This is a genomic window from Dechloromonas sp. CZR5 (assembly GCF_008711155.1).
Lineage (GTDB): Bacteria > Pseudomonadota > Gammaproteobacteria > Burkholderiales > Rhodocyclaceae > Azonexus.
Genome location: NZ_VUYQ01000010.1, coordinates 1 through 91155 on the forward strand (window position 1 = coordinate 1; position 91155 = coordinate 91155).

At 59.2% G+C, this 91155-nt stretch carries 84 protein-coding genes, 3 tRNA genes, 2 pseudogenes and 1 riboswitch; of the genes and pseudogenes, 35 read left to right on the top strand and 54 right to left on the bottom strand.

Annotated elements, in window-relative coordinates; translation table 11 throughout:
• Both F1002_RS18610 and F1002_RS18615 read right to left on the bottom strand, forming a co-directional pair.
• A pseudogene (locus tag F1002_RS18610) lies at positions 1 to 78 on the bottom strand (electron transfer flavoprotein subunit beta/FixA family protein); the annotation flags it as partial.
• A 70-nt stretch (positions 79 to 148) separates the two neighbouring features.
• Positions 149 to 1786: an acyl-CoA synthetase gene (locus tag F1002_RS18615; RefSeq protein WP_150430551.1), complete on the bottom strand. Its 1638-nt coding sequence runs from the start codon at positions 1784 to 1786 to the stop codon at positions 149 to 151.
• Positions 1787 to 1987: 201 nt separating this feature from the next.
• Here F1002_RS18615 and F1002_RS18620 point away from each other — a divergent pair, with 201 nt between their 5' ends.
• The 3 genes from F1002_RS18620 (at position 1988) to F1002_RS18630 (ending at position 8541) form a co-directional block, all read left to right on the top strand.
• The gene (locus F1002_RS18620) at positions 1988 to 4009 is read left to right on the top strand and encodes a PAS-domain containing protein (protein WP_150430552.1); all 2022 of its coding nucleotides are present in this window, start codon (positions 1988 to 1990) and stop codon (positions 4007 to 4009) included.
• Positions 4006 to 4725 carry a response regulator transcription factor gene (locus F1002_RS18625; RefSeq protein WP_150430553.1) on the top strand — a complete coding sequence of 240 codons (720 nt, stop codon included), beginning with the start codon at positions 4006 to 4008 and terminating at the stop codon, positions 4723 to 4725. Before F1002_RS18620 ends, F1002_RS18625 begins: the two co-directional genes overlap by 4 nt.
• A 171-nt stretch (positions 4726 to 4896) precedes the next feature.
• Positions 4897 to 8541, top strand: a complete 3645-nt coding sequence (locus tag F1002_RS18630) for a response regulator (RefSeq protein ID WP_150430554.1) — start codon at positions 4897 to 4899, stop codon at positions 8539 to 8541.
• A 61-nt stretch (positions 8542 to 8602) separates the two neighbouring features.
• On the opposite strand, the gene fusA is transcribed toward F1002_RS18630, so the two are convergent.
• The 16 genes from fusA to F1002_RS18710 form a co-directional block, all read right to left on the bottom strand.
• Complete coding sequence (gene fusA, locus F1002_RS18635; protein ID WP_150430555.1) at positions 8603 to 10654, bottom strand: elongation factor G; 2052 nt, start codon at positions 10652 to 10654, stop codon at positions 8603 to 8605.
• A gap of 24 nt (positions 10655 to 10678) precedes the next feature.
• Positions 10679 to 11002, bottom strand: a complete 324-nt coding sequence (locus F1002_RS18640; protein ID WP_150430556.1) for a hypothetical protein — start codon at positions 11000 to 11002, stop codon at positions 10679 to 10681.
• Positions 11002 to 12360, bottom strand: coding sequence for a bifunctional UDP-N-acetylglucosamine diphosphorylase/glucosamine-1-phosphate N-acetyltransferase GlmU (glmU, locus tag F1002_RS18645; protein ID WP_150430557.1), 1359 nt, complete (start codon positions 12358 to 12360; stop codon positions 11002 to 11004). The genes F1002_RS18640 and glmU overlap by 1 nt, the downstream gene beginning before the upstream one ends.
• A gap of 39 nt (positions 12361 to 12399) precedes the next feature.
• Entirely contained in the window at positions 12400 to 13143 is a 744-nt protein-coding gene (locus tag F1002_RS18650; protein WP_150430558.1) for a YEATS-associated helix-containing protein, read from the bottom strand.
• 69 nt (positions 13144 to 13212) lie between these two features.
• Entirely contained in the window at positions 13213 to 14745 is a 1533-nt protein-coding gene (locus F1002_RS18655; RefSeq protein WP_150430559.1) for a SpoVR family protein, read from the bottom strand.
• Entirely contained in the window at positions 14742 to 16013 is a 1272-nt protein-coding gene (locus F1002_RS18660) for a YeaH/YhbH family protein (RefSeq protein WP_150430560.1), read from the bottom strand. Before F1002_RS18660 ends, F1002_RS18655 begins: the two co-directional genes overlap by 4 nt.
• Positions 16014 to 16083: 70 nt before the next feature.
• A complete protein-coding gene (locus tag F1002_RS18665; RefSeq protein WP_150430561.1) occupies positions 16084 to 18006 on the bottom strand; it encodes a PrkA family serine protein kinase in 1923 nt (640 codons plus the stop codon).
• A gap of 253 nt (positions 18007 to 18259) precedes the next feature.
• Positions 18260 to 19729 carry a glutamate synthase subunit beta gene (locus F1002_RS18670; RefSeq protein WP_150430562.1) on the bottom strand — a complete coding sequence of 490 codons (1470 nt, stop codon included), beginning with the start codon at positions 19727 to 19729 and terminating at the stop codon, positions 18260 to 18262.
• Complete coding sequence (locus F1002_RS18675; protein WP_150430563.1) at positions 19729 to 24366, bottom strand: glutamate synthase-related protein; 4638 nt, start codon at positions 24364 to 24366, stop codon at positions 19729 to 19731. Before F1002_RS18675 ends, F1002_RS18670 begins: the two co-directional genes overlap by 1 nt.
• A gap of 174 nt (positions 24367 to 24540) precedes the next feature.
• On the bottom strand, positions 24541 to 25638 hold the full coding sequence (gene aroB, locus F1002_RS18680) for a 3-dehydroquinate synthase (RefSeq protein WP_150430623.1): 1098 nt from the start codon (positions 25636 to 25638) through the stop codon (positions 24541 to 24543).
• Positions 25638 to 26165 (bottom strand): shikimate kinase, encoded by a 528-nt coding sequence (locus F1002_RS18685; protein WP_150430564.1) that lies wholly within the window; start codon positions 26163 to 26165, stop codon positions 25638 to 25640. Before F1002_RS18685 ends, aroB begins: the two co-directional genes overlap by 1 nt.
• 77 nt (positions 26166 to 26242) lie before the next feature.
• Entirely contained in the window at positions 26243 to 28438 is a 2196-nt protein-coding gene (gene pilQ, locus F1002_RS18690; protein ID WP_150430565.1) for a type IV pilus secretin PilQ, read from the bottom strand.
• Complete coding sequence (locus F1002_RS18695) at positions 28435 to 28980, bottom strand: pilus assembly protein PilP (RefSeq protein WP_150430566.1); 546 nt, start codon at positions 28978 to 28980, stop codon at positions 28435 to 28437. Before F1002_RS18695 ends, pilQ begins: the two co-directional genes overlap by 4 nt.
• Complete coding sequence (locus F1002_RS18700; RefSeq protein WP_223879676.1) at positions 28977 to 29660, bottom strand: type 4a pilus biogenesis protein PilO; 684 nt, start codon at positions 29658 to 29660, stop codon at positions 28977 to 28979. The genes F1002_RS18695 and F1002_RS18700 overlap by 4 nt, the downstream gene beginning before the upstream one ends.
• Positions 29657 to 30226 (bottom strand): PilN domain-containing protein, encoded by a 570-nt coding sequence (locus F1002_RS18705; protein WP_150430567.1) that lies wholly within the window; start codon positions 30224 to 30226, stop codon positions 29657 to 29659. Before F1002_RS18705 ends, F1002_RS18700 begins: the two co-directional genes overlap by 4 nt.
• On the bottom strand, positions 30223 to 31308 hold the full coding sequence (locus tag F1002_RS18710) for a pilus assembly protein PilM (RefSeq protein WP_150430568.1): 1086 nt from the start codon (positions 31306 to 31308) through the stop codon (positions 30223 to 30225). The genes F1002_RS18705 and F1002_RS18710 overlap by 4 nt, the downstream gene beginning before the upstream one ends.
• Before the next feature lie 240 nt (positions 31309 to 31548).
• Between F1002_RS18710 and F1002_RS18715 the strand changes: the two genes are divergently transcribed.
• The gene (locus F1002_RS18715) at positions 31549 to 33780 is read left to right on the top strand and encodes a penicillin-binding protein 1A (protein WP_370452197.1); all 2232 of its coding nucleotides are present in this window, start codon (positions 31549 to 31551) and stop codon (positions 33778 to 33780) included.
• On the opposite strand, the gene cyaY is transcribed toward F1002_RS18715, so the two are convergent.
• Entirely contained in the window at positions 33781 to 34098 is a 318-nt protein-coding gene (cyaY, locus tag F1002_RS18720) for an iron donor protein CyaY (RefSeq protein ID WP_150430570.1), read from the bottom strand.
• Between the two features lie 41 nt (positions 34099 to 34139).
• Here cyaY and F1002_RS21070 point away from each other — a divergent pair, with 41 nt between their 5' ends.
• From F1002_RS21070 to F1002_RS18730, 3 genes are read left to right on the top strand one after another with little or no spacing between them, the layout of a single operon-like run.
• Complete coding sequence (locus F1002_RS21070; RefSeq protein ID WP_191090469.1) at positions 34140 to 34301, top strand: lipoprotein; 162 nt, start codon at positions 34140 to 34142, stop codon at positions 34299 to 34301.
• Positions 34298 to 35560 (top strand): diaminopimelate decarboxylase, encoded by a 1263-nt coding sequence (gene lysA / locus F1002_RS18725; protein WP_150430571.1) that lies wholly within the window; start codon positions 34298 to 34300, stop codon positions 35558 to 35560. The genes F1002_RS21070 and lysA overlap by 4 nt, the downstream gene beginning before the upstream one ends.
• Positions 35557 to 35931, top strand: a complete 375-nt coding sequence (locus tag F1002_RS18730) for an RNA-binding S4 domain-containing protein (protein WP_150430572.1) — start codon at positions 35557 to 35559, stop codon at positions 35929 to 35931. Before lysA ends, F1002_RS18730 begins: the two co-directional genes overlap by 4 nt.
• On the opposite strand, the gene F1002_RS18735 is transcribed toward F1002_RS18730, so the two are convergent.
• From F1002_RS18735 to F1002_RS18785, 12 genes are all read right to left on the bottom strand, one after another.
• Positions 35928 to 36815 (bottom strand): AEC family transporter, encoded by an 888-nt coding sequence (locus F1002_RS18735; RefSeq protein ID WP_223879677.1) that lies wholly within the window; start codon positions 36813 to 36815, stop codon positions 35928 to 35930. The two genes, F1002_RS18730 and F1002_RS18735, sit on opposite strands and share 4 nt — an antisense overlap.
• 89 nt (positions 36816 to 36904) lie before the next feature.
• Positions 36905 to 38245: an ATP-dependent protease ATPase subunit HslU gene (hslU, locus tag F1002_RS18740; protein ID WP_150430573.1), complete on the bottom strand. Its 1341-nt coding sequence runs from the start codon at positions 38243 to 38245 to the stop codon at positions 36905 to 36907.
• Positions 38242 to 38778: an ATP-dependent protease subunit HslV gene (gene hslV, locus F1002_RS18745; RefSeq protein ID WP_150430574.1), complete on the bottom strand. Its 537-nt coding sequence runs from the start codon at positions 38776 to 38778 to the stop codon at positions 38242 to 38244. The genes hslU and hslV overlap by 4 nt, the downstream gene beginning before the upstream one ends.
• Positions 38779 to 38791: 13 nt before the next feature.
• Positions 38792 to 40090, bottom strand: coding sequence for an STAS domain-containing protein (locus tag F1002_RS18750; protein ID WP_150430575.1), 1299 nt, complete (start codon positions 40088 to 40090; stop codon positions 38792 to 38794).
• Positions 40091 to 40135: 45 nt separating this feature from the next.
• Positions 40136 to 40900: a metal ABC transporter permease gene (locus tag F1002_RS18755; protein WP_150430576.1), complete on the bottom strand. Its 765-nt coding sequence runs from the start codon at positions 40898 to 40900 to the stop codon at positions 40136 to 40138.
• The gene (locus F1002_RS18760; RefSeq protein WP_150430577.1) at positions 40890 to 41459 is read right to left on the bottom strand and encodes an ATP-binding cassette domain-containing protein; all 570 of its coding nucleotides are present in this window, start codon (positions 41457 to 41459) and stop codon (positions 40890 to 40892) included. The genes F1002_RS18755 and F1002_RS18760 overlap by 11 nt, the downstream gene beginning before the upstream one ends.
• A gap of 1 nt (position 41460) precedes the next feature.
• Positions 41461 to 42357, bottom strand: coding sequence for a metal ABC transporter solute-binding protein, Zn/Mn family (locus tag F1002_RS18765; RefSeq protein WP_150430578.1), 897 nt, complete (start codon positions 42355 to 42357; stop codon positions 41461 to 41463).
• 8 nt (positions 42358 to 42365) lie between these two features.
• On the bottom strand, positions 42366 to 43751 hold the full coding sequence (locus tag F1002_RS18770; RefSeq protein WP_150430579.1) for a TonB-dependent receptor: 1386 nt from the start codon (positions 43749 to 43751) through the stop codon (positions 42366 to 42368).
• Between the two features lie 90 nt (positions 43752 to 43841).
• Complete coding sequence (locus F1002_RS18775) at positions 43842 to 44123, bottom strand: hypothetical protein (protein WP_150430580.1); 282 nt, start codon at positions 44121 to 44123, stop codon at positions 43842 to 43844.
• Between the two features lie 9 nt (positions 44124 to 44132).
• Positions 44133 to 45326, bottom strand: a complete 1194-nt coding sequence (locus F1002_RS18780) for a class I SAM-dependent rRNA methyltransferase (protein ID WP_150430581.1) — start codon at positions 45324 to 45326, stop codon at positions 44133 to 44135.
• 73 nt (positions 45327 to 45399) lie between these two features.
• Positions 45400 to 45552 (bottom strand): hypothetical protein, encoded by a 153-nt coding sequence (locus tag F1002_RS21075; protein ID WP_157274975.1) that lies wholly within the window; start codon positions 45550 to 45552, stop codon positions 45400 to 45402.
• A gap of 96 nt (positions 45553 to 45648) precedes the next feature.
• Positions 45649 to 46182, bottom strand: a complete 534-nt coding sequence (locus F1002_RS18785) for a cysteine hydrolase family protein (RefSeq protein WP_150430582.1) — start codon at positions 46180 to 46182, stop codon at positions 45649 to 45651.
• A gap of 116 nt (positions 46183 to 46298) precedes the next feature.
• Between F1002_RS18785 and F1002_RS18790 the strand changes: the two genes are divergently transcribed.
• Positions 46299 to 47246, top strand: coding sequence for a helix-turn-helix domain-containing protein (locus tag F1002_RS18790; protein WP_150430583.1), 948 nt, complete (start codon positions 46299 to 46301; stop codon positions 47244 to 47246).
• Here the strand turns inward: F1002_RS18790 and xerC are convergent.
• Genes xerC through F1002_RS18820 form a run of 6 tightly spaced genes read right to left on the bottom strand, consistent with a single transcriptional unit; the run spans position 47243 to position 51928 of the window.
• A complete protein-coding gene (xerC, locus tag F1002_RS18795; RefSeq protein ID WP_150430584.1) occupies positions 47243 to 48148 on the bottom strand; it encodes a tyrosine recombinase XerC in 906 nt (301 codons plus the stop codon). The two genes, F1002_RS18790 and xerC, sit on opposite strands and share 4 nt — an antisense overlap.
• Positions 48145 to 48816, bottom strand: a complete 672-nt coding sequence (locus F1002_RS18800) for a DUF484 family protein (RefSeq protein ID WP_223879678.1) — start codon at positions 48814 to 48816, stop codon at positions 48145 to 48147. The genes xerC and F1002_RS18800 overlap by 4 nt, the downstream gene beginning before the upstream one ends.
• On the bottom strand, positions 48813 to 49643 hold the full coding sequence (gene dapF, locus F1002_RS18805) for a diaminopimelate epimerase (protein ID WP_150430585.1): 831 nt from the start codon (positions 49641 to 49643) through the stop codon (positions 48813 to 48815). Before dapF ends, F1002_RS18800 begins: the two co-directional genes overlap by 4 nt.
• 60 nt (positions 49644 to 49703) lie before the next feature.
• Positions 49704 to 50210, bottom strand: a complete 507-nt coding sequence (locus tag F1002_RS18810; protein WP_150430586.1) for a GNAT family N-acetyltransferase — start codon at positions 50208 to 50210, stop codon at positions 49704 to 49706.
• Complete coding sequence (locus tag F1002_RS18815; RefSeq protein ID WP_150430587.1) at positions 50207 to 51082, bottom strand: lysophospholipid acyltransferase family protein; 876 nt, start codon at positions 51080 to 51082, stop codon at positions 50207 to 50209. Before F1002_RS18815 ends, F1002_RS18810 begins: the two co-directional genes overlap by 4 nt.
• A 3-nt stretch (positions 51083 to 51085) precedes the next feature.
• A complete protein-coding gene (locus tag F1002_RS18820; RefSeq protein WP_150430588.1) occupies positions 51086 to 51928 on the bottom strand; it encodes a lysophospholipid acyltransferase family protein in 843 nt (280 codons plus the stop codon).
• Positions 51929 to 52086: 158 nt separating this feature from the next.
• On the opposite strand from F1002_RS18820, the gene metK reads away from it, so the two are divergent.
• The 6 genes from metK to metF all read left to right on the top strand — a co-directional run bounded on the left by metK (position 52087) and on the right by metF (position 58135).
• Positions 52087 to 53250, top strand: a complete 1164-nt coding sequence (metK, locus tag F1002_RS18825; RefSeq protein WP_150430589.1) for a methionine adenosyltransferase — start codon at positions 52087 to 52089, stop codon at positions 53248 to 53250.
• A gap of 70 nt (positions 53251 to 53320) precedes the next feature.
• Complete coding sequence (locus tag F1002_RS18830; protein ID WP_150430590.1) at positions 53321 to 54526, top strand: HD-GYP domain-containing protein; 1206 nt, start codon at positions 53321 to 53323, stop codon at positions 54524 to 54526.
• A 32-nt stretch (positions 54527 to 54558) separates the two neighbouring features.
• Positions 54559 to 54633: riboswitch (S-adenosyl-L-homocysteine riboswitch) on the top strand.
• An 80-nt stretch (positions 54634 to 54713) separates the two neighbouring features.
• Positions 54714 to 56126, top strand: a complete 1413-nt coding sequence (gene ahcY, locus F1002_RS18835) for an adenosylhomocysteinase (protein WP_150430591.1) — start codon at positions 54714 to 54716, stop codon at positions 56124 to 56126.
• A gap of 9 nt (positions 56127 to 56135) precedes the next feature.
• Positions 56136 to 56480 (top strand): phage holin family protein, encoded by a 345-nt coding sequence (locus F1002_RS18840; protein WP_223879679.1) that lies wholly within the window; start codon positions 56136 to 56138, stop codon positions 56478 to 56480.
• 12 nt (positions 56481 to 56492) lie between these two features.
• On the top strand, positions 56493 to 57314 hold the full coding sequence (locus F1002_RS18845; protein ID WP_150430592.1) for a TlyA family RNA methyltransferase: 822 nt from the start codon (positions 56493 to 56495) through the stop codon (positions 57312 to 57314).
• Positions 57311 to 58135: a methylenetetrahydrofolate reductase [NAD(P)H] gene (gene metF / locus F1002_RS18850; RefSeq protein ID WP_150430593.1), complete on the top strand. Its 825-nt coding sequence runs from the start codon at positions 57311 to 57313 to the stop codon at positions 58133 to 58135. Before F1002_RS18845 ends, metF begins: the two co-directional genes overlap by 4 nt.
• A 62-nt stretch (positions 58136 to 58197) precedes the next feature.
• Here the strand turns inward: metF and F1002_RS18855 are convergent, their stop codons facing one another.
• Together F1002_RS18855 and F1002_RS18860 are read right to left on the bottom strand one after the other, a co-directional pair.
• Complete coding sequence (locus F1002_RS18855; RefSeq protein ID WP_150430594.1) at positions 58198 to 59586, bottom strand: MATE family efflux transporter; 1389 nt, start codon at positions 59584 to 59586, stop codon at positions 58198 to 58200.
• A 106-nt stretch (positions 59587 to 59692) separates the two neighbouring features.
• Positions 59693 to 60517 carry a mechanosensitive ion channel family protein gene (locus F1002_RS18860; protein ID WP_150430595.1) on the bottom strand — a complete coding sequence of 275 codons (825 nt, stop codon included), beginning with the start codon at positions 60515 to 60517 and terminating at the stop codon, positions 59693 to 59695.
• Between the two features lie 157 nt (positions 60518 to 60674).
• On the opposite strand from F1002_RS18860, the gene F1002_RS18865 reads away from it, so the two are divergent.
• From F1002_RS18865 to F1002_RS18875, 3 genes are all read left to right on the top strand, one after another.
• A tRNA-Lys gene (locus F1002_RS18865) sits at positions 60675 to 60750 on the top strand.
• Positions 60751 to 60769: 19 nt separating this feature from the next.
• Positions 60770 to 60845, top strand: a tRNA-Lys gene (locus F1002_RS18870).
• A gap of 86 nt (positions 60846 to 60931) precedes the next feature.
• Positions 60932 to 61007: transfer RNA gene (locus F1002_RS18875), tRNA-Met, on the top strand.
• Between the two features lie 60 nt (positions 61008 to 61067).
• Here F1002_RS18875 and F1002_RS18880 read toward each other — a convergent pair.
• Together F1002_RS18880 and F1002_RS18885 are read right to left on the bottom strand one after the other, a co-directional pair.
• Positions 61068 to 61481, bottom strand: a complete 414-nt coding sequence (locus F1002_RS18880) for a ProQ/FINO family protein (RefSeq protein WP_191090470.1) — start codon at positions 61479 to 61481, stop codon at positions 61068 to 61070.
• 70 nt (positions 61482 to 61551) lie between these two features.
• Complete coding sequence (locus tag F1002_RS18885) at positions 61552 to 62427, bottom strand: dienelactone hydrolase family protein (protein ID WP_150430596.1); 876 nt, start codon at positions 62425 to 62427, stop codon at positions 61552 to 61554.
• Positions 62428 to 62781: 354 nt separating this feature from the next.
• Between F1002_RS18885 and F1002_RS18890 the strand changes: the two genes are divergently transcribed.
• The 5 genes from F1002_RS18890 to F1002_RS18910 all read left to right on the top strand — a co-directional run bounded on the left by F1002_RS18890 (position 62782) and on the right by F1002_RS18910 (position 68137).
• Positions 62782 to 62991 (top strand): AlpA family transcriptional regulator, encoded by a 210-nt coding sequence (locus F1002_RS18890; protein WP_150430597.1) that lies wholly within the window; start codon positions 62782 to 62784, stop codon positions 62989 to 62991.
• Positions 62992 to 63163: 172 nt separating this feature from the next.
• Positions 63164 to 64651, top strand: a complete 1488-nt coding sequence (locus F1002_RS18895; protein WP_150430598.1) for a YfjI family protein — start codon at positions 63164 to 63166, stop codon at positions 64649 to 64651.
• Between the two features lie 576 nt (positions 64652 to 65227).
• The gene (locus F1002_RS18900; RefSeq protein ID WP_191090471.1) at positions 65228 to 66409 is read left to right on the top strand and encodes an inovirus-type Gp2 protein; all 1182 of its coding nucleotides are present in this window, start codon (positions 65228 to 65230) and stop codon (positions 66407 to 66409) included.
• Positions 66410 to 66441: 32 nt separating this feature from the next.
• Positions 66442 to 67017, top strand: a complete 576-nt coding sequence (locus tag F1002_RS18905; RefSeq protein ID WP_150430600.1) for a hypothetical protein — start codon at positions 66442 to 66444, stop codon at positions 67015 to 67017.
• 481 nt (positions 67018 to 67498) lie between these two features.
• Positions 67499 to 68137, top strand: coding sequence for a hypothetical protein (locus tag F1002_RS18910; RefSeq protein WP_150430601.1), 639 nt, complete (start codon positions 67499 to 67501; stop codon positions 68135 to 68137).
• 284 nt (positions 68138 to 68421) lie between these two features.
• On the opposite strand, the gene F1002_RS18915 is transcribed toward F1002_RS18910, so the two are convergent.
• A complete protein-coding gene (locus tag F1002_RS18915) occupies positions 68422 to 68970 on the bottom strand; it encodes a glycine zipper 2TM domain-containing protein (RefSeq protein ID WP_150430602.1) in 549 nt (182 codons plus the stop codon).
• Between the two features lie 829 nt (positions 68971 to 69799).
• On the opposite strand from F1002_RS18915, the gene F1002_RS18920 reads away from it, so the two are divergent.
• The 9 genes from F1002_RS18920 to F1002_RS18960 all read left to right on the top strand — a co-directional run bounded on the left by F1002_RS18920 (position 69800) and on the right by F1002_RS18960 (position 76123).
• Positions 69800 to 71059, top strand: a complete 1260-nt coding sequence (locus tag F1002_RS18920; RefSeq protein ID WP_150430603.1) for a 2Fe-2S iron-sulfur cluster-binding protein — start codon at positions 69800 to 69802, stop codon at positions 71057 to 71059.
• Complete coding sequence (locus tag F1002_RS18925; protein WP_150430604.1) at positions 71059 to 71646, top strand: hypothetical protein; 588 nt, start codon at positions 71059 to 71061, stop codon at positions 71644 to 71646. The genes F1002_RS18920 and F1002_RS18925 overlap by 1 nt, the downstream gene beginning before the upstream one ends.
• Positions 71647 to 71720: 74 nt before the next feature.
• Positions 71721 to 72365, top strand: coding sequence for a cytochrome c3 family protein (locus tag F1002_RS21535; RefSeq protein WP_223879684.1), 645 nt, complete (start codon positions 71721 to 71723; stop codon positions 72363 to 72365).
• Positions 72352 to 73272 (top strand): cation diffusion facilitator family transporter, encoded by a 921-nt coding sequence (locus F1002_RS18935; RefSeq protein WP_370452199.1) that lies wholly within the window; start codon positions 72352 to 72354, stop codon positions 73270 to 73272. The genes F1002_RS21535 and F1002_RS18935 overlap by 14 nt, the downstream gene beginning before the upstream one ends.
• 269 nt (positions 73273 to 73541) lie before the next feature.
• Positions 73542 to 74129 carry an RNA polymerase sigma factor gene (locus tag F1002_RS18940; protein ID WP_223879681.1) on the top strand — a complete coding sequence of 196 codons (588 nt, stop codon included), beginning with the start codon at positions 73542 to 73544 and terminating at the stop codon, positions 74127 to 74129.
• Positions 74122 to 74595 (top strand): anti-sigma factor, encoded by a 474-nt coding sequence (locus F1002_RS18945; RefSeq protein ID WP_150430606.1) that lies wholly within the window; start codon positions 74122 to 74124, stop codon positions 74593 to 74595. Before F1002_RS18940 ends, F1002_RS18945 begins: the two co-directional genes overlap by 8 nt.
• Positions 74592 to 75035 (top strand): periplasmic heavy metal sensor, encoded by a 444-nt coding sequence (locus F1002_RS18950; RefSeq protein ID WP_150430607.1) that lies wholly within the window; start codon positions 74592 to 74594, stop codon positions 75033 to 75035. The genes F1002_RS18945 and F1002_RS18950 overlap by 4 nt, the downstream gene beginning before the upstream one ends.
• Positions 75036 to 75125: 90 nt before the next feature.
• A complete protein-coding gene (locus F1002_RS18955; protein WP_223879682.1) occupies positions 75126 to 75605 on the top strand; it encodes a hypothetical protein in 480 nt (159 codons plus the stop codon).
• Between the two features lie 191 nt (positions 75606 to 75796).
• On the top strand, positions 75797 to 76123 hold the full coding sequence (locus F1002_RS18960; RefSeq protein ID WP_150430609.1) for a cupin domain-containing protein: 327 nt from the start codon (positions 75797 to 75799) through the stop codon (positions 76121 to 76123).
• 372 nt (positions 76124 to 76495) lie between these two features.
• Here F1002_RS18960 and F1002_RS18965 read toward each other — a convergent pair whose 3' ends face one another.
• Together F1002_RS18965 and F1002_RS18970 are read right to left on the bottom strand one after the other, a co-directional pair.
• Entirely contained in the window at positions 76496 to 77794 is a 1299-nt protein-coding gene (locus F1002_RS18965) for an outer membrane beta-barrel protein (RefSeq protein WP_150430610.1), read from the bottom strand.
• A 65-nt stretch (positions 77795 to 77859) separates the two neighbouring features.
• On the bottom strand, positions 77860 to 78201 hold the full coding sequence (locus F1002_RS18970) for a hypothetical protein (protein WP_150430611.1): 342 nt from the start codon (positions 78199 to 78201) through the stop codon (positions 77860 to 77862).
• A gap of 335 nt (positions 78202 to 78536) precedes the next feature.
• On the opposite strand from F1002_RS18970, the gene F1002_RS18975 reads away from it, so the two are divergent.
• The gene (locus F1002_RS18975) at positions 78537 to 78869 is read left to right on the top strand and encodes a helix-turn-helix domain-containing protein (protein ID WP_150430612.1); all 333 of its coding nucleotides are present in this window, start codon (positions 78537 to 78539) and stop codon (positions 78867 to 78869) included.
• Here F1002_RS18975 and F1002_RS18980 read toward each other — a convergent pair.
• From F1002_RS18980 to rng, 9 genes and pseudogenes are all read right to left on the bottom strand, one after another.
• Positions 78844 to 79743, bottom strand: coding sequence for a hydrolase or metal-binding protein (locus F1002_RS18980; RefSeq protein ID WP_150430613.1), 900 nt, complete (start codon positions 79741 to 79743; stop codon positions 78844 to 78846). The genes F1002_RS18975 and F1002_RS18980 overlap by 26 nt on opposite strands.
• 92 nt (positions 79744 to 79835) lie before the next feature.
• A complete protein-coding gene (locus F1002_RS18985; RefSeq protein WP_150430614.1) occupies positions 79836 to 80843 on the bottom strand; it encodes a YqaJ viral recombinase family protein in 1008 nt (335 codons plus the stop codon).
• A gap of 98 nt (positions 80844 to 80941) precedes the next feature.
• On the bottom strand, positions 80942 to 81910 hold the full coding sequence (locus tag F1002_RS18990; RefSeq protein ID WP_150430615.1) for a DUF932 domain-containing protein: 969 nt from the start codon (positions 81908 to 81910) through the stop codon (positions 80942 to 80944).
• A gap of 137 nt (positions 81911 to 82047) precedes the next feature.
• Positions 82048 to 82395, bottom strand: coding sequence for a hypothetical protein (locus tag F1002_RS18995; RefSeq protein WP_150430616.1), 348 nt, complete (start codon positions 82393 to 82395; stop codon positions 82048 to 82050).
• Positions 82396 to 82581: 186 nt separating this feature from the next.
• Positions 82582 to 83430, bottom strand: coding sequence for a DUF6387 family protein (locus tag F1002_RS19000; RefSeq protein ID WP_150430617.1), 849 nt, complete (start codon positions 83428 to 83430; stop codon positions 82582 to 82584).
• A 56-nt stretch (positions 83431 to 83486) separates the two neighbouring features.
• Positions 83487 to 84299 carry a tyrosine-type recombinase/integrase gene (locus F1002_RS21405; protein ID WP_370452200.1) on the bottom strand — a complete coding sequence of 271 codons (813 nt, stop codon included), beginning with the start codon at positions 84297 to 84299 and terminating at the stop codon, positions 83487 to 83489.
• An 89-nt stretch (positions 84300 to 84388) separates the two neighbouring features.
• Positions 84389 to 84448 carry a lasso RiPP family leader peptide-containing protein gene (locus F1002_RS21540; RefSeq protein ID WP_223879686.1) on the bottom strand — a complete coding sequence of 20 codons (60 nt, stop codon included), beginning with the start codon at positions 84446 to 84448 and terminating at the stop codon, positions 84389 to 84391.
• Positions 84438 to 84713: pseudogene (locus F1002_RS21545) on the bottom strand (Arm DNA-binding domain-containing protein); the annotation flags it as partial. The pseudogene F1002_RS21545 and the gene F1002_RS21540, both read right to left, overlap by 11 nt.
• A 170-nt stretch (positions 84714 to 84883) precedes the next feature.
• Positions 84884 to 86335: a ribonuclease G gene (gene rng, locus F1002_RS19010; protein WP_150430619.1), complete on the bottom strand. Its 1452-nt coding sequence runs from the start codon at positions 86333 to 86335 to the stop codon at positions 84884 to 84886.
• Between the two features lie 36 nt (positions 86336 to 86371).
• Here rng and yegQ point away from each other — a divergent pair, with 36 nt between their 5' ends.
• Both yegQ and F1002_RS19020 read left to right on the top strand, forming a co-directional pair.
• Positions 86372 to 87643: a tRNA 5-hydroxyuridine modification protein YegQ gene (yegQ, locus tag F1002_RS19015; RefSeq protein ID WP_150430620.1), complete on the top strand. Its 1272-nt coding sequence runs from the start codon at positions 86372 to 86374 to the stop codon at positions 87641 to 87643.
• A gap of 66 nt (positions 87644 to 87709) precedes the next feature.
• Positions 87710 to 88819: an acyltransferase gene (locus F1002_RS19020; RefSeq protein ID WP_150430621.1), complete on the top strand. Its 1110-nt coding sequence runs from the start codon at positions 87710 to 87712 to the stop codon at positions 88817 to 88819.
• Here the strand turns inward: F1002_RS19020 and F1002_RS19025 are convergent, their stop codons facing one another.
• A complete protein-coding gene (locus F1002_RS19025; protein WP_150430622.1) occupies positions 88820 to 90778 on the bottom strand; it encodes an acetoacetate--CoA ligase in 1959 nt (652 codons plus the stop codon).
• Between the two features lie 135 nt (positions 90779 to 90913).
• On the opposite strand from F1002_RS19025, the gene F1002_RS19030 reads away from it, so the two are divergent.
• A partial coding sequence (locus tag F1002_RS19030) for an enoyl-CoA hydratase-related protein (RefSeq protein ID WP_191090472.1) occupies positions 90914 to 91155 on the top strand: 242 nt, incomplete at its 3' end.

The window sequence follows — 91155 nt, forward strand, 5'->3', positions numbered from 1 at the left end:
AACACCCGACCCGTCCGCCTTCACCCGAACCTTCACGTTGTAGTCAATAACCCGTTTCACGGGAACCAGAATCTTCATGTGTAGCTCCTCCCAGCGAGGGGAAAAAGGATCCCTGCCGGCCTATCGCACGGCAGGGAAAACGCAAGGATCACTCGATGGCCAGCGCCGAGTTGGCGTGCTGACGCAATACGTACTTCTGGATCTTGCCGGTCGAGGTCTTGGGCAATTCGCCGAAGACGACCTGCTTGGGCACCTTGAAGCGGGCCAGATGGGCGCGGCAGTGCTCGATGATCTCGGCCTCGGTACAGGTGGCATCGACCTTCAGTTCGATGAAGGCGGCCGGTACCTCGCCCCACTTCTCGTCGGGCTTGGCGACGACGGCAGCCGCGATGACGGCCGGGTGGCGATAGAGCACGTCCTCGACTTCGAGCGACGAGATGTTCTCGCCGCCGGAGATGATGACGTCCTTGGAGCGGTCCTTGATCTTGACGTAGCCGTCGCTATGGACGACCGCCAGGTCGCCGGTATGGAACCAGCCGCCGGCGAAGGACTCCTCGGTAGCCTTCTCGTTCTTCAGGTAACCCTTCATGACCAGGTTGCCGCGGAACATGATCTCGCCCATCGTCTCGCCATCCCAGGGCACCGGCTCCATGCTCACCGGGTCAAGCACCGTGATCGCTTCCTGCATGTGGTAGCGCACGCCCTGGCGGCCGTTGCGGGCGGCCTGCAGGTCGATGGGCAGCTTGTCCCACTCCGGCTGCTTGGCGCAGACAGACGCCGGACCATAGGTTTCGGTCAGGCCATAGACGTGGGTGATATTGAAGCCCATGCGCTGGGCACCTTCGATGATGGCGGCCGGCGGCGCAGCACCGGCGATCAGGCCGTTAACCGTATGCTCGATACCGGCACGCAGCGTTTCCGGGGCGTTGATCATCATGCCGTACACGATCGGCGCGCCGCACATGTGGCTGACCTTGTGCTCCTTGATCAGGCCGAAGATCAGGGCCGGATCGACCTTGCGCAGACAGACGCTGGTGCCGGCGTTGGCGGCCAGGGTCCAGGGGAAGCACCAGCCGTTGCAGTGGAACATCGGCAGGGTCCACAGATAGACCGAGTGCGGCGGCATGCCCCAGGAAATGATGTTCGAGGCCGAGTTCAGGTAGGCACCGCGATGGTGATAGACGACGCCCTTCGGATTGCCGGTCGTCCCCGAGGTGTAGTTCAGGGCGATGGCGTCCCACTCGTCTTCGGGCAGTTGCCAGGCGAAGTCCGGCGAACCTTCGTTAATGAAGGCCTCGTAGTCCTTCTCGCCGAGCTTTTCGCCGTCGGTGAAATCCGGGTCCAGACTGTCGATGACCAGCGGCTTCGGCCCTTCGAGCAATGCCAGCGCGGCCTTGACGACCTTGGAGAATTCGAGATCGGTGATCAGCACCTTGGCTTCGCCGTGGGCCAGCATGAAGGCGATCGCCTCGGCATCGAGACGGGTATTCAGGGTATTGAGCACGGCACCGACCATCGGCACGCCAAAGTGGCATTCGAACATGGCGGCGGTGTTGGGCAGCATCACGGCGACGGTATCGCCCTTGCCGATGCCACGCCCCTGCAGGGCAGAAGCCAGCTGACGGGCACGCTCGTAACTTTCCTTCCAGGTGTAGTGACGGGCGCCCTGGATGACGGAAACGCGCTTGGGATAGATGAAAGCCGACCGTTCGATGAACGTCAGCGGAGACAGCGGAACATAGTTGGCCGGATTCCGGTCCAGCCCTACGGTGTACGGGTTAACCACGGTTTTCTCCTCACGTATTCTTGCCGAGTGTGCTGTTCTCGTGATGCAAGTTATTGCCGATTCAGGCTTTTTTGCGTGCTTGCCCGTAACCGCTTTTATTGTTTGAGGAGAATCGCAGAACACTCTTGCGCAACTATTGGCAGAATGTAACGAATCGTTACGTCACAAAATCCTTCCGTTTGCGTGCACTAGAATCGCCCGATGCTGCCCGAAGCCCCCACAGCCCCCTCTCCTCTGCGCTACGACATGTTGCAGGCCGGGCTCGACCTGCTCGACCAGGGAATCACCGTCTTTGACGGCGATTTGCGGCTGGTGGCGTGGAATCGCACTTTCCTGCAGCTGCTCGAATTTCCCGATGCCCTCGCCTACGTTGGCGCGCCATTCGAGAGCTTCATCCGTCACAACGCCGAACGCGGCGAATACGGACCGGGTGACCGTGAATCCCAGATCGCCGAACGCGTGGCCGCAGCCCGCAATTTCTCGCAGCATGTCACCGAAAGACAACGCCCCAACGGCCGTGTCCTGCTGCTGCGCGGCGAGCCGCTGCCCAACCGCGGCTTCGTCACGTTGTACAGCGATGTCACCGAGCAGCGCTACATCGAGCACCTGACCGAGCACCAGAACATCCAGCTCGACGAACGGGTGCGCCGGCGCACCGCCCAGCTGGAGAACGCCAACGCCAACCTGCGCCGCGCCAACGAGGAAAACGAGCGCATCGCCGCAGCGCTCGGACGCAGCGAGGCCCGCCTGCGCCTGATCAACGACACCATTCCCATCCTCATCGGCTACGTCGACAAGCACGAGGTCTACCAGTACGCCAACAAGGGCTACTCCGACTGGTACGGGCATCCGGAAGGCGGGGTGACCGGGCGTGCGGTTCTCGATGTGATCGGCCCCGGCGTCTATGGGCAGGTGCGCGACTCGGTACGCAAGGCGCTGTCCGGCCAGCAGGTCACCTACGAGTATCAGATGCAGCGCAAGAGCCAGACGGTCTTCGCGCAAAGTACGCTGGTTCCGGAAACCACGGCCGAAGGCGAAACTCTCGGCTTCTTCGTCTTTTCGCACGAGATCACCGAGCAGAAGCGCATGCAGGCGGCACTGGTTCAGGCCCAGAAAATGGAAGCCATCGGCCAGTTGACCGGCGGCCTGGCCCACGATTTCAACAACCTGCTCACCGTCATCATCGGCAACCTGGCCGCCTTGCAGGATCACCGGCCCGACGATGCCGCGGTCAACGAATTCGTCGACCCGGCGCTGCAATCGGCGCGCCGCGGCGTGCAGCTGATCAAGCGCCTGCTCACCTTCTCGCGCCAGCAGCCGCTGGAGCCGCAGGCCGTGGATATCGGCCAGCTGATCGGCAGCCTGGCCAAGCTCGTCCGACGCACCTTGCCCGAATCGATTGCCGTGTCGACCGACCTGAGCGGGGCCAGCGTGCATGCCTTGGCCGACCCGGGACAGCTGGAAAGCGCCTTGATCAACTTTGCGCTGAATTCGCGCGATGCCATGCCGGACGGCGGACGGCTGCATATCGCCGCCCGCGCCGTCGAGCTGTCGACCGACGCCTCGTCATTCGAGCTCCCCCCCGGCCGCTATGCGCTGATCGAGGTTGCCGACAACGGCACCGGCATGGATGCCGCCACCCTGGGCCGCGCCTGCGAACCCTTCTTCACCACCAAGCGCCTCGGCTTGGGCAGCGGACTCGGACTGGCCATGGCCTACGGTTTCGCCAAGCAGTCCGGTGGCGGCATTTCGATTCAGAGCCAGCCTGATCAGGGGACGACGGTACTGCTCGCCCTGCCGCTGACCACGCCGGAAAGCGATTTCGACCCGGTCGGCGACGAAGCCGCCCTGCCGCACGGCGGCGAATTGGTCCTGCTCGTCGAAGACGAACCCAACGTCCGCCGCGTCGTCCGCCAGCAACTGATCGACCTGGGCTATCCAGTGATCGAGGCTGAGGATGGCACACAGGCGCTGGACATGATCGACCAGATCATCGACATCGCCATCGTCGTCAGCGACGTCATCATGCCCGGCGGCATCAATGGACGGCAATTGGCCGAGGCCGTGCTGGACCGGCGGCCGGACATGCGCATCGTGCTGATGAGCGGCTATACCGACGAACCCGGAACCGCCCCCGCCAGCGATCTGCCTGTCCTGGCCAAGCCCTTCGTACGCCAGGACCTGGCCCGTGCATTGTTGCGCACCCAACGGGAGACGCCATGAAAGAGACCGATTCCGCCAAACTGATTGCCATCGTCGAGGACGACCCGGATGTCGCCAAGATCATCGAGCAAGTGCTGCGCGACTTCGGCTTTCGTACCGTCTGGTGCCGCAGCGCCGGCGACCTGCTGCGCCGCCTGCGCAGCCTCGCCCCCGATCTGTGCATCATCGATCTCGGCCTGCCCGACATGGACGGCATCGAGGCCATGCAACGGGTCAAGGCGCAATCCCCTTGCGGCATCCTGATTCTCACCGGGCGCGCCCATGTCAGCGACCGCGTCATGGGCCTCGAACTCGGTGCCGACGACTACGTGCTCAAGCCCTTTGAACCGCGCGAACTGGTCGCCCGCGTGCGCAGCATCGTCCGCCGCCGCGAAGGCAGCGAAACGAGCACCCGCCAGATTGCCGAATTCGGTGGCTGGCGTTTCAATCTCGGCAACAACCGGCTGACCGCCCCGAATGGCGAGGAGCACGCGCTGAGCACGGCCGAGTCCGACCTGCTGAAGGTATTCGTCAACAATCCGAACCGTATCCTTCAGCGCGAGAAGCTGATGGGCAGCCGCGACCTCGCACCGACCGACCGCGCCATCGATGTGCGTATCTCCCGCCTGCGCCGCAAACTCGAACCCGACGCGCACAGTCCGGCCTTTATCAAGACCGTATATGGCGCCGGTTACCTTTTCCTCGCCGCAGTCGCCTGGTGCAACGACCAGGGCTGATCCGGCGGCGACATGCCGACGCCGACCGAGACGGACATGCAGCCGCACCGTACATTCGGCAAACATGCTAATATTTTTCTCACATTTCACGTCAATGCTCAAATCGGGCATTCGGCATTCTTTCCGGGTGCTCTTTCCGGCCTTTGGACAACGCAATAGCCAGACGACTCGATGCGAGATAACGGATCGCTGACAGGCCACGAAATCGAACTGCGCGACGCGCAGTTCCTCATTTCGCGGACAGACACCAGTGGACTGATCACCTTCGTCAATCAGGACTTCGCGGAGATCAACGGCTTCGGCGAAGACGAACTGATCGGTCAGCCACACGATATCGTCCGCCACCCCGACATGCCCGCCAAGGTTTTTGCCGACCTGTGGGCCGATATCAAGGCGGGGCGGCCGTGGATCGGTATGATCAGGAATCGTTGCAAGAACGGCGACGAATACTGGGTCGAGGCGCATGTCTCGCCGATTTGGGAAAACGAGACGCTCATCGGCTACATGTCCATGTGCCGCAAGGCAAGCCGTGCGCAGATTGCCTCGGCGGCGAGGATTTACGACGAACTCAAGCAAGGCAAGGCAACCGACCTCGTTTTTGAACACGGCATCGCCAGCCGCCGCCGGACCTGGTCATCGCTACGGCGGACGATTACCGGGGCTTCGCTCGGCAGCAAACTGATCCTCGCCTCGTTGGTCGCCGCCATTGCCGTCCTGAGCCTGTCGACTTATCTGCTGGCCACGCACTTGACCCGCGCCCTCGACGACAACGCCCGCCATCAGCTGGCCCATGGGGTCGGACTGCTGCGCGCGGCCGTCGCCTCCCGCCTCGAGGGCTCCCGTACCGAGGCATTCGAGTACGCAAGGCTGCTGAACGACCAGATCAACGACTCGCTGGGCGGACAGCACAAGGCGACCCGCGCCGGCCTCGAGGCCCTGCTGGCCGACAACGACGCCCACTCCGGCCAGCCGCTCGATACCTTCCTGCGCGAACTGCGCGGGCCGGGCAGCATTTTCTTGTTGACCGCCGAAGGTTTCCAGCGCCGGGTATCGACCGCCCGCGATGCACAGGGAAACACCCCCATCGGCAGCTATCTGACGGCCGATCACCCTGCCTACCACGATCTCATCACCGGTCGTCCCCACACCGGGCAGGTCATTTTCCTTGGACGCCAGTATCTCGCCACCTTCATGCCGCTCGTCGATGCAAACAAGCAGGTCATCGGCGCCACGGTCGTCGGCATCGACCTCGACGAACAGCTCCGCGCCCTGAACGATGAAGTACGCAACATGCAGGTGGGCGCCAGCGGCTATTACTACATCATCGACGCCACGCCCGGCGAACGTTTCGGGCAGTTGCTCCTGCATCCGCACAAGGAAGGCAAGAATCTCGCGGACTTCCGATCCGAGGACGGCATCGACATCGTCAGCGAGCTGACCCGGATGAAATCGGGCGAACTGTCCTACCGCTGGAAAAATGAGGAAGCGGGGGAAACCCAGGCACGCGAGAAGCTGGTCATTTTCCAGACCTTGGACAATCCGCGCTGGGTGATTGCCGGCGGGACGTCGGTGGAGGAATTCACTGCACTCACCGAGTGGGTCGTCTGGGTTGTCGTGGCCGGCGGCCTGGCCATGGTGGCGGCAATCTTCATCATCATCGTCCTGCTCATGCGCCGGCTGGTCCTGACGCCGTTGAACACCCAGATTCTGCCGACCATGCGTGCCATTGCATCAGGCCATTTCGACACGCCGCTCGACGTGCGGGGCAGCGACGAAATCGCCCAGTTGATCCAGGGTCTGGAATCGCTGCGCAACCGCCTGGCCTATGAACAGGACCGCGAACGGACGCTGGGGGAGCTGCGGGAGCAGGCACGCCGTGAGGCCGAGGAACTGGCCAAGGCTCGCGCCGATTTTCTGGCCAACATGAGCCATGAAATCCGGACGCCGCTCAATGGCGTGATCGGCCTGGCCTACCTTCTGATGCAAAGTCAGATGCCCCCGCGCGAGAAGGAATATGCGCGCCGCATCGAAGGTGCCGGAAAGCTTCTGCTCGGGGTAGTAAACGACATTCTCGACTTCTCCAAGATCGACGCTGGCGGCATACAACTGGAGGTCGCCGATTTCCGGCTCGACGACATCCTCGACAACGTGTCGAACCTGCTCCGTAATCGGGTTCAGGAGAAAAAACTGCTGCTCGAGTACGTCGTCGCCCCCGACGTACCGCAAAACCTGCGCGGCGACGCCCTGCGCCTGACCCAGATATTCATCAACCTGATCGGCAATGCCATCAAGTTCACCGCCAGCGGCAGCATCACCCTCAATGTGAGCTGCGCCCACCAGGTGGACGGTCGCGCCCAACTTTCTTTCCGTATCCAGGATACCGGCATCGGCATGACGCACGAGCAGATGGCCGGCCTGTTCCAGCCCTTTACCCAGGCCGACAGCTCAGTGACCCGAAAATTCGGCGGCACCGGACTGGGGCTGGTCATCACGAAGCGGCTCATCGAAATGATGGGCGGAAGCATCCAGGTCGACAGCACGCCAAGAGTTGGCTCGACCTTCTCATTCCATCTTTACCTCGAAGTCGGCCAGCCGGATCGCTTGCCTCAAGCACCGGCCAACTACCGCGTCCTCGTTGTGGACGATAACGCCCTGGCCCGCCAGGTGCTCGCCAAGCTCCTCGAAAAGCATGGCTGCTCGGTCGAAACGGACGACTCCGGCAGCGCCGCGCTGAACCGGCTGCGCCAGGACACGAATCGCTTCGATTGCATCATGATCGACCTCAACATGCCCGGGATCGACGGTCTGGCATTGGCCGGCATGATTCGCTCACGACTGGGTCGCCATACCCGCCTGGTGATGATCACGGCAGACAATCCGAATGCACCGGAATTGCACGACGCGCTGGGTGACTTCGACGAGGTGATTGAAAAACCCGTCACCTATGCCCGCCTGGCCGGCATTTTCGACCGCCTACGCGGCGAGCCGCCTGTGCAGGCGCTTCCCGGCCCACCGGCTGCCGCTCCCCTGGCCGGTGCGAGGATTCTCGTCGCCGAGGACGTCCCGACCAATCAGATGATCATGCGCGACCTGCTCGAATCCCTCGGCGTAACGGTATCGCTGGCCAACAACGGGCGCCTGGCCATCGAAATGCTGAACGCTGCCGCATCGGCATTCGACCTGATCCTGATGGATATCCAGATGCCGGAAATGGATGGCCTGGAGGCAACCCGGCTGATCCGCAAAGGCAGCGTCCGCCCCGACATTCCGATCATCGCGCTGACTGCGCACGCGCTGGAACACGAACGCCAGAAGGCGATCGATGCGGGGATGAACGATTTCCTGACCAAACCGATCGACCCATGCCAGTTGATCCGGATCATCCAGCGTTTTCCCCATGCCGAACCGGCTCCTCTCCCCCCCGAGGCCTACCCCGCAACAACGCCCCCCTCGCCCGACACGCCCCCCTTTCCGGAAATCGCCGGTATCGATACCGGCGATGGTCTGCGGCGCATGATGCACAAGCCGGTGCTTTACGAACGCGTGCTCCGCGACTTCAGGAAACGCTTTACCGGCGAGCCGGGACGCATCCGTGACGCGCTGGCCGCAGGCGACCATGCCACGGCCACCCGCCTGGCCCACAGCCTGAAGGGTACCGGCGGCACCATCGGCGCCATCCGGCTTGCCTCGCTGGCCAAGAATCTGGAGGAAGCCATGAAGGAATCGCGGCCAGCGCAAGACGAAATCCTCGCGGCCTTCGAAGACGAACTCGAACACGTACTCGCCAGTATCGAAGCGGCTTTTCCCTCAACCTGAACCTGTTTCGCCCTAAAAGAAAAAGGCCGGAAATCCGGCCTTTTTTCCAAACAGGACGCGCTTACTCGTCTTCGTCGTGCAGCTGGAACTTGCTCGCCATGTGCTGCTGCACATTCGGCGGCACGGCCGAATAGCGGGCAAATTCGATGGTGTAACTACCCTGCCCTCCGGTCAGCGACTTCAACCGCGACTGGTAGTCGTTCAGCTCGGCCAGAGGCACTTCGCCGGAAATCGCCGCCATGCCATGGCCACGGCCGTCGGTGCCGGTAATATGGCCGCGACGACTGGACAGATCGCCGGTTAAATCGCCGATGGAACCTTCCGGAACGACGATCTCGATGGCGACGATCGGCTCGAGGACGATGGGCCTGGCGTTACGGACGGCTTCGATCACCGCCTTGCGGGCCGCAATGGTAAAAGCCACTTCCTTGCCATCGACGGCATGCGTCTTGCCATCGAACACCGTGACCCGGACGTCCTCGACCTCGTAGCCGGCCACGACACCGCCCTCCAGTCCCTGGCGCACACCCTTCTCCACCGCCGCCATGAAGACCCCTGGGATAACGCCGCCCTTGACCGCATCGACGAACTCGAAGCCTTCGCCGCGCCCCTGTGGCTCGATGCGCAGATGCACCTCGCCGAACTGCCCGGCGCCACCCGACTGCTTCTTGTGGCGATACATGGCTTCGGCCTGGCCGGTGATGGTTTCGCGATAGGGAATGCGCGGCGGCTGGGTGTCGACCTCCAGTTTGAACTGGCTGGCCATCTTGGCCAGCTTGGCCTTCAGGTGAATTTCGCCGAGACCGCGAATAACCGTTTCGTTGCTGCTCGGGTGCCGCTCGACGACGAAAGTCGGGTCTTCCATGGACAGCTTGCCGAGGATGTCGAACAGACGCTGTTCATCGCCTTTCTTCTTCGTCTCCACCGCGAGGCCGGCCATCGGTTTCGGAAACTCGAGCGGCATCAGGTGAATATGGTCTTCGTCATGCGAGTCGTGCAGCACGCAGTCGAATTCGATCTCGTCGACCTTGGCAATGGCGCCGATATCGCCCGGCAGCAGTTCATCCACCTCGACGGTATCCTTCCCTTGCAGCTGGTACAGGTGGCCGACCTTGATCGGACGCTTGCCATCGCCGACGAAGAGCTGCATATCCTTCTTCACCGTACCCTGATGCACCCGGAAGATACCGATCTTGCCCATGTACGGGTCGGCGACCACCTTGAAGACGTGGGCCAGCACGTGCCGGCAGGCATCCGGCACGGCCTGGAAGGCTTCCGTCGCCCCCCCCGGCTCGCCCTTGTAGAACGGCGGCGGGTTGCCTTCGGCCGGATTCGGTGCCAGCGAAGCCAGCACGTGCAGCAATTCCTTGATGCCGGCCCCGGTCCTGGCCGAGGTGAACAGAATGGGAATCAGGTGGCCTTCGCGCAGCGCTTTCTCGAACGGCGCATGCAGTGCAGCGGCACTCGGGTCTGCGCCATCCTCGAGGTATTGGGCGAGCAGGTCTTCGTCTTCCTCGACGATCTGGTCGATCAGTGCGCGATGCGCGGCGGCGACCGATTCGAAATCGGCATCCCCGGCATCGTGCTCAAGTACTTCGACGACATCGGCGCCGCCGTGCGCCGGCAGGTCGAGCACCATGCATTGCTTGCCGAAACGCTCGCGGATATCGGCGACCAGACCCGGCAGATCGAGATTGTCGGCATCGATCTTGTTGACGACGATCATCCGGCACAGCTTGCGTTCGGCGGCATGGCGCATCATGCGTTCGGTCATCAGCTCGACGCCGGTCTGGGCGTTAACCACGATCAGGGCGGTATCGACCCCGGCCAGCGCGGCAATGGCCTGCCCGGCAAAATCCGGATAACCCGGGGTGTCGATCAGGTGGACATGCGTGTCTTCATAGCCGAAATTGACCACGGCCGAGTTCAGGGAGTGACCGGCTTCCTTTTCCTGGGGATCGGAATCGCCCACGGTATTGCCCTTGTCGATGCTCCCCTTGGCGGCAATCGCGCCGGTCGCGAACAACAGGGCTTCGGCCAGGCTGGTCTTGCCGGCTGCGCCATGACCGACCAACGCGATAGAACGAAGGGCCTCGCTTGCGTATCTGGACATCTTGTTCTCCCTGAACAAATTAAATCAGCGGTTTTTGGCAGCCTCGACGGCCTCGGCCACCAGTTTTTCTGCGAAATACGGTCCCAAACCCAGAATCAGGGCGGTTGCCACGGCAACCAGCGCCACGCCGACGATCAACTGGATGGTCTGGCGACGAAACTCCGCTCCCCGGCTCAGCGCGAACCACACCGGGCCGATCACGGGCAGCAGCAACACCGGCAGGCCGGTTTTCAAACCGAAACTGAAGGCGGCCGGCACGGTACCGATATAGCCGACCAGCAGCAGCACGCCACCCGCCGCCAGCGACAGGGTCGACGCGACGGCAAAAGCCACGAATCCCCAATCCATTATTTTTTCACCTTCTGCGGACGCACCCACCCCGGCAGCGTCAGTTGCTTGGCGCGCGACACCGTCAACGCATCGGGCGGAGCATCCTTGGTCAGCGTCGTCCCGGCGCCCAGCGTGGCACCACGGCCGACGCGCACCGGCGCCACCAGCTGGGTATCGGAGCCGATGAACACATCGTCCTCGATGACGGTCAGGTGCTTGTTGGCGCCGTCGTAGTTGCAGGTGATGGTGCCGGCACCGACATTGACGCGTTCGCCGATCTCGGCGTCGCCGATGTAGGCCAGGTGGTTGGCCTTCGACTGCGCGGCGATCCTGCTCTTCTTGACCTCGACGAAGTTGCCGATGTGCACCTCGGGGCCGAGTTCGGTCCCCGGACGCAGCCGGGCGTAGGGGCCGAGCACACCGTCCGGGCCGATCACCGCATCCTCGAAATGGCAGAAGGCCGCAATACGGGTTCCCGCACCGACCTTGACGTTTTTCAGCACGCAGTAAGGGCCGACTTCGACGGCATCGGCCAGCTCGACCTTGCCCTCGAAGACGCAACCGACGTCGATGGCGACATCACGCCCGTGCGTCAGTTGCCCGCGGATATCGATGCGCGCCGGGTCGGCCAGACGCACGCCGGCGACCAGCAACTGGTCGGCCAGATTGCGCTGGTGCTGACGTTCCAGTTCGGCCAGCTGCACCTTGCTATTCACGCCCAGCACTTCCCATTCGCCTTCCGGCTGCGCTGTGCGCACCGGCAGACCCTCGGCCACGGCCAACGCGACGATGTCGGTCAGGTAGTACTCACCCTGCGCGTTGTCGTTCTTGAGTTTCCCCAGCCAGTCGGCCAAGCGGGCCGTCGGGATGGTCATGATGCCGGTATTGACCTCGCGGATCGCCTTTTGCTCCGGCGTGGCGTCCTTTTCCTCGACGATGCTGACCATGCGGCCTGCCGCGTCACGCACGATGCGGCCGTAGCCGGTCGGGTTGGCAAGATCGACGGTGAGTACCGACAGCCCGTCCTTGCCGGCCTGCAGCAAGCGTTTCAGCGTCGCCACGGTAGTCAGCGGGACGTCGCCGTAGAGAACCAGGGTCTGCGCGGCGCTCCCCAGTTCCGGGATGGCCTGCGCCACGGCATGGCCGGTGCCCAGTTGCTGCGCCTGCTCAGCCCAGGCCAGGTCGTCGGCAGCCAGCGTGGCACGGACGACGTCACCGCCGTGGCCATAGACGACGATCAGTTTTTCCGGCGCCAGTTGGCGGGCGGTGTCGATGACATGCTGCGCCAGCGCCTTGCCGGCAATCGGGTGCAACACCTTGGGGAGATTGGAATGCATGCGCTTGCCTTGGCCGGCAGCGAGGATGACGATGTTCATGATTGGCTTCAGGTTAAGGGCCGGCTGGTGCCGGCAGATTCATGCGATCTTTTTCTGTTCCTGCCCGCCGATGATGTCGGCCAGCACGGCCTTGCCGCGTGTCGATACCACCCAGTGCAGGACATTCTTTTCGTTGATCCGGGTTTCGATGACGCCCAGCGTCTTCATGACGGTCAGCCGCTGACTGACCAGTTCGCGGGCCAGCCCGGTACTGTCGCAGATGGCCGCGAGATTGCCGTAGACGAAGCTTTCTTCGGACAGGGCGCGCAGGATTTCGACATCGTTGTACGAGAGCACCTCGCGCGGGTCCGGTTCGCTGCTCTTGGCTACCTCGGCTTCCGGCTTGGCCGCTGCCGGCACCGGCATTACCGGCTCCTCGCGCTTCTGCTGCTTGAGATGCCCGACATCGCGACGAACCTGATCGATCTGCCCCATCAGGCGCTGCACCATGTTCTCGAACAGGCGGCGCGAGGCGACGACGTAGATGAGGCAGAAACCGGCAAAAACGTAGTAATCGATGGGCTTGGTGCGCGCCCCTTCGAGCAGGGTGCTGGAAATCATGTTGAGGAACATCGGCACCGTCAGGGCCGCCAGCACACCGAAAACCGGATATTTGACCCAGTCGCGCCGGGCGGGCTCGCCCTGGCGATCGGCCAGGAAGTAGTTGGCCACGCCGCCCAGCACGCCGGCCAGGACCATGACACCAAGAACGAGCAGCATGTGCCCATCAAGCGCTCCGTTCGGAGTCGTCACCTGCAAGGCAGGTTGCAGCTCAGCCGACATAAATCCCCCTTGTTATCCTGCGCCATTTTCACATGATTACGGCACACAGGGGAAGGCATCGGCATGACCTCAGGAGGTCCCGTCCGTCGACCGGCGGCGGTCATGCATGCGTTCGGCGAGCAGGCTCACTTCGCCCTTTTCGTCCTGCTGCTCCAGACGCACGGCAAAACCCCACAGATAAGCCAGGTGCTCGAGGACGCGCTCATAGTCGGGCGCCAGATCCCGGCGGCGGTGCTTGAAATGGCGCAGGGTCAGCGAACGGTCGCCGCGCAGGTCGACATTCCACACCTGGATGTCGGGGTCATGGCTACCCAGGTTGTACTGGTCGGACAGCTTGAGACGCAAGGCGCGGTAACCCGGATCGTCGTGAATGGCGCTGACCTCCAGCTTGTCCCGCTCATCATCGTCGAGCACGGCGAAAAAGCGGAACTGGCGCATCAGGCGGGGCGACAGGAACTGCGCGATGAAGCTCTCGTCCTTGAAATTACGCATGGCGAAATCGAAGGTCTCCCGCCAGTCTGAACCGGCGACCCCCGGGAACCAGGCACGGTCCTCGTCGTCCGGTGCCTCGCAGATGCGGCGCAGGTCCTGCCACATGGCGAAACCCAGGGCATAAGGATTGATGCCGGAATACCAGTTGCTGTTGTAGGGCGGCTGCATGACGACATTGGTATGCGACTGCAGAAATTCGAACATGAAGCCGTCGCCGACGCGCCCCTCGTCGTACAGGGTATTGAGCAGGGTATGGTGCCAGTAGGTCGCCCAGCCTTCGTTCATGACCTGCGTCTGGCGCTGCGGATAGAAATACTGGCCGATCTTGCGCACGATGCGGATGATCTCGCGCTGCCACGGTTCGAGCAGGGGAGCGTGCTTTTCGACGAAATAGAGCAGGTTTTCCTCCGGCTCGACCGGAAAACGCGCCTCCTCGCCGCTTTGCGCCGCCGCTTCATGCTTGGGCAGCGTGCGCCACAGTTCGTTCACCTGCGACTGCAGGTAGGCCTCGCGTTCCCGCTGGCGCTCCCTTTCCTTTTGCAGGGACAGTTGTGGCGAACGCTTGTAGCGGTCGACACCGAGGCTGGACACGGCATGGCAGGCGTCGATCAACTGTTCGACGGCATCGACGCCGTGGCGCTCCTCGCACTCGGCGATGTAATTCCGGGCGAAGACCAGGTAGTCGACGATGGCGTCGGCACTGGTCCACTGCTTGAACAAGTGGTTGCCCTTGAAGAAGGAGTTGTGGCCGTAGGCGGCATGGGCGATGACCAGGGCCTGCATGGCCATGGTGTTCTCTTCCATCAGATAGGCGATGCACGGGTCGGAGTTGATGACGATCTCGTAGGCCAGCCCCATCTGGCCACGCTTGTAGCGGTTCTCGGTTTCCAGGAAATGCTTGCCGAAAGACCAATGGTGGTAATAGACCGGCATGCCGATGGCGGCATAGGCGTCCATCATCTGCTCGGCGGTGATGATCTCCAGCTGGTGGCGGTAGCAGTCGAGGCCATATTCGCGGGCGACGCGGCCGATCTCGGCATCGGCACGGTCGAGTTCCTCGAAAGTCCAGTCCGACCCTTCGGCGATCTTCGGCTGACGTTTCCGGCTCATACCAGTTTCTTCCTGAATAATTCCCGGAAGACCGGGTAGATGTCGCTCGGCGCAACGATGCGTTGCTGGGCGAAAACGCCCGCATGGGCGGCGACCAGCTTTTCGTATTCGCGCCACAGGTTCTGCGGCTCCGCCTCGGTGATCTCGACGTAGGCGAAATACTGAACCACGGGCAGGATGGATTCGGAGAGCAGCTCACGGCAACCCGGCGAATCGGAATCCCAGTTGTCGCCGTCGGAAGCTTGGGCGCCGTAGATGTTCCACATCGTGCTCGAATAGCGCGCCTGGATGATCTCGAGCATCAGTTTCAGCGCCGACGAGACGATGGTGCCACCGGTCTCGCGCGAGTGGAAAAAGGTGTCCTCATCGACCTCCTCAGCGATGGTGTGATGGCGGATGAACACCACTTCGATGTGTTCGTAGTTCCGGTTGAGGAACAGGTAGAGCAGCATGAAGAAGCGCTTGGCCATCTGCTTGGTGGCCTCGTCCATTGAGCCGGAGACATCCATCAGGCAGAACATCACCGCCTGCGTCGAAGGCTGCGGGATGCGCACCCGGTTGGCGTAGCGCAGGTCGAAGGGATCGATGAACGGAATGGCTTCCTGCTTGGCGCGCAGAATCGCTATTTCGTGGCGCAGCCGGGCGATTTCGTCCGGATCGGGGTTGGCCTCGTCGAGCAGCGATTCGAGTTCGTTCTGCAGATCACGCAACCGGCGGCGGTACGGCCCGCCGATGGCCAGGCGCCGCCCGGCGGCACTCCGCATGGTTCGCACCAGATTGATGTTGGTCGGCACTCCGCTCTGGGTATAACCGGCCCGTACCCGCTTGTATTCGTCGATCCGCGCCAGCTGGCGCTTGACCAGATTGGGCAGGGCCAGTTCGTCGAAGAAGATGTCGAGAAACTCGTCCCGGGTCAGGGTGAAGACGAAATCATCCAGTCCGTCGCCTTCGTTGCTCGCCTGCCCCTTGCCTTGGCCGCCACCGCCTTCGGTCGGCCTGTCCATCTGGTCGCCCTGCGCGAAGCGATCGTTGCCGGGATGGACGGTCTCGCGCCGACCGCCCCGCCCATGGCGGAAATGCGGTTCGCCGATATCCTTGCCCGGGATGCCGATCTTCTCGCCGTTCTCGAGGTCGCGGATGCCCCGCTTGGCGATGGCATCCGCCACCGCCTTCCTGATCTGCCCCTTGAAGCGGCGAATGAAGCGGCCACGATTGATCGAACTCTTGTTCCTGCTGTCCTGCCGACGATCGATGATACGTACGGTCATGACGCCTCCCATTGTCCGCTGCCTGCTGGCTGGGGGCGCCCGCCAGGCAAGCGCCCCGCCACCTGACTGCTCAGCTGCTCTTTCTGACGCGCAGATACCACTCGCAGAGCAGACGCACCTGCTTTTCGGTATAGCCCTTGTCGCTCATGCGATCGACGAAGTCCTGATGCTTCTTCTGCTCGTCGGCACTGGCCTTGGTGTTGAAGGAGATGACCGGCAGCAAATCCTCGGTGTTCGAGAACATGCGCTTCTCGATCACCGCCCGCAGCTTCTCGTAACTGGTCCAGGCCGGGTTCTTGCCATCGTGCTTGGCCCGGGCGCGCAGCACGAAGTTGACCACCTCGTTGCGGAAGTCCTTGGGATTGCTGATGCCAGCCGGCTTCTCGATCTTTTCCAATTCATCGTTGAGGGCCGACCGGTCGAGCATTTCGCCGGTGTTCGGATCGCGGAACTCCTGGTCCTGAATCCAGAAGTCGGCATAGGTCACGTAGCGATCGAAGATGTTCTGGCCGTACTCGGAGTAGCTTTCCAGGTAGGCGGTCTGGATTTCCTTGCCGATAAACTCCGCGTATCTCGGGCTGAGGAACTCCTTCAGGAAGCGCAGGTAGCGCTCCTCGACCTCCGGCGCGAACTGCTCCTGCTCGACCTGCTGTTCCAGCACGTACATCAGGTGCACCGGGTTGGCGGCAATTTCGCGGTGATCGAAGTTGAACACCTTGGACAGTATCTTGAAGGCGAAACGGGTGGATAGCCCGGTCATGCCTTCGTCCACCCCGGCAAAGTCGCGATATTCCTGATAGCTCTTGGCCTTCGGATCGGTGTCCTTGAGGTTTTCGCCGTCATAGACGCGCATCTTGCTGAACAGGCTGGAGTTTTCCGGCTCCTTGAGGCGTGACAACACCGAGAACTGGGCCATCATGCGCAACGTGTCCGGCGCGCAGGGTGCCGCCGCCAGCGACGAATTGGCCAGCAATTTCTCGTAGATGTGCATTTCGTCGGTCACCCGCAGCGAGTACGGCACCTTGACGATGTAAATGCGGTCGAGGAAGGCCTCGTTATTGCGATTATTTTTGAAAGCCTGCCACTCGGCCTCGTTGGAGTGGGCGAGGATCAGGCCGTCGAAGGGAATCGCACCGAAGCCTTCGGTGCCCTTGTAGTTCTGCTCCTGCGTCGCGGTCAGCAACGGATGCAGGACCTTGATCGGCGCCTTGAACATTTCGACGAACTCAAGAATGCCGCGGTTGGCCAGGCACAGGCCGCCGGAGTAGGAGTAGGCATCCGGATCGTTCTGCGAGTAGGTTTCCAGCTTGCGGATATCGATCTTGCCGACCAGCGAGGAAATGTCCTGATTGTTCTCGTCGCCCGGTTCGGTCTTGGCCACGGCGATTTGCGACAGCACGGAGGGGCACAGGCGGACGACGCGGAAACGGGTGATATCACCGCCGAATTCCTGCAGGCGCTTGACCGCCCACGGACTCATGATGCCGCCCAGGTAGCGGCGGGGAATGCCGTAATCCTGCTCGAGGATCGGCCCATCCTCATCGATGTTGAACAGGGCGAGCGGCGACTCATGCACCGGCGAGCCCTTGATCGCATAGAAGGGGACTTTCTCGATCAGCGCCTTCAGCCGTTCGGCCAGCGAGGACTTGCCGCCGCCGACCGGGCCGAGCAGATAAAGAATCTGCTTCTTTTCTTCCAGCCCCTGTGCAGCATGGCGGAAGTAGGAGACGATGTGCTCGATCACCTCCTCCATGCCGTAGAACTCGCGGAAGGCCGGATAGAGCTTGAGCATCTTGTTGGCGAAGATGCGTGACAGGCGGGGATCCAGCCGGGTATCCACCAGCTCCGGCTCACCGATGGCCATCAACATGCGCTCGGCGACGCTGGCATAGGCACTCGGATCGTTGCGGCACAAATCCAGGTATTCCTGAATCGACAGCTCCTCTTCCTGCGCCGCTTCATAGCGACTCTGGTAACGCGTGAAGATCGACATGGCTACCTCCGCTGAATGGGTGGTCTGTACGGCTATCGGTGGTTCTATCTTCCCGTTCGAATCATGCCTGCGGCCAGAAAACCTTGGCCGCCAAGCAACAGGACGACATACCCGGCCCTGCTTTTGTTTTTCTATTCGACTGACTGCAGCCGGCCGAGTTCGCAAAATGACAGATTTTCCGACCAACGGCCAAAACAAAGGCCCTGCCGGCTTTCGCGCGGCAGGGCCTCGGGGTGGCGCAACAGTCGGCTGTTTAGCGCGGCAGTGTCGTCGAACCCATCAGGAAGGCATCGACCTCACGAGCGGCCTGGCGACCTTCACGAATCGCCCAGACCACCAGCGACTGGCCGCGACGCACGTCACCGGCCGCATAGACGCCGTCGACATTGGTCTTGTAGCAGCCTTCACCATCGGTCGTTGCCTTGGCGTTGTTGCGTGCATCCTTCTCAACGCCGAAAGCTTCGAGCAGGCTACCCACCGGATTGGTGAAGCCCATGGCCAGGAAGGCGGCATCGCACGGCAGTTCGAATTCCGAACCGGCGACCTCGACCATCTTGCCACCCTGCCACTCGACACGAACCGCCTTGAGCGCCTTGACGTTGCCCTTGCCATCGTCGATGAAGGACTTGGTAGCCACCGCGAATTCGCGGACAGTTTCACCTTCCTTATGGGACGACGAGGTACGCATCTTGAGCGGCCAGTACGGCCAGACCAGCGGCTTGTCTTCCTGCTCCGGCGGAGCCGGCATCAGTTCGAACTGGGTCACCGATGCGGCGCCGTGGCGGTAGCTGGTGCCGACGCAGTCCGAACCGGTATCGCCGCCGCCGATGACGACGACGTGCTTGCCCTTGACGTTGATCGGGTTCTTGACGCCCTGCTGCACTTCCTTGTTCTGCGGAATCAGGAACTCGAGCGCAGCATAGACGCCCTTGAGTTCACGGCCCGGCACCGGCAGATCGCGCGGCACTTCCGAACCGGCAGCCAGGATCACGGCGTCGAAATCCTCCTTCAGCTGTTCGGCCGAGACAGTCTCGGTGGCATCGTTGTTGATGCCGGCCGGGATATTCTTGTCGCCGACGATGACCTTGGTCTTGAAGGTCACGCCTTCAGCCTGCATCTGCGACACGCGGCGGTCGATGACCGACTTGTTCAGCTTGAAGTCCGGGATGCCGAAGCCGAGCAGGCCGCCGATACGGCTGCTCTTCTCGAACACGGTCACGTCGTGACCGACGCGCGCCAACTGCTGGGCAGCGGCCATGCCGGCCGGCCCGGAGCCGACGACGGCAATCTTCTTGCCCGTCTTGACGGCGGCCGGCTGCGGCACGACCCAGCCCATTTCCCAGCCCTTGTCGATGATGAAATGCTCGATCGACTTGATGCCCACCGGCGCGGCGTTGATGCCGAGCGTACAGGCGGCTTCACAGGGCGCCGGGCAGATCCGGCCCGTGAAGTCCGGGAAATTGTTGGTCGAGTGCAGCACATCCAGCGCCTGCTTCCAGTTGCCGCGGAACACCAGGTCATTCCAGTCCGGAATGATGTTGTTCACCGGGCAGCCGGTGTTGCAGAACGGAATACCGCAGTCCATGCAGCGCGCGCCCTGGGTCTTGGCTTGCTCGTCAGACAGGGTCTGGACGAACTCCTTGTAATGCGTCAGGCGCTTTTCGACCGGTTCGTAGGCCTCTTCGAGGCGTTCGAACTCCATGAATCCAGTCGGCTTGCCCATTATGCGGCCTCCTTCTGTGCAGCAGCGGCCATCTCGGTGAGCGCCCGCTTGTATTCGTGCGGATAGACTTTGACGAACTTCTCGCGATAGGCATCCCAGTTGGCCAGGATGGCCTTGGCGGTCTTGCTGCCGGTGTATTCGGCGTGACGGGTCACCAGCTCCTTGAGCTGGGTCTCGTCAGCCTGACCCCGGTGCAGCGGTTCGCCTGCGGCGTGGCGATTGGCCGGCAGAACCTTCTCGAGGGCAACCTGAGCCAGGTTGCAGCGGCTCTTGAAGGAACCATCCTCATCCAGCACGTAGGCGATGCCGCCCGACATGCCGGCCGCGAAGTTGCGACCCGTCATGCCCAGCACGGCAACGGTGCCGCCGGTCATGTATTCGCAACCGTGGTCGCCCACACCCTCGACGACAGCCGTGCCACCGGAGTTGCGGACGCAGAAGCGTTCGCCACCGACACCGGCGAAGAAGGCCTCGCCCTCGGTCGCACCGTACATGACGGTGTTGCCGACGATGATGTTCTGCTGCGTGTCGCCGCGGAAATCGGCGTTCGGCTTGATGATGATGCGGCCACCCGACAGCCCCTTGCCGACGTAGTCGTTCCCTTCGCCCGTCAGGTCGAGGGTAACGCCACGCGCCAGGAAGGCACCGAAAGCCTGGCCGGCAGTGCCGGTCAGCTTGATGTGGATGGTGTCATCCGGCAGGCCGGCATTGCCATAACGCTTGGCCACTTCGCCCGACAGCATGGTGCCGCAGGTGCGGTTGACGTTGATGATGGTCGTTTCGATCTGGACCTTCTGGCCCTTTTCGAGCGCCGGCTTGGCCTGTTCGATCAGCTTGTGGTCCAGTGCCTTCTCGAGGCCATGGTCCTGGCCTTCGGTATGGCGGCGCGACACTTCGGCCGGCACGTTCGGCTGGTAGAAGACCTTTGTGAAATCCAGGCCCTTCGCCTTCCAGTGTTCGATACCGGCACGCATGTCGAGCAGGTCGGCACGACCGACCAGGTCGTCGAACTTGCGGATACCCAGCTGGGCCATGATTTCGCGAGCTTCTTCGGCAACGAAGAAGAAGAAATTCACGACGTGTTCCGGCTGGCCGGAGAAGCGCTGACGCAACACCGGATCCTGGGTGGCGACGCCAACCGGGCAGGTATTCAGGTGGCACTTGCGCATCATGATGCAGCCTTCGACCACCAGCGGCGCAGTCGCGAAGCCGAACTCGTCGGCACCGAGCAGCGCGCCGATGACGACGTCGCGACCGGTCTTCATCTGGCCGTCGACCTGAACGCGGATACGCGAACGCAGGCGGTTCAGCACCAGGGTCTGCTGGGTTTCGGACAGGCCGAGTTCCCACGGCGTACCGGCGTGCTTGATGGAGGACTGCGGCGAAGCGCCCGTACCACCGTCAAAACCGGCGATCACGACGTGATCGGCCTTGGCCTTGGCAACACCGGCAGCCACTGTACCGACACCGACTTCCGACACCAGCTTGACCGAGATCGAAGCCTTGGAGTTGGCGTTCTTCAGGTCATGGATGAGCTGCGCCAGATCCTCGATGGAGTAGATGTCGTGGTGCGGGGGCGGCGAGATCAGGCCGACACCCGGTACCGAGTGACGCAGGAAGCCGATGTACTCGGAAACCTTGTGACCCGGCAACTGGCCGCCTTCACCCGGCTTGGCACCTTGCGCCATCTTGATCTGGATCTGGTCGGCATTGACCAGGTATTCGGTGGTCACGCCGAAGCGGCCGGAAGCGACCTGCTTGATGGCGGAACGCAGCGAGTCGCCTTCCTTGAAGGTGTAGTCGCGTTCGATACGCGAGGCACCGACGATTTCGGACAGGGTCTGGCCCGCCTTCAGCGGCTGGAAGCGCTTGGCATCCTCGCCACCTTCACCGGTATTCGACTTGCCGCCGATACGGTTCATGGCGATGGCCAGCGTGGTGTGCGCTTCGGTCGAGATCGAGCCGAGCGACATGGCGCCGGTGGCAAAACGCTTGACGATTTCCTTGGCCGGTTCGACTTCGTCGAGCGGAATCGGCTCGCCTTGCGGCTTGAGTTCAAACAGGCCGCGCAGGGTCAGGTGACGCTTGGTCTGATCGTTGATCAGCTTGGCGTATTCCTTGTAGGTTTCGTACTTGCCGGAGCGGGTCGAATGCTGCAGTTTGGCGATGGAGTCCGGGGTCCAGACGTGTTCTTCGCCACGGGTGCGATAGGCGTATTCGCCGCCGGCATCGAGCATGTTGGCCAGCACCGGATCAGCCGAGAAGGCTTCGGTATGCAGACGGATGGCTTCCTCGGCCACCTCGAAGACACCGATACCCTCGATGTTCGACGGCGTGCCGGTGAAGTACTTCTCGACGAAGTCCTTCTGCAGGCCGATCGCTTCGAAAATCTGGGCGCCGGTGTAGGACATGTAGGTCGAGATGCCCATCTTGGACATGACCTTGCACAGGCCCTTGCCGATGGCCTTAATGAAGTTCTTGGTGAACTTTTCGGCCTTTTCGGCGTCGCCCTTGGCCAGGGATTCGATAGTTTCCAGCGCGAGGTACGGATGCACCGCTTCGGCACCGTAACCGCCCAGCAGCGCGAAATGATGCACTTCGCGAGCGGAACCGGTCTCGACGACCAGACCGGCGCTGGTGCGCAGGCCCTTCTTGACCAGGTGCTGGTGAATAGTCGACGTCGCCAGCAGCGCCGGAATGGCAACCTGCTCGGCGCTGACCTGGCGGTCGGAGACGATCAAGATGTTGGCGCCCGAACGTACGGCATCTTCCGCATCGGCAGCCAGCGAGGCCAGACGGGCTTCGATGCCGTCCTTGCCCCAGGCGACCGGATAGCAGATATCCAGTTCGAAGGAGCGGAACTTGTTCGACGTGTACTTCTCGATGTTGCGCAGCTTTTCCATGTCGGCGAAGGACAGGACCGGCTGCGACACTTCGAGGCGGATCGGCGGGTTGATGTCGTTGGTGTTCAGCAGGTTCGGCTTCGGACCGATGAAGGACACCAGCGACATGACCAGTTCTTCGCGGATCGGGTCGATCGGCGGATTGGTCACCTGGGCGAACAGCTGCTTGAAGTAGGCGTACAGGGTCTTGTTCTTGGCCGACAGCACCGGCAGTGCCGAGTCGGTACCCATCGAACCGGTCGCTTCTTCGCCGTTCTGGACCATCGGCTCGAGAATGACCTTGACGTCTTCCTGGGTGTAGCCGAAAGCCTGCTGGCGATCGAGCAGCGAGGCGGACGACGCGGCGCACTTTTCATCGGCGGCCGGCACTTCGTCGAGCTTGATGCGAATCTTCTCGATCCACTCGCGGTAGGGCTTGGCGTTGGCCAGGGAGTTCTTCAGTTCTTGGTCATCGATGATGCGGCCCTGTTCCATGTCGATCAGGAACATCTTGCCCGGCTGCAGACGCCACTTCTTGACAATCTTCTTGTCCGGAATCGGCAGCACGCCGGATTCCGAAGCCATGACCACGAGGTCATCGTCGGTCACCAGATAGCGGGCCGGACGCAGGCCGTTACGGTCCAGCGTGGCGCCGATCTGGCGGCCGTCGGTGAAGGCCACAGCGGCGGGGCCGTCCCACGGCTCCATCATGGCGGCATGGTATTCATAGAAGGCGCGACGGTTCTCGTCCATCGTCGTGTGCTTTTCCCAAGCTTCCGGAATCATCAGCATGACGGCCTGGGCCAGCGAATAACCGCCACCCATGACGAGCAGTTCGAGCGCATTGTCGAAGGATGCGGAGTCCGACTGACCCGGATAATGCAGCGGCCAGACCTTCTTCAGATCGTCACCGAGGATGGGCGAGGAAATCGCCTGTTCGCGGGCCTTGAACCAGTTGACGTTGCCGCGCACGGTGTTGATTTCACCGTTGTGGGCAATGTAGCGGAACGGGTGGGCCAGATCCCAGGTCGGGAAGGTGTTGGTCGAGAAACGCTGGTGAACCAAGGCCAGGGCAGTAACCGTGCGCTTGTCCTGCAGGTCGAGGTAATACACGCCAACCTGGTCAGCCAGCAGCAGACCCTTGTAGTTCACGGTACGGGCCGAGAAGGACGGCACGTAGAATTCCTGGCCGTGCTTCAGCTTCAACGACTTGATGGCGTTGGCAGCACGGCGGCGGATGATGTACAGCTTGCGCTCAAGCGCGTCGGTGACGAAGACGTCCGGACCACGGCCGACGAAGATCTGGCGGATCACCGGCTCCTTGGCCTTGACTGTCGGCGACATCGGCATGTCGGCATTGACCGGCACATCGCGCCACCCGAGGATGATCTGGCCTTCGGCCAGCACGGAACGCTCGATTTCCTCGACGCAGGCGTGGCGCGAAGCGGCCTCCTGCGGCAGGAAAACCATGCCGACACCGTACTCGCCGTTCGGCGGCAGTTCGACGCCCTGCTTGGCCATTTCCTCGCGATAGAACTGATCCGGAATCTGGATCAGGATACCGGCACCGTCACCCTGCAGCGGGTCAGCGCCAACGGCGCCGCGGTGGTCGATATTTTTGAGGATCAACAAACCCTGCTCGACGATATTGTGGCTCTTCTGGCCTTTGACATGAGCAACAAAGCCCACGCCGCAAGCGTCGTGCTCGTTGGCGGGGTCGTACAAACCCTGCCGATCAGGTACTGCCGGTTCCATCACACGCATTCCTTCAAAGTACTTGGCCCTCCTGCATCAGGGCCAATGATGAAAAAAGCCGAACGTCATATTCGACGCTTCGGCCTGTACGAAAATTTGAGGCAACCATTAAATATACTGGCAAACCCCTGTCGAATCAAGATGCTGCAATGCACCAAACTCGCCCACCGAACGTCAACCGGTCCCCGTATCGGTGCATCGTGCGGTGATTGCCGCAGCAATCTGCTCCGGGGTTGCGACATCGGAGACTACGGCCTTTCCAATTCCCTGCAACAGCACCAGACGCAACTTTCCATCCTGAACCTTCTTGTCATGGCTCATCAACGCGACATAGCGCTCGACGCCAAGAGCAGGCCCATGGACCGGCAATCCGGCACGAACAAAAATACGCTCAATCCGGGTCACCGTTGCCGCTTCAATCCAACCCAAAGCACGCGACAACTCTGCAGCAATGAGCGTGCCCGCAGATACCGCCTCGCCGTGAAGCCACTCGCCGTAACCCATGCCTGTTTCGATGGCATGACCAAAGGTATGGCCCAGGTTGAGCAAGGCACGCTCTCCGCTCTCCCGTTCATCGGCAGCAACAACCTCTGCCTTGTTGGCACAGGATCGGCGCACCGCATAAACCAGCGCCGCCTGGTCGCGCGCCAGAAGCTTTTCCAGATTGACCTCCAGCCAATCAAAAAACTCAGGATCGCGAATCAGACCGTATTTGATGACCTCTGCCAGTCCCGCCTTGAGCTCCCGGTCCGGAAGCGTGTCGAGCGTGGAAATATCCGCCAGCACCAACTTGGGTTGATAGAAAGCGCCGATCATGTTCTTGCCCATCGGATGGTTGATCGCGGTCTTTCCACCCACCGACGAATCGACCTGCGAGAGCAAGGTCGTCGGCACTTGAATAAACGGCATCCCGCGTTGATAACATGCCGCTGCAAAGCCGCCCATATCGCCGATGACACCGCCGCCCAGGGCGATCAATACCGTGTTTCGCTCGCAACGCTCCGTTAGCAAGGCATCGAAGATCAGGTTCAGCGTCTCCCATGTCTTGTACCTCTCGCCATCGGGCAGGATGACCGAATGCGCCGAAATGCCACCACGCGCCAGGTTTTCGCACAAACGACTCAAATAGAGCGGTGCCACCGTTTCGTTGGAGACCACCATCACCTTTTTCTGCTTGATGAAAGGAGGGAGCAATCCCTCTTGATCCAGAAGACCCGGACCGATATGAATGGGATAGGAGCGCTCCTCAAGCGCGACCTCAAGGGTCTCAATCAAGCTTTGCATAAGCGGTTGAATTCTCTCAATAGATGCTGGACGATTCCCGCCGCCACCAGATGGGAGCCATCGACAACGATATGCGCAGCCTCCCGGTACAGCGGATCGCGCACTGCATGCAACTCTTCCAGGCGAGCCAGCGGATCTTCGACATGGAGCAACGGACGGTTACGATCGTGGCGCGTCCTCTCAAACAACAACCGGGGCGGAACGTTCAGATAGACGACCCAGCCCGTCTCGTTCAGACGACGACGATTCTCGGGATTGATGACCACACCACCTCCCGTTGCCAAGACTAGACCGCTTCCGGCGGTGAGTTCATGCAGTGTTTGTGCTTCGCGGCGACGGAATCCGTCCTCGCCTTCAATTTCAAAAATCGTCGGAATCGGAACCCCGGTTCGCTCCACGATTTCGTGATCGGAATCCATGAAAGGACGACTCAAACGCTTGGCAAGCATGCGCCCGACTGTCGTTTTACCAGCCCCCATCAGGCCTACCAGATAAATGTTTCGGTTTTGTTCCACGGAAGAATTTTAGCCGAGTCTTGAATGGACACAAAAAAGGCCGGCAAAGGCCGGCCTTCACGTGTCTAACGAACCAATTACTCTAGTTGAATCTTGTCCGAAATCACTCGCGGGGTGATGAACACCAAAAGCTCGCGGCGCTCGCCTTTATCAGTCTTGACCTTGAACAACCAGCCGAGGAAGGGAATATCACCCAGCAAAGGAACCTTTTCTACCGTATTCTCGGTCTTGGTCATGAAGACACCACCGATAACCACGGTACCACCATTGTCGACCAATACATTGGTTTCCACGACTGAACTCTTGATTGGCGGATTGAGATAGCCATTGGCACTCACAGCCTTCGTCCAGTCCGGCTCCTCCTTCTTGACGATCAAAGCCATCCGAACCGACCCCTCCGGCGTAATTTGCGGAACCACCTCAAGAGACAGTTTTGCTGGCTTGAAATTGACCGTAGTCGTCGTCGTCCCGCCAGAACTCGTCGACGTGATGTACGGAACCTCTGTGCCATCTTCAATCTTGGCCTTGACATTGTTAGCGGTAATTACCCGGGGGCTCGAAATAATCTTGCCAATACCGTCAGACTCGAGGGCGGCCAATTCCAGATTTAGAAATTTCGTCAGACTGGAGTTGAACAAAGACAACGCCAAAGTCCCCCCAGATGAAGCAAATGCTGGCAAATTCACCCCGATTGTTTGCGGAGTACTCTGAGTGGCAGGGGTAAACGTGGAGGTAGTCGTACCATCTTTGGTTGAGCTACTAAATGTTGATGGCGTAACCTTGCCTCCCAAGACATTCCACCCACTCCCACCCAAGACGTTGCTCTTCTGGCTCAGGAAATTAAGCTTAGCCCCGAGATTACGGTTGAAGCTATCACTTGCCTCAACGACACGCGCCTCAATCAAAACCTGTCGTGCTCCAATATCAATAGCGGAAATAAAGGCGCGTATTTCCTCTAATTTACTGGGAATGTCATTTACGAACAGAAGATTGGATTGAGGGTCCGCGACGGCACTCCCTCGTTTACTCAAAATTCGCTGAACATTGACTGTCGTACCAGGGGGTAGCGGAGTGACCACAGCACCAATTGGTGGCAACCCAGCCAGCAATCGGGCAACATCCGCTGATTTTTGATAATTCAACTGGAACTGCTCCAGCTTCAATGGCTCCAACTCATTAATTTGCTGCTTCGACTCGAATTCCAGTTTTTCACGGGTAGCGATCTCATCACGCGGAGCAATCATGATGATGTTGCCCTTCTTGCGCATATCCAGCCCTTTTTGCTGGAAGATGATATCAATCACCTGATCAGCCGGAACATCTTTAAGCACGAGGGTAGTCGTTCCCGTTACCGTTTCACTGATAACCGCATTCAACCCCAACTCCTCTGCCATCAGACGTAGTAGCGCGCGGACGTCCCCATTCTGATAATTGATGCTGACGCGCGGCCCTTGGTAGCCAATTTTGGCCCCCTGAACCAGTTTATTGGGATCTTCGATAATTCGCTTGACCTCAACAATGAACTGATTATCGCTTTGATAGGCATTGTGTTCCCATAGGCCCTTAGGGGTGATTGTCATCCGTACGTTATCACCGTTGGCACGCGTTTCTATGGAGGTTACTGGGGTGGCAAAGTCTGTGACATCGAGTTTTCTGCGCAGCCGGTCGGGAACTGTTGTCTTGACGAAGTCGACGACCAGAGCAGAGCCCTGCTGCCTAATGTCGATTCCAGTACCAGAATCGCTCAGGTCAACGATAATTCGCCCCTCCCCGTCTTTTCCCCTACGGAAGAGAACATCGCTCACCGAGTGCTTGGTGCCGACCAGACTTTCCTCTGCAAAACGCGTGGAACGCGTCGATGCATTTTCGATTACACGCTCAATCGGAGAGAGAGTGACGTAGAGCGACTTTCCTTCCAGACGAGTCTTGTAGTTCAGACTCTTGGTCAGGTTAAGAACGACACGCGTCCGGTCGCCAACCTGAACCACATTCATGCTGCGCAGATCGCCTTGGTTGAATACCTGACTATTCTTTCCCAATGCATTGGCAGTCGACTGAAAATCCAAGGCAATTTTGGCGGGAGTTGCGACACTGAACCCTGGAGGAGCAGCCAAAAGAGGCTCCTTCATATCAATTCGCAGAGATATCTGGTTTCCTTGCTGCGCAACGTTAACGGCCTCAATCGCATTGGAGACTGGGGACTCGGCACGAACTACAGGCGACAAAGCAAGACACACCACAAAGGCAGCCATTGCGCGACTAATGAATTTCATTTCTTGCTCCCCTCCTTGCTCTGCAGGTAGAGGGAACTTTTGCGCTCACTCCAATCACCTGCAGAATCCTGAATCAATTCCCGCACTTGCACTTCAGTGTCCGAAACCTGAGTCACCATGCCAAAATCAAGCCCCATATAGTCCCCAACCTTAACCTGCTTGACCTTGTCTTCGACCTGTATGACGGCCATCGGACGCTTGTTGACGTTCATGTAACCAATCATCTTGAGCGACTCTAGCGGATACTTTTCCAACATGCTGTTACGAATTTCTCGCGCCTCGTAATCAGGCTGGAATGCCCCCCCCTTGCCTGCCAACTGTTTGTACCTGGACTCAGGTTCAATCTTGTTTGGTTTGAAAGGATCAAGGACACCATCCATTCCATAGGGAACGGGTTGGTAAGGCTTCACCTCGGGTAATTTGGGAACATTACCGCGCATATCCTTAGTGTTTTCGACCATCCATTGCTTCAAGTTCTCATGGTCGCCACCGGCACACGCCGTCAACACTCCGCAAATCGCAATGAGCGTCACGCGTTTCATTTCTTCGCTCCCTGCTCAGCCTTCTTCTGCTGCTCAGCCTTCTTTTGGCGGGAAACCTCTTCCTCGTCGAGATAGCGGAAGGTTTTGGTGGTCGCATCCAAAGTCAGTAACCCACCCTCTTTTACCGGAGCGATAGAGATATTGTTAAGCGTCACGATTCTTGGCAGTTTGGCGATATCAGCCGCAAACGCACCAAAATCATGGTAACTGCCATTAATTTTGACCGTAACTGGAAGCTCGGCGTAGAAATCCTTGATTTGCTCCTGACCCGGCTTGAAAAGTTCAAATTGCAATCCGCGACCAAGGCCAGCCTGATTGATTTCGATCAGAAGCGCTTCGATTTCCGACTTGTCCGGCAACTGCTTCAACAGTGCACCAAAGGATCGATCAATCTCGGCCAGTTGCTGAACATACAAATCCAGATTGATAGCTTGGCGCTTCTTATCTACATATTGCTGCTTTAAGGTTTCTTCTTCTCGCTGTTTGGATTCGAGGTCGACAAACTGGTCACTCCAAACAAACCACCAACCTGCAGCAACAATGGCAACCAATAATCCGAACAAGATAGTTATCTTCGGAATCAGCGGCCATGCCCCAGGGTCATTCGGGTTCAAGAAGCGGAAGTCGTCTGCTATTGACTGTAAATCAACTGCTGGCAAGGAGATGGATTTGATATTCACTTTTTCCCCTTTCCATCATCGGCACCAACCCGGGTCAGGACAAATGTCATCCCGAACTCGTACATCCGGCGCCCCCCAGACACTACCGCCTTGCTCTCGATCAATTGCGGCTGCTCCATCCATGGAGATGCATCCAAGTTTCTCATCAGAGCGGAAATCCGCGCATTCGATTGTGCGTACCCGACCACAACAACCTTTAACCCATCCTGTTTGATAGATTTCAGATAACAACCTTCCGGCACCTGTTTAACGAGCTCACTCAGCAGATAGACCGTTTCACCGCGGTCTCGCTGCAGATTCTCGATTACCTGCTTGCGGGCCAGCAAGGCCTGTGTCTGTTCCTTTAGACGCTTGATCTGATCAAGCTGTTTATCGAGTACCGCAATCTCGCCTTTGAGGAAGGTATTAGCCCCCTCCTGACTGCTGATCGCGTTGCCAATCAGGGTGTATCCGGCAAATACGATCAAGGCCCCCAGCACAGAAATCAGCCCTGCCAGCACATAGAACTGCTCGCGCCGCGCCTTCTTCGCTTCTTCGCGATGCGGTAAGAGGTTAATTCGTATCATGATGGATCGAACCTCCGCAGCGCCAGGCCGCAAGCCACCATCAGGGAAGAAGCATCTGCCAGGAGGCTTTTTGCCCGCACCCGATCAGACAGCACCATATTGGCGAAGGGATTGGCAATCAAGGTATTGACCTGGGTGCGCGTGGCAACGACCTCATCGATGCCGGGGATGACGGCGCAGCCGCCGGCAAGCACGATATGGTCGACCTGGTTGTACTGCGTCGACGTGAAGAAAAACTGAAGCGCCCGGGAAACTTCGAGCGCCAGGTTTTCCATGAACGGGTTCAACAACTCGACCTCGTAGCCTTCGGGCAGATTGCCTGCGCGCTTGGCAGATTCGGCATCTTCGATACTCATCCCGTAGTGACGAGAGATATCCTGAGTCAGCTGCCCGCCCCCGAATGCCTGCTCACGTGCGTAGACCTGCTGTCCGTTGCGCAAGACCGTCAGATTCATGACATTTGCCCCGGCATCGATCAAGGCAACGACCTGATTCTTCCCTGATTCCGGCAACTGGCGCTCAATCAGTTCGAAGGCCGCCAGCGCCGCAAAGGACTCGACATCGACAACCATTGCCTTCAGCCCGGCCGCATCGGCGACCGCGACACGGTCCTCGACACGCTCCTTCTTGGAGGCAGCGATCAGAACCTCCAACTCATCGGGCACGGCAGGCGCAGGACCGAGCACCTGATAATCGAGGTTGACCTCATCGATGGCGAACGGAATGTACTGATTGGCCTCCGTTTCGACCTGAACCTCCAGTTCATCGTCACGCAACCCGGCCGGCACGATGATCTTTTTCGTAATGACCGCAGAACCCGGCAAAGCCATGGCGACGTTGCGTGTCGACGTTCCCATGCGCTTCCAGGCACGCTTGACGCAATCGACCACACCATCCGGGTTGGCGATATTGCCATCGGAGACCGCGTCCTTGGGCAACACCTCGATGGTGTAGCGCTCAACGCGATAGCCGTCTTTCCCATTGGCGGTCAGCTCGACCATCTTGACAGCCGAGGAACTGATGTCCAGGCCGAAAAGGGAGCGCGCCTTAGGATTTAACAACGCTGAGATATCGAAGCCCACCAGACCCCCAAAAAGTCCTTACGGATTACGAAGTTACAAAAATAACCAATAATTCACTTCAGATGCTAGCAACAACCTATAGGTGTGTAAAGCATTTTCACGGCTGGAATATGGCCCGGCGTATAATCGGCGCAACTTCATCTCTCCCGCCTGAAAACAGTGCCCACTCTGCCCCCCACACTGCGTCTGATTCTTTATCCCGTCATATTTTTGGTCGGCCTGGCGGCAATGGGTGTGGCAATGGTTCTGATCATTCTTGTCCTGACCTACCCGAATTTGCCATCACTCGAAGTATTGACAGATTACCGCCCCAAAATCCCCCTTCGTGTTTATACCGCAGACGGATTCCTGATTGGAGAATATGGCGAGGAACGCCGCGCAGTGGTCGCATTCCAGGACGTTCCCCCGGTATTGAAGCACGCGATTCTCTCGGCCGAGGATGATCGCTTTTACCAACATGGCGGCATCGACTACACCGGCATCCTGCGTGCGGCAGGTGCCAACTTGCTGGGAGGGGGGAAACGCCAGGGTGCATCCACCATCACGCAGCAGGTAGCGAGAAATTTCTTCCTGACCGGAGAAAAGACCTATACCCGCAAGCTCTACGAAGCGCTGCTGTCGTTCAAGATCGAGAGCAACCTGAGCAAGGACCAGATTTTCGAGCTCTATATCAATCAAATATTCCTGGGACAGCGCGCCTACGGTTTCGCGGCGGCTGCCCAGATCTATTTTGGCAAGCCGCTCAAGGACATCTCGATTGCCGAGGCCGCCATGCTGGCCGGTCTGCCGAAGGCGCCGTCCGCCTACAATCCGGTGGTCAACCCCAACCGCGCGAAACTGCGCCAGCAATACGTGCTGCGCCGAATGCACGAGCTGGGTTATATCACCGATACCCAACAGGCGGCGGCTCTGAAGGAACCGCTGATCGTCAAGCGAGAGTTGGCCGGCTACGCCGTGCATGCCGAATACGTGGCCGAAATGGCCCGCCAAATAACTGCCGAACGCTTCCCGGAGGACGTCTACTCCCGCGGCATGAAGGTTTACACCACGATCATCAAGGCCGAACAGGAAGCCGCCTACAACAGCCTGCGCAAGGGCGTCATGGATTACGACCGGCGACATGGCTATCGCGGTGCCGAATCCTACCTGGAGATGAAGGACATCAAGTCCGACCAGGACGAAGCCATTGACGAAGCCCTCCAGGATATCGCCGATACCGGCGATCTGATCCCGGCGCTGGTCCTGGCTGCCGATGCCAAACAGATACGCGCCTACCGCAAAGGCGGGGAAATCGTGACCTTGACCGGCGACGCCACCAAGTTCGCCGCCAAGATGCTCGACGACAAGGCGCCGCCCAACAAGCGCCTGAAGCGCGGTGCCATCATCCGCCTGCAAAAGGACGACAAGGGTAGCTGGCAGATCACCCAGTTGCCCGAAGTCGAATCCGCCTTTGTTGCCATTTCGCCGCAGGACGGCGCCATACGCGCACTGGTCGGCGGCTTCGACTTCAATCGCAACAAGTTCAACCATGTCACCCAGGCCTGGCGCCAACCGGGGTCCAGCTTCAAGCCTTTCATCTACTCTGCTTCGCTGGAGAAAGGCTTTGCTCCGGGCAGCGTGATCGCCGATGAACCGATCACCATTCCGGCCAGCCAGACAGGATCGCAGGCATGGGAACCGCATAACTATGACGGCAAGTACGAAGGCCCGATGAAAATGCGGACGGCGCTCGCCAAATCCAAGAACATGGTCTCGATCCGCATCCTGCAAGCAATCGGCACGAACTACGCGCAGGACTACGCTACCCGCTTCGGCTTCGATGCCGCCCGGCACCCGCCCTACCTGACCATGGCGCTCGGAGCAGGCTCAGTCACGCCGTGGCAGATGGTGACCGGCTATTCGGTCTTTGCCAACGGCGGCTACAAGGTCAATCCCTTCGTCGTTCGCGAGATTCGCGACGAGCGCGACCAAGTTGTGGCTCACTCGACCGAGATCGAGGCCGGCGATGAAAGCATTCGCGCCATCGATCCACGTAATGCCTTCATGATGGACACCATGCTGCGCGATGTAGCCATCTACGGCACGGCAGCCAAGGCTTCCGTAGCCCTCAAGCGGCAGGATCTCGCCGGCAAGACCGGCACCACCAACGAATATGTCGATGCCTGGTTCTGCGGCTACCAGATGACGGTTGCAGGTTGCGCCTGGATCGGCTTCGACCAGCCGCGCAAGCTGGGCGACCGTGAAACCGGCGGCGTCGCTGCGCTACCCATCTGGATCGGCTATATGAACCGCGCCCTGAAAGATGTTCCCATGCAAACGCTGCCGGTCCCCGAAGGGCTCATCGCGTACGGCGAAGGGCGCGAGCGCACCTACATCTATGCCGAAAACGCCAAGGAGCGTGCAGCGGAAGAAGAATCGCAGGATGCCGTGCCGCTGCCCAAGCCGGACCTCAGTTCGCCGCCCAGCGACTGATCAGCGCAGATCGACCGACTCGCCGGCCTGCTGGCTGGCGAGTCCGGACAGCTTCTCAAGCAACTCGGCGTTATCCCGCGTGTCGCGCCACGCGGAGCCATCCCAGCGAAAATGAAAGCCTCCGGCGCGCGCAGCGACCCAGATTTCCTTATTTACGCCGTGGCGATTGACGATGATTTTGCTGTCGTCGGCAAACTCGATCTCCAGCACACCGCCCGCCCCCAGTTCAAAATCCAGGTCGGCACCGCTGGCTTCGAGAGCCGCTTCGATCCTCGCCAACGTCGCGTCGGCCAGGCGGTTGAAATCCTTGTCATCCATCGTGTGCTACCATCCCACCCTTTGCTGACAGCGCCCCCAACATGTCCAGAATCGCTGCCCTGCTGATCATTCTCGGCCTTGCCGCCTGCGGCATGAAAGGCCAGCTCGAAAGGCCGTCCGGCCCGGCGCCGGAACCGCTGCTGGGCAGCGGAAAGACGCCTGCCAAGGATGTTAGCACGACCACTCGCCCGAGCGCCCAATGACCCAATTTGCCCTGAAGAACGGTGTCCTGCACGCCGAATCCATCGCCCTGCCCGCCCTCGCCGATCAGTTCGGTACGCCAGCCTATGTTTACTCCCGCGCCGCGCTGACCGAGTCGCTGCGCGAATTCCAGGATGTTCTCGGCAGCCATCCGGCCGGTAATGGTGCGCTGGTCTGCTATGCCGTCAAGGCCAACTCGAGCCTCGCCGTACTCAACGTATTCGCTCGCATGGGGGCCGGCTTCGACATCGTTTCCGGCGGCGAACTGCAGCGGGTGCTGGCCGCTGGCGCCGACCCGAAGAAGGTCGTCTTCTCCGGCGTCGGCAAGACTGCTGCCGAAATGAAGCTGGCCCTCGATACCGGCATCTTCTGCTTCAACATCGAATCGATCCCCGAACTGGAGCGCTTGAACGAAGTAGCAGGCCAAGCTGGCCAAAAGGCCTCGATCAGCCTGCGCGTCAATCCGAACGTGGACCCCAAGACGCATCCCTACATCTCGACCGGTCTCAAGGAAGCCAAGTTCGGCGTCGCCTACGATGACGCCCTGCCGCTTTACCGTCGTGCTGCCGCTCTGCCGAATATCCAGGTGGCCGGCATCGATTGCCATATCGGCTCCCAACTGCTCGACCCTTCGCCCTTCGTCGAAGCCCTCGACCGCATCCTGGTCCTTGTCGACCAACTGGCCAGCGAAGGGATTCACATTCATCACCTCGACCTCGGTGGCGGCCTCGGCATCAAGTACAAGGCCGACCAGGTTCAGCCGACCGTCGCCTCCTACCTGACGCCGCTGCTCGACAAGCTGCAAGGCCGCGGCCTGCAGGTGGTCCTCGAGCCGGGCCGCCGACTGGTCGGCAATGCGGGCTTGCTGCTGACAAAGATCGAGTACCTGAAGGAAGGCGAAGGCAAGAATTTTGCCATCATCGACGCTGCCATGAACGACCTGATGCGTCCAGCCCTCTACGAAGCCTGGCACGACATCAACCCGGTAACGCCGCGTAGCGGCACGCCGCGCGACTACGACGTGGTCGGTCCGGTCTGCGAAACCGGCGACTTCCTCGGCCAGGCCCGTCCGCTCTGCGTGCAGCCGGGCGACCTGCTGGCCGTCATGTCCGCCGGCGCCTACGGCATGGCCATGGCCTCGAACTACAACACCCGGCCGCGCGCCGTCGAAATCATGATCGATGGCGAGCAGGTTCATGTCATTCGCCAACGCGAAACCGTCGAGCAGCTCTACGCCGGAGAGGTCGTCCTGCCGCAATGAGCGGCGTCCGCATCGACAAGTGGCTGTGGGCTGCGCGCTTCTTCAAGACGCGCAGCCTGGCTACCGATGCGGTCGGCGGTGGCAAGATCAAGTTGAATGGAGCGCCGACCAAGGCGTCGCGTGACGTCAAGATCGGCGACCGACTGGATATCTTCAACGGCGAGACCCGCTGGGAAGTAACCATCCAGGCACTTTCCGAAAAACGCGGCCCGGCCAGCGAAGCCCGCCTGCTTTACGAAGAAACCCCGGACAGCATCGCAGCCCGCGAGGCCGAGCAGATGCGGCGCAAATTCGAAACCGAACCGGCTGCCGACATCCACGGCCGACCCACCAAGCGCAACCGTCGGCAGATGGACCGCTTCGGCCGCTAAAGGACGAGCGCCAGAGCCAGCGGCAGGAAAACCAGAGCGGCCAGGTTACCGATCAGCACGATCGAGGCCACTCGCTGCGGCTCCTGCTTGTAACGCTCGGCAAACAGGAAGTTGAGCACGGCCGGGGGCAGGGCTCCGAACACCAGCAACATTGCCGCATCACGCCCCTGCAGGCCGAGCACAGCGATTGCCCCGTAGGCAACGGCCATGCCGGCCAGCGGACGCAATACGGCGCTGCCGACCGCCACCTTCCATTCGCTGAACGAAACATCGGTCATTCGCACCCCCAGCGAGAACAGCAGCAAGGGGACCGACACGTCGCCAAGCATCTTGATGGCGATGACCGCCGGTTGCCAGATGGGAATCTTGACCAAGGCCACGGTCAGGCCGGCGATGGCGGCAAAGACTACCGGAATGCGCCACAAGGTCAGCAGGCGCGTGGTCGGATCGAGCAGGCGCGCGCCAAAGGAGAAGTGCAATGTGTTCTCGACCATGAACAGGATAACCGCCGCCGGCAGAGCCTCTTCGCCCCAGGCCAGCACGGCCAGTGGCAGACCGATGTTGCCGGAGTTGTTGAACATCATCGGCGGCGCCAGCGTCTTGGGTTGGACGCCGATCAGCCGGGCAAGCCCCCAGGCCAGCAAGCCGCAAACGGCCAGCACGATGAAGCCACCGAGCGCAAGTGGTGCATAGGCGCCAAGATCAATGGATTTGCCGGCCATTGCCGCAAAAACCAGGGCCGGAACGAAAACGTCCATGTTCAGCCGGTTGGCGACGGCCATTTCCGGTTTGTGCTTGCGACCGTAGAAATACCCCGCGGCAATGATGCCGAAAATCGGGAACAGGATCGCCAGCAGGCGGAAGCTCAGGCTTTGTTCGTCCACGAGTTTCTTTCAGAAAGTATCAGGCCCCGATCGTGCTCGAGCGCAGGCCGGAACCATGGGGAATCACCTTCGGCCCCGGCCATTTCCGGTTACAGCACGTAGCGCGACAAATCCTCGTCGGCGGCCACTTCGCCCAGCTTTTCATTGACATAGGCGGCGTCGACGGCAACCTTGTCCAGCCCGACCTTGCCGGCGCTAAAGGAGACTTCCTCGAGCAGTTTTTCCATCACGGTATGCAGGCGGCGGGCACCGATGTTCTCGGTCTTCTCGTTCACCTGGAAGGCGATTTCAGCCATGCGGCGGATGCCGTCGTCGACAAATTCAATCGAGACACCTTCGGTTTCCAGCAGCGCCTGGTATTGCTTGGTCAGGCAGGCATCGGTCTGGGTCAGGATGCATTCGAAATCGGCCACGGAGAGGGAATCGAGTTCGACACGGATCGGAAACCGGCCCTGCAGCTCAGGGATCAGATCCGACGGTTTGGACAGGTGAAAGGCGCCGGAAGCGATGAACAGGATGTGATCGGTGCGGATCATGCCGTACTTGGTCGACACGGTCGTTCCCTCAACGAGCGGCAGCAGGTCGCGCTGCACGCCCTGGCGCGACACGTCTGCACCCTGCGTATCGGAACGGCCGGTGACCTTGTCGATTTCGTCGAGAAAGACGATGCCGTTCTGCTCGACGGCCTTGACCGCCTCCAGCTTGACCTCCTCGTCATTGACCAGCTTGGCGGCCTCCTCGTCGGTAAGCAGCTTGAGTGCTTCGCTGATTTTCAGCTTGCGCGACTTTTTCTTGCCACCGCCCATGTTCTGGAACATGCCCTGGATCTGCTGGGTCAGCTCCTCCATGCCCGGCGGCGCGAAGATTTCGGCCTGCATGCTGGGGGCTGCGACCTCGATGTCGATTTCCTTGTCGTCCAGTTCGCCTTCGCGCAGCTTCTTGCGGAATTTCTGGCGGGTGGTGTTTTCGGTGGCCGAGGCCTCGGTGTTTTCGGCAAAAAACCCGGGGCTGCGCGCCGGCGGCAGCAAGGCGTCGAGGATGCGCTCTTCGGCAGCGTCTTCGGCGCGCGCGCGCATGCCCTTGATGGCCTTTTCGCGCCCGGACTTGATCGCCATCTCGACCAAATCGCGAATGATGGTCTCGACATCGCGGCCGACATAGCCGACCTCGGTGAACTTGGTGGCCTCCACCTTGATGAAGGGCGCATTGGCCAGACGGGCCAGGCGGCGGGCGATTTCGGTCTTGCCGACACCGGTCGGCCCGATCATCAGGATGTTCTTCGGGGTGATTTCCTGGCGCAGCGGCTCGGCCACCTGCGAACGCCGCCAGCGGTTGCGCAGGGCGATGGCAACCGCCTTTTTGGCGGAATTTTGACCGACAATGTGCTTGTCCAGTTCGGAAACGATCTCCTGTGGCGTCATGGTCGTCATTCCAGCGTCTCCAGGGTGAAATTGCGGTTGGTGTAGATGCACAGGTCGCCGGCGATTTCGAGCGACTTGGTCACGATGTCCAGCGGCGGCAGTTCGGTATTGTCGAGCAAGGCGCGCGCCGCGCTCTGCGCATAGGCGCCGCCCGAACCGATGGCGACGATGCCTTGCTCCGGTTCCAGCACATCGCCGTTGCCAGTGATGACCAGCGAGGATTCGCGATCGGCCACCGACAGCATCGCCTCCAGACGACGCAGGGCGCGGTCGGAACGCCAGTCCTTGGCGAGTTCGACAGCCGAACGAACCAGATTGCCCTGATGCTTTTCCAGCTTGGCCTCGAAACGTTCGAACAAGGTGAACGCATCGGCCGTACCGCCGGCAAACCCCGCAAGAATGCGGCCTTGATAGAGACGACGAACCTTCCGGGCGGTCGCCTTGATGACGATATTGCCAAGGGTAACCTGGCCGTCGCCACCCATGGCGACGAGATTGCCCCGGCGCACCGACAAAATCGTCGTGCCGTGATATTGCTCCATAGTGATTCCTGAATTAAGACTTGGGAACGATGATGCGTGCCTGTTTGTTGAGGCCTACAACGGCCATCAATTCGGCAACGAGATGATTTGGGCTGCGGATGACGATTTCACGCCCGGCAGCCTTTATCGGCGCCAGACGATTGACCAGTTGTCCGGCCGAGATGAAGTCCAGTCGGGTGACTTGCGAGAAATCGAGTATGGGGTGGCTGTAGCGCTCAAGAATCTGGTGCAGGTCCTCGAAACGACAGGCCTTGAGTTCCCCGACCAGATAATAGGCGTCGTCTGCCGGCCCTTGAGAAGCCGCAGCCGCCTTTCCTCCGGCCGCCTTCGCAGTCTCCCACGAGGGCGGCGAGCGCTCGAAGGTCACGGCGTAGTCGACCGCCCGCTCCTCGAAACGATCCTGGGTACCATGACGTTGCAGCAGTTCCAGCAGCAGGCACCATGCCGGCTCATGCATCGCCTCGCCGGCAACCAGCCGCTCGTTCAGCCTTTCCATGAAGGCTTCGGCGCCGAGCAGGCTGACTGCCAGACGCTGCTTGCGCGCCCGCAGCAACAGATCGGCCAGTTGCGCGGCAATCTCGTCATCGCACCCGATCAGTTTGGCGCAATCCACGCTGACATCGGCTTTCTGGGCAATCAGGCGGGCCAGTTCGTCGACCGGCAGCGCGCTTTCGCTGGTCAGCACGCCCTGCAGGAAAATCTTGTTCGCGGCACGCCCGCCGGTAGCGGAAGCGGCTGCCGTCACCGCCTGGCTCCAGGTCGGCGGCGAGGATTCGCAAGTCTCCGCATACTCGACGCCGAGTTTTTCGAAGGCTGTGCGATCGCCGCTGATCTGCAAGAAATCGAACAGCAACATCCAGAAGCGTTTGCCTTCCAGCCCGCGATACGAGCGCACGAAGGTCTCGAGCAAGGAGCGGGCGGCCGCATCCTGACCATTGGCGTAGAGGACGACAACCTGCTCGACACAGGATTGCAGCGGGTCCACGTCGTGGTCGACGTCGATCCCCATTACGCTGGAATTGGTAAAGTCGCTGTCGAAGTCGTCGATACTGAAAGCATCGTCGCCCACCGGCTCAGGCGTCGCGACAGGTGCGGCAACTGGCTGTTTGGACGACGCCCTCGGCGGCGGCGCAGCGATGGGCGTAGTGCTCGAGAACTCGAGGTCGGGTAAAGGTGCCGCCGGTTCCTTGACCGGCATCTCGACTGCCGCATCAAGCGGTTTCGCTTCAGGCGGCTGCTCCACCGGACGCGGCCGGGCAGCGGGCCGCTCGGGCATCTTGTTGGGCTGCTTCTTGAAAAACGAAAAAACCATGACCACTCCGCATGCAGAAAGGGGGTTTTAGCACGCCCTCCAAGTTCATGCAACGATCAATCCAAACGCCACCAGCATCACGGCCAGAATAGGTCCGAACGGCTGATCAAGCCAAAGCGCCACACCAAATGCAACGATATAGGCGACGAGGCCAAGCAGCAACGAGCGCAGCAATCCGGCTCGCCAGTCCCTGGCCCGGCGAAAGGCCAGCCAGGGCGGGATGAAGACCAGTGCGAAGGCCCCCATCACCCCGAGGTTCATGGTCGCCAGCGCCAGCGCCAGCGCGGCCAGCAGATCGAAGCCGATTTGTGTCGGCCAGGCGCGCAAGCCGCGAATCCGGAAAAAATCGGGGTAGGTGTGGGCAAGCAACAGATGCCTGGACAGCAGCCGCAACACGCCCAGGGCAACCGGCACGCTGATAGCGACCAGCCAGAGCTGTGCGCTGCTGCTGAAATACAGCTGCCCGTCAAAGAGCGCATGCCCGAGACGCTCGGCCTGTGGCTGGTTGGCAGCCAGCAGGACAGCGAGTGACCAGCCGGCGAGCAACAACAAGGCATACGCCGCCCCCCCGGAAAGGCGGGCGGCAAACAGTCGCTTGCCGGCGCCGGCAAGCGCCGCGGCGGCAATTCCTCCGGCGGCCGGCGGCAGGCCGGCCACCAAGGCAAGCAACGCGCCGGCAGCGGAAACATGCGAGTAGGCCAGCGCCGCCAGCCACTCGTCACGCAAACGCAGGTAGCAGCCCAGCAAAGGCAGCAGGATCGCCAGCCCCAGACCGGTCAGAAAGGGGATCAGGAAGAGATCAGTCGACATCGCGCACCTCCAGTGTCACCACCCGATCGCAAGCCGCAGCGACAAACGCCGCATCGTGGCTGACCACGACGATGCCGCAGCCCTCGCGCGCCCGTTCGCGCAGATGCGCCGTCAGATGGCGCACCCCGGCGGCATCGAGGTTGTTGGTCGGCTCGTCCAGCAGGACCAGGTCGGCCGGCGCATGGAGAACTGCCCACAGCGCAAGGTAATGGCGCTGACCGCCTGACAGGCGATCGAGACGGATATCCACCCGATCGACCAGCCAGGGCGGCAGCCCTTCCGGCGAGGCACCGGTCAAAGCCAGCAAATCGCGTCCCGATAGCGGAAGACCGTCAACCGGCGGCACCTCCTGCGTCTGTACGGCGAGCCGGAGGCCCGCCTGCAGTTCGAGACGCCCGGAAAAGACGGTGGCCCGACCGGCAAAGGCGGCCAGCAGGGTACTCTTGCCGACGCCATTCGGACCGGTCAGGCCGACGATTTCGCCGGCCTGCAACGAAAAGTCGATGGGCGATGTCGCCGGCCCGCTCCATCCGGCGACCAGTGCCTCGGCGCGCAGCATCTCAGCGCAGGCCCTTGAGCAGACGCTGAACGGTGTCGTCGAACAGACCGAACAGATCCCTGGCCTCCGGCGTACCGCCGACCGTATAGGGCAGCAACACCGCCGGAATACCCGTTTTGCCGGCAATCCACTGACTTTGCGCATCCTGCTGATAGGCCGTGCGCAACACCATTCTGGCCGGTGTCGCCTGCTGCCGCTGCAACAATGCGCCCAGATGGCCGCTGGTCGGCTCGATGCCCGGCTTCGGTTCGAGCGTACCGACTTCCTTCATGCCCAGCCAGTTCGTCAAATAGATGAAGGATTGGTGATGAACCAGAACCGCCACCCCTTTCAAGGGGGCTGCTTCTTTTTCCCAGCGCGCCATGGCGGCTTGCCACTTGCCGGAAAAAGCCGCCAATCCGGCCTGATAGGCGGCTGCGTTGGCCGCATCGAGTTCGGCCATGCGCGCCGCCAGCTTTTCACCCACCTTGAGCACGTTGCGTGGGTCGAGGTGGGTGTGCGGATTACCCGCGGCATGCACATCGCCATGCGCACGATCGACCACGGCCGGAATCTCGAGGCGAGTGACAAAGGCCGCTGCCTCGAAATAACCGGGCCGCCCCGGCTGGATGGCCGGGTTGCCGGAATCGCGCAGGACCAGCGGCAGCCAGCCGATCTCCAGGTCAGCCCCGGCGGCGATGACCAGGCTGGCCTGACGGGCCTGCGCCAGCAGGGACGGCTTGGCCTCGATACGGTGCGGATCCTGGAAGGCATTGGTTGCGGTATACAACTTCACCTTGTCGCCACCTATTTCCTTGGCCAGCGCGCCCCACTCGGGCACCGTGGCAAACACATTCAGGTCGGCCCGGGCGGACAAGGCTGCTGCAAGCAGCAAAAAGCCGATAGCAAGATATTTCATGGCACCTCCTAGAATTTGTGGGCGCCGTGGGCACCCAGGCTCATGATGTACTGCACGGTAAGCTGGTTGTCGGTGATGCCGAGCATCGATTTGTCCTGCGCGAATTGCAGACGGACACGCGAGAACTCACTCCAGCTGTAATCGATCATCGCCGTCGCCTTCTTCGGACGGTAATCGCTCAGCGCCAGATTGACCGCATTGGCGCCGAAGTCGCGATGACCGCTGTCGAGCTGCTCATAGCGCAGGCCGGCTCGCCAGTTCGGCGTAAATTGATAGACGCTCTGGGCATACCAGCCGGACTGCCGGGTGCGGTAGAGGCTGTTCAGACCGCCCGTGCAGGCGCCGGGATTGGCCGAATCCGCATCCTCACACGAGAAGTCGCCCTTTTCGTGACGATTCAAGTATTCGGCCTGGAACTTGAAGTTCTGGTATTTCGGATTGCCGTTCGGTGCCCATTTCCAGACGAAATCGACCAGCCAGGTTCGCGAATCGCCGCTGAACTTGCCCAGTGCCTCGACGCCACCGACATCCTCGAAATGCCCTTCGCGTGCCTTGGCCTGGGTCGTCAGGTACGAAACCCCGGCTCGCCAGCTGTTCGACACCCCGACGTCGTCGCCCACATGGGCGAAGGCCGCAACCGAGCCACTGCCGTTCTTGTTGCGTTCCGTTCCCGGGAAATTGGCACCCCGCCCTGCCTCGGCGCCGATCTCGAAGAAGGTTGTGGTCGGCGCCAGCCATTTGAACTGCACGCCATCCTGCACGTAGCTGGCCTCGGCACCGAACATCGCCCGGTACATCAGCGGCGCGTCGGCGAAATCCCACATATGCGGATGCTGTTCATTGAGGTAGCCGATGCCGGAACGGAAACGTCCGCCCTTCAGGCCGATGCCATGGCCCAGGCCAAGCGACCGGAACCAGGCTTCCTCGATCTCGGCCTTGCCGTCGACCATGGCGACAATGGCCTGGCCTCGCCAGTAGGGGTCGATATTGGCCGCCAACACCAGTTCGGTATGGTCGACCGAGAAACCGCGCTTGCTGATCCCCGGAATGGCGCCCTCGCCGTGATCGTGACCGCCGGCCGGATAAAAGCCGGTAATGCCGCGTTCCGGCACGTCCTTCATGTTCTTGTATTGCCCCTGCAGGATCAACGACACCTCGGGGTTGAAACCACTGGCCGGCTGGCTGACCTGGCTCGTGGCAGGCGCCGCGACAGGCTGCACGCTCGTCTTCGATTCGGCTTGCGCCAGCTTTTTTTCCAGCGTCGCGATACGCTGTTCGTAGCTCTTCTTCATCTCATCGATCTGCGCGCGAATGGCGGCCAGATCGGCGTTGTCGGCGGCCTGGGCCGCTCCGGCGGCAGCCAGCATGGCAGCCATGGCAAAGGTTTTTTGCATGGAAAACTCCTGAAAATGCATGACGACAGACCGCGCGCTCGGCAGCGGTCTTCGGAAATGACAAACGTTGGCCGGTGGAAACCGGCTTTTTCAGGAGTGGGGTGGGCCGCGCTGGCAGGCGACTGGCGCCGGGAAACTCGCTCTCGCATGGGCCGACTGGGTTTCCGGCACAAATTGATGCGCCACCACCGGCGGCAGACTCGCCACGGACGGCAAGGCGACGCCAAGATCATGCGCCGTCAGGCACAGCAGGCAGGCATGCGTCGGCAAGGCATCTTCGTTCCCTGCCGCATGCTCGACGGCGTGCGCCCCCGCCAGTAACTGGACGAGGACGAGGGCAGCAACAAGAAGGAGATGGCGAAGCGGATTCACGACGACAGTTTAATCGACCTGGACGAGCAAGCCTTTGAGATATTCGCCTTCCGGGAAGTTCAATGCAACCGGATGATCGGCCGTACCCGACAGGCGGCGGACGATGCGCGCTTCCCGCCCGGCATCCAGCGCCGCACCGGCGACGATCTTCTGGAACAACTCCAGGCCGATACCGCCCGAGCACGAATAGGTCATCAGCAAGCCACCCGGCCGCAGCAGCCGGAAACCGAGCAGGTTGATGTCCTTGTAGGCGCGCGCCGCCCGATCCGCATGGGCAGCCGAGGGAGCGAACTTGGGCGGATCGAGGACGATCAGATCGAAAGTCCGCCCGGCCTTGCGAAAGTCGCGCAGTGCCTGGAAGACATCTGCCTCCAGCCATTCAGCGCGGTCGGCCGGCAACTGCGGATTGAGCGCCAGATTAGCGCGGGCCTGAGCCAGCGCCGGTCCCGACGAATCGATGGACAGCACGTGCGCCGCGTCGCCAGCCAGCGCCTGCAGCGAGAAACCCCCGGTGTAGCAGAAGCAATTCAGGATGTCCTTGCCGGCCGCCACGCTGCGCAGCCAGGCCCGGTTGTCGCGCTGATCGAGATAGAAGCCGGTTTTGTGGCCGCCGACGACATCGACGGCCAGTTGCACGCCATTTTCATCGATGGACAGCGCGCCGACCGTCGGCTCGCCATGCAGCCAGCCGACGGTCGGCTCCAGCCCTTCCAGGCCACGCACATCGGAATCGGAACGCTCGTAGATGCGGGCACAACCGGTGGCCTTGACCAGTCCAGCCACGATGGCCTTGCGCCACTTGTCGGCACCGGCCGAGGTCAGTTGCACGACGACCGTGTCGCCGTATTGATCGGCGACGATGCCCGGCAAGCCGTCGGACTCGGCATGTATCAGACGCAGGCCCTGCTGCCCCTTGAGTTCCGGCAAGGCCTGACGACGCGCCACGGCGGCCGCGATGCGGCGTTTGAAGAAGGCGTCGTCGATCGATTCTTCCGGGTCGAAAGTCCAGAAGCGCGCCCGAATCTGCGAGCTCGGGCTGTACGCCGCGCGGCCCAGCGGCCGCAGGTTGTCGGCCAGCACCTCGACGGTATCGCCCGGCCGGGCACGGCCTTCGAGCCGCCCAACCGAGCCGGCGAACAACCAGGGATGATGCTGCTTGAACGCCGAACGTTCCTTACCCGGCAAAAGAATCAATTGCGCCATGATTTCCCGACCTCAAAAGCAAGAAGCCCCGGTTACCTTGCAGCAACCGGGGCCCTGATAAGCCTGCTAACGCTTAGGCGCCCAGTGCCTTGCGGTTACGCTGATGACATTCGGCAGCGTACATGGTCTTGAACATGGTCTTGCCATCGCCCTTGAACAGGCGCTTGGTGGACTTGGAAACGCAGCGGCGTTCCAGGGAAGAACGGCGGTTACGGTTGATGGCCATGAAAACTCCTTGATTCCGGCGATTTTTCGAAACCGTCAATCATAGTGGGTAGACAGGCAAACGTCAATTGAGGGTTGATTATTTGGATTTTTTTCCTTATTGACCCAAAAGCGCCACTGCATCTGCCACCGGAACACGTGCCGAAAGGGCATTCAGGGCAATCTTGTGGATCATCTCGCTCACCGTCGTACAACAATCGCCAAGGACGGTGATCTTGTACTTCTCCGCCGATCTGGAGATTGCCGTGTGGGTAACGCAGTTCTGGGTCATCATGCCGCAGATCAGTAATTCATCGACACCAAGCCGCACGAGTTCCTCTTCCAGCGACGTGTTGAGAAAGCTGTCGGCAAAAGACTTGGTGACCCACGTCGCCTCCGGTGCCGCCGCCAGAATCCGTGGATGCACGTCGACACCAGTGGTTCCGGCATTGAAGAATGGCGCCAGACCCTTGCCGGCATCGGCGATGTGCTGGATGACGATGACCGGAACACCCTGCGCCCGCGCCCCGGCAATGGCCGACTCGACCTTGCCCAGGGTTTCCTCGGCCCGCCACAGCGGAAATTTGCCGTCGGCAAAATAGTCGTTCTGCAGATCGATGACGATCAGGGCGCGTTTGTTGGCTGCGGGCACGATGCTCTCCGGTTGGTCGACGAGCTTTCATTCTGGCGAAAGGCCGGGTGAGCAAGAAGTGGCCCGAATGACAATATGCGACAATATCGGGCCAACCCTGCCCTGCCCGCTGCGCCATGCACCACGCCATTGCCATCGTCGCCTTCGAGCGCATCAGCCCTTTCCACCTGTCGGCGCCCTGCGTGGTATTCGGCGACCGTCATCCGGGCGTACCTCCCTTCGATTTCGCGGTCTGCGCCACCCAGCCCGGCCGGCTGGCGACGACTGCCGGATTCTCCATCGTCGTCGAGCACGGCCTCGAAAAGCTGCTCACGGCAGATACCATCATCGTGCCGAGTTGGCGCGACCCGGCGGAACGCGCGCCGGCAGACCTGCTCGCCGCGCTCGTCGCCGCCCACGAACGCGGAGCACGGATCGTCGGACTCTGCCTCGGCGCCTACGTGCTGGCCCAGGCCGGCCTGCTCGACGGGCGAGCGGCCACGACCCACTGGGCCTATGCGGAGGATTTCGCCCGACGCCACCCCGGGGTCCGCCTCCAGCCCGACGTGCTCTATCTTGAAGATGGCCGGATGTTGACCTCGGCCGGCACGGTGGCCGCCATCGACTGCTGCCTGTACATGCTGCGCCAGCAACTGGGGGGAGAAATCGCCAACAGCGTGGCGCGCCGGCTGGTCGTTCCACCGCATCGCCAGGGCGGGCAAGCCCAGTTCGTCACGCAACCGCTGCCGGCAAACGCAACGGATGCCCGCCTTTCCGGCCTGCTCGACTGGGTGCGCGCCCATCTCGACCAGGCGCATACGCTGGACAGTCTGGCCGCAAGAGCGACGATGAGTCGCCGGACCTTTACTCGCCACTTCCGCCAGATGACCGGCGCAACGGTGGGTGCATGGCTGCTCGGCGAACGCCTGGCGCTGGCCCAGCGTCTGCTGGAATCGAGCAGTCATTCGGTGGAAACCGTTTCGAACCTGGCGGGATTCGGCTCTGCCGTTTCGTTGCGCCAGCATTTCCGCACGGCCTTCGGCGTCTCGCCGGTGGCGTGGCGCCGGACATTCAGGGACGATTAACCGCCCTGTTTTGCCTTGGCCCGCGGATGCGCCGCATCGTAAACCTTGGCCAGGTGCTGGAAATCGAGGTGGGTATAGACCTGGGTCGAGGCGATGCTGGCGTGTCCGAGCATTTCCTGCACCGCCCTCAGGTCACCCGAGGATTGCAGGACGTGCGACGCGAAGGAGTGGCGCAGCATGTGCGGATGCACGTGGGTAGGCAAGCCGAGCAGGACGGCGCGACGCGCCAGGCGGGATTCGACCATGCGCGGACTGATGCGGGCGCCGCGCACCCCGACGAACAGGGCCGTTTCGTCCGGCCGGGCCAGTTCGCCCCGGACAGCCCCCCAGGCAGCCAGCGCCTCGCGCGCCTTGCGGCCGACCGGGACCAGGCGCAACTTGTTGCGCTTGCCGAGGACACGGATTTCGCCTTCGCGCAACACATCATCCAGCACATCGCTATCGAGGGCGACCAGTTCGGCCAGACGCAGGCCGGAAGAATAGAACAACTCGAACATCGCCAGATCGCGCGCCGCCTGGAGCGCATCGTCGTCTTCCACAGCCTCCAGCAGACGGGCCGTTTCGTCGACCGACAAGGCCTTGGGCAGCAGGCGGGGCGATTTCGGGGGCCGAATGCCGTCGCACGGATTGGCCGGCACCATGCCGCGCTCGCCGAGCCAGCGGAAAAAGCCGCGCCAGGCCGAAAGCAGGCGGGCCAGCGAACGGCCGGCCAGACCCTGACCATGCAATTGGGCGACAAAGCGGCGAACATGATGGACCTGCACACCGGCCAGCGGAAGGTCGCCGGCGGCAGCGAGCAGCTTGCCGATATCCCGCCGATAGTTCGACAGGGTGTGCGGCGACATCCGGCGCTGCGCCGAAAGTTCGGTCAGCCAGGCGTCTACCGCCGCAACAGGGGTCACAGCACGCTCTTGGTCACCCGGGCGAGGGCTGCGGACACCATCTCGCCGAGGCGTTCGAGATAGAGGGTCCCCATGTCGGCATAGAAGCGCTGCATATCCTCGCTGCCGAGGGCGATCATGCCGATGGTTCCACCGCCGTTGCGCAGGGCGATCAGCGCCTGCGAACGGATATGGGAAGCATGCTCGCCGAACCACGAGGCGGTGCCGAAGCCGGCGGTCGAACCGCAGTACGGGCGAGCCAAGGTCTCGGCGAAGACCTGCAGTTCCTCGCTGACCGCCGCGAACTCGGGCAGATCTTCGATGCCTTCCGGCTTGTCCCACAGGCGCAGGGCGACGTGCGGCACCGAGAAATCATCGCGCAGGTGGAAATTGAGCAGGTGAATCACGGCCTGGAAGGTTTCAGCGGCGACCAGCGCCACCGCAAGGCGATGTACTTTCTCGCTGATGGCGTCGTTTTCCTCGCCGAAGGCGATCAACTCGGCCAGCTTGCTCTCGGTCGTCCGGTTTTTGTCGCGCAAGGTCAGCATCTGGCGCTCAGCCAGCGACACCGCCCGGCCACCATGCGGGTGCGGCACGAAAATCTGTGCCATCAGGTCGGCGTATTGTTCGAAAAAGCTCGGATTGTTCTTCAGATAGTCCGCGATTTCCTCGGGGAACATGGCGCTCATAATTCAATTTCTCCAGAAAATACGGTAACCGCCGGGCCGGTCATCAGGACCGGGCGGCCAAGGCCGCCCCAGGCGATGCTCAAATCTCCGCCCCGCGTCGTCACCCTGACCGGTGAATCGAGCAGGCTGCGGCGAATCCCGGCAACGGCGGCGGCACAAGCGCCGGTACCGCAGGCCATGGTTTCGCCCGAACCGCGCTCATAGACGCGCAACTTGATGGAATGACGATCGACGATCTGCATGAAGCCGGCATTGACCCGCTTCGGGAAACGCTCGTGACGCTCGATCAAGGGGCCGTGCTGCCCGACCGGATGGGTCTCGACGTCATCGACGACCTGCACGGCATGTGGATTGCCCATCGAGACGACGGTCGTCTCCAGGGTTTCGTCGGCCACATCGAGCAGGTGGATGATCACGTCCTCGTCCGCCATGAACGGAATCTCCGCCGGCAGGAAACGCGGCTCGCCCATATCGACGGTGACATTGCCGTCGGCCTCGAGGCGCGGCTCGATGGTGCCCTTGAGCGTCTCGACTCGAATCTGCCGCTTGTCGGTCAGACCCTGATCATGAACGAAACGCACGAAGCAGCGCGCACCGTTGCCACACTGCTCGACCTCGCCGCCATCGGCGTTGAAGATGCGATAACGGAAATCGATGCCGGACTGCATCGCCTTTTCAACCAGAAGAATCTGATCGCAGCCGACGCCAAAGTGGCGGTCGGCCAGATAGACCAGTTGTTCCGGGCTCAGGGAAACCTGTTGGCGCACGCCGTCGAGGACAACGAAATCGTTGCCCAGACCATGCATCTTGGAGAATTTGAGTTTCACGTGCGGCTCCGCTGAATGACTCGGAAAATCATAGCAGAGACAGCACGTTGCCCAAAATTCTTAAAGCTTCTTCTCCATCACGTAATCGTCCATGACGTAGCCGCGGCCGATGTCATCGACCATCACTTCACGGACGACGAAGCCGTATTTTTTGTACGAGTTGATGGCATTCACGTTGCGCTTGTTCACCTGCAGGATTACACAGGGATAGCCTGCCTTTCTGGCCCGTTCAGCGACGTTGGAGATCAACTGTCCGCCGACACCACGCCGCTGGACGTCCGGATGGATGTAGAGCTTGTCGAGCTTGAACTCGCCCTTGTGGATTTCGCTGAAGGCGAAGCCGACACGACGCCCCTCGTGGAAAGCCTGGTCGAGCCATTTGTGGAGATCTTCCAGGTCGTCGTACAGACGCTCGTGCCCATAGCGCTGCTCGAGCATGAAATCGATCTGCTCCTGGGTGATGATGCCGGGGTAGGTCGCCTGCCAGATTTCGCGGGCCAAGGCGGCGATGGCCGGCACATCGGGCGGCGTCACCGGGCGGATTTCGACGTTCAGGTTGCTGTTCATTTATAAAACCTCTGTTCTCCGGGTGGCCGGGTCTTGAAGCGCTTGTGCAACCAGAAGTACTGCTCCGGCATGCGCAGTACCTGGCTTTCGATGAACTGATTCATGAATTCCGTATCGGCTTCGACGCTCTCGCCAGGGAAGTTCTCCCAGGGCGGCATCACTTCGATGTCGTAGCCGTCAGGAGACTGCCGGCAAATCACCGGCACGACACGGGCGCCGGTAAGGCGAACCAGCCGCGACAGCGCCGGGATGGTCGCCGCCTGGACACCGAAAAAGGGCACGAAAATCGACTCGTTCGGCCCGAAATCCATGTCCGGCAAGTAGTAGAACGGATGGCCGTCCTTCATCGCCTTGACGATCTTGCGCATCCCGTCCTGTCGCGACAGCAGGACAGCCTTGTTGAAACGCATCCGCCCATCATAGAGCAGCTTGTTCAGAACGGGATTCTTCTGCATGGAAAAGACGCTGCAGCCGACAACGTGCATCGACACCACCGTCCCACCGGCGTCGAGTCCGACGAAATGCGGCGTCAGCAGGATGACCGGACGTCCCTGCGGATCGGTCAGATTTTCCGTTCCGTGGATACGAATGATGCGCTCCAGGCGCTCCTTCGAAGCCCACCAGCCCAGTGTGCGATCCAGCACGGCCTGGGCGAAGGCGACGAAATGCCGCCTGGCAATGTCTTCGCGCTCGGCTTCGGTTTTATCCGGGAAACAGAGGCGCAGATTGATCAAGGCAACCTTGCGCCGCTCTCGCCCCAGGGCATAGAGCAATCGCCCCAAACCCCGGCCGAGCGCCCGCAGGAGCGGCAAAGGCAACCAGTGCAGCAACCACAGGAAACCGACAAGAAGGTAGGTGAAAAAGACTTTCAAGGATCACTCCGCCGGCGGCGCTTCGGCGCCCCCCGGTCGCTTGTAGCGGTTATAGCCCCACAGGTATTGGGTCGGGCACTGGCGAATCAGGGTTTCGATCTCGTGATTGATCTGCTGCGCCCGCTCGATGGTCGACCCAGCCAGGGGGCTGGTCGGCTGCGAAAAATGGATGCGGAACCCGCGCCCGCCCGGCAGGCGCTCCCCCCAGGTGAGCAGGGAAACGGCATTGGTCTCGGTCAGCCGCGCCGCCAGCGTCATGGTATAGGCGTAACGCCCGAAAAACTTCAGCCAGACGCCCTCCCCGGTCTTGGGTGCCTGATCCGGCAGCATGCCGACCATCTCGCCCTTCTTCAGCGCCTTGATCAGCGCACGCACGCCGGACAGGTCGGCCGGCGCCAGGTGCAGGTGCTCGCGCTTGCGGCCCATCAAAATCAGTTCGTTGGCAGCGGTCGATTTGGGCTCGCGGTACAAGACCGTGATATCGCCAAAGGATGACAGGTACTGGGCGGTGATTTCGAAACAGCCGAGGTGCGGCGTCAGGAAGACAATACCCTTGCCGGCGGAGCGCGCCGCTTCGACATGCTCCCAGCCGACGACCTCGGCGACCAGCGGCACCGCCTCGTCCAGCGGCCGCATCCAGATCCGCGCCAGTTCGACCATCTGCTTGCCGGTTTCTGCGGCAACGGCACCGCGAATGGAGGCATCAATACCGGCCTGTGCCAGGTTGTCCTGCAGGTGGCGACGATAGGTCGGCGACAGCCCGTAAATCAGCCGGCCAAGCATCCCGCCAAGGGTATGCAACACGCACAACGGGAGCAGGGAAAGAAGGCGAAAGAGAAAAACCATGAGGCCCCGGGGGTTGAATCCCCCTGAGAAAAGGTTACCATTATGTAATCGCCGAGTTAAACAGACAACTTGCGGGGCGATTCACAAATTCTGCTAAAGCGTCGCCTGCTCGTGGTCCAAAGCTGGTAACGCCGGATCAAAGGACCACTGGAGCATTCATGAGCGATTATCTCTTCACCTCGGAATCTGTTGGCGAAGGCCACCCCGACAAGGTTGCCGACCAGATTTCCGACGCCATCCTCGACGCCATCCTGTCCCAGGACAAGCATTCCCGCGTCGCCGCCGAAACCCTGTGCAACACCGGCCTGGTCGTGCTGGCCGGTGAAATCACCACCAACGCCAACGTCGATTACATCCAGGTCGCCCGCGACACCATCAAGCGCATCGGCTACGACAACACCGAATACGGCATCGACTACAAGGGCTGCGCCGTGCTCGTCGCCTACGACAAGCAGAGTCCGGACATCGCCCAGGGCGTGAACGCCGCCTACGACGACAACCTCGGCCAAGGCGCCGGCGATCAGGGCCTGATGTTCGGCTACGCCTGTGACGAAACCCCGTCGCTGATGCCGCTGCCAATCTACCTGTCGCACCGACTGGTCGAGCGCCAAGCCATGCTGCGCAAGGACGGCCGCCTGCCGTGGGCCCGTCCGGACGCCAAGTCGCAGGTCACCATCCGCTACGTCGATGGCAAGCCGCACTCGATCGACACCGTCGTGCTGTCCACCCAGCACTCGCCGGACATCAGCCTGGAAGACCTGCGCGAAGCCACCATCGAGCAGATCATCAAGCCGGTGCTGCCGAAGGAACTGATCAAAGGCGACATCAAGTTCCTGGTCAACCCGACCGGCCGCTTCGTCGTCGGCGGTCCGCAAGGCGACTGCGGCCTGACCGGCCGCAAGATCATCGTCGACACCTACGGCGGTGCCGCACCGCACGGCGGTGGCGCATTCTCCGGCAAGGACCCGTCCAAGGTCGACCGCTCCGCTGCCTACGCAACGCGCTACGTCGCCAAGAACATCGTCGCCGCGGGCCTCGCTTCGCGCTGCCTGGTGCAGGTTTCCTACGCCATCGGTGTTGCCGAACCGACCTCGATCATGGTCGAGACCTACGGCACCGGCAAGGTCAGCAACGAAACCCTGACCACCCTGGTTCGCAAGCACTTCGATCTGCGCCCGAAGGGTATCGTCAACATGCTCGACCTGCTGCGTCCGATCTACCAGAAGACCGCCGCCTATGGCCACTTTGGCCGCGACGAGCCGGAATTCAGCTGGGAAGCGACGGATCGCGCCAACTTGCTCAAGTCGGATGCCGGCCTGTAATACATAGGCTTTGTGAAGATTTGCGAAAAGGGAGCCAAATGCGCTCCCTTTTTCGTTAAAATCAGCAAATATGTTGAAGAAAATTCCCGTCGAAAAATTGACGCTGGGCATGCACCTGCAAGCTTTCTGCGGCGCCTGGCTGGATCACCCATTCTGGCGGACCAAGTTTGTCCTGACTGACCCGAACGATCTGCTCCTCATTGCGGAAAGCCCGATCAAGGAGGTTTGGATCGACATTTCCAAAGGCGGCGACGTGGACACTGCTGCCGGCGAAATCATGACCGAAGTGGTCAGTGCGGCAGATATTCCACCCGAACAACCGGTCGTCCAGGAAAAAGCGTCCTTCACCGACGAGGTCAAACGCGCCACGAAAATTGTCGCCAAGGGCAAGGAAGCCGTTGTCTCCATGTTCCAGGAAGCGCGCATGGGCAAGGCCATCGAGGCCGAAGCGGCAGCGCCATTGGTCGAGGAAATTTCGAATTCTGTGATGCGCAACCCGGGTGCGCTGATCAGCTTGGCTCGACTGAAAACGGCCGACGACTACACCTTCATGCATTCCGTGGCCGTTTGCGCGCTGATGATCGCGCTGGCCCGCCAGTTGGACCTTGACGAACAGCAGGTCCGCGAGGCTGGCATGGCCGGCCTGTTGCACGACTTGGGCAAGGCGATGATTCCGCTTGAGGTGCTCAACAAGCCGGGCAAGCTGACCGACGAGGAATTTGCGCTGGTCAAGACGCACCCCGAGGAAGGCCACAAGCTGCTACTGGAAGGCAGCGGTGTCAGCGAGGTGACCAAGGATGTCTGCCTCCACCATCACGAAAAAATCGACGGCAGCGGTTATCCCAAGGGCCTGAACGGCGAGACGATGAGCCTGTTCGCCAAGATGGGCGCAGTCTGCGACGTATACGACGCCGTCACGTCCAACCGCCCCTACAAGGCCGGCTGGGACCCGGCCGAGTCGATCAAGCGCATGGCCGAATGGACCGGCCATTTCGACCCGATGGTCTTCCAGGCTTTCGTCAAGAGTCTGGGCATCTACCCGATCGGCTCGCTGGTCAAGCTGGCCTCCGGGAAATTGGGGGTCGTCATCGAACAAGGCGAACAATCCCTGCTCAAGCCGAAGGTGAAGATTTTCTTCTCAACCAAGTCGCAGGCATATATCAAGCCGGAGGTGATCGACCTTGCGCGCAGCCCGGAAAAAATCGCCGGACGCGAAGATGCTGCCAAGTGGGGGATCAAGGACGTCGACCACTACTGGGCCGGCGACAAAGGCTGAAATCCGGCCGAAAACCGGTTTATAATCCGCAACCTACCGAGGGGCGCTGCAGGAGCACGATGATCAACATCGCTCCCAGGCTCGGTTTAAAACGGCGCTCACTGATCAACCCTGCCGGGCGCAGGGGGCCGCCGGTGAGCAACAACGCCGTTATTCCCCTCCCCGTCACAGTTCCTAGGAGCTTACTGTGGCCGAATTCAAAGACTACGTTATTGCCGATCTTTCCCTTGCCGACTGGGGTCGCAAGGAAATCAACATTGCCGAAGGCGAAATGCCGGGCCTGATGGCCATTCGCGAAGAATTCGCGAAGACCCAGCCGCTGAAGGGCGCACGCATCACCGGTTCGCTGCACATGACCATCCAGACCGCCGTGCTGATCGAGACGCTGACCGCGCTCGGCGCCGAAGTCCGCTGGGCCTCGTGCAACATCTTCTCGACTCAGGATCACGCTGCCGCTGCCATCGCTGCGCAGAACATCCCTGTCTTCGCCGTCAAGGGCGAAACCCTGGTCGATTACTGGGATTACACCCACCGCATCTTCGAATGGGCCGACGGCGGCTATTCGAATATGATCCTCGACGACGGCGGCGACGCCACCCTGCTGCTGCACCTCGGCGCCCGTGCCGAGAAGGACATCTCCGTCCTGGCCAAGCCGGGCTCGGAAGAAGAAACCATCCTCTTCGCCGCCATCAAGGCCAAGCTGGCCGTCGATCCGACCTGGTACTCCGTGCGCCTGGCCCAGATCAAGGGCGTCACCGAAGAAACCACCACCGGCGTGCATCGCCTGTACCAGATGCACCAGCGCGGCGAACTCAAGTTCCCGGGCATCAACGTCAATGACTCGGTGACCAAGTCCAAGTTCGACAACCTGTATGGCTGCCGCGAATCGCTGGTCGACGGCATCAAGCGCGCCACCGACGTCATGGTCGCCGGCAAGATCGCCGTCATCGCCGGTTATGGCGATGTGGGCAAGGGCTCGGCCCAGGCCATGCGCGCCCTGTCGGCACAAGTCTGGGTTACCGAAATCGACCCGATCTGCGCCCTGCAGGCCGCCATGGAAGGCTATCGCGTCGTCACCATGGAATACGCCGCCGACAAGGCCGACATCTTCGTCACCACGACCGGCAACTTCCACGTCATCACCCATGACCACATGGCTGCGATGAAGAACAACGCCATCGTCTGCAACATCGGTCACTTCGACAACGAAATCGACGTTGCGTCGATCGAGAAGTACCAGTGGGAAGAGATCAAGCCGCAAGTCGACCACGTCATCTTCCCGGACGGCAAGCGCATCATCCTGCTCGCCAAGGGCCGCCTGGTGAACCTCGGCTGCGGTACGGGCCATCCGTCCTACGTGATGTCCTCGTCCTTCGCCAACCAGACCATCGCCCAGATCGAACTGTGGAGCGAAGCACAAAAGGGTTCCAACAAGTACCCGGTCGGCGTGTACACCCTGCCCAAGCACCTCGATGAGAAGGTCGCCCGTCTGCAGCTGAAGACGCTGAACGCCCAGCTCTCCGAGCTGACCGACGAGCAGGCTGCCTACATCAGTGTGCCGAAGGAAGGCCCGTACAAGGCCGACCACTACCGCTACTAAGCGACCGCCATGCTGAACCTGCTCGCTGTCTGGATCGTCAATGCGCTAGCCCTGCTGGCGCTGCCGTATGTCGTACCGACGATTCAGATAGCCGGGTTCGGCACCGCCCTGTTGGTCGCCATCGTACTCGGTCTGATCAACACGCTGCTCAGGCCCTTGTTGATCCTGCTCACGCTGCCGGCGACGCTGCTCACACTGGGCCTGTTCATCTTCGTCATCAACGCCCTGCTCTTCATGCTGGCCGGCAACCTGATCGGCGGATTCCATGTCGGCGGATTCTGGCCGGCCCTGTTGGGGTCGATCGGTTACAGCCTGATTTCCTGGCTGCTCAGCGCGATTCTGCTGAGAAAGTAAGCCAATTCACCGATGAGCATGAACTCCTTCCATGCGCGGCAAAAAAAGCCGCGTCCGGCACGCGAACCGTCGACCGAACGCCCGGCCGGCATGTCGCGGGCGGATGCCCTGCTCGTCGCCCAGAAACTGGCCCCCTCCCGTACGGCTGCCCAGTGGCTGATCAAGGAAGGCCGCGTCAGCTGGCAAGGTGGCCGGATCAACAAGCCGGCCATGGATTTGCCGGACGATACGCCACTGATCGTCGCGGCCGACCCAAACGGACATTTTGTGTCGCGCGGCGGGCAGAAGCTGTCGGGTGCGCTGGCACACACCGGGATAGCGGCGGGCGGCAAGGTCTGCCTCGACGTCGGGCAATCGACCGGCGGCTTCACCGACGCGCTGTTGCAGAACGGTGCCCGGCACGTTGTCGGCATCGATGTCGGGCATGACCAGCTGCATGTCCAATTGCGTGCCGATCCGGCCGTCACGGCGATCGAAGGTGTCAACTGTCGCACCCTGAGCGCGGCCGATCTCGGCAACGCCTTTCCGGAGGGGGGCTTCGACCTGATCGTCGGCGATGTCTCCTTCATCTCCATGACCCTTATCCTGCCTCGCTTACCCGCCCTCCTCGCGCCACACGGCGACATGCTGCTGCTCGTCAAGCCACAGTTCGAGGTTGGCCCTGACAACATCGGCAAGGGCGGCATCGTCCGCGACACCGGACTCTACGTCGATGTCGAACGCAAGCTGCGGGACTGTGCCCGCATCCTCGGCCTGACCGTTCGCGGCTGGCTGGACAGCCCGATTACCGGCGGTGATGGCAACCGCGAATTCTTCATCTGGTTGAACAAATGAAAACAGAAATCTCCATCGAGTTTTTCCCGCCACAAACGCCAGAAGGTGTTGAAAAGCTGCGCACCGTGCGTGCCGAACTGGCGAAGCTGAAGCCCGAATTCTTCTCGGTCACCTACGGTGCCGGCGGTTCGACGCGCGAACGCACCTTCGCCGTGGTCAAGGAAATCGCCGCCGAAGGATTCGATGCCGCGCCGCACCTGTCGTGCATCGGCTCGACGCGCGAATCGATCCGCGAAATCCTGGCCGAATACAAGGCCGCCGGCATCAAGCGCACCGTCGCGCTGCGCGGCGACCTGCCCTCGGGCATGGCCGAAACCGGCGAATTCCGCTACGCCAACGAATTGGTCGAATTCATCCGCGCCGAAACCGGCGACTGGTTCAGCATCGAGGTCGCCGCCTACCCCGAATGGCACCCGCAGGCACGCAACCCGCAGGACGATCTCGCCGCCTTCGTGCGCAAGGTCAAGGCTGGCGCCAATTCGGCCATCACGCAGTATTTCTACAATGCCGACGCCTACTTCCACTTCGTCGACGAAGCCAGGGCGGCCGGCGTCGACGTGCCCATCGTCCCCGGCATCATGCCCATCGCCGGCTTCACCAAGCTGGCCCGCTTCTCGGATGCCTGCGGCGCCGACATTCCGCGCTGGATGCGCAAGAAATTCGAGGGTTTCGGCGACGATACCGACTCGATCCGTGCCTTCGGCCTCGATGTCGTGACGGAGCTGTGCGAACGCCTGCTCAAGGGCGGCGCCCCGGGGCTGCACTTCTATTGCATGAACCAGTCGGCGCTGACCACGGAAATCTGCCGCCGCCTGGGCTAGCGCCGAGAAGCATCCCCGCACCGAGCCAGGGATGCTTGCCCGCACGGTTCAGCGGCACCTGCTCAAACCTTGGCCAGTTTCCAGCCGCCACGGGAAAACAGCAGCAGCGTAAACACGCCGACCGCGGTTTCCGACACGAACACCGCCCAGAACACCCCCGAATGCGCCCAGCCCGTCGGCACCGCCAGCACCCAGGCCAAGGGAATCTGGATCAGCCAGAAGAACACCAGGTTGATCCAGGTCGGGGTCATCGTGTCGCCAGCGCCGTTGAAGGCTTGCACCGACACCATCCACCAGCCATAGACGAAATACGAGTAGGACAGAATACGCAGCCACTCGGCACCGATGGCGATGACCTCGGCATCGGCGCTGAACAGGGCGATGAATTCGTGGTTCAGCAGGAAAAACAGCACCGACACGATCAGCGTAAACAGCATGTTCATCCAGCCGATGCGCCAGACCGCCGCTTCGGCGCGCGCCGGATTGCCTGCACCCAGGTTCTGGCCGACCAGCGTCGCCGCCGCATTGGACATGCCCCAGACCGGCATCAAGGTGAACATCATGATGCGTATCGCGATGGTCGCGCCGGCGACGGCTTCGGTGGAAACGCCGGCCAGGATGCGCATCAGGAAGATCCACGCCGTCGTTGCGACGATCATCTGGCCGACACCGCCCAGCGAAGTACGGACGATCTGTGCCACAGTGGCGCCGTGCCAGCGCAGGTCGGCCAACCGTATGCGCAGGTGTTTGCTGCCACGAACGAGTATCCATAACTGCATCAGGATGCCGGCGCCGCGCCCGATATTGGTGGCGATCGCCGCACCTTCGACACCCATCGCCGGAATCGGCCCCAGCCCGAAGATACAGATCGGGTCGAGCACGATGTTGAGCACGTTGGCCACCCACAATACGCGCATCGCCGCCGCCGCGTCACCCGCCCCGCGAAAGATGGCATTGACGACAAACAACAGCAGGATCACCACATTGCCGCCGAGCATCCATTGCATATAGCGGTAGCCGTGCTCGATCACCCAATCGTCGGCCCCCATCAGGCGTAACAGATCCTGCGCCCAGACGATGCCGGCGACCGCGAAAGGCACCGAGGCCAGTATCGCCACCATGATCGCCTGCACCGCCGACAAGGCGGCCTCGTCGCCGCGCTGCTCGCCGATCCGTCGGGCGACGATGGCAGTGACCGCCATGGCCAGTCCCATGGCGATCGCGTAAAGCAGGAACAGGTAGGTCTCGGTCAGGCCGACGGTCGCTACCGCCGAAGGCCCCAGCTTGGCGACAAAGAAGATGTCGACGACCGCAAAGGTGGATTCGAGCACCAGTTCCAGCAACATCGGCACGGCCAGCAATAACACCGCGCGATTGAGCGGAATACGGGTGTAATCCGCGTCGGTGCCGCGCAAGGCGGCACTCAGATCGGTCCATATCGAATGGGCCATGGACTTGCTCCGGCTTCGAATGTACGAGGTCTTTGGGGTCGGCAAGCCGGGGAAAAGTTCAAAAAAACCCGCGCCTCAAGCGCGGGCCTTGCTGCTGCCGGCCGAATCAGGCGGCTTGCGTGACGATCACGTTCTGCGCCGGCATCGGCGCCGGGAAGCCGGCTTCGCCCAGCGCCTCGCGGATCATCTTGTTAGTATCGAAATAGACTTGCCAGTAGTTATCGTTATGGCAGTACGGGCGCACCGCCAAGACCGGCCCGACCAAGGTGAAATCGAGAATCTCGACATCGACCCCCGGCTCGGCCAGCACATTGGGAATGGTGGCGATCTTCTCGCGCAGCAGGGCCATCGCCGCCTGATGATCGGCGGCACCGGCCAACTGGCATTTCAGATCGACCCGGCGGAACGGGTTGTGCGTGAAATTCTGGATGTTGTCGCCAAAAATCTTGTTGTTGCCGACCACCGTGGACACGTTGTCCGGCGTATTGATCGTCGTCGCAAACAGGCCGATTTCGGTGACCGTCCCGGTCAATCCGGCGACGGTGACGAAATCGCCGACCTTGAACGGCCGCAGCACGATCAGGAAAGCGCCGGCCGCGAAATTGGCGAGCAGCCCGGCCCAAGCTGCGCCGATGGCGATACCGGCACCGGCGATCAAGGCCGCGAAAGTCGTGGTCTGGATACCGAAGTAGCCAAGAATGCCGATGACCAGCAACACGTTCAGCGTCACGGTGACAATCGACCCGACATAGCGCAGCACGGTCGGATCGACCTTCTGCCTTTCAAGCGCGGCACGCACCATGCCGACCGCAACGCCGATCAACCAACGGCCGATCACCCAGAAGGCAATAGCCGCCAGTATCTTGACTCCGACATCGGTCGCCGTTGTAACTATCAGATCCTGATAACGGGAAATATCCTGCTCGGTCATCGCTGCTCTCCTTGCACAGTGAAAGATGCCCCGGATGGGCACTGCAAATTCTAGTTCGGCCGCCTGAAAAAAATATGCAGCGGCACATATCTTCACAAAACTCCGCTTTCCCGTTGACGCCCCCAGGTGGGGTCTATATAATTCGCGCTCCCTAGGCGGGTCGGTAGCTCAGTCGGTAGAGCAGCGGACTTTTAATCCGTTGGTCGCGAGTTCGAATCTCGCCCGACCCACCAGTCAATCAAGGGAAATTCTGGGTCGTTAGCTCAGTTGGTAGAGCAGCGGACTCTTAATCCGTAGGTCCACAGTTCGAATCTGTGACGACCCACCAGAATTCAAAAGCTCTAAGCCTCGGCCTGGCGCCGGGGCTTTTTGCTTCAGAAGTAAGCGGTTCGCCCTGGCGAATCGACCACCGGACGCGGGGTGGAGCAGTTGGCAGCTCGTCGGGCTCATAACCCGAAGGTCGCAGGTTCAAGTCCTGCCCCCGCAACCACAGCATTCCAGCAAAAAGGCCAGTCGTTCGACTGGCCTTTTTCTTTGTGGCTCGCGCCGCTTACTTGCGACCGAATTTCTCGGCCAGCTGGTTCAGCTTTTCCTGCCGACGCTGCTCGGCCTTCGCTTCCGCCTCGGCTGCCTTGCGCTGTTCAGCCTGCTTCTTGAAGCGCTCCTTCAACTGCTCGGCCGCATGCTGGCGGTTTTCGTCGGTCACTTCCCCGGCCGGCGACCCATCCAGATTCAGACGCTGGGTGCCCTTTTCCATTTCCTTCAGGTAACGCGTCGATATGGTGTGGCTGCGCATGGCCATACGCAGGGACTTCTTGCTGACGTCAGGCAGCTGAGCGAAGACCTGCTTGTCGATGCCGATGGCCAGCGGACTGAAGTTGCGGAAGACATCGAAACGCGTCTGGAGATCCTTCAGCAGGGCACGCGGATCGACCGGTTTGTCGGTGGTGGTTTCTGTGGTCATGATGAAACGGGAACGAGTCGAGGCGCGAAGGTTAGCACGAAGGCGCGTATTTTCGGCCTCGAATCCGCATTCAGACGCCGTTTTTGCGGAACCAGGCGAGCATCCTTTGCCAGCCGTCTGCGGCTTCTTCCTTGCGGTAGCTGGGCCTGTAGTCGGCATGGAAGGCATGCGGTGCGTTGTCATAGACATGGATTTCCGATGCCTGTGCCGCCGCACTGCCTTGCTTGAGTGCCTTCTCCATGGCCTCGACCGTTTCCAGCGGAATGCCGGCATCGAGACCGCCGTACAAGCCCAGCACCGGAGCCTTCAACTGGCCGGCCAGATCGGTCGGATGCCTGGGCGTGACGTCGTTGACGACGCCCACCAGACGGCCATACCAGGCCACACCGGCCCTGACTCCGGGATTGTGGGCAGCGTACAACCAGGCGATCCGCCCGCCCCAGCAGAAGCCGGTAATCGCCAGCCGGCTGGTATCAGCTCCCTTGCCGGCAGCCCAGGCCACGCAGGCATCGAGGTCGCTCAGCACCTGGGCATCCGGTGTCTTGGCGGTAATCTGCGCCTGGATTTCCGGAATGCTGGCGATCTTGCGCGGATCGCCCTGACGGGCAAACAGTTCTGGAGCGATCGCGCAATAGCCCAGTTGGGCGAGGCGGCGGCAGACATCGCGGATATATTCGTGCGCACCGAATATCTCGGAAACCACCAGCACGACGGGCGGTTTTTGCAGACCCACCGGTACGGCACGGTAGGCCACCATCTCGCCATCCTTGACCGGCACCTTGATTTCGCCGGCAACCAGGCCCGTTTCGTCGGTCTTGATCGCCGTCTGCGCCAAGGCCGACTGGGTGGCAAGCGCAAACCCCGCGCCCAGCGAGGTGACGATAAAGCTGCGACGATCAAAGGATTGTGCCGGCACAAGACTATCGAATTCGGCTTCGGTTTTCATGGATTGCCTCCTGTTGGCGGTTTACATCAGAACGATGTCGTATTGCTCTGAATACAGCGTATATTATTCTTTATATTCAATTAATTACATAACTTCATTAGACCAAAAAAATGCGCCAGCTACCCATTTAGCTACCAAAAAAGCTATCGATAGTCTTGCCTGTTGATGCATGTTGAAAACAGCGACTTCGCGCCATCACTCGTTTCAGACATTTTCACACACGCAACCTTGTAAACACAAAACGCAGCGAAAAACAAGGCCACTTTCTATCACCCAAATTCCCCCCCTGAGTTTTAAATTCAATGAGAGGAAAATTCGCTTCATCTACATAACGGAGATGCAACGGAGATAAACATGCTCCATCCTGAACTTGCAAATTTTGATCAACTGCCTGATGCAGCCAACGTGGGAGTCCAAACTGTCGCGGCTCTCTTCGGCTGCAAGGTTCCAACAGTATGGGCCAGGCTGCGCCGCAAAGAAATTCCCGAGCCGCGTCGCTTTGGCGCACACACCCGCTGGAATGTTGGACAACTCAGAGAAGCACTGAAGGGAGATGCAATTTGAAATTGAGCAAAACGTTACGCAACCACGAGAAAGGAGAATAAACACCACGCTTACTCAGTCCAGCCTGAAAGTGAGGCCAGGGGCCCCGACTCACTTTTTGGTTACTCACGACCGAAGGCGCTACCGATCGCACGGTATAGCCACGCACACCTATCTCATCTAAGGGCACCACATGTTTACCCAATTTCCACCACCTTTCCCAACACGCGCCGCACCTGAAATCATTCGTGACGCGATGGTTGAGGCCGCACAAGTCACTCAAGCACCAGAAGGACTCGTCGGAAGTTCCACCATCGGCGCAGTTTCATTAGCGTGCCAAAACTCCATCAACGTTCAACGCCTTGAAGGTCTTACTGGCCCCTGCAGTCTGGCGCTACTTACTATCGCCGAGTCAGGAGAACGCAAATCTGCAGTCGACAATTTAGTCACTAAGGCCATCAAAGCATTCGATGCAGAACAAGCAGAACGCGTAAAAAAAAACGCCATTCAATACAAAGCCCGTCGCGCGACTTGGGATATCGAATTAAAACTCGCGTCTTCTGCAATCGAAAAGGCTATTAAAAAAGGGCAAGACCCTTCTGACTTGACTCAACTGCTTGAGGATGTCTATCGCCGCATGCCAAGCGAACCGGCATGCCGAAAAATGCTTTATGACGACGCATCCCCGGCCGGTTTCAAATTCGACTTGCGTCATGAATTCAGTTCTGTCGGATTTTTCTCTGCAGAAGCAAAGTCCGTCATTCATGCAGGGATGATGAAAGAGTTATCCCTGCATAACAAACTCTGGGGTGGGGAAACAATCCATGTCACACGTCGATCCACGCAAAGCTTCGAGGTCAACGATGCTCGAATGACCACCTCGCTGATGTTTCAACCCAAAATCTTCGAAAATACATTCGGTGAAGGCAAATCTGAAGCCCGACAAATTGGCTATTTTGCTCGAACGTTGGTCACACAACCTTTCTCAACGCAAGGCAACCGACTCATCATCGTACCGATTTCACCGTCTGTACGACTAGAACGATTTAACGCGCGGATTTCCGAACTCCTCCACCAGGATTTGTCGGCGATTGAAGCAGGCACACACGAGCGCAAGCTTCTGAAGTTTTCTTGCGAAGCGCAGCAGCGTTGGCAATCCGCATACAACTGCGTCGAGCTGTCCCTGGGCGCTGGCGGCTATCTCTCGGACATCAAGGACTTTGGTTCGAAGTTTGCTGAAAACGTTGCGCGGATGGCAGCTCTATTTCACCGATTCGAAGGATATGAGGGTGATGAAATATCGCTTGAGACTCTGAATCGGGCTGGCACTATTTGTGAGTGGTACCTAGGTGAGTTCAAACGTCTGTTTTCCCCACCACCTCCACCCCCCTTGCTACCACAAGACCAGATTGACGCAATGGTCCTCGAAAAATATCTGCTTGAGCAATATATCAAGACGCGTTTAGCTTGGGTCGAAAAGTCCAAATTGTTGAGATGCTCCACTATTTCGATTCGCCAGGTAGCCCGGCTAGAACCCGCAATTCGGAACCTGATTTGCCGCAATCTCTTGAGCAACGTTACCGAACCTCCCCCGCGTGGAAGAAAACCCAAAGTCGTGTATGCCCTGAACGTCCCCTACTTCGAGAATGCCGCACGGCAACTTGGCTCGTCGAGTTATTAACCTTGTCCATCTCCGCTTCCGAGCAATGTGTATGCTCGGAAGCACCACCAATGCGAACCATAGATTTTGCGAATTTCGCAAAATCTATGGTTCGCAGCACCACCAGACTGCAACAATTTACATTCGGAGTAAGGCCCTCTGACCAATCAAGCAATCTGATCTTTCACTCTTCCGGACATTGAGCAGCTTTTTCTCTGGCACGACTTTTCGAGAGGTGTCTGCGCCCCTCAGCTGCCTTGTAGACCGCATTTTTGTCACGCTTGCCTACGGCGACGACTAACACGATCAATCGACCATCCAGGACTTCATAGACAAGCCGGGGCGATTCACCCTGCATGTGTTCTCGATATTTTTTTACCGCAAACACAGATAACTATGAGGTACGGCTAGACATAAAAACAATCAGCATAACGGGAAGATCGATCTTGACCATCGATTGCTTCCCGCTTGTTTCGATCACCTCGTATTTAGGCACGCGTTTCCTATTAGATTAATTAATCAATACTTATTTATATATTTACCATGACAATTAACAATCAACCTATCCCTACTCCTGCCGATCCGATCAATCCCATCATGAGTGCCATCGACACTCATAACATGGAGTCATTACCAACTGTAACCAAGCAGCCTTCCGTATCTGCCTATCAATCAATCCGTGAACCTCTCTGGGATATTCATGAGTTTGTTCGTCTGGTTTTGAACAAGGAATCTCCTGGCTTTCAAATCTTCATAAAAAAGAATGGAGATAAGCGTATTGAGCCGCTTTCCCTAGGTAAGCGGTTCTATCCCCTGATTAACAACTTCATGGCACGCATTCCTGAAGCTAGTGATCCTGCAGGGTTTGTCGGTCTGTTCCGTGACTGCTGCATCGAGTTGAAGCTGTATTACAATCCGTTTGGTAAGGCAGGTGATTACCATCGTCCTGCTGCTGACAGAAAGGATATGAACGGTGCTGAGCTGTTCAATACCCTGTTGGAATTGATTCGTAAGCGTGCTCAACGCGATAAGCGTTCCAAGAACTACCTGAACTTTGCTGAAGACTACGATCTCAACGAATTGAAGAGCGTCGTTTCCTACTTCGATGATCTGTTCATGGATTACTCGAAGATACTGGTGGTGCGTGTCGATCTTGGCTATCTGGCCGATGAAGCAGACAAGATCAGCTTTGAACGTGCCCATGGTGACATTCAGCGTTTCATCAACTATCGGCAGTGGCAGGCCTGTTTTAAGCACAGCATCGGCTACGTGATCGGACGTGAACGGGGTACGAGCTCAACCACCGAGAACGGAGGCAACGGACGAGGCTATCACTTCCACTGTTTCATTCTGTTCGATGGGCAGAAGGTCAAGAATGACGTCGAACTGGCTAAGCAAATCATCGACTACTGGCAGAACCGAATCGTCAATTCGTCGCGTACTCCGGCAGATGAGCAGACCAAGATTTGGTACTTCAACTGTAACCACAAGGCACGAACTGCAGGATATCGGTATGACGGCATCGGCATGGTGCAGCACTCGGATGAGTTGAAGCGCTGGCACTTGATTTCTGCGTTGATCTACCTGACGAAGCATTCTCAGGCCTTGGGTGATGACGTACCACCAGGAACCAGAGCACTGACGAAGGGGCAACACCAGCCTCGTGCCGTTGAAACACGAGGACGTCGTCGGCAAGTCATGATCCAGGGAGAAAAGGTCTCCATCCAACGGAAACATCATTCATCTGGTGATTCTTTACAGCCAGGCCACATGCTTTGAAGAACACACCACCTTTGACTTTGGAGACCGACATGAATACACCTTTTTCCCCGATCGCCAATCGCCACAACCCAAAAGCTGCCTACAGCAAGATCTATCAATGGGTACTCCGCTTTGGTTCGCCAACGATTCTTTCATCAAGTTGCGAAAACCCAATCCTGATGAACTATCAGAGCTTGGCGCAGAGCAATTGCTGGGTAACGATTAACTACGACCGTGTATTTGACTCGTTCTTTCTGAGCGCATCAAACGGGATTGCGACACCAGCCGCCAAGTTGTCGGAGATTACGCAGTTCCTGGATGCTGCAATGGTTCGCCGTTTGCCACAACTGGAGCTCGATCCTTCAGACAATGCGCTCTGGACGATGGTACAGATCGAGCTGACAGATACTGAGTTGCAGGAAACGGAGATTGAGACAGCGTTCAATCGTATTTGTAAGGCGATTGACGACAGCGCAGTGCCGATCCTCTCGATTATTTACGGAGGACTTTCGGTAGAAGAGGCAATTGCTGCCTACGAGAAGACGCAGACGGTTTCGTTGACAGATTGGCGAGCTTCATTGGCACCGTGGGAGAGTCCAAGTATTGAACCAGTGATCTGCCACTGATTTCCGTGCTAAACAGGGGGGCATTGGCTGCCCTCCTTGTTCATTTGACAGTCCGAATATCGGCCAAAGCCGACCTTGCTTCAGCGCTAAGGATCAGACAGCAATGTGATGATTAGCTGCCACTCGGCAACTGATGGTGCTCAATGGAAACGTCGTTAGTAGCGTGGAGCGGTGTAGCCAGATCCGTGGTTCCGGTGAGTGAGTGCTTTCTGGTGCTATGTCGAATTTCTCCCCGGCTAAGAGCGAAGGAACGCTGCCAAATGAGTATGTAGGTATTTTTCTGCGCCATGTTGTATGGCAATTCTTGCCTGCACACCATTGCTCGGTATAATTTGCCCATCGCACAAGTCGATGCGAGCTGCCCATCTAGGCTCATCTGGTTCGCCGGAACGACATTTTTTTGTTTTGCAATCGTCTTCCCCATGGTTTTGCGGGTAGCGGCAATGGGCACTGCTTTTCCGCGTTACGACATGGAGAACGTATGCAAACCAACACCATCAGTGCCACCGCGTTAGAAAAGCTTAAGCGGCAGGCCAAGCAACACCGCGGCACTACCGGCTTACCACTCGCCGCATCCTTGGAGGCTGTCGCTCAACAAGCTGGCTACCTTAGCTGGAAGCAAGTCACCATGCTGGCCAGCATCCACAAAACGCGTCTCATGCCTACGTCGCATCGCCGGCGAAGCCATTGGGTAGCCGGCGGTAGCCCTAGACTGCACCAATGCAAAACGGTAGAGGAACTTTGCGACATGTTGGGTAGGGTTGAGCCGGTATTACTACGCAGCCATTGTGATGAATCCCGTCCTGGCGCTCGTTGTCTTTGCGAACTGGATCCCTTTGTTACGGCCAAACGCGCTAACGTGGATATCGACATCGGTGACAAAGATGACATCTGGAACTACCTTTACTTGCTGGATAGGCCTTATTCCGGTGTCAACATTGTCGATGTGCGTGTCAATTTGGGCCTTGGCTCCCATGGTTATTACCTAAACGAACAATTGTTGCTCAATAGCAATAATGACCGCAGCAATAGCCTCAACCCCAATAATGACGCCCATCGTCATGCGCTGAACAACCATGCGAACCAACTTAATCCCAACAACAAGCGCTTTGGATCCTGACGCCTAAAACTACTACCTGCTGGTATTGCTTAAACTAGAGTACGATTTAACAGAAAAGCCAAAGGTTCTTGAGAATCGGATCGAGCCATTCAGGTCGATCCGATTCGGCGATTCGTCGGGTGTGACATCACATCAAGCATTAGGCCAATCTCACCTTTGCCCGAAACCAACACTAGTATTCGGGTCCATAGGCGATGGCAGACCATTTGGTGATTTGCTTGTTTCAATCAGGCCAGCCATATTCTTCAGAATATTGTGTAAAGCAATGGAAACGGCGTTTTCAGCTAATTTGCTGCTGTAGGAGATTCAAGAAGCAGTTGTCCATCCTTGGTGGGAATCGTCTTGCCCGGGGCGTGATCTAGGCGAACCCGGCCTTCCTTTCCGTCAAGACGATAGGTCACATCGTAACCAACCAGTTTGTCGGAGGTCTCATAGACAGTTCGGCAGCGATGCTCAATTGCCGAGACCGTATCCCGGTCCTGCATGCCCTTCTGCACGGTATTGCCCGCATAGCCGCCAGCTGCTGCGCCAGCCACCGTCGCCAGAGTATTACCCTTACCCCGCCCGATCTGGTTGCCGACCACACCTCCGAGAATGCCGCCAATCACGGTGCCGGCAATTCGGTGCTCATCCTGAACTGGGGCTCGCCTCTGAACCTGGATATCCTGGCAATCCTTATGCGGAGTCTTAATCTTTTCCTTGATTTCCTCGACAGCCAAGACTTCGGCCGATTTTGGTTGATTCAGCATCTTGTAGCCGGTCACACCACTGGCACTGATCGCCACCATCGCGATCGAACCGATGACGACCCCTTTGATCATTGATTTATCCATCTTCATTTCTTTCGGACACTTGAGAAGCATTTTTGCGGCGATAACGCCAAAAAGCTGTAACCGCCCATAATTCAACGCAAAACAGATGCCAAGCCCGTGAACTGACGAAAAATCAGTTGGTTAGAAAAATCTGTGATGGCGAAAAATCACGGATATGTCGTTTCTTAGCGACAAATAAACGCCTGAAACCGGGATGTGTCTGTTACGACGCGATACTTCATGTCGCCACATAGCGACAGTTCAGAATCAGACAAAGGCTTGTACCGTACGGCCCCACGTCTCTGTCTGTCGGCTTATATTGAACGCCTCGATTGTCAGTCTTTAGGACCAATCCCTTCGACCACTTTTCCAATCTCTATGTGGTCGTCAAACTCTACGAACTCGACCACTGGATGCCGCCGCTCTGGGGTTACTCTGCGCTCGCCCTCTTCCGGAGGTCCAAGGTCCTTAACTCGCCGTTCGTGGCGCGATCGTTTGACGAGAAATTTTGTTTTGTGCATTGGCGATAGCAGAGAGGAATTGTTTTCTGTTCCTGCCCAATGTACTTGCTGAAGCTTAAGGCCCCCTGAAAGCCACTCAAATTCTTAGCGGCATCGTTCGGCTAAATGGTCTGTTGTCTCAGCCGGTAGAACAGCAAATTATGCATAGAGGGGCCGTCTAATTGAATACAGTCAATTTATTTGTGGGAATATTTCCCTCTTCATGGTTTGGCTATGTGTGTTTTTGCCTGAACTTGGTCTAACTCTTCTTCCTTAAGACTCAGCTAAGGTCACTACGCTAGACTGGCCAATCAATTTGGCATGTTGCCATTGAACCAATAGAGAGCAATATGACCTCAGCCATGCTCCTCCTGTGGATAGCCTTGGGCATTGTTGTTCAGCTGGCACTTTGGCTGGGCATTGTCTTCTGGCGCCACTGGCAGCGCTATATATCGTTGCAGGATCAGGCCAATGGCAAGAGTCCTGCAACTCTGTCCGATAGTTTGCAGACTGACACTGCTTCCGAGGGCTGGAAAGGATTCAGGACTTTCAAGGTTATTCAGAAAACCCTTGAAGATGGTAACGGAGCCATTTGCTCCTTCTATCTACGTCCAGAGGATCGGCAGTCACTTCCCGTATTCAAGCCAGGACAGTTTCTTACCTTCAAACTGGCCATCCCGACTCCAGGAGGCACGGCGGAAGAACTCATCCGTTGCTACTCCCTCTCGGATTCGCCTGCTCATGATACTTACAGGGTTTCGATAAAGCGCGTCCCAACGCCTAACGGCACCTCCCTACCTCCTGGCCGCTCATCCAATTTTTTCCACGACCATGTACACGTAGGCACATCATTGTCAGTTCGGGCTCCATCAGGACATTTTTATCTCAACCACGAAGCCTCTCCAGTTGTACTGATTGGCGGAGGAATCGGTATCACACCGATGTTGAGCATGCTCAACTGGATCGTGAATCACCAGCCTGAACGTGAAGTTTGGCTGTTTTACGGCGTGCGAAATAGCGCTGAAGTGATTATGAAGGCGCATCTTCTGGCGCTCGCAGCCCAACACCCGAATTTCAAGCTGCACATCTGCTTTAGCGCGCCGCTACCGGGTGACATGATGGCGCGCGATTTTCACCATAGGGGTCGTATTGATGTCGCGCTGTTAAGGACAGAGTTACCGCTGAAACCGTTCGATTTCTATATATGCGGTCCGACGCCGATGATGGAAAGCTTGGTCGATGCCCTTGAAGACTGGGGAGTTCCGGACTCACGAATTCATTTTGAAGCATTCGGACCTGCGTCGATAAAACGCAAATCATCCATCGAGCCGAAGGTTTCCGAGAGCTGTACCGAAACTGTGATGGTGACCTTCGCCAAATCTAACAAACAGTTCATTTGGGACGGCACGTCCAACAGCCTACTGGAGTTTGCAGAAAGCAACGGGGTAAAAGTTGAGTCGGGGTGTCGTGCTGGTGGCTGTGGTAGCTGCGAAACGCGAATTCAAAGTGGAGAGGTGAAGTTTTCACATTCGCCTGACTTCGATTCAGAGCCTGGTAACTGTCTGCTCTGCGTATGCATCCCTGTCACTGACGTCGTTCTGGAGGCCTGATGCCAATTTTTCCCTCCACCCTTTGGCGAGAGCACATCCTGCCCTTTGCTTTCCTGGTGTTGCTCCTTGGTGTTTTGACGCTTGCCGGAGATTACCTCTTGCACCGATTGAATCTGGTGTGGGTCGGACGATACTTGGGCATTCCTGGAACGATACTTATCATCGGATCCCTGATGTATTCACTACGTAAGCGGAAATACATCAAGACGGGGAATCCGAAGAGCTATCTGAATATGCATGAACTGGCTGCCTGGCTTGGGTCATTGCTAGTTCTGATTCATGCAGGCATTCACTTCAACGCCATTCTTCCTTGGCTGGCCACTGTGGCCATGGGTATCAATGTCATTAGCGGGTTGGTCGGCAAGATGCTGCTGCAACGCTCCCGCGAACACGTTCAGTCACAACGTGACAGCTACCAATTGCGCGGTCTATCTCGACCTGAAGTCGAGCAAGCAGTTTTTTGGGATTCAGTGACTTTTGATGCAATGACTCAGTGGCGCAAAGTTCATATCCCGATTTTTATCGTTTTCGCCGTGCTGAGTCTTGGTCACATCATTAGCGTATTTCTATTCTGGGGCTGGCAATGAATCGCATTGTCAAATGGGTGATCGCTACCAACCTGCTTGTCTTGGTAGTCCTAACGTTCGCCTATCCACATTTGATGGTTAGCCCCGGAAAGCTCATCGTTGGACATCGGCAATTAGAGACTGATTGCTTTGCCTGCCATGCAGGACTTCGAGGAGCCTCTTCGGAGCGCTGTACAACCTGTCACAAGTCAGATGATATCGGTCGGCTAGATACCAAAGGGCAACCCATTCAGAAGCCTTTGACCTCAACGGCATTTCATCAAAAGCTGACGAAACAAGATTGTGTGGCGTGTCATAGCGATCATGCTGGCGTGAAGCGCTTCAAGATACATGGACACTTCAGCCATGCGCTCTTGCAGGCCGCAACCCGTGAGCAGTGTCAAGAATGCCATAGACCGCCGGCTGATTCTTTACACAAGCAGATTACCGGTAATTGCGCTCAATGCCACAGCCAGGAAAGGTGGACACCGGCCACGTTCAATCACGACAAATTCTTCGTACTTGACCGCGACCACAGTGTTCAGTGTGTGACGTGCCATGTACGAAACGACTACAGCCAATACACCTGTTACGGTTGCCACGAACACACCCCTGAAAAGATTCGCCGAGAGCACATTGAAGAAGGTATTCGAGATTATAAAAACTGCGTTGAATGCCATCGAAGTGCGGATGAGCACGACATCCGAATGCCGGGAGGAAATCGCCGTGAAGATGACTAGCAGAGGCCCGATTGACCTGCGCCGATACGCCTTCATATCGATTGCGGCTGCGGTTGCGACCATTCTGCTCAAAGGGGTTGCATGGTGGCTGACCGGCTCCGTCGGTCTATTGTCGGATGCGATTGAGTCGTTCGTTAATTTGGCAGGTGCCTTGATGGCGCTATGGATGCTCTCCATTGCGATCATGCCAGCGGATGCGGAACACCCACATGGTCATGATAAGGCCGAATATTATTCGAGTGCCTTTGAAGGATTTCTAATTGTCGTTGCAGCGGCGAGCATCGGCTACACAGCAGTCGAGCGTCTAATACATCCACAGCCACTGGAAGCGGTCGGTATTGGCCTTTTGGTTTCGGTGCTTGCATCGATCATAAACTTTGGCGTTGCAAGAGTATTGCTTCGAGCGGGTACCGAGCATAAGTCGATCACTCTGGAGGCGGATGCGCATCACCTCATGACCGATGTTTGGACCTCTGTTGGCGTAATAGCCGGAGTGACGTTGGTTTGGCTCACAGGGCTGAACTGGCTGGACCCGGTTATTGCCCTTTTGGTTGCGGCCAACATTGTATGGACGGGCTGGCAACTTATGCGACGTTCTGCGTCTGGCTTGATGGATGTTGCACTACCAAAGTCGGAAATCGCTCAGATAGAACAAGTTCTCTCCACCTTTGATACAGAAGGGGTTTGCTTTCACGCGCTACGGACCCGCCAAGCCGGAAGGCGAGTATTTATCAGTTTGCACGTGTTAGTACCTGGCGATTGGTTAGTAAAAAGAGCCCATGATTTTTCTGAGGAGATTGAAGCGTCACTTTGCAGACAATTTCCGCACGCGCACGTCATGACACATCTCGAGCCAATCGATGATCCGTTATCCATGGCAGACGAAGCATTGGATAGACAAAGGTAAGTCTGCCAGCGGATCTGGGATGTATTTCCATTTATCTGCATTTGAATACGCCAAAGACGGCAAGCAGCAGTTCGACCACCACTACCAACGGTAGAGCGAAGGTATGGGCGGCGAAAGTCTGCTCGTGGCCGGCTACTGTCTGTTACTGATTCTCCTCAGCTAATGCTCGATGACCGTAATGGAAAAGCATGGAACATTTATTTCCGCCGGGCGTTTCATAAGCGACTCAATGCGAATTTCGTCATTGGAGCGACGAGGAAAAAACGGGGATGGACGACAAAACCGGAATAGACGATGCAGACATGGCGCAGGCCTTATCAGCCCGAGCTGGCGACCGGCGCGCGTTCGCAGGTCTGGTGCGCCGCCACCAGGACCGCATGTTCGGTTTCCTGTTGCGCATGCTTGGTACGCGTGACGAGGCAATGGACGTGACCCAGGATTCCTTCCTGAAGGCTTGGCGGGCGCTACCGGATTGGCGTCCTGAGGCGCGCTTCACTACCTGGCTGTTCCAAATAGCACGCAACGCGGCGCTCGACCTGCTGCGGCACCGGCTGCGTATTGAATTCGTATCGGTCGACGCCGATCCCGCCCACGACATGGTGGAAGATTACGCACCATCTCCGGAGAAACAATTTTCCGACCGGCAGCACATTGGCTTGCTTCAGCGCGCCGTTGATTCGCTCCCGGTCGATCAGCGCGAAATCCTCCTGCTCCGCGAACTGGAGGACATGAGCTACGCGGAGCTCGCCCTGATACTCGGTATCAACGAAGGAACGGTCAAGTCACGCCTTGCCCGAGCACGTGCTGCAGCCCTTACCAATTTCCGTCACTACGCCGGGGAGAGTCCTGATGACTGATCCACATGAAGTCCACGCTACTGACATCGACCTGTCGGCCTATCATGATGCAGAGCTTCCGGCTCCCAGTCGCCTCCGCATTGCTGCGCACATCGCTGCATGCCCGCTTTGCGCAAAGCGCCTCGCCGACTTTGCCGTCTTGTCTGCTGACGTCGCCCTGTTACCCAAAGAAAGCCTTGGCTTCGATCTCGCCAGTGTCATCGCGGGGCAGCTTCCTGCACCTGCCCGGTCGTCCCGGCGGACACCTGGGCCAGGCTGGCTTGGCCTGCTGCCTGCTGGAATCGGGGCCACGGTTTCAATCGCGCTGGGCATCGCCATGGGTGGGGTTCTATTCGGTGGTGGCGCCGCCCTGCCGCGAGAGACGGCGGCCATGAGCGTATTCGATTCGATCCCGCCAGGCGGACTCTGCCTCGGTCTGGATAGCTGCTACGCCGAATATTCCAACAAGACCGGAGTGGTCAAATGAAGCCCCGACTGCTACGAACCTTGCTCGCTTTTTCTGTGCTGATCAACGTCGGGGTGCTTGGTGCAGCCGCTTACCGGGGATTGAATACCGATGCCTTTCCGGGGTTGCCGCGCTACCTCGGGCTCGATGTCACGCAGACCCGTCACTGGCACGAGGCAGAGCGAAACTTTCTTGTCCAGCTCGCCGACGGTACGACGGCAATCGAGGCGCACCGCAGCCGGATGATCCGCGCCATTTTTGCCGAGTCCCCCGATCTTGCCCAGATTGATGCCGAACGCATCGCTATTGCGGCGCTGCAGGAGATTCAGCAAAAACGGGTGATCGAGCAACTGCTGAGGGAGCGCGCGTTACTTGATGCGGCACAACGCGAACGGCTCGCTGCATTACTGCTTGCTCAGCCGGCAGGCCCCTCAGGCGTCGAGCACCTTCACCGCGATTGACGGGAACATTTGCGCTCCCCGAACGTTGAATGGATGTGAGCAGCTCACGCTTGCTCGCCTCAACCTTCCTTCATCTGGAGAATCATGCTCATGAAACCCTATATCCTTGCCGCGCTGACTGTTCTTTCCCTTGCTGCCGCCAGCCCATCTTTGGCCGCGCGCGATGCACACCATCATGGCCACAGCCCGGTGTCGGCCAGCCTGCAACTCAACGCCGGCAAGAAATGGGAAACCGATGCGCCGCTACGCACAGCCATGGGGGAAATTCGTCAGTCGATGGCGTCCTCGCTGCATGCAATCCATGAAAACAAGATGTCGGCCAAGTCCTACGATGGGCTGGCGAAACAGGTGGAAGGCGCGGTTGGTCAGATCGTCGCCAGTTGTAAGCTGCCGCCAGCCGCCGATGCCCAACTGCACATCATTGTTGCAGACCTGCTGGCTGGTGCCGAGCAGATGGCCGGCAAGGTGAAAGAGGTCAAACGCGTGAACGGCGCAGTCAAGGTTATTGGCGCCCTCGATAACTACGGCAAGTATTTCGACGATGCAGGATTCCGGCCGATCGAGCACTGAGAATTGCGACGGCTTTAGGACAGAACGCACTGTCGGACCGCATTGAGGAAACCAAGGCGGGCGATTCTACGGTGCCACTTCAGATGAGCGATTGGAGGCATTTTCCAATCGCTCATCATGAAAGCATATGAATGATTATCCGAGGTTAGCAGCCATGCGTAATGTCTGCCTACTCCAAGGAGATAATAGCGATGAGTACGGAAAATGCAGTCCCTGAAGTACGCAACCTGAAACAGATGCTTCAGTATCAGGAAAAGGCAGTTGTCAGCCGGATGCTGATCAAGAATCCAGTTGGCAACGTTACCCTGTTTGCCTTTGACGGCAATGAGGGTCTTAGCGAGCATACGGCCCCTTACGATGCCTTGGTCATTGGTGTTGAAGGCCGTGCTGAAATTCCGGTGGGCGGCGTCAAGCATACGCTGGGAGAGGGCGACAGCTTGCTGCTGCCGGCCAATATCCCGCACGCGGTAAATCCCGTGGGCGGGTTCAAGATGCTGCTGATCATGATTCGTGGTTAGGGGTTATAGACGACCAGAAGTGTTATGGGCATATCCTTGGAAACGGTTTTCTGCTGCGATTTGTGCTGTATTTGAGCCGGATGGTTGCTAACGACCACTCAAGTAAGAGATCCGCGAAGATTGGGTCGGGAGTTCGCGTTCGCTAGCCAGGAAAGCTGAGCTGCCCCGCAGTGCTGGCCTGAAAGTCCGCTGACCCCACTACACCTGTCGCTCATCTGGCGATGGCTGAACGGCAGTTAAGGCCGAATCTCTACCCTTCACCACCATAGTCCAGGCGGACATCACCATACTAAAAAAAACAACCAAAAAAAGAGGCTTACAAAGAACGAAGGGGCCGCAGCCCCTTCCTCTCTTTGCTGTACCTTGATCGTCCTAAAGGCCGATCCGTACCCCAGCCAAAACGGTACCGACATTCCCCTTGCCCAGCGCCGTATCGCTGCCGGACAGGAAGTAATGCTCATATCCCAAACGAGCCTCAATCGACTTGGTCAGTTGGTACCCGATAACGAGACCCGCCGTCGGTGACAGAACGGTCTTCCTGACCACCGGCCCGTGCGCCGAACCACCCACCCCGGCGAAATCCAGGTTGTTGTAGATTTCATCCCGCGTGTGCACCGCCGCCAGACCGAGTTTCGGCTGGATGGTCAGGGATTTAATCGGTTCGAAGCGATAGCCGATGTTGGCCCCCAAAGCATTGGCGGTTCGGGTCGTGGCGCCGGTGAGCGCATTCCCACCACCAGTGATGCCGTCGTTGGCACTACGCGACTGGAACTCACCCAAGGTGGCCAGATACACCTCGTACTCGATCCTCCCCTCGTTCCGGAAGAGTGACAGACGATAGGCCGTATCGGTCTTGTCGTCCGACATACCACCGGCTACTTGGGCATTGACGGTATGCGTCTGCAGATCCCAGACGTTGCCGTTATAGCCACCGCCACTCAGGCGAGCCGAAGTTTTTGACCAGCCACCCGCCAAGCCCATCGACCATTTGCTGTCACCCCACGGGGTTTGGTTCGGCTTGTCGCCGAAGCTGTAGCGCAAGCCCAAGGTGGTGATCGACGCATCTCGACGAATATTACCGTTGTCGATATTGTTAATGGTATCGATGCTGGCGTGGTGAATCACCGTATGGTCGAGGCGAACAGCCACGGCTTCGGTAAATTCGTATTCAAGGCCGAGACCGTAGATTGGCCGGATCACATCCGTCGTACTGGATTCGTTGTTCGGATTCGAAAACAGCAAGCCTGGATCGTTCTTGTTCACCTTCCGGTCTTGATGACCATACATCAGGCCAAGGCGGACATAGGGCGCGAAGCCGCCGATGCGATAGCTGCCGAGGACGGAAAGGCCCAGACCTTCGAGACGGGTTTTGCCATCCAGGCTGGCCGTGTTGCCACCACTGGTCACATAGCCACTGATCTTGCGAGCCCCCAGGTTCATGTAACCCAGTTCAACAGCCAGGTAGTCGTTGAGTCGTTCACCGACGTAGAGGCCGAAAGCGGTGGGTTTGTCTTTTTGCTGCGTGACATTGAGGGAATCCCATTCCATGTCGCGCAGGGTAAAATCGCTGTAGTCGGCCTTGCCGGCGCCGAAGCCGATGTAGGTTTGCGCCAGACCGGACAGCGGCAGGCAGGCGAGCGCCAGGAGGGCGCAGGACATACGTTTTTTCATTTCTCTCCCTTAAGAATTAGTTGTGTAATTTGCTATCGGCTAGATATCCCCGATACCAAACTGCATCACTTCACATATTTGACGGTAACTGTGCCGGCCAGCTTGTTTTTCCCGATTTCATAGTCAGGGTTAAACGTCGCGAGGTTGTGAGCTGCGATACCTACTGCCGCACCGGCACCCAGCAGGAAGGTCGGAGACAGAAATGCACCTGCCATGGTTGCCGATCGATACTCCGTAAAAACGCGGCACTTCTTTCCCGTTCGTTCGATTCTGCCTTCAATTTTCTCGATTACCGATCCCTGATCATAGACAGCAACCACTTGAAACGAGTCGTTCATCGAAATCAGCTCATCGAGCGTTTCGTTGCTTAGCTCTTCCGTTGTAAATCTCTTGAGGTCAGTTGTCATACTTGTTCCTTGAAATAAGAGCGAAAGGAGTCGCCTGTAGTGGATTACCGAGTAGCTGCCGGACTAGCCGTGCGACCCAGGTGCCTCATCCACTTGCCGTAGGCCGAGACTGCGATAACAGCAACCGCTCCGGTAACGAAGGTGATGGCGTAACTTGCAAGGGTTTCGAGAGGTGATGGGTTGTTCATCCATGTTCCTTTAATTTTTTCCACGATGAGCAAACGTGATAGAGCACTTACGCTGCTGACATAGGCAAGGCGATGCTAAGTATTCCTTAGTATCGTGTCAATTGAGAAACTAAGAGTCTCTTAGGTCCGATCTGGACCTTGGGATTCATGAATCACTCGATGTATTTTGCACGACGTTTGCGAGAGGCCCGTCAAAAAAGCGGCCTCTCGCAAAAAGCACTGGGGATCAAGGCTGGAATTGATCAGTTCAGTGCGAGTCCGCGCATGAATCAGTATGAAAAGGGCAAGCACCTACCCGACTTGCTGACGGTCGAGCATCTGGCAACCGCAACTGGCTTCCCTATTCCGTTCTTTTTCGCACCAGAGGACGAGCTTGCGGAATTGATTGCCGCTTGGGGACAACTGGAAGCAAATCAGCGGGCGTCACTCCTTGAAGCTGCGAAGCAACTCCTGCCTACCCCAACACCTCCTGAGCTTTAGCCTCTAGTTTCTGACCCAGCGTGACGTGCTGTGGCGTTGCAGGAACAGGTGATGTTGGTAGCGAGTCGGTCTCCGGTGATGTTGAGAAAAACTCCTCCACCACAGCACTGCCATCTTCCTCCCCATCCTCAAACGCCCCATTCCCCAGCCCTTGCTTGGCCGCCTGATCCAGAGCATCCTGATCAAACCCAGCCTGCCGACGTGCCTCATCCAGTTGCTTGGCCTGCAACAGCATCTCCTCAGTCGACAACCCTGACCGAGGGGTGATATCCACGTAGTAGATCGGCGTCCCCAAACTCTGCCGGGTTGACTTGCCACGCAAGCGCAATTCCAGTGCCAAACAGGACAGCTTGTCTCCCGAGATCGCCTGGAAATACTGCAGTCGCGCACTCAGTGTCCGGATACTGTTGAAGCCGGTCGTCCGGAAAACGAAGCTCCCTAGCGGATCGTCATCACCCAGCGCGACATTCAAGCGACCATAGGGTTTGCAACCGCCCTTTGCAAGTGAACAGCTATCCGGTGACGGGCACAGAAACGACTTGATGCCTTCTTCCGTTTGCCGCTTGCAGCTTTCGCCATTACCAACGCAGAGTGGCCGGCCAGTTGTCCGATCGAACAGGCTGTACTCGGCCCGGAAATTGAGTTCAGGATCGTTGAACAACAGGCGGATCGGGATATTGCGAATCTTGCCGCCCTGTTCCTTGCGCAAAGTTTCATCGACGGGATGCGGCAACCAGCCATCCTTGCTCTGAACCTGGCTGGTGATGGTGAATTGATCATCCTTCTCCGGCAAACGCTTGCCGTTCTTCTCCACCACCTTGCCGATGGAGATTCGTCCCAGTACGGGCGGTGTAATGGCGAGACCTTTCAACATATCGGTGACTCCTGTAAAAAATGCCTTCCGCCTGCACCGCTGGGGTGGCAGGTCGGGAAGGCTGATTGAGTGGTGATGGGTGCACAAAGAAATCAAGCAACCAGAAAACGACGGCTGCCTGGCTTGGTCAGTGCATAGCGTTGCTGGAACTCGGGGTGATCCTTGAGAAGGCTGGTGACATCGAGCACGACACTGTCCTTGGCTTTCTTCCAGGTGACGCTGCCGGTTTCGAAATTCGCTCTCGTGGCACTACCCATGGCTTGCTGCAGGCTTTGCTTGAGTTGTGCTTCCAGCTTCTCGGCCTCGGCAATGCTTTGCCGAACCGACAGCCAATCGGCGAAGGTGGCTGACAAGTTGCGTTCCTCGGTGAAATCGAGGGTCTGGCCATCGTCTGCCGGATAGAGACAACGTAGCGCCAGATCCGAGGATTCGCTGCCATCGGCCGGTGGCGGCGTATCGGTCTCAACGTAGTGCCAGAAGTGCCGTTCGAGTTCGATCAAGCGGTCAATCAAGCGCTCATCGCGTTCGATCCGATGGATTTCCAAATGCTGACCACCGAGCAGAACAGCGACATCAGCCGCTTGCTTGCCGGTGACAGCGAGCTGGTGCATGACCTGGAGTTGAACGTATTCAGGTACGCCGTCCTTCCAGAGCTTTGCACCGTTGATGCCAGCGGTCTTGCATTCGAGGATCTGTACTGCACTCGATCCGGTGACTTCCCGGTCGATGTTGGCCAGCATCCACGGTAAGCCGGGATTTGGATGCTGCAAGACGGCGTTGATGCGCCGTACCCGATTGCCGGTGCGTTTGGTGTAGTGGGCCGCCACGATTGGCTCCAAGATGTTCCCCCAGTACATTGGGGACTCTTCATCGTGGGGATCGACCTTGGGAAGATTGCCATCACGGCCGGTCTTCTCCATCCAGAGTTCGAGTTGGCTCTTGTAAGGGTTCAAGCCAACGGCTGTTGCGGCATCCGAACTGCCGATGCCTTGTTTGCGGACGGTCAGCCAATCATCGCGAGGCAAGTCCTTGGTCTTGACCAGTTTGAGTGCTGGACGATGCTTGAGCGGGGTGGCATTGGGTAAGGCGTGTGGTTGCATAGTTCTACTCCTTCCAGAATGCAAAATGCCCAGTTAGCCAAAGAGCTGAACTGGGCATGTGCGAGGGATGAATGATGAAACGCGGATTCCGCCGATGATCAGGCGACGAGTTGCAGGGCCGTATCGAGTGCGCGTTGTTTGAGGACGGCCCCCTGGCCGAACCAGGCGGAGTCCATCCGGTACTCGGTACTACGGGCACGCCGTTCGTGGTCGACGTACTCGGTGACGGCATTGAGCAGCCCCCAAGCAGTGCCCTTGGCTGCTTCCAACTCAGCCCCCTTACCTTGGCCGTCGTAGAGGGCTTGCACCCGCTTCAAGGCACGTTCGTTGGCGAGCCCAGCCGGATCGATAGCTCCTGGCTGGACATCGCACATCACGCGCAGGAAGTAGTTCATAGCCTCGTGCGACTTCACTTTGCGTTCGGCCAGTGTCTTCATCCGGTACATGAACCCATCCCATTGCGAGACGGCAATTCCGAGTTGCTGTTTGACGGCTTGTGGATCGAAACGGGTGCTGTGCGGTACCTTGATGGCCTGACTGGCCCCATTCACGGCAATGGTCAAGGTGTTGTTGCAGACGACGCGGACGGTGGTCGGAGTTGCCGTGGTGGCGAGTGTACCGTCGCAGCTGGTGGCCAATAAGAGATAGCCATTAACCTGGTCGTTTCCCTTCAAGGCAGTGGATTGACCGGTCTTGGCCAGTGCCCAGAACTTCTTGCCGCCTTTCAATACACCAGCCGTCTCCAGCTGGTAGCCGGAAACGGTCGTGAGATCGCGATAGAACTCCAACACCTCCTTGGGTTGAACGATCTGATAGCGCTGCGAAACGACCGACAGGGCTTCTTTGGTATCGGAGCGGTAGAGCACCTTCTGATCTTCGAAGGAATGGATGGTGCCGAGACTGCCGATGCTGTCTGCCATGAAACGGACCGGGGATTCCTGGATGGTCCAGTCCATGCCTGCGGATTTGACCCAGACTTCGATGGGTTGTTTGGCCGGAAGACGATTGCCGAGGCCATGCCACGGTTCGGCGCCGACATAGGCCATTTGTTGAACGAGGTGTGCCATGAGATTTCCTTTCGGGAATAAATGGGCGCAGCCGCTCCGCCGGGGAACGGCTGAGACGGGAAGCGCTGAATCAATGGGAGAGAAAGACGAGAACTGCGATGCCGTCCATTTCAGGCGGCAGAGGTCAAACAAGCCGATCAGTAGGTGGTCGACTCGGGTGCGGTGAGGCTAAAACAGTGGCCGCAAGCAAGGCAGCGGTAGTTATCGAGGATGCGACGGTCGACGAGTTCGCCCAATCGGGCAGCGGACAGGCCACCGGCCGTGCCGCCGACCACGGCGCCGAAGAGTGCACCGAGGACACCGCCGAAGACCATGCCAGGAGGACCGGCGACGATGCCGACGGTCATGCCGATTTCGATTCCGGAAAGGCTACCGGTAGCACCACCAACACAGCCGCCAACCGTGCCGATGAGGCCGGCGGCCTTGCGGGCACGATTGCGGGTGGCGATACGTGCAGAGTGACAGTTTGGGCATTGAATGTTCATTGTCTGACTCCTGTAGATGGAAAGGACGAACGAAATCAGCGAACACCATTTCTGGCACTCGCTGATTCGAACGTAATGAGGAGTTGGGTACTGAGGCCAGCTGCTTGATTCTGGCCAATCTGCCATGTTTTTGGGCAGACGATCACCTTCTCAATAAGGTGATATGTGATTGAAAAAATCTAGAAACTACGACTTTTCGGGCATTACGCACCCATAAGTGCGCAATTCGACATTTAATGCATAGAGAGTCTCATCACTTATGAGTTTTACGGCCTCTTTGGCTACCTTTTTGGTTACATGCTCACCAGGAACACCAAAATACCTGCCCTTGAAAAAACTTTCTTCCATATCTGCAGGTTTGATTTTTTTCCGATTGATGATCGCCCAGAAAGTCAAATCTAAGTAGGGCAGCAAACGTTCTTTGTGCCACTTTTCGAACCTTTTATCGCTAAACAACCACTGTTTAGGTTCAATATTGGCCTCTGCACGAGTTTTAGCTATCCAAGAACGGAATTGCTTCACTAGATAGTCATCTGATGCATTTAAATCGACACCAATGAAAAACCTCTTAACCTGACCGAGTGAATCGCGATGAACTTTCCAAGCTGGACTTGAAAGGTACTCGTGGACATTGCGGCAAATTTCTTCGTCAAATTCCAGATCGCCGTCCTCAACAAGATCACCATATTTTTCGGTATCTTCCATACGTTGAACCCAAGCCCGGTAGCGGGGGTCAGAAAGAACACGATGGCCTCTAAAAAACTCTTCTGCCGACTGATCCATGAGAGGTGACAGGTAAATATCGGATAGAGGGCGAAGATTCCGCAATGGCATCTGCAGTAACAGTTCTGCTTGTTCAACATAGCTGCTCCGCAGTTCGTCAGTTAGCCGCCCTTCCCGTTCTTTAGCGAAAACATAGCTCATGAACGAACGCGCAGAGAGTTCTGCAACCCAATCTTTCAACCCCCATGATGCACATGCGTCATAGATTGAGATATCAAAATCATCAGGCACTGAGTTAACGCGATTATTCATTGCGAATCCTAGAAAGTAGTTACTCCGATACTCGCAAAATGATCATCAAGAATCCTTTAGCGCTGCGCTGCTGCTTTTTTGAGCTGACAACCAGAGAGAAACTCAGACCAAACCGTCAAGGCAGCGCGGCGCTCTTCGTAATATGAGTGCTGGTCATAGATACCTTCAACACCTGATAGCTTGTGATTCAAACACATCTCCGAAATATCACGGCTAACGCCAAGTTTTCGCATGTGGCTTTTCATTGTGCTGCGCAGATCATGCGGGGTAAATCGACGGATCGCTGGGGTATGGTTCTCAATCCAATAATCAATGGCCTCACGAATCGCATCCTTCGATACGTGCGCATCTCCATCGTATCGCTCAATCCGAGTCCGTAGACGAGCCGGCAAGACATACACCGAGTTCCCGGCCAGCTCAAACAACTCCTTAAACCATTCGATAACACACGGCACCAAAGGAATATCCATAGCCGGCCCTGTCTTGCTCTGCGGTATGTGCCAGCGAGCTTCCGTAATAAATACGTTCTCTCTCAAGGCAGTAAACAGTTCGGAAATTCGAACTCCTGTTGCCAGCAAAATTTTCACGGACAGGAGATTGTCCGGTTTCATGTGTGCATTCAGCAGCACGGCCAACTCGTCCGCACTCAGCATTAGCCGCTTCTTAATCTCCGGCCGTTTGCCAATGATCGCCTCAAGTTGGATACCTGCACATGGACTGGCAAAGATCAGCTTCTTCCCTGTCGCATGCTTGAAAATGCCGAGAAGGACACACCAAAGAGTAAAAAGCTCCACCCAACCTGTTTTGACGCGTTCAATCTGAGCAACAACATCAGCAGGGCCTACCGATTGAACGGACATGGAGCCCATGCCATTTTCGATCCGCTTTAGATTTCTACCGTAGCTACGTTGAGTGCTATCAGCAAGATTCGTAAGTACTAGCTCTCGATAGTCCTTAATCAGTTCACGAACCGTCCAATCTTTGTGAGCTTTGGTTTTTCGTACCTCGTCCGCTGGATTCACCCCATCAATAAGGGCCAGACGCTTTTTGGTCGCATTCAAGCGGGCAGCAGCCAACGACACATCTGGATAGCGACCAAGAGTCACCTCTTGTCGACGACCTCCGTGTTGGTAGCGCAAAACCCATGTTGCCGCACCGGCTGCGGACAGCGTAAACGTGAGTCCCGCGCCATCCGACTTCGCCACTGGCAAACCTGCACGAACCCATTTCCGCAGCTGGATATCAGTCAGTAAGTTGGATTGGATTTTGGCCACCGTCGTCACACTCCGAAATACGATGGGTAGCTAGCCAGTCTAGCTACCCATCTAGCTACCAATGAGAGAGCTATTTCGATTATACGGAGATCAACGGCGATTAACACGATTCAGGCGAAACCATTGAAAACTGGTGCATCTCAAGGGTGTCCCGTATATGCAGATGAACATGAATTACGCTACATCAAAACAATGTCGTATTGTTCCGGGGAGTAGCTCGGCTCCGACTGCAAGGAAACGGCCTTGCCGATGAAATCGGAGAGCATGGCCAGCGACTGCGACTCCTCGTCGAGGAAGAGATCGACGACATCCGGTCCGGCCAGGATACGGTATTCGCGGGCATTGAACTGGCGCGCTTCGCGCAGCAGTTCGCGCAGGATTTCGTAGGCCACCGTGCGCGCCGTCTTGACTTCGCCACGGCCGCCGCAGGTCGGGCAGGTCATGCACAGCACATGAGCCAGCGACTCGCGGGTACGCTTGCGGGTCATCTCGACCAGACCGAGCGCGGTGAACCCGTTGACCGTCAATCGCGTGTGGTCGCGGGCCAGCGCCTTGTTGAACTCGTCGAGCACGGCTTTCTTGTGCTCCTCGTTCTCCATGTCGATGAAATCGACGATGATGATGCCGCCGAGATTGCGCAGCCTGAGCTGGCGGGCGATGGTGACGGCGGCCTCGAGATTGGTCTTGAAGATGGTGTCGTCGAAATTGCGCACGCCGACGAAACCGCCGGTATTGACGTCGATGGTGGTCATCGCCTCGGTCTGGTCGATGATCAGGTAGCCGCCCGATTTCAGATCGACGCGACGCGCCAGCGCCTTCTGTATCTCCTCTTCGACCCCGTGCAGGTCAAACAGCGGACGCTGCCCGGTGTAATGCTCCAGCAGCGAGAGCACGGCCGGCGTGTATTCCTCCGCAAAAGTCGTCAGCTTCTGGAAGTTTTCGCGCGAGTCGATAAAAATGCGGGTCGTTTCGGGATTGACGAAATCCCGCAGGACGCGCTGCCCCAGCGACAACTCCTGATAAAGCAGCGAGGGCGGCGCAGAAATGCGGGCCCGGTCGCGAATGTCCGCCCACGTCTTCTTCAGGTACGCGATATCGGTCGCGAACTCGGCTTCGCTCGCGTTTTCGGCCATGGTCCGGACGATGAAACCGCCCTTCTCGTCCGGCGGCATCAGCCGGGTCAGCTTGTCGCGCAAGGCCTCGCGCTCGGCCTCGGACTCGATGCGCTGCGAGATGCCGATATGCTTTTCCTGCGGCAGATAGACCAGCATGCGTCCGGCAATGGAAATCTGCGTGGACAATCGGGCACCCTTGGTACCGATCGGGTCCTTGATCACCTGCACGACAATGCTTTGCCCTTCGGCCAGAATGCGCTCGATCGGCCGCTCGGTGGCCGTCTCGCGCGGCTGCCAGATATCGGCGACATGCAGGAAGGCGGTGCGTTCCAGGCCGATCTCGACGAATGCCGACTGCATGCCCGGCAAGATACGGACAATGCGGCCAAGATAGACGTTGCCGACCAGTCCGCGGCTGGCGGTGCGCTCAATATGCAATTCCTGCACAACTCCTTGTTGCATAACGGCAACGCGGGTTTCCTGCGGCGTGAAATTGATCAGGATTTCTTCGGTCATACGCTCTACAATTCGCGGTTTTTTCTGGATTCTACTATGCGCAAGGCGCCCGAACTGCTCGCCCCCGCCGGCTCGCTCGACATGATGCGCACGGCCTTCGATTTTGGCGCCGATGCGATCTATGCCGGCCAGCCGCGCTACAGCCTGCGCGTGCGCAACAACGAGTTCGGCACGCTGGAAAAACTCGGCGACGGAATTGCCGAAGCGCATGCCCGCGGCAAGCAGTTTTTCGTCGTCAGCAACATCTTCCCGCACAACGCCAAGCTGACCACCTACCTGGCCGACATGGCGCCGGTCATCGCGCTGAAGCCGGACGCCCTGATCATGTCCGACCCCGGCCTGATCGACATGGTCCGCGAAGCCTGGCCCGAGCAGCCCATCCATCTGTCGGTGCAGTCGAATACGGTGAACTGGGCAGCCGTGCGTTTCTGGAAGAAGCTGGGGCTCACCCGCATCATCCTGTCGCGCGAACTATCGCTCGACGAGGTCGCCGAAATCCGCCAGCAATGCCCGGACATCGAACTCGAAGTCTTCGTCCATGGCGCCCTGTGCATCGCCTACTCCGGCCGTTGCCTGCTCTCCGGCTACTTTAACCACCGCGACCCCAACCAGGGCACCTGCACCAACTCCTGCCGCTGGGACTACAAGGTGCATACGCCAGCCGAGCAACCGGTGCAGTTCATGGATCGCGACGCGGAAATCCTGCTCGAGGAAAAGCAGCGCCCGGGCGAACTGATGCCGATCGAGGAAGACGAGCACGGCACCTACATCATGAACTCGAAGGACCTGCGCGCCATCGAACACGTGCACCGCCTCACCGAGATCGGCGTCGATTCGCTGAAGATCGAGGGCCGCACCAAGAGCCCCTACTACGTCGCCCGCACCTGCCAGGCTTACCGTCAGGCCATCGACGATGCCGTCGCCGGCCGCCCCTTCGATGCCACCTTGCTCGGCGAGCTGGAAAACCTGGCCAATCGTGGCTACACCGACGGCTTCTACCAGCGTCACCACGATGCCGACTACCAGAATTATCTGCGCGGCCATTCGGAATCGGATCGCAGCCAGTATGTCGGCGATGCCGTCGCCTTCGACGAAGCGCGCGGCCTGATGGAAATTGCCGTCAAGAACCGCTTCGCGCTGGGCGACGAAGTGGAATGCGTCCACCCGGCCGGCAACTTCCGCTCGCGCCTGACGCGGATGGAAAACAAGGATGGGCAAGCGGTCCCCGTCGCACCCGGCAGCGGTCATCGCGTCTGGGTCGACCTGCCCGCCCGGTACACCGATTCGTTTGTTGCGCGTTTTGCGTGATGAAGTTCATACAAATCAACACGAAACGATTTTGTGCACCGCAACAATTAAGATAATATCGCCGCCATGAGCCCAAACGCCAACCGCATGCCGCTGATCGACGCCTTGAAGGCCGTTGCAGCCATGCTCGTCCTGATGAATCATTTTTCGTCCTACGGCCCGCTGGCCGAGGCAGCGCGCGACTATTTCCCGGCGATTTTCAACTGGTTCTTCGAGTACGGGCGCATGGCCGTTCAGGTTTTCCTGGTCATCGCCGGCTTTCTGGCTGCCCGCGGCCTGTCGGCCCACGGCCAGGCGCTCTCCGGATCGCCGCTGCCGCTGATCTGGAAGCGTTACCTGCGCCTGGCGGTGCCCTACCTTGCGGCCATCGGCCTGGCCATCATCGCCGCCGCCATCGCCGACCGCTGGATGGAAGACGATGCGATTCCGGCACGCGCCACCCTCCAGCAATGGCTGGCCCACGCCACCTTGCTGCACGACCTGCTCGGCTTCAATGCGCTGTCGGCCGGTGTCTGGTACATCGCCATCGATTTCCAGCTGTTCGCGCTGATGGCCATCCTGCTCTGGTCGGGCCGTGTCCGCATCGTCGCCCCGGCACTGGTGCTGACCGTCGCCACCGCGTCGCTGTTCTGGTTCAACCGCAATCCCAGCTGGGATCACTGGGCTATCTACTTCTTCGGCTCCTACGGCCTGGGCGCCGCTGCCTGGTGGGCATCCGACCGCCGGCAGATGTCGGCCTGGCTCGGCGTCATCCTGACCGTCGCGATTGCCGCGCTGGTCATCGATTTCCGCCTGCGCATCGCCCTGGCGCTAGGCGTCGCCCTGCTCCTCGGCTTCGGCCGCCGCACCGGCCTGCTCGAGCAATGGCCGAATGTTCGTCCGCTGGCCTTTCTTGGCCAGATCTCGTACTCCGTCTTTCTGGTGCACTTCCCGGTCCTGCTGCTGGCTAATACGCTGTACACCCAGACCGACTACGACTCGTCGCTGTCCACCCTGGTCTGGCTTGGCCTGTCGCTGGCGGCCAGCGTCGCTGCCGCAACCCTGTTCTATCGCTGGATAGAAAGTCCGGAAGCCAGCCGGCGCATTACCGCCGCCCTGAGCTGGATTGCCGGCAATACGCTGGAGATCGTGCGCAGGGTGCCGCTGGTCGGCCCCCTGCTCGCCCGCCGCTCCTGATCAGTCGGCCAGTTCCGGCCGCCCGCGGAAGAACGCCAGGGCTTCCGGGTTGGCCAGGGCTTCGACGTTCTTCACCGGCTGGGCCTGCACCACGTTGCGCACGGCCAGTTCGACGATCTTGCCCGACTTGGTGCGCGGAATGTCCTGCACCTGAACGACCTTGGCCGGCACGTGGCGCGGCGTGGTGTTGTCGCGGATCTGCTTCTTGATGCGCTCGATCAACGCGGTATCGAGTACACAACCTTCCTGCAGGCGAACGAAGAGCACCACCCGCACGTCGTCCTCCTTGCCCGGCGGCCAGGCCTGGCCGATGACCAGCGATTCGAGGATTTCCGGCAGCTGTTCGACCTGGCGGTAGATTTCCGCCGTGCCGATGCGCACGCCGCCCGGATTCAGCGTGGCGTCCGAACGACCGTAGATGATCATGCCGTTGTGCGCCGTGAGCTCCGAGAAATCGCCATGGCACCAGATGTTGGGGAAGCGCTCGAAATACGCCGCATGGTATTTCGCGCCGTCCGCGTCGTTCCAGAAGCCGACCGGCATGGCCGGGAAAGGCTTGGTACAAACCAGCTCCCCTTTTTGCGAACGCACCGGGCTGCCGTCGTCGTCGAGGACATCGACCGCCATGCCCAGGCCGCGACACTGGATTTCGCCACGATAGACCGGCAGTACCGGATTGCCGAGCACGAAGCAGGAAATGATGTCAGTCCCGCCGGAAATCGAGGCAAGCAGGATGTCCTGCTTGATTTCGCGATAGACCCAGTCGAAACCTTCCGGCGACAGCGGGCTGCCGGTCGAGAACATGGCACGCAAGGCGCCGAGATTGTGGGTCTTGCCCGGCGTCAGGCCCATCTTGGCAGCTGCGTCGATGAATTTCGCCGAGGTGCCGAAATGGGTCATGCGTTCGGCCGCCGCATAGTCGAACAGCACCGTGCCGCCCCCGGCGAACGGCGAACCATCGTAAAGCAGCAGCGTTGCCCCGCAGGCCAGGCCGGAGACCAGCCAGTTCCACATCATCCAGCCGCAGGTGGTGAAATAGAACAGCCGGTCGCCCGGACGCACGTCGCTGTGCAACTGGTGTTCCTTGAGGTGCTGCAGCAGGGCGCCGCCGTGGCAATGGACGATGCACTTGGGCACACCGGTGGTGCCGCTGGAGAACATGATGAATAGCGGATGATCGAAGGCGACGCGGCGGATGACGACCTCGGCGCCCTCCTTCGCGGGAGGCAGGTCGTTCCAGCTCACGGCGTCGGCAATGCCATCGAGCGCCGGCTGCGCATTCAGATAGGGGACGACTACCGTCTTGAGCAGCGAGGGCATGCGAGCGACGACTTCGGCATTCTTGGCCAGGCAATCGACCGGCTTGCCGTTGTACCAGTAGCCATCGACGCAGATCAGCACCTTGGGTTCGATCTGACCGAAGCGGTCGAGCACACCCTGCACACCAAAATCCGGCGACGCGGAAGACCAGATGGCGCCGAGCGACGTTGCAGCGAGCATGGCGACCAGCGTCTCCGGCAGGTTGGGCAGATAGCCGGCGACGCGGTCGCCTTCGCCGACCCCGGCCGCGATCAGGAATTGCTGGAAGCGGGCTACTTCGGCATAGAGTTCGCTCCGGCTCAGGCGCCGCTTGACCTTGTCCTCGCCCCAGAAAACCAGCGCCTCGCCGGCATCACGGTTTTGCAGCAGGTTTTCGGCGTAATTCAGGCGCGCTTCGGGGAACCAACGGGCGCCCGGCATCTTGCCGCCATCGACCAGCACCGTACGACCCTTGTCGCCCACCGCCCCACAGAAATCCCACAACGTGGACCAGAAAGCTTCCGGCTGGTCGACCGACCATTGCCACAAGTCGGCATAACGCCCATGTCCCGTGGCCTGCATGAAAACCGCCATGCGGGTATCGCCGACGGTTTGGGGATTGGGTTTCCAGAGCGGCTGCGCTTCGCTGGCGTAGGTCATCTTGTCTCCTTGTGTTGTCGATTTTGCATGACAGCATAGCAGGTTAACGTTAACGTCAACTGTCGCCAACCGGACAAACCCTACCGTGCGACAGCAGTAGTCCGTCAGTATAAATACCAGTCAAAGGAGAACCCCATGTCCCAAGTCGTCCTCACCGAAGTCATCGGCAAGGTAGGCCTGATCCGCATCAACCGGCCGGAAGCAATGAACGCCCTGAACAACGACGTCGTCGACGGCATCGGTGCCGCCATCGACCGTTACGAAGCCGATGAAGCCATCGGCTGCATCGTCATCACCGGCAATGAAAAGGCCTTCGCTGCGGGAGCCGATATCGGCTTCATGAAGGACTTCGATTACATGCATGCCTACAAGACCGA

Coding starts and splice junctions, on each gene's coding strand:
- F1002_RS18830 (WP_150430590.1), top strand. CDS start 53,321: ATGTTGAAGAAAATTCCCGTCGAAAAATTGACGCTGGGCATGCACCTG.
- F1002_RS18765 (WP_150430578.1), bottom strand. CDS start 42,357: ATGAAATATCTTGCTATCGGCTTTTTGCTGCTTGCAGCAGCCTTGTCC.
- F1002_RS18905 (WP_150430600.1), top strand. CDS start 66,442: ATGAATACACCTTTTTCCCCGATCGCCAATCGCCACAACCCAAAAGCT.
- F1002_RS18790 (WP_150430583.1), top strand. CDS start 46,299: ATGCACCACGCCATTGCCATCGTCGCCTTCGAGCGCATCAGCCCTTTC.
- F1002_RS18855 (WP_150430594.1), bottom strand. CDS start 59,586: ATGGCCCATTCGATATGGACCGATCTGAGTGCCGCCTTGCGCGGCACC.
- F1002_RS18985 (WP_150430614.1), bottom strand. CDS start 80,843: ATGCAACCACACGCCTTACCCAATGCCACCCCGCTCAAGCATCGTCCA.
- F1002_RS18800 (WP_223879678.1), bottom strand. CDS start 48,816: ATGAGCGCCATGTTCCCCGAGGAAATCGCGGACTATCTGAAGAACAAT.
- F1002_RS18950 (WP_150430607.1), top strand. CDS start 74,592: ATGAAGCCCCGACTGCTACGAACCTTGCTCGCTTTTTCTGTGCTGATC.
- F1002_RS18750 (WP_150430575.1), bottom strand. CDS start 40,090: ATGGTTTTTTCGTTTTTCAAGAAGCAGCCCAACAAGATGCCCGAGCGG.
- F1002_RS18880 (WP_191090470.1), bottom strand. CDS start 61,481: ATGACCACAGAAACCACCACCGACAAACCGGTCGATCCGCGTGCCCTG.
- F1002_RS18755 (WP_150430576.1), bottom strand. CDS start 40,900: ATGTCGACTGATCTCTTCCTGATCCCCTTTCTGACCGGTCTGGGGCTG.
- F1002_RS21405 (WP_370452200.1), bottom strand. CDS start 84,299: ATGGGCTCCATGTCCGTTCAATCGGTAGGCCCTGCTGATGTTGTTGCT.
- F1002_RS18940 (WP_223879681.1), top strand. CDS start 73,542: ATGGACGACAAAACCGGAATAGACGATGCAGACATGGCGCAGGCCTTA.
- F1002_RS18810 (WP_150430586.1), bottom strand. CDS start 50,210: ATGAACAGCAACCTGAACGTCGAAATCCGCCCGGTGACGCCGCCCGAT.
- F1002_RS18965 (WP_150430610.1), bottom strand. CDS start 77,794: ATGAAAAAACGTATGTCCTGCGCCCTCCTGGCGCTCGCCTGCCTGCCG.
- F1002_RS18975 (WP_150430612.1), top strand. CDS start 78,537: ATGAATCACTCGATGTATTTTGCACGACGTTTGCGAGAGGCCCGTCAA.
- cyaY (WP_150430570.1), bottom strand. CDS start 34,098: ATGGATGACAAGGATTTCAACCGCCTGGCCGACGCGACGTTGGCGAGG.
- fusA (WP_150430555.1), bottom strand. CDS start 10,654: ATGTCCAGATACGCAAGCGAGGCCCTTCGTTCTATCGCGTTGGTCGGT.
- F1002_RS18910 (WP_150430601.1), top strand. CDS start 67,499: ATGCAAACCAACACCATCAGTGCCACCGCGTTAGAAAAGCTTAAGCGG.
- F1002_RS18705 (WP_150430567.1), bottom strand. CDS start 30,226: ATGATACGAATTAACCTCTTACCGCATCGCGAAGAAGCGAAGAAGGCG.
- F1002_RS21070 (WP_191090469.1), top strand. CDS start 34,140: ATGTCCAGAATCGCTGCCCTGCTGATCATTCTCGGCCTTGCCGCCTGC.
- F1002_RS18820 (WP_150430588.1), bottom strand. CDS start 51,928: ATGGTTTTTCTCTTTCGCCTTCTTTCCCTGCTCCCGTTGTGCGTGTTG.
- pilQ (WP_150430565.1), bottom strand. CDS start 28,438: ATGAAATTCATTAGTCGCGCAATGGCTGCCTTTGTGGTGTGTCTTGCT.
- F1002_RS19000 (WP_150430617.1), bottom strand. CDS start 83,430: ATGAATAATCGCGTTAACTCAGTGCCTGATGATTTTGATATCTCAATC.
- F1002_RS18620 (WP_150430552.1), top strand. CDS start 1,988: ATGCTGCCCGAAGCCCCCACAGCCCCCTCTCCTCTGCGCTACGACATG.
- F1002_RS21075 (WP_157274975.1), bottom strand. CDS start 45,552: ATGGCCATCAACCGTAACCGCCGTTCTTCCCTGGAACGCCGCTGCGTT.
- F1002_RS18770 (WP_150430579.1), bottom strand. CDS start 43,751: ATGCAAAAAACCTTTGCCATGGCTGCCATGCTGGCTGCCGCCGGAGCG.
- metF (WP_150430593.1), top strand. CDS start 57,311: ATGAAAACAGAAATCTCCATCGAGTTTTTCCCGCCACAAACGCCAGAA.
- F1002_RS18630 (WP_150430554.1), top strand. CDS start 4,897: ATGCGAGATAACGGATCGCTGACAGGCCACGAAATCGAACTGCGCGAC.
- F1002_RS18885 (WP_150430596.1), bottom strand. CDS start 62,427: ATGAAAACCGAAGCCGAATTCGATAGTCTTGTGCCGGCACAATCCTTT.
- F1002_RS18895 (WP_150430598.1), top strand. CDS start 63,164: ATGTTTACCCAATTTCCACCACCTTTCCCAACACGCGCCGCACCTGAA.
- F1002_RS18625 (WP_150430553.1), top strand. CDS start 4,006: ATGAAAGAGACCGATTCCGCCAAACTGATTGCCATCGTCGAGGACGAC.
- lysA (WP_150430571.1), top strand. CDS start 34,298: ATGACCCAATTTGCCCTGAAGAACGGTGTCCTGCACGCCGAATCCATC.
- F1002_RS18945 (WP_150430606.1), top strand. CDS start 74,122: ATGACTGATCCACATGAAGTCCACGCTACTGACATCGACCTGTCGGCC.
- F1002_RS18760 (WP_150430577.1), bottom strand. CDS start 41,459: ATGCTGCGCGCCGAGGCACTGGTCGCCGGATGGAGCGGGCCGGCGACA.
- hslU (WP_150430573.1), bottom strand. CDS start 38,245: ATGACGACCATGACGCCACAGGAGATCGTTTCCGAACTGGACAAGCAC.
- F1002_RS19025 (WP_150430622.1), bottom strand. CDS start 90,778: ATGACCTACGCCAGCGAAGCGCAGCCGCTCTGGAAACCCAATCCCCAA.
- F1002_RS21535 (WP_223879684.1), top strand. CDS start 71,721: ATGGTTAGCCCCGGAAAGCTCATCGTTGGACATCGGCAATTAGAGACT.
- F1002_RS18675 (WP_150430563.1), bottom strand. CDS start 24,366: ATGGAACCGGCAGTACCTGATCGGCAGGGTTTGTACGACCCCGCCAAC.
- F1002_RS18900 (WP_191090471.1), top strand. CDS start 65,228: ATGAGTGCCATCGACACTCATAACATGGAGTCATTACCAACTGTAACC.
- F1002_RS18920 (WP_150430603.1), top strand. CDS start 69,800: ATGACCTCAGCCATGCTCCTCCTGTGGATAGCCTTGGGCATTGTTGTT.
- hslV (WP_150430574.1), bottom strand. CDS start 38,778: ATGGAGCAATATCACGGCACGACGATTTTGTCGGTGCGCCGGGGCAAT.
- F1002_RS18640 (WP_150430556.1), bottom strand. CDS start 11,002: ATGGATTGGGGATTCGTGGCTTTTGCCGTCGCGTCGACCCTGTCGCTG.
- F1002_RS18840 (WP_223879679.1), top strand. CDS start 56,136: ATGCTGAACCTGCTCGCTGTCTGGATCGTCAATGCGCTAGCCCTGCTG.
- F1002_RS18990 (WP_150430615.1), bottom strand. CDS start 81,910: ATGGCACACCTCGTTCAACAAATGGCCTATGTCGGCGCCGAACCGTGG.
- glmU (WP_150430557.1), bottom strand. CDS start 12,360: ATGAACATCGTCATCCTCGCTGCCGGCCAAGGCAAGCGCATGCATTCC.
- F1002_RS18890 (WP_150430597.1), top strand. CDS start 62,782: ATGCTCCATCCTGAACTTGCAAATTTTGATCAACTGCCTGATGCAGCC.
- F1002_RS18715 (WP_370452197.1), top strand. CDS start 31,549: ATGGTTCTGATCATTCTTGTCCTGACCTACCCGAATTTGCCATCACTC.
- F1002_RS18730 (WP_150430572.1), top strand. CDS start 35,557: ATGAGCGGCGTCCGCATCGACAAGTGGCTGTGGGCTGCGCGCTTCTTC.
- F1002_RS18995 (WP_150430616.1), bottom strand. CDS start 82,395: ATGAACATTCAATGCCCAAACTGTCACTCTGCACGTATCGCCACCCGC.
- F1002_RS18670 (WP_150430562.1), bottom strand. CDS start 19,729: ATGGGCAAGCCGACTGGATTCATGGAGTTCGAACGCCTCGAAGAGGCC.
- rng (WP_150430619.1), bottom strand. CDS start 86,335: ATGACCGAAGAAATCCTGATCAATTTCACGCCGCAGGAAACCCGCGTT.
- F1002_RS18980 (WP_150430613.1), bottom strand. CDS start 79,743: ATGTTGAAAGGTCTCGCCATTACACCGCCCGTACTGGGACGAATCTCC.
- F1002_RS18665 (WP_150430561.1), bottom strand. CDS start 18,006: ATGTCGATCTTCACGCGTTACCAGAGTCGCTATGAAGCGGCGCAGGAA.
- F1002_RS18650 (WP_150430558.1), bottom strand. CDS start 13,143: ATGTCGGCTGAGCTGCAACCTGCCTTGCAGGTGACGACTCCGAACGGA.
- F1002_RS18960 (WP_150430609.1), top strand. CDS start 75,797: ATGAGTACGGAAAATGCAGTCCCTGAAGTACGCAACCTGAAACAGATG.
- F1002_RS18780 (WP_150430581.1), bottom strand. CDS start 45,326: ATGGCGCAATTGATTCTTTTGCCGGGTAAGGAACGTTCGGCGTTCAAG.
- F1002_RS18915 (WP_150430602.1), bottom strand. CDS start 68,970: ATGGATAAATCAATGATCAAAGGGGTCGTCATCGGTTCGATCGCGATG.
- F1002_RS18845 (WP_150430592.1), top strand. CDS start 56,493: ATGAGCATGAACTCCTTCCATGCGCGGCAAAAAAAGCCGCGTCCGGCA.
- F1002_RS18970 (WP_150430611.1), bottom strand. CDS start 78,201: ATGACAACTGACCTCAAGAGATTTACAACGGAAGAGCTAAGCAACGAA.
- F1002_RS18925 (WP_150430604.1), top strand. CDS start 71,059: ATGCCAATTTTTCCCTCCACCCTTTGGCGAGAGCACATCCTGCCCTTT.
- F1002_RS19020 (WP_150430621.1), top strand. CDS start 87,710: ATGAGCCCAAACGCCAACCGCATGCCGCTGATCGACGCCTTGAAGGCC.
- yegQ (WP_150430620.1), top strand. CDS start 86,372: ATGCGCAAGGCGCCCGAACTGCTCGCCCCCGCCGGCTCGCTCGACATG.
- F1002_RS18860 (WP_150430595.1), bottom strand. CDS start 60,517: ATGACCGAGCAGGATATTTCCCGTTATCAGGATCTGATAGTTACAACG.
- metK (WP_150430589.1), top strand. CDS start 52,087: ATGAGCGATTATCTCTTCACCTCGGAATCTGTTGGCGAAGGCCACCCC.
- F1002_RS18955 (WP_223879682.1), top strand. CDS start 75,126: ATGAAACCCTATATCCTTGCCGCGCTGACTGTTCTTTCCCTTGCTGCC.
- F1002_RS18660 (WP_150430560.1), bottom strand. CDS start 16,013: ATGACCGTACGTATCATCGATCGTCGGCAGGACAGCAGGAACAAGAGT.
- F1002_RS18655 (WP_150430559.1), bottom strand. CDS start 14,745: ATGAGCCGGAAACGTCAGCCGAAGATCGCCGAAGGGTCGGACTGGACT.
- F1002_RS18695 (WP_150430566.1), bottom strand. CDS start 28,980: ATGAAACGCGTGACGCTCATTGCGATTTGCGGAGTGTTGACGGCGTGT.